General features: G+C 70.0%; 116 protein-coding genes and 1 pseudogene (2 of these 117 only partly in view). 51 read left to right on the top strand and 66 right to left on the bottom strand.

What is annotated here, in order from left to right:
- Nucleotides 1-1673, bottom strand: the 5' portion of a protein-coding gene (gene alaS / locus R6U01_RS04340; RefSeq protein ID WP_410285230.1) for an alanine--tRNA ligase. 1105 nt of this gene lie to the left of the window's left edge; the window shows 1673 of its 2778 coding nt (coding positions 1-1673); it begins with the start codon at nucleotides 1671-1673; its stop codon lies beyond the left edge, outside the window.
- A 93-nt stretch (nucleotides 1674-1766) separates the two neighbouring features.
- Between alaS and srp19 the strand changes: the two genes are divergently transcribed.
- Together srp19 and R6U01_RS04330 are read left to right on the top strand one after the other, a co-directional pair.
- Nucleotides 1767-2045, top strand: coding sequence for a signal recognition particle subunit SRP19 (srp19, locus tag R6U01_RS04335; protein WP_410285229.1), 279 nt, complete (start codon nucleotides 1767-1769; stop codon nucleotides 2043-2045).
- Nucleotides 2046-2047: 2 nt separating this feature from the next.
- Complete coding sequence (locus tag R6U01_RS04330) at nucleotides 2048-2278, top strand: H/ACA ribonucleoprotein complex subunit GAR1 (RefSeq protein ID WP_410285228.1); 231 nt, start codon at nucleotides 2048-2050, stop codon at nucleotides 2276-2278.
- A 1-nt stretch (nucleotide 2279) separates the two neighbouring features.
- On the opposite strand, the gene R6U01_RS04325 is transcribed toward R6U01_RS04330, so the two are convergent.
- The 18 genes from R6U01_RS04325 to aglJ form a co-directional block, all read right to left on the bottom strand.
- Nucleotides 2280-2789, bottom strand: a complete 510-nt coding sequence (locus R6U01_RS04325; protein WP_410285227.1) for a hypothetical protein — start codon at nucleotides 2787-2789, stop codon at nucleotides 2280-2282.
- A 111-nt stretch (nucleotides 2790-2900) separates the two neighbouring features.
- Complete coding sequence (locus R6U01_RS04320; protein WP_410285226.1) at nucleotides 2901-4433, bottom strand: NADH-quinone oxidoreductase subunit N; 1533 nt, start codon at nucleotides 4431-4433, stop codon at nucleotides 2901-2903.
- A complete protein-coding gene (locus R6U01_RS04315; protein ID WP_410285225.1) occupies nucleotides 4426-5958 on the bottom strand; it encodes a NuoM family protein in 1533 nt (510 codons plus the stop codon). Before R6U01_RS04315 ends, R6U01_RS04320 begins: the two co-directional genes overlap by 8 nt.
- Entirely contained in the window at nucleotides 5955-7997 is a 2043-nt protein-coding gene (gene nuoL, locus R6U01_RS04310) for an NADH-quinone oxidoreductase subunit L (protein ID WP_410285224.1), read from the bottom strand. Before nuoL ends, R6U01_RS04315 begins: the two co-directional genes overlap by 4 nt.
- A gap of 1 nt (nucleotide 7998) precedes the next feature.
- Nucleotides 7999-8319, bottom strand: coding sequence for an NADH-quinone oxidoreductase subunit NuoK (gene nuoK, locus R6U01_RS04305; protein ID WP_008004452.1), 321 nt, complete (start codon nucleotides 8317-8319; stop codon nucleotides 7999-8001).
- Nucleotides 8316-8666: a hypothetical protein gene (locus R6U01_RS04300; RefSeq protein WP_410285223.1), complete on the bottom strand. Its 351-nt coding sequence runs from the start codon at nucleotides 8664-8666 to the stop codon at nucleotides 8316-8318. The genes nuoK and R6U01_RS04300 overlap by 4 nt, the downstream gene beginning before the upstream one ends.
- On the bottom strand, nucleotides 8663-8929 hold the full coding sequence (locus R6U01_RS04295; protein ID WP_123114309.1) for an NADH-quinone oxidoreductase subunit J: 267 nt from the start codon (nucleotides 8927-8929) through the stop codon (nucleotides 8663-8665). Before R6U01_RS04295 ends, R6U01_RS04300 begins: the two co-directional genes overlap by 4 nt.
- A gap of 49 nt (nucleotides 8930-8978) precedes the next feature.
- Nucleotides 8979-9440, bottom strand: coding sequence for a NuoI/complex I 23 kDa subunit family protein (locus R6U01_RS04290; RefSeq protein ID WP_410285222.1), 462 nt, complete (start codon nucleotides 9438-9440; stop codon nucleotides 8979-8981).
- Nucleotide 9441: 1 nt separating this feature from the next.
- Nucleotides 9442-10515, bottom strand: a complete 1074-nt coding sequence (locus R6U01_RS04285; RefSeq protein WP_410285221.1) for a complex I subunit 1/NuoH family protein — start codon at nucleotides 10513-10515, stop codon at nucleotides 9442-9444.
- Nucleotides 10515-12179 carry an NADH-quinone oxidoreductase subunit D gene (locus R6U01_RS04280; RefSeq protein WP_410285220.1) on the bottom strand — a complete coding sequence of 555 codons (1665 nt, stop codon included), beginning with the start codon at nucleotides 12177-12179 and terminating at the stop codon, nucleotides 10515-10517. The genes R6U01_RS04285 and R6U01_RS04280 overlap by 1 nt, the downstream gene beginning before the upstream one ends.
- Complete coding sequence (locus R6U01_RS04275; RefSeq protein ID WP_410285219.1) at nucleotides 12176-12874, bottom strand: NADH-quinone oxidoreductase subunit B; 699 nt, start codon at nucleotides 12872-12874, stop codon at nucleotides 12176-12178. The genes R6U01_RS04280 and R6U01_RS04275 overlap by 4 nt, the downstream gene beginning before the upstream one ends.
- Nucleotides 12874-13290: an NADH-quinone oxidoreductase subunit A gene (locus R6U01_RS04270; protein ID WP_410285218.1), complete on the bottom strand. Its 417-nt coding sequence runs from the start codon at nucleotides 13288-13290 to the stop codon at nucleotides 12874-12876. Before R6U01_RS04270 ends, R6U01_RS04275 begins: the two co-directional genes overlap by 1 nt.
- A 153-nt stretch (nucleotides 13291-13443) precedes the next feature.
- Complete coding sequence (purE, locus tag R6U01_RS04265) at nucleotides 13444-14061, bottom strand: 5-(carboxyamino)imidazole ribonucleotide mutase (RefSeq protein ID WP_410285217.1); 618 nt, start codon at nucleotides 14059-14061, stop codon at nucleotides 13444-13446.
- A gap of 186 nt (nucleotides 14062-14247) precedes the next feature.
- Complete coding sequence (locus R6U01_RS04260; RefSeq protein WP_410285216.1) at nucleotides 14248-15420, bottom strand: 5-(carboxyamino)imidazole ribonucleotide synthase; 1173 nt, start codon at nucleotides 15418-15420, stop codon at nucleotides 14248-14250.
- A gap of 98 nt (nucleotides 15421-15518) precedes the next feature.
- Entirely contained in the window at nucleotides 15519-16253 is a 735-nt protein-coding gene (locus R6U01_RS04255) for a hypothetical protein (RefSeq protein ID WP_410285215.1), read from the bottom strand.
- Nucleotides 16254-16347: 94 nt separating this feature from the next.
- Complete coding sequence (locus R6U01_RS04250) at nucleotides 16348-17493, bottom strand: cell division protein FtsZ (protein WP_410285214.1); 1146 nt, start codon at nucleotides 17491-17493, stop codon at nucleotides 16348-16350.
- Nucleotides 17494-17598: 105 nt separating this feature from the next.
- On the bottom strand, nucleotides 17599-18720 hold the full coding sequence (locus R6U01_RS04245; protein WP_410285213.1) for an AI-2E family transporter: 1122 nt from the start codon (nucleotides 18718-18720) through the stop codon (nucleotides 17599-17601).
- A gap of 89 nt (nucleotides 18721-18809) precedes the next feature.
- Nucleotides 18810-19793 carry an S-layer glycoprotein N-glycosyltransferase AglJ gene (gene aglJ / locus R6U01_RS04240; RefSeq protein ID WP_410285212.1) on the bottom strand — a complete coding sequence of 328 codons (984 nt, stop codon included), beginning with the start codon at nucleotides 19791-19793 and terminating at the stop codon, nucleotides 18810-18812.
- A 185-nt stretch (nucleotides 19794-19978) separates the two neighbouring features.
- Between aglJ and R6U01_RS04235 the strand changes: the two genes are divergently transcribed.
- The 8 genes from R6U01_RS04235 to R6U01_RS04200 all read left to right on the top strand — a co-directional run bounded on the left by R6U01_RS04235 (nucleotide 19979) and on the right by R6U01_RS04200 (nucleotide 25901).
- The gene (locus tag R6U01_RS04235; RefSeq protein WP_410285211.1) at nucleotides 19979-20359 is read left to right on the top strand and encodes a hypothetical protein; all 381 of its coding nucleotides are present in this window, start codon (nucleotides 19979-19981) and stop codon (nucleotides 20357-20359) included.
- Nucleotides 20360-20771: 412 nt separating this feature from the next.
- The gene (locus R6U01_RS04230; RefSeq protein ID WP_410285210.1) at nucleotides 20772-21803 is read left to right on the top strand and encodes a PhoU domain-containing protein; all 1032 of its coding nucleotides are present in this window, start codon (nucleotides 20772-20774) and stop codon (nucleotides 21801-21803) included.
- A gap of 106 nt (nucleotides 21804-21909) precedes the next feature.
- Complete coding sequence (locus tag R6U01_RS04225; RefSeq protein WP_410285209.1) at nucleotides 21910-22092, top strand: hypothetical protein; 183 nt, start codon at nucleotides 21910-21912, stop codon at nucleotides 22090-22092.
- Between the two features lie 52 nt (nucleotides 22093-22144).
- Complete coding sequence (locus R6U01_RS04220; protein WP_007998354.1) at nucleotides 22145-22372, top strand: hypothetical protein; 228 nt, start codon at nucleotides 22145-22147, stop codon at nucleotides 22370-22372.
- Nucleotides 22373-22480: 108 nt separating this feature from the next.
- Complete coding sequence (locus R6U01_RS04215; RefSeq protein WP_410285208.1) at nucleotides 22481-22909, top strand: CoxG family protein; 429 nt, start codon at nucleotides 22481-22483, stop codon at nucleotides 22907-22909.
- Nucleotides 22906-23712 (top strand): nitrilase-related carbon-nitrogen hydrolase, encoded by an 807-nt coding sequence (locus tag R6U01_RS04210; protein ID WP_410285207.1) that lies wholly within the window; start codon nucleotides 22906-22908, stop codon nucleotides 23710-23712. The genes R6U01_RS04215 and R6U01_RS04210 overlap by 4 nt, the downstream gene beginning before the upstream one ends.
- 666 nt (nucleotides 23713-24378) lie before the next feature.
- A complete protein-coding gene (locus tag R6U01_RS04205) occupies nucleotides 24379-25398 on the top strand; it encodes a presenilin family intramembrane aspartyl protease PSH (RefSeq protein ID WP_410285206.1) in 1020 nt (339 codons plus the stop codon).
- A 71-nt stretch (nucleotides 25399-25469) separates the two neighbouring features.
- Complete coding sequence (locus R6U01_RS04200) at nucleotides 25470-25901, top strand: VOC family protein (RefSeq protein WP_410285205.1); 432 nt, start codon at nucleotides 25470-25472, stop codon at nucleotides 25899-25901.
- A 37-nt stretch (nucleotides 25902-25938) separates the two neighbouring features.
- Here the strand turns inward: R6U01_RS04200 and metG are convergent, their stop codons facing one another.
- The 9 genes and pseudogenes from metG to pyk form a co-directional block, all read right to left on the bottom strand.
- Entirely contained in the window at nucleotides 25939-28149 is a 2211-nt protein-coding gene (gene metG, locus R6U01_RS04195) for a methionine--tRNA ligase (RefSeq protein ID WP_410285204.1), read from the bottom strand.
- A gap of 156 nt (nucleotides 28150-28305) precedes the next feature.
- Complete coding sequence (locus R6U01_RS04190) at nucleotides 28306-28758, bottom strand: pyridoxamine 5'-phosphate oxidase family protein (RefSeq protein WP_410285203.1); 453 nt, start codon at nucleotides 28756-28758, stop codon at nucleotides 28306-28308.
- An 81-nt stretch (nucleotides 28759-28839) separates the two neighbouring features.
- Nucleotides 28840-29739 carry a thiamine-phosphate synthase family protein gene (locus tag R6U01_RS04185; RefSeq protein WP_410285202.1) on the bottom strand — a complete coding sequence of 300 codons (900 nt, stop codon included), beginning with the start codon at nucleotides 29737-29739 and terminating at the stop codon, nucleotides 28840-28842.
- Nucleotides 29736-31445: a dCTP deaminase domain-containing protein gene (locus tag R6U01_RS04180; protein ID WP_410285282.1), complete on the bottom strand. Its 1710-nt coding sequence runs from the start codon at nucleotides 31443-31445 to the stop codon at nucleotides 29736-29738. The genes R6U01_RS04185 and R6U01_RS04180 overlap by 4 nt, the downstream gene beginning before the upstream one ends.
- 18 nt (nucleotides 31446-31463) lie before the next feature.
- Nucleotides 31464-31817 (bottom strand): annotated as a pseudogene (dcd, locus tag R6U01_RS04175) (dCTP deaminase); the annotation flags it as partial.
- Nucleotides 31818-31901: 84 nt separating this feature from the next.
- On the bottom strand, nucleotides 31902-32648 hold the full coding sequence (locus tag R6U01_RS04170; RefSeq protein ID WP_410285201.1) for a Yip1 family protein: 747 nt from the start codon (nucleotides 32646-32648) through the stop codon (nucleotides 31902-31904).
- A 78-nt stretch (nucleotides 32649-32726) separates the two neighbouring features.
- Nucleotides 32727-33386, bottom strand: a complete 660-nt coding sequence (locus R6U01_RS04165; protein ID WP_410285200.1) for an NfeD family protein — start codon at nucleotides 33384-33386, stop codon at nucleotides 32727-32729.
- Between the two features lie 122 nt (nucleotides 33387-33508).
- Nucleotides 33509-33754, bottom strand: coding sequence for a hypothetical protein (locus R6U01_RS04160; protein WP_410285199.1), 246 nt, complete (start codon nucleotides 33752-33754; stop codon nucleotides 33509-33511).
- Between the two features lie 102 nt (nucleotides 33755-33856).
- Nucleotides 33857-35614, bottom strand: coding sequence for a pyruvate kinase (gene pyk / locus R6U01_RS04155; protein WP_410285198.1), 1758 nt, complete (start codon nucleotides 35612-35614; stop codon nucleotides 33857-33859).
- Nucleotides 35615-35761: 147 nt separating this feature from the next.
- Here pyk and R6U01_RS04150 point away from each other — a divergent pair, with 147 nt between their 5' ends.
- Entirely contained in the window at nucleotides 35762-36145 is a 384-nt protein-coding gene (locus tag R6U01_RS04150; protein WP_410285197.1) for an FxLYD domain-containing protein, read from the top strand.
- A 75-nt stretch (nucleotides 36146-36220) separates the two neighbouring features.
- The gene (locus tag R6U01_RS04145) at nucleotides 36221-37840 is read left to right on the top strand and encodes a flippase (protein ID WP_410285196.1); all 1620 of its coding nucleotides are present in this window, start codon (nucleotides 36221-36223) and stop codon (nucleotides 37838-37840) included.
- Between the two features lie 40 nt (nucleotides 37841-37880).
- Here R6U01_RS04145 and R6U01_RS04140 read toward each other — a convergent pair whose 3' ends face one another.
- Nucleotides 37881-38366, bottom strand: a complete 486-nt coding sequence (locus tag R6U01_RS04140) for a metal-dependent hydrolase (protein WP_410285195.1) — start codon at nucleotides 38364-38366, stop codon at nucleotides 37881-37883.
- A gap of 77 nt (nucleotides 38367-38443) precedes the next feature.
- Nucleotides 38444-39379, bottom strand: a complete 936-nt coding sequence (locus R6U01_RS04135) for a thiazole biosynthesis protein (RefSeq protein WP_410285194.1) — start codon at nucleotides 39377-39379, stop codon at nucleotides 38444-38446.
- Nucleotides 39380-40035: 656 nt separating this feature from the next.
- Here R6U01_RS04135 and R6U01_RS04130 point away from each other — a divergent pair.
- The 7 genes from R6U01_RS04130 to R6U01_RS04100 all read left to right on the top strand — a co-directional run bounded on the left by R6U01_RS04130 (nucleotide 40036) and on the right by R6U01_RS04100 (nucleotide 42359).
- Entirely contained in the window at nucleotides 40036-40302 is a 267-nt protein-coding gene (locus tag R6U01_RS04130) for a 50S ribosomal protein L37ae (protein WP_410285193.1), read from the top strand.
- Nucleotides 40303-40306: 4 nt separating this feature from the next.
- On the top strand, nucleotides 40307-40441 hold the full coding sequence (locus R6U01_RS04125) for a DNA-directed RNA polymerase subunit P (RefSeq protein WP_004049526.1): 135 nt from the start codon (nucleotides 40307-40309) through the stop codon (nucleotides 40439-40441).
- Between the two features lie 20 nt (nucleotides 40442-40461).
- Complete coding sequence (locus R6U01_RS04120) at nucleotides 40462-40713, top strand: KEOPS complex subunit Pcc1 (RefSeq protein WP_410285192.1); 252 nt, start codon at nucleotides 40462-40464, stop codon at nucleotides 40711-40713.
- A gap of 168 nt (nucleotides 40714-40881) precedes the next feature.
- The gene (locus R6U01_RS04115; protein ID WP_410285281.1) at nucleotides 40882-41265 is read left to right on the top strand and encodes a prefoldin subunit beta; all 384 of its coding nucleotides are present in this window, start codon (nucleotides 40882-40884) and stop codon (nucleotides 41263-41265) included.
- A gap of 7 nt (nucleotides 41266-41272) precedes the next feature.
- Nucleotides 41273-41515 carry a DUF3194 domain-containing protein gene (locus R6U01_RS04110; RefSeq protein ID WP_410285191.1) on the top strand — a complete coding sequence of 81 codons (243 nt, stop codon included), beginning with the start codon at nucleotides 41273-41275 and terminating at the stop codon, nucleotides 41513-41515.
- 196 nt (nucleotides 41516-41711) lie between these two features.
- On the top strand, nucleotides 41712-41909 hold the full coding sequence (locus R6U01_RS04105; protein WP_410285190.1) for an HVO_0649 family zinc finger protein: 198 nt from the start codon (nucleotides 41712-41714) through the stop codon (nucleotides 41907-41909).
- A gap of 24 nt (nucleotides 41910-41933) precedes the next feature.
- On the top strand, nucleotides 41934-42359 hold the full coding sequence (locus R6U01_RS04100) for a universal stress protein (protein ID WP_410285189.1): 426 nt from the start codon (nucleotides 41934-41936) through the stop codon (nucleotides 42357-42359).
- Between the two features lie 59 nt (nucleotides 42360-42418).
- On the opposite strand, the gene R6U01_RS04095 is transcribed toward R6U01_RS04100, so the two are convergent.
- From R6U01_RS04095 to R6U01_RS04075, 5 genes are all read right to left on the bottom strand, one after another.
- Nucleotides 42419-42973, bottom strand: a complete 555-nt coding sequence (locus R6U01_RS04095) for a GMP synthase subunit A (RefSeq protein ID WP_410285188.1) — start codon at nucleotides 42971-42973, stop codon at nucleotides 42419-42421.
- Between the two features lie 155 nt (nucleotides 42974-43128).
- Nucleotides 43129-44619 (bottom strand): tRNA pseudouridine(13) synthase TruD, encoded by a 1491-nt coding sequence (gene truD / locus R6U01_RS04090; RefSeq protein ID WP_410285187.1) that lies wholly within the window; start codon nucleotides 44617-44619, stop codon nucleotides 43129-43131.
- Nucleotides 44620-44958: a peptidyl-tRNA hydrolase Pth2 gene (gene pth2, locus R6U01_RS04085; protein WP_410285186.1), complete on the bottom strand. Its 339-nt coding sequence runs from the start codon at nucleotides 44956-44958 to the stop codon at nucleotides 44620-44622.
- A 111-nt stretch (nucleotides 44959-45069) separates the two neighbouring features.
- Nucleotides 45070-45870: a bacteriorhodopsin gene (locus R6U01_RS04080; protein WP_410285280.1), complete on the bottom strand. Its 801-nt coding sequence runs from the start codon at nucleotides 45868-45870 to the stop codon at nucleotides 45070-45072.
- A 201-nt stretch (nucleotides 45871-46071) separates the two neighbouring features.
- Nucleotides 46072-47595 carry a phytoene desaturase family protein gene (locus R6U01_RS04075; RefSeq protein ID WP_410285185.1) on the bottom strand — a complete coding sequence of 508 codons (1524 nt, stop codon included), beginning with the start codon at nucleotides 47593-47595 and terminating at the stop codon, nucleotides 46072-46074.
- 137 nt (nucleotides 47596-47732) lie between these two features.
- Between R6U01_RS04075 and R6U01_RS04070 the strand changes: the two genes are divergently transcribed.
- The 4 genes from R6U01_RS04070 to R6U01_RS04055 all read left to right on the top strand — a co-directional run bounded on the left by R6U01_RS04070 (nucleotide 47733) and on the right by R6U01_RS04055 (nucleotide 52655).
- The gene (locus R6U01_RS04070; protein ID WP_410285184.1) at nucleotides 47733-48566 is read left to right on the top strand and encodes a helix-turn-helix domain-containing protein; all 834 of its coding nucleotides are present in this window, start codon (nucleotides 47733-47735) and stop codon (nucleotides 48564-48566) included.
- A gap of 147 nt (nucleotides 48567-48713) precedes the next feature.
- Nucleotides 48714-49142, top strand: a complete 429-nt coding sequence (locus R6U01_RS04065; RefSeq protein WP_410285183.1) for a plastocyanin/azurin family copper-binding protein — start codon at nucleotides 48714-48716, stop codon at nucleotides 49140-49142.
- An 88-nt stretch (nucleotides 49143-49230) separates the two neighbouring features.
- On the top strand, nucleotides 49231-50058 hold the full coding sequence (locus R6U01_RS04060) for a sulfite exporter TauE/SafE family protein (protein ID WP_410285182.1): 828 nt from the start codon (nucleotides 49231-49233) through the stop codon (nucleotides 50056-50058).
- Nucleotides 50059-50060: 2 nt separating this feature from the next.
- Nucleotides 50061-52655 carry a heavy metal translocating P-type ATPase gene (locus tag R6U01_RS04055; protein WP_410285181.1) on the top strand — a complete coding sequence of 865 codons (2595 nt, stop codon included), beginning with the start codon at nucleotides 50061-50063 and terminating at the stop codon, nucleotides 52653-52655.
- Nucleotides 52656-52680: 25 nt separating this feature from the next.
- Here R6U01_RS04055 and R6U01_RS04050 read toward each other — a convergent pair whose 3' ends face one another.
- A complete protein-coding gene (locus R6U01_RS04050; protein ID WP_410285180.1) occupies nucleotides 52681-52923 on the bottom strand; it encodes a hypothetical protein in 243 nt (80 codons plus the stop codon).
- Nucleotides 52924-53092: 169 nt separating this feature from the next.
- On the opposite strand from R6U01_RS04050, the gene R6U01_RS04045 reads away from it, so the two are divergent.
- Nucleotides 53093-53878, top strand: coding sequence for an aldo/keto reductase (locus tag R6U01_RS04045; RefSeq protein ID WP_410285279.1), 786 nt, complete (start codon nucleotides 53093-53095; stop codon nucleotides 53876-53878).
- 57 nt (nucleotides 53879-53935) lie between these two features.
- On the opposite strand, the gene R6U01_RS04040 is transcribed toward R6U01_RS04045, so the two are convergent.
- Both R6U01_RS04040 and R6U01_RS04035 read right to left on the bottom strand, forming a co-directional pair.
- Nucleotides 53936-54397: a pyridoxamine 5'-phosphate oxidase family protein gene (locus R6U01_RS04040; protein ID WP_410285179.1), complete on the bottom strand. Its 462-nt coding sequence runs from the start codon at nucleotides 54395-54397 to the stop codon at nucleotides 53936-53938.
- Nucleotides 54398-54539: 142 nt separating this feature from the next.
- Nucleotides 54540-56408 carry a S9 family peptidase gene (locus tag R6U01_RS04035; protein ID WP_410285178.1) on the bottom strand — a complete coding sequence of 623 codons (1869 nt, stop codon included), beginning with the start codon at nucleotides 56406-56408 and terminating at the stop codon, nucleotides 54540-54542.
- Nucleotides 56409-56556: 148 nt separating this feature from the next.
- Between R6U01_RS04035 and R6U01_RS04030 the strand changes: the two genes are divergently transcribed.
- Nucleotides 56557-57603 carry a glycosyltransferase gene (locus R6U01_RS04030; protein WP_410285177.1) on the top strand — a complete coding sequence of 349 codons (1047 nt, stop codon included), beginning with the start codon at nucleotides 56557-56559 and terminating at the stop codon, nucleotides 57601-57603.
- A 117-nt stretch (nucleotides 57604-57720) separates the two neighbouring features.
- Here the strand turns inward: R6U01_RS04030 and R6U01_RS04025 are convergent, their stop codons facing one another.
- On the bottom strand, nucleotides 57721-58353 hold the full coding sequence (locus R6U01_RS04025; RefSeq protein WP_410285176.1) for a halocyanin domain-containing protein: 633 nt from the start codon (nucleotides 58351-58353) through the stop codon (nucleotides 57721-57723).
- A 95-nt stretch (nucleotides 58354-58448) separates the two neighbouring features.
- On the opposite strand from R6U01_RS04025, the gene R6U01_RS04020 reads away from it, so the two are divergent.
- From R6U01_RS04020 to R6U01_RS03995, 6 genes are all read left to right on the top strand, one after another.
- Complete coding sequence (locus R6U01_RS04020; RefSeq protein WP_410285175.1) at nucleotides 58449-58952, top strand: hypothetical protein; 504 nt, start codon at nucleotides 58449-58451, stop codon at nucleotides 58950-58952.
- A 79-nt stretch (nucleotides 58953-59031) separates the two neighbouring features.
- Complete coding sequence (locus R6U01_RS04015; protein WP_410285174.1) at nucleotides 59032-59361, top strand: hypothetical protein; 330 nt, start codon at nucleotides 59032-59034, stop codon at nucleotides 59359-59361.
- Between the two features lie 78 nt (nucleotides 59362-59439).
- Complete coding sequence (gene mch / locus R6U01_RS04010) at nucleotides 59440-60378, top strand: methenyltetrahydromethanopterin cyclohydrolase (protein ID WP_410285173.1); 939 nt, start codon at nucleotides 59440-59442, stop codon at nucleotides 60376-60378.
- Nucleotides 60379-60416: 38 nt separating this feature from the next.
- Nucleotides 60417-60947 carry a hypothetical protein gene (locus tag R6U01_RS04005; protein WP_410285172.1) on the top strand — a complete coding sequence of 177 codons (531 nt, stop codon included), beginning with the start codon at nucleotides 60417-60419 and terminating at the stop codon, nucleotides 60945-60947.
- Between the two features lie 117 nt (nucleotides 60948-61064).
- Nucleotides 61065-62270 carry a potassium channel family protein gene (locus R6U01_RS04000; protein ID WP_410285171.1) on the top strand — a complete coding sequence of 402 codons (1206 nt, stop codon included), beginning with the start codon at nucleotides 61065-61067 and terminating at the stop codon, nucleotides 62268-62270.
- Complete coding sequence (locus tag R6U01_RS03995; RefSeq protein ID WP_410285170.1) at nucleotides 62267-62623, top strand: nuclear transport factor 2 family protein; 357 nt, start codon at nucleotides 62267-62269, stop codon at nucleotides 62621-62623. The genes R6U01_RS04000 and R6U01_RS03995 overlap by 4 nt, the downstream gene beginning before the upstream one ends.
- 13 nt (nucleotides 62624-62636) lie before the next feature.
- On the opposite strand, the gene mfnA is transcribed toward R6U01_RS03995, so the two are convergent.
- The 5 genes from mfnA to R6U01_RS03970 all read right to left on the bottom strand — a co-directional run bounded on the left by mfnA (nucleotide 62637) and on the right by R6U01_RS03970 (nucleotide 68721).
- Nucleotides 62637-63704 carry a tyrosine decarboxylase MfnA gene (gene mfnA, locus R6U01_RS03990; protein ID WP_410285169.1) on the bottom strand — a complete coding sequence of 356 codons (1068 nt, stop codon included), beginning with the start codon at nucleotides 63702-63704 and terminating at the stop codon, nucleotides 62637-62639.
- Nucleotides 63705-63807: 103 nt separating this feature from the next.
- The gene (ppsA, locus tag R6U01_RS03985; protein ID WP_410285168.1) at nucleotides 63808-66150 is read right to left on the bottom strand and encodes a phosphoenolpyruvate synthase; all 2343 of its coding nucleotides are present in this window, start codon (nucleotides 66148-66150) and stop codon (nucleotides 63808-63810) included.
- A gap of 366 nt (nucleotides 66151-66516) precedes the next feature.
- On the bottom strand, nucleotides 66517-67146 hold the full coding sequence (locus R6U01_RS03980) for a hypothetical protein (RefSeq protein ID WP_410285167.1): 630 nt from the start codon (nucleotides 67144-67146) through the stop codon (nucleotides 66517-66519).
- Nucleotides 67147-67279: 133 nt separating this feature from the next.
- Nucleotides 67280-67957, bottom strand: a complete 678-nt coding sequence (locus tag R6U01_RS03975; protein WP_410285166.1) for a hypothetical protein — start codon at nucleotides 67955-67957, stop codon at nucleotides 67280-67282.
- Entirely contained in the window at nucleotides 67954-68721 is a 768-nt protein-coding gene (locus R6U01_RS03970; protein ID WP_410285165.1) for an AAA family ATPase, read from the bottom strand. Before R6U01_RS03970 ends, R6U01_RS03975 begins: the two co-directional genes overlap by 4 nt.
- Nucleotides 68722-68884: 163 nt before the next feature.
- On the opposite strand from R6U01_RS03970, the gene R6U01_RS03965 reads away from it, so the two are divergent.
- A complete protein-coding gene (locus R6U01_RS03965) occupies nucleotides 68885-70180 on the top strand; it encodes an MBL fold metallo-hydrolase (RefSeq protein WP_410285164.1) in 1296 nt (431 codons plus the stop codon).
- 97 nt (nucleotides 70181-70277) lie between these two features.
- On the opposite strand, the gene R6U01_RS03960 is transcribed toward R6U01_RS03965, so the two are convergent.
- The 6 genes from R6U01_RS03960 to R6U01_RS03935 form a co-directional block, all read right to left on the bottom strand.
- A complete protein-coding gene (locus R6U01_RS03960) occupies nucleotides 70278-70562 on the bottom strand; it encodes a hypothetical protein (protein ID WP_410285163.1) in 285 nt (94 codons plus the stop codon).
- 20 nt (nucleotides 70563-70582) lie between these two features.
- Nucleotides 70583-70855 carry a hypothetical protein gene (locus R6U01_RS03955; RefSeq protein WP_410285162.1) on the bottom strand — a complete coding sequence of 91 codons (273 nt, stop codon included), beginning with the start codon at nucleotides 70853-70855 and terminating at the stop codon, nucleotides 70583-70585.
- A gap of 140 nt (nucleotides 70856-70995) precedes the next feature.
- Nucleotides 70996-71919 carry an endonuclease V gene (locus R6U01_RS03950; protein WP_410285161.1) on the bottom strand — a complete coding sequence of 308 codons (924 nt, stop codon included), beginning with the start codon at nucleotides 71917-71919 and terminating at the stop codon, nucleotides 70996-70998.
- A complete protein-coding gene (locus R6U01_RS03945; RefSeq protein ID WP_410285160.1) occupies nucleotides 71920-72882 on the bottom strand; it encodes a rhomboid family intramembrane serine protease in 963 nt (320 codons plus the stop codon).
- A 509-nt stretch (nucleotides 72883-73391) separates the two neighbouring features.
- Nucleotides 73392-74096, bottom strand: coding sequence for a type I 3-dehydroquinate dehydratase (locus R6U01_RS03940; protein WP_410285159.1), 705 nt, complete (start codon nucleotides 74094-74096; stop codon nucleotides 73392-73394).
- Between the two features lie 82 nt (nucleotides 74097-74178).
- Nucleotides 74179-75153, bottom strand: a complete 975-nt coding sequence (locus R6U01_RS03935; protein ID WP_410285158.1) for a transcription initiation factor IIB — start codon at nucleotides 75151-75153, stop codon at nucleotides 74179-74181.
- 202 nt (nucleotides 75154-75355) lie between these two features.
- Between R6U01_RS03935 and R6U01_RS03930 the strand changes: the two genes are divergently transcribed.
- The 3 genes from R6U01_RS03930 to R6U01_RS03920 all read left to right on the top strand — a co-directional run bounded on the left by R6U01_RS03930 (nucleotide 75356) and on the right by R6U01_RS03920 (nucleotide 77215).
- Entirely contained in the window at nucleotides 75356-76138 is a 783-nt protein-coding gene (locus R6U01_RS03930; RefSeq protein WP_410285157.1) for a cobalamin-binding protein, read from the top strand.
- Between the two features lie 102 nt (nucleotides 76139-76240).
- Nucleotides 76241-76795 (top strand): DUF84 family protein, encoded by a 555-nt coding sequence (locus R6U01_RS03925; RefSeq protein ID WP_410285156.1) that lies wholly within the window; start codon nucleotides 76241-76243, stop codon nucleotides 76793-76795.
- A 165-nt stretch (nucleotides 76796-76960) separates the two neighbouring features.
- Complete coding sequence (locus R6U01_RS03920; RefSeq protein ID WP_410285155.1) at nucleotides 76961-77215, top strand: hypothetical protein; 255 nt, start codon at nucleotides 76961-76963, stop codon at nucleotides 77213-77215.
- Nucleotides 77216-77245: 30 nt separating this feature from the next.
- Here the strand turns inward: R6U01_RS03920 and R6U01_RS03915 are convergent, their stop codons facing one another.
- The 4 genes from R6U01_RS03915 to R6U01_RS03900 form a co-directional block, all read right to left on the bottom strand.
- Nucleotides 77246-77854 carry a winged helix-turn-helix transcriptional regulator gene (locus R6U01_RS03915; RefSeq protein ID WP_410285154.1) on the bottom strand — a complete coding sequence of 203 codons (609 nt, stop codon included), beginning with the start codon at nucleotides 77852-77854 and terminating at the stop codon, nucleotides 77246-77248.
- Between the two features lie 99 nt (nucleotides 77855-77953).
- A complete protein-coding gene (locus R6U01_RS03910; RefSeq protein ID WP_410285153.1) occupies nucleotides 77954-79090 on the bottom strand; it encodes an SPFH domain-containing protein in 1137 nt (378 codons plus the stop codon).
- A 99-nt stretch (nucleotides 79091-79189) separates the two neighbouring features.
- Nucleotides 79190-79630, bottom strand: coding sequence for an SRPBCC family protein (locus R6U01_RS03905; RefSeq protein ID WP_410285152.1), 441 nt, complete (start codon nucleotides 79628-79630; stop codon nucleotides 79190-79192).
- Nucleotides 79631-79646: 16 nt separating this feature from the next.
- A complete protein-coding gene (locus R6U01_RS03900; RefSeq protein ID WP_410285151.1) occupies nucleotides 79647-81650 on the bottom strand; it encodes a bacterio-opsin activator domain-containing protein in 2004 nt (667 codons plus the stop codon).
- A 118-nt stretch (nucleotides 81651-81768) separates the two neighbouring features.
- Between R6U01_RS03900 and R6U01_RS03895 the strand changes: the two genes are divergently transcribed.
- Nucleotides 81769-82812: a Brp/Blh family beta-carotene 15,15'-dioxygenase gene (locus tag R6U01_RS03895; RefSeq protein ID WP_410285150.1), complete on the top strand. Its 1044-nt coding sequence runs from the start codon at nucleotides 81769-81771 to the stop codon at nucleotides 82810-82812.
- Between the two features lie 69 nt (nucleotides 82813-82881).
- Nucleotides 82882-83634 (top strand): protein sorting system archaetidylserine synthase, encoded by a 753-nt coding sequence (locus R6U01_RS03890; RefSeq protein WP_410285149.1) that lies wholly within the window; start codon nucleotides 82882-82884, stop codon nucleotides 83632-83634.
- Between the two features lie 84 nt (nucleotides 83635-83718).
- Here the strand turns inward: R6U01_RS03890 and psmB are convergent, their stop codons facing one another.
- Both psmB and R6U01_RS03880 read right to left on the bottom strand, forming a co-directional pair.
- Nucleotides 83719-84450 (bottom strand): archaeal proteasome endopeptidase complex subunit beta, encoded by a 732-nt coding sequence (gene psmB / locus R6U01_RS03885; RefSeq protein ID WP_410285148.1) that lies wholly within the window; start codon nucleotides 84448-84450, stop codon nucleotides 83719-83721.
- Nucleotides 84451-84650: 200 nt separating this feature from the next.
- On the bottom strand, nucleotides 84651-84824 hold the full coding sequence (locus R6U01_RS03880) for a hypothetical protein (RefSeq protein WP_410285147.1): 174 nt from the start codon (nucleotides 84822-84824) through the stop codon (nucleotides 84651-84653).
- Nucleotides 84825-85138: 314 nt separating this feature from the next.
- Here R6U01_RS03880 and R6U01_RS03875 point away from each other — a divergent pair, with 314 nt between their 5' ends.
- Nucleotides 85139-85924: a uracil-DNA glycosylase family protein gene (locus R6U01_RS03875; RefSeq protein WP_410285146.1), complete on the top strand. Its 786-nt coding sequence runs from the start codon at nucleotides 85139-85141 to the stop codon at nucleotides 85922-85924.
- 384 nt (nucleotides 85925-86308) lie between these two features.
- Here the strand turns inward: R6U01_RS03875 and R6U01_RS03870 are convergent, their stop codons facing one another.
- From R6U01_RS03870 to R6U01_RS03855, 4 genes are all read right to left on the bottom strand, one after another.
- Nucleotides 86309-87508: an asparagine synthase C-terminal domain-containing protein gene (locus tag R6U01_RS03870; RefSeq protein ID WP_410285145.1), complete on the bottom strand. Its 1200-nt coding sequence runs from the start codon at nucleotides 87506-87508 to the stop codon at nucleotides 86309-86311.
- Nucleotides 87509-87513: 5 nt separating this feature from the next.
- The gene (locus R6U01_RS03865; RefSeq protein ID WP_410285144.1) at nucleotides 87514-88197 is read right to left on the bottom strand and encodes a PHP domain-containing protein; all 684 of its coding nucleotides are present in this window, start codon (nucleotides 88195-88197) and stop codon (nucleotides 87514-87516) included.
- A gap of 668 nt (nucleotides 88198-88865) precedes the next feature.
- Nucleotides 88866-89132, bottom strand: coding sequence for a hypothetical protein (locus R6U01_RS03860; RefSeq protein WP_410285143.1), 267 nt, complete (start codon nucleotides 89130-89132; stop codon nucleotides 88866-88868).
- Nucleotides 89129-90865 (bottom strand): Na+/H+ antiporter NhaC family protein, encoded by a 1737-nt coding sequence (locus R6U01_RS03855; RefSeq protein ID WP_410285142.1) that lies wholly within the window; start codon nucleotides 90863-90865, stop codon nucleotides 89129-89131. The genes R6U01_RS03860 and R6U01_RS03855 overlap by 4 nt, the downstream gene beginning before the upstream one ends.
- 356 nt (nucleotides 90866-91221) lie before the next feature.
- Here R6U01_RS03855 and R6U01_RS03850 point away from each other — a divergent pair, with 356 nt between their 5' ends.
- From R6U01_RS03850 to R6U01_RS03835, 4 genes are all read left to right on the top strand, one after another.
- On the top strand, nucleotides 91222-91692 hold the full coding sequence (locus R6U01_RS03850) for a 30S ribosomal protein S15 (RefSeq protein ID WP_410285141.1): 471 nt from the start codon (nucleotides 91222-91224) through the stop codon (nucleotides 91690-91692).
- A 111-nt stretch (nucleotides 91693-91803) separates the two neighbouring features.
- Entirely contained in the window at nucleotides 91804-93093 is a 1290-nt protein-coding gene (locus R6U01_RS03845) for an exonuclease RecJ (protein WP_410285140.1), read from the top strand.
- Entirely contained in the window at nucleotides 93090-93452 is a 363-nt protein-coding gene (locus tag R6U01_RS03840; RefSeq protein ID WP_410285139.1) for a KEOPS complex subunit Pcc1, read from the top strand. Before R6U01_RS03845 ends, R6U01_RS03840 begins: the two co-directional genes overlap by 4 nt.
- Nucleotides 93449-94096 carry a 30S ribosomal protein S3ae gene (locus R6U01_RS03835; protein WP_410285138.1) on the top strand — a complete coding sequence of 216 codons (648 nt, stop codon included), beginning with the start codon at nucleotides 93449-93451 and terminating at the stop codon, nucleotides 94094-94096. The genes R6U01_RS03840 and R6U01_RS03835 overlap by 4 nt, the downstream gene beginning before the upstream one ends.
- Nucleotides 94097-94589: 493 nt before the next feature.
- Here R6U01_RS03835 and R6U01_RS03830 read toward each other — a convergent pair whose 3' ends face one another.
- Nucleotides 94590-95129 carry a GNAT family N-acetyltransferase gene (locus tag R6U01_RS03830; RefSeq protein ID WP_410285137.1) on the bottom strand — a complete coding sequence of 180 codons (540 nt, stop codon included), beginning with the start codon at nucleotides 95127-95129 and terminating at the stop codon, nucleotides 94590-94592.
- A 114-nt stretch (nucleotides 95130-95243) separates the two neighbouring features.
- On the opposite strand from R6U01_RS03830, the gene R6U01_RS03825 reads away from it, so the two are divergent.
- On the top strand, nucleotides 95244-95522 hold the full coding sequence (locus R6U01_RS03825) for a DNA-directed RNA polymerase subunit L (protein ID WP_410285136.1): 279 nt from the start codon (nucleotides 95244-95246) through the stop codon (nucleotides 95520-95522).
- Between the two features lie 133 nt (nucleotides 95523-95655).
- Complete coding sequence (locus R6U01_RS03820) at nucleotides 95656-96684, top strand: glycosyltransferase family 4 protein (protein WP_410285278.1); 1029 nt, start codon at nucleotides 95656-95658, stop codon at nucleotides 96682-96684.
- Nucleotides 96685-96714: 30 nt separating this feature from the next.
- Here R6U01_RS03820 and R6U01_RS03815 read toward each other — a convergent pair whose 3' ends face one another.
- Nucleotides 96715-97035 (bottom strand): hypothetical protein, encoded by a 321-nt coding sequence (locus R6U01_RS03815; protein WP_410285135.1) that lies wholly within the window; start codon nucleotides 97033-97035, stop codon nucleotides 96715-96717.
- A 132-nt stretch (nucleotides 97036-97167) separates the two neighbouring features.
- Here R6U01_RS03815 and R6U01_RS03810 point away from each other — a divergent pair, with 132 nt between their 5' ends.
- The 4 genes from R6U01_RS03810 to R6U01_RS03795 all read left to right on the top strand — a co-directional run bounded on the left by R6U01_RS03810 (nucleotide 97168) and on the right by R6U01_RS03795 (nucleotide 101522).
- Nucleotides 97168-98442 carry a Single-stranded DNA binding protein gene (locus R6U01_RS03810; protein WP_410285134.1) on the top strand — a complete coding sequence of 425 codons (1275 nt, stop codon included), beginning with the start codon at nucleotides 97168-97170 and terminating at the stop codon, nucleotides 98440-98442.
- On the top strand, nucleotides 98439-100043 hold the full coding sequence (locus R6U01_RS03805) for a hypothetical protein (RefSeq protein ID WP_410285133.1): 1605 nt from the start codon (nucleotides 98439-98441) through the stop codon (nucleotides 100041-100043). The genes R6U01_RS03810 and R6U01_RS03805 overlap by 4 nt, the downstream gene beginning before the upstream one ends.
- A complete protein-coding gene (locus R6U01_RS03800; RefSeq protein ID WP_410285132.1) occupies nucleotides 100043-100864 on the top strand; it encodes a metallophosphoesterase in 822 nt (273 codons plus the stop codon). Before R6U01_RS03805 ends, R6U01_RS03800 begins: the two co-directional genes overlap by 1 nt.
- 82 nt (nucleotides 100865-100946) lie before the next feature.
- The gene (locus R6U01_RS03795; protein ID WP_410285131.1) at nucleotides 100947-101522 is read left to right on the top strand and encodes a putative phosphothreonine lyase domain-containg protein; all 576 of its coding nucleotides are present in this window, start codon (nucleotides 100947-100949) and stop codon (nucleotides 101520-101522) included.
- 36 nt (nucleotides 101523-101558) lie between these two features.
- Here the strand turns inward: R6U01_RS03795 and R6U01_RS03790 are convergent, their stop codons facing one another.
- The 4 genes from R6U01_RS03790 to R6U01_RS03775 all read right to left on the bottom strand — a co-directional run bounded on the left by R6U01_RS03790 (nucleotide 101559) and on the right by R6U01_RS03775 (nucleotide 107286).
- Nucleotides 101559-102041 (bottom strand): hypothetical protein, encoded by a 483-nt coding sequence (locus R6U01_RS03790; protein ID WP_410285130.1) that lies wholly within the window; start codon nucleotides 102039-102041, stop codon nucleotides 101559-101561.
- Nucleotides 102038-103198, bottom strand: a complete 1161-nt coding sequence (locus R6U01_RS03785) for a thiolase C-terminal domain-containing protein (protein ID WP_410285129.1) — start codon at nucleotides 103196-103198, stop codon at nucleotides 102038-102040. Before R6U01_RS03785 ends, R6U01_RS03790 begins: the two co-directional genes overlap by 4 nt.
- 84 nt (nucleotides 103199-103282) lie before the next feature.
- Nucleotides 103283-105571 carry a DNA mismatch repair endonuclease MutL gene (gene mutL, locus R6U01_RS03780; protein WP_410285128.1) on the bottom strand — a complete coding sequence of 763 codons (2289 nt, stop codon included), beginning with the start codon at nucleotides 105569-105571 and terminating at the stop codon, nucleotides 103283-103285.
- A gap of 581 nt (nucleotides 105572-106152) precedes the next feature.
- A complete protein-coding gene (locus R6U01_RS03775; protein WP_410285127.1) occupies nucleotides 106153-107286 on the bottom strand; it encodes an ABC transporter ATP-binding protein in 1134 nt (377 codons plus the stop codon).
- A 199-nt stretch (nucleotides 107287-107485) separates the two neighbouring features.
- Here R6U01_RS03775 and R6U01_RS03770 point away from each other — a divergent pair, with 199 nt between their 5' ends.
- The 3 genes in view from R6U01_RS03770 to R6U01_RS03760 are tightly spaced (at most 21 nt apart) and all read left to right on the top strand, a layout consistent with a single transcriptional unit that may run on beyond the window.
- Nucleotides 107486-108784 carry an extracellular solute-binding protein gene (locus R6U01_RS03770; protein WP_410285126.1) on the top strand — a complete coding sequence of 433 codons (1299 nt, stop codon included), beginning with the start codon at nucleotides 107486-107488 and terminating at the stop codon, nucleotides 108782-108784.
- A 21-nt stretch (nucleotides 108785-108805) separates the two neighbouring features.
- A complete protein-coding gene (locus R6U01_RS03765) occupies nucleotides 108806-109801 on the top strand; it encodes a carbohydrate ABC transporter permease (RefSeq protein WP_410285125.1) in 996 nt (331 codons plus the stop codon).
- Nucleotides 109798-109909 carry the 5' portion of a sugar ABC transporter permease gene (locus R6U01_RS03760; RefSeq protein ID WP_410285124.1) on the top strand. 956 nt of this gene lie beyond the right edge of the window, so 112 of the gene's 1068 nt are visible here — the first part of the coding sequence; the start codon lies at nucleotides 109798-109800; its stop codon lies off the right edge, out of view. The genes R6U01_RS03765 and R6U01_RS03760 overlap by 4 nt, the downstream gene beginning before the upstream one ends.

Raw genomic sequence — 109909 nt, 5'->3', positions numbered from 1 at the left:
TGGCCGCCGCCCTCCGGGTAGAACATCGTCTGGTCCAAGACGACGTCGTACCCCTCCTCGCGCTCGAAGACGTCGAGCACGACGGCCTCGAACTCGGTCCGGCCCTGGTCGTTGTAGTACAGCTTCTCCGTCTCGGGAAGGTCGCCGAGCCGTTCGTCGACGTCGTCGGCCCCCTCCTCGGCGTCGGCCTCCTCGTGCCGGTCTGCGACCAGCGCGTAGAAGTCGTCCGGCACGTCGACGGTCGCGCCGCGCTCCTCGGCGATATCGGCCACCATGTCCGGCTGGATCCCGTGGGAGTCGTACAGCTCTAAGAGCGTCTCGGTCGGGATCGGTTCGTCGGTGCCGGCGTACTCGTCCGCGAGCGACTCCACCTTGCGAGAGCCGCGTTCGAGGGTCTGTCGGTACTTCCGCTCCTCGGTGCGGACGATCTCGCGGATGGTGTCGCGGTTCTCGTACCCGAGCCGCTCCGCCTGCATGTCGACGAGCTCGTCGAGGGGGGCGTCGACGTCGACCTCGTCGACGAGCCGCTTCGTCCGGCGGAGCACCATCCGGGCGAGGTAGCCCGTCCCGACGTTCGAGGGGACGATCCCGTCGCCGAACATGTACGCGAGCGTCCGCGAGTGGTCGGCGATCGCGTAGATCGCCTCGAGCGGCTCGACGAGCTCACGGAGTCGGTCGACGTCGACGTCGAGCCGGTCGGCGATCTCGCCGCGCGCGTCCTCCACGTCGTCGACGTCGTCGATGTCGAGCCGGCCGGAGAGCTTCGCGGCGCGGTGGACGAGCGCCTGCTCCTCTTCGTCGTGGTCGATCCCCGCGTTCTCCTTCAGGAAGTCGATCGCGTCGGGGTAGACCGCCTCGTAGACGGTCGCCGTCCCCTGGCTCATCCACGTCCACCGTTCGAGCCCGTAGCCGGTGTCGACGATGTACGTGTCCATGAACGAGTACGTGTTCCCGTCCTTCATCTCGTACTCGCCGTCGGGGTCCTGCTCCATGCACATGAAGACGAGCGTCGCCAGCTCGGCGCCCTTATAAATGACCTCGATCGCCGGGCCGGCGTTGCCGCCGCCGACCCACGGGTCCTCGATGTAGGTGATCTCCTCGATATCGGCGCCGAGGCTCTCGAACAGTTCGTCGCAGTACCGGACCGTCTCGTCTTTCCAGTACACCTCGCCCTCGTAGGCGTACTCCTCCTCGGCGTCATCGCGCGTGTTGAACGCGTGGTGGGCCATCATCTCGAACGCCATCGTGTGCCGGCCCGTCTTGCCGACGTTGTCGATGTCCTGCATCCGGATACAGGGCTGCGAGATGGTGAGGGGGTTCGCCGGCGGCGGCGTCTGCCCGGACGTGACGAGCGGCTGGAAGTCGTAGATCGACGCCTGCGTCAGCAGGACGTCGTCGCGCCAGCGGTTCGCCGCGACCGGGTACGGGTCGATCCGCTCGTGGCCGTGCTCCTCGAAGAAGGAGAGGAACGCCTCTCGCATCTCCGACAGCGAGTACGGCTCGGGAAAGCCCGGGTCGTCGATGAAGCTGTAGTCTTCACACGGCGGCTCCCCGCAGAGCTCGCGGTCGACGTCCCGGGTCCAGAAGTGCGCGCCACAGGAGGCACACTCCTTTCGGACGAACCCCTCCTCCTCGAAGTAATCGAGACGGTACTCCGCTTCGAGATCGCTCATTACAGCAACGTGACCCGTGTTCGTCCAAAAGGGTTCCGGGGTGGCGCGGGCCGGGTCCGAAACGACCTTAGGCCGGGCGCTCGGCTCTCCGATATGGTCGAGAACGTCGTCTATCCCGCGTACTTCGACGCCGAGCGGTCGCGTTCGGAGGGCCGTCGCGTCCCGATGGACCTCGCGATCGCCGATCCGACCGTCGACGAGATCGCGAAGGCGGTCCAGCAGGTCGGATACGACGTGGTCATAGAACGCGACAAGACGTATTCCCGCGAGTTCGAGCCCCGGGGCGCGGTGGTCGTGCAGGGCACGGAGGACACCGCGAAGAACGACCTGGTGCAGGCGATCGCCGCCTACCTCGGCATCCTGCGAGAGTGACGATGCGACGCGTCGGTACCGTGGTCCGCACCGCCGGCGGGCTCGCCATCGCCCGCGGGGATCGCGGCGACGAACCGCCCCGGATCGGCGCGGCCGTCGTCGACGAGTCGCTCTCGACGGTGGGCCGCGTCGTCGACGTGTTCGGTCCGGTCGACCGACCGTACGTGGCCGTCACGCCCAACGACGGAGACGGTCTCGCGGCGCTCGTCGGCGGGAAGCTATACGCGCGCTGAGCTACGCCGTCTCCCCGTCCGTCCCCTTTGCGACGACCCCGTTCGTCGACTCCTCGCCCGACGCGTCTCCGTCGACCGGTTCGTCGTCGCCTTCCGGGAGTTCACGGTCATCCGCGACGGCTTCGATCGGTTCGTCGTCAGCTTCGACGGCTTCGCCGCCAGTTTCGGCCGATTCGTCGTCAGCTTCGACGGCTTCGCCGCCAGTTTCGACGGGTTCATCCTCGCCTTCCGTGCTCTCACCGCCCACCACCCGGAAGTCGTCGAGCGTCTTCGTCGAGCGGACGAGCCGCTCGGCGACCACGAGCTTCTCCGTGCGGTCCAACCGATTCCAGTCGAACTCCGGCGGCGGCGACGCCTCGAACGCCTCGAACTGCTGGAACACCGCCTCGTTGACGAACCGCTCGAACGACCCGCAGTTCGGACACGTCACCGAGAGGTGAGACGTGTCGAACTCGCGGTCGATGGTGTGTTCGAGACAGTTCAGACAGCGGTACGCTCGGGTTCTACTCACACCGTACGTGAGGGGACCCACGCGGTAATACCTGCGGGTACCGGTTGTGCGGTTCGGTGACCTCGCGATCGAAGTGACCGTCGACGAGTAAAAAGGAAAGCTCGATCGGCCTCAGAACAGCGCCGACGCGGCCGCCTCGGCGGTCTCGATGACCGGGCCGAAGCCGGGCAGGAGCAGCACCGTGGCGACCGCCGCGAAGACGACCGCGGCGTACAGCGCCGTCGGCCGCACGTCGATCGCGTCCAGCGCGGTCGACGACGCGGGGTCGTCGATGAACAGCGCCTTCACGACCCGGCTGTAGTAGTACAGCGAGATCACGCTGTTGATCGCGCCGATGGCCGCCAGCCACAGGAAGCCGTTGTCGATGGCTCCCATGAACAGGAAGTACTTCGAGAAGAAGCCCGCGAACGGCGGGAGTCCGGCCAGCGAGAACATGAACACGGCCATCGCCGTCGAGGCGACGGGCGCGCGCTTGGCCAGCCCGGCGTAGTCCTCGAAGGTCCGACCGACGCCCCACCGCTCCGCCATCGCGACGAAGAGGAACGCGCCGGTGTTCATGAAGCCGTAGACGAGCAGGTGCGCCATCGCCGCGCCCATCACCGCGCCGTTGCCGCCCCCGTCAGCCGAGAGCGCGGCGACGCCGATGAGCGCGTAGCCGGCGTGACCGATCGAGGAGTACGCGAGCATCCGCTTGACCTCCTCCTGGACGGCCGCCGCGAAGTTCCCCAGCGTCATCGTCACGGCCGCTAAGATTCCGAAGGCGAGCACCCAGTTGATGTCGGCCGACAGCGACGCGCCGACCGGGAACGCCTCCGTGAACACGCGGAACGCGATCACGAAGCCGGCGGCCTTCGACGCCGACGAGAGGAAGGCGCTCACGGGCGCGGGCGCGCCTTCGTACGCCTCCGGCGCCCAGAAGTGGAACGGGACGGAGGCCGTCTTGAACGCGACGCCGCCCAGGATCATCACGATCCCGAGGCCGGCGATCCCGCTACGGCTGTCGAGCCCGTCGGTGCCCGCGGCGATGTCGCCGAGGACCTCGGCCACGTCGGCGAGTATCAGCGAGCCCGTCGCCGCGTACACGAGCGAGACGCCGAACAGGAAGATCGCGGATGAGAGCGCCCCGACGAGGAAGTACTTCATCCCCGCCTCGACGCTCCCGCGGTTCTTCTTGAGGAACGCCACGAGCACGTACGACGGCAGCGACACCATCTCCAGGGCGACGAACACGACCGCGAGCGAGTTCGCGACCGCGAGCAGCGACATGCCGGTCGCCGCGAACAGCGTCAGCGAGTAGAACGTCGCCGGATTCGGGTGATCGTGGAAGTAGTCGTGGGCCGCGACGACGACGAGCGACGTCACCGACGCGAAGATGGCGATGAAGAACAGCCCCAGCGTGTCCACCTTGATCGCGTCGGCCAACAGCGTGATCGCACCGCCGGTGTCGGCGCCGCCGGTACCAGACGCGACGAACCAGACCGTCGCGGCGAGCGAGGCCAGCGCACCCAGCGCGCTCACGACCGCCATCGAGGTGTTCGACCGCGTGTCGGGACTGATCGTGTCGACGAGCAGCAGCGCGAGCCCGGTGAACCCGAGCAGCAGCACGGGCAGCAGCGCCGCCACCGGGGGGAGCGTGTTAACCATCGACGGTCACCCCCTCAACCACGGGAACAGCAGCGTCACGGATCATCTCGAAGAAGAGGTCGGGCGCGACGCCGAGCACGATGATCGCCACGAGCAGCACCGCGAGCGGGGCGACGTCGTGGAACGGCGCGGGACCCACCTCGTAGTCGGTCGCGAGTTCGAACGGTCCGAACAGCGTGCTCTGCATCGCCGACAGCAGGTAGCCGGCGACGATGACGATTCCGAACATCGCCAGCGCGGTGAACACCGGCGCGTACGGGAGCGCCGGCGCGGAGAACGATCCCACGAAGATGAAGAACTCGCCGGCGAAGCCGGCCATCAGCGGGAGCCCCATGTAGCCGAACGCGCCGGCGACGAGGATGCCGACCGTGACCGGCATCCGGTCCGCCATCCCGGCCATGTCGCCGACCATCCGCGTGTGGGTCGCGTTGTAGACGACGCCGACCGCCATGAACATCAGCCCCGAGATGAGGCCGTGGGCGACCATCTGGAACGTCGCGCCGCCGACGCCGTACTCGGTGAACACGACGAGCCCGAGGATGACGTACCCCATCGACGAGACGGAGGAGTACGCGACGATGCGCTTGAGGTCCTTCTGTGCGAGCGCCAGCATCGCGCCGTAGATGACGCTGATGACGGCGATCGCGGCGATCGGGATCGCGAGCGCGGACGCCTGATCGGGGAGCATCGTGAAGTTGAACCGGAGCAGCGCGTACGTCCCCATCTTCAGGAGCACGCCCGCCAGGAGCACCGACACGGGAGTCGGCGCCTCGACGTGGGCGTCCGGCAGCCACGTGTGCACCGGCACGATCGGGACCTTCACCGCGAAGCCGGCGAACATCGCGAGGAACGCGACCATCGCGATCCGGTCCGGCGAGATGCCGAACCAGGTCCCGAGGCCGCCGTCGGCGATCGCGCCCGTGATCTCCGGGAGCGCGAACGAGGTCACGGAGTCGCCGAGCGCGAACGTCAGCGACATGAACCCGATGAACATCAGCAGCGACGCCGCGTTCGTGTAGACGAAGAACTTGATCGCGGCGTACTTCCGGCGGGGACCGCCCCAGACCCCGATGAGGAAGTACATCGGGACGAGGACGGCCTCCCAGAAGACGAACCAGAGGAAGAAGTCCAGCGCCGTGAACACGCCCAGGAGGTTCGCCTCCATGAACAGCATGAGTCCGTAGAACTGGCTCTGGCGCGAGTCGATCGGTGTCCACGCGCTGAGGATCGCCAGCGGGACGAGGAACGTCGTCAGCACGACGAGGGGGAGGCTGATGCCGTCCAGCCCGACGAACCACGAGACCGCGCGACCGCCGACTTCGAGCCACTCGATCTGGGTCTGATACGCGATCTCGCCGCCCGTGAGGGCGTTCCCGGAGCCGTCGAAGCCGGACCAGAGGGACAGCGACCCGACGAACGGGACCAGACTCAGGGCGAACGCGAGCCGTCCCGCCCACTCGTTCGGCGAGAGCAGGACGACGAGCGCGCTCACGAACGTGACCGCGATGAGCGCTTCGAGTATCACAGGAACCACCCCCCGGAGACACCGAGCACGAGAATCAGCGCGACCAGCCCCAGCGTGAGCAGCGCGGCGTACTGCGAGACGACGCCGTTCTGGACCTGTCGGATCCGGTCACCGCCGATGAGACTCACCGAGGAGACGCCGTTGACGACGCCGTCGACGATCCCCTGATCGAAGGTGTCGGCGCCGCCGGCGACGTCCTCGGTGCGATACGCGAGCCATACCTGCAGTTCGTCGAGATAGTAGTTGTTGTACAGCACGTCTTTGATCCCGCCGAGCTTCGCCGTGTGCTCCGTCGGCGACGAAACGTTGTAGAGCCGCCACGCCACGAGGAGTCCGGTCAGCGCTAAGCCGAGCGAGGCGGCCGCGCCGACGAGCACCGTGGCGACCTCGCCGCCGACGATGTACTCGCTACTGTACGGTCCGATGTCGCCGTAGTGGTGCGAGGAGAGCCCCTCGACGCCGCCCCACTCGTTGTCGAGCCAGCGGTGGAGCACGTCGATCCCCTCCAGTCCGAGGACCTTCTGGACCGGCACCATGTTGATGAGGCCGGTGACGACCGCGAGCGTTCCCAGCACGGTCAGCGGCCCCTTCACGTTCCAGCGAACGGGTTCGGGGTCGCGCGCGGTGTCGCTGCGCGGGTCGCCGTGGAAGGTCAGGAAGACCATCCGGAACGTGTAGAAGGCGGTGACGGGGACCGCGAGCAGCCCCATCAGGTAGCCGCCGAACAGCAGCGGCTCGCCGGGCGCGTGGATGAGCGCCTCGTAGAGGACCTCGTCTTTCGACCAGAAGCCGGCGAACGGGAAGATGCCCGCGAGCGCCAGCGACCCGGCGAGGAAGGTGTAGTACGTCACGGGCATCTTCGATTTCAGCCCGCCCATGTCCCACATGTTCTCGTTGTGGTGCATCGCGATGATCACCGCGCCCGCGCCGAGGAAGAGCAGCGCCTTGAAGAACGCGTGGGTCGTCAGGTGGAAGACCGCGGCCACGTACCCGCCCGCGCCGAGCGCGAGCATCATGTACCCGTACTGCGAGATGGTGGAGTACGCGAGCACCTGCTTCAGTTCGTCCTTCACGAGCCCCATCGTCGCCGCGAACAGCGCGGTGAACCCGCCGATGAAGGCGATCACCGCGAGCGTCGTCGGCGTCAGCGCGTAGAAGCCGTACATCCGCGCGACGAGGTAGACGCCGGCCGCGACCATCGTCGCGGCGTGAATCAGCGCGGAGACGGGCGTCGGGCCCTCCATCGCGTCGGGGAGCCACGTGTGCAGCGGGAACTGCGCCGACTTCCCGACGACGCCGCCCAGGACCAGCAGCCCGAGGACGGTGAACCACGTCTGCAGTTCGAGTCCGCCGGGCGTCCACGCGACCGAGCCCTCGCCGGCGAGCGCCGCCTCGGCGAGCGCCGGGAACGACTCCTGTCCGCCGAACTGCGCCGTGCCGAACGTCGCGAGCACGGCGACGACGCCGATCAGGAAGAAGTAGTCACCGAAGCGGGTGACGAGGAACGCCTTCTTCGCCGCCGACGGCGGTCCGGGCTCCCGGAAGTGGAACCCGATGAGCAGGTACGAGCAGAGCCCGACCAGCTCGAAGAACATGAACGCCATCAGCAGGTTGTCGGCGACGACGAACCCGAGCATCGACGCCGTGAACAGGCCGAGCCCGGCGTAGTACCGCGGGAGGCCCGTCTCGCCCTCGTCGTTCATGTACCCGAGCGAGAACACGTGCACGAGCAGCGCGACGAGCGTCACGATGACGAGCATGAGCGCCGACAGCGGGTCGACGAGGATGCCGAACGAGAGCTCGACGTCCGTCGGTCCGATCCCGCCGGCGCTCGCCCACGTGTAGACGGTGCGGTTCGCCGCCCCGCCGCCCGCGACCGTCGCGAGCACCCACAGCGAGAGCAGGAACGAGCCGGCCGTCGCCGCGATTCCGCCGAACGCGCCTCCCTTGGGGAGGTACTTACCGGCGCCGAGCGCGATCAGGAACGAGAAGAACGGCAGGAGGACGATCGCCGGAACGTAAGAGAACACGTCTATCATGTTACCACCTCATCTCCGTTGGAACGGTCACGTCGGTGACCCCGAAGTTGCGGTACAGGACCAGGATGATGCCGATGCCGATCGCGACCTCGGCGGCGGCGAGCGCGATGACGAACAGCGCGAACACCTGTCCCGTGAGGTCGCCGTAGTACAGCGCGAACGCGACGAAGTTGATGTTCGCCGCGTTCATCATGAGCTCGACGCTCATCAGGAAATACAGCGCGTCACGCCGCGTGAGCACGCCGAACAGGCCGATACAGAAGACGGCGGCCGCGAGCAGCAGGTACCACTCCGGCGGGATCGAGGAGGCGACGGCGGTCACTGCCGCTCACCTCCGTCGGTGAACGCCTGCCCCACGGCGGCGATGATCGTGCCGTCCTCCTCGCGTTTCGCCAGGTAGACCGCCCCGTCGACGGCGACGTCGAGGGCGACGGCGGCGATCAGGAACGCGGCGAGGAATCCCTCCGAGGGAATCGTCGCGATGTCGTACGCGCCGAGGTTGAACAGGGCGTACCCGATGTTGTGAACGACGGATGCGTCGGCGGGGAAGCCGGCCCCTTCGACCGCGAAGTCTGCGGACAGCGCCGTCAAGGCCATCGTCCCGAAGAGAAGTCCGACCGCCGCGGCCGGCACGATGCGCCCGCGGCGCTCCGAGTCTCCGTCGCTCATGCGCTATTCACCTCCGTTTCCGTGTCCGATCGCGTGAGCATCACGCCGAACGTGACTAAGATCAGAACCCCGCCGACGTAGACGAGGATCTGCATGGCGGCGATGAACTCCGCCTGTAACATCACGTAGTGTACTGCGACGCTCGTCAGGGCTCCGCCTAGAAGCAGCGCGGCGTGGAACACGTCGCGCGCCAGGACGACCCCGAGGCCGAACGCCAGCGTAACCGCGGCGAACAGCCCGAACGCGATTGTAGCATAAACCATTGTGTTTGTCTCCTATGAGAACCCCTTTGAAGATTTCGAGACGCGCCCGCTACTGGTAGTCGATCTCGCCGTCGCCCTCCCCGATCCACGCGCCGCGGTCGGGGTTGCGAGACTCCAGCGGGTCGATTCCCTTGTACCACGGGACGTTCTTGAGCTGTTCTTTGTTGAACACGAAGTCGTCCTTCGTGTCCGCGGTAAACTCGAAGTTCTGGGTCAACAGGATGGCGTCGACTGGGCAGACCTCCTCACAGAGCCGGCAGTAGATGCACTGCCCGATGTGGAGGTTGTACTGCTCCCCGTTGCGCTGGTCGTCCTGCACGATCTGGATCGTGTCGTTCGGACAGACGTTCTCGCACTGTCGACACCAGATGCACCGCTCCTGGCTGAACTTGTGTACCCCGCGGAACCGGGGGCTCACTTCGGGCGCGTCCTCCGGGTATTCCACCGTGAACGTCTTGCCGTCCAGCGCGTGTTTCATCGTCGTCGCCATGGATTTCATGAGTCCGATCATGTTACGCGATCACCCCCACGATTACGGCCGTGAGCACCAGGTTCGCGAACGACAGCACCAGCATGCCCTTCCAGCCGATCTCGATCAGCTGGTCGATGCGGACGCGCGGCAGCGCGGAGCGGGCCCACTGCGTGAACAGGAAGAAGCCCCAGATCTTCACCACGAACCAGATGAAGCCGATGCTCTCCGGGCCCGGCCCGGAGGCGCCGCCGAGGAACGTCACGGCGAGGATCGCCCCGCCGAGGAAGATGTGCACGAACTCGCCGAGGTAGAAGAGGACGAAGTACGCGGAGGAGTACTCGGTCTGGTAACCGGCGACGATCTCCGTCGGCGCCTCCGGGATGTCGAACGGATTGCGTCCGATCTCGGCCATGTTGGCCGTGAGGAACAGCACGAACGCGAACGGGTTCACGAACGCGAACCACGCCGGGATGTCGATCCCGGCGACCGTCACCAGCGTCGTCGTCTGCGCGCCGACGATGCCGCTCATCTGGAGCGTCCCCGCGAAGATCACGACTGACATCGCCGTGACGATGAGCGGGATCTCGTACGCGAGGTTCTGCGCGACCGCGCGGAGCCCGCCGAGCAGCGAGTACTTGTTGTTCGACGCGTAGCCGGCCATCACCAGCGACACGGAGGCGATGGAGGCGAACGCGAACACCAGCGCGAATCCGACCTCGGGGTCGGCGAGCTGGAAGTTGATCGGTCCGAGACGTCCCATCGGAATCACGGAGAAGCCGAGCAGCGCCGACGACGGGAGGATGATCGGCGCGATGTCCCAGGTGGGGCGGTCGACGCCCTCGGGGACGATGAGCTCCTTCGCGAGCAGCTGGACGGCGGCCGCCGGGATGATCAGGAGCCCGAACGGACCGATCCGGTTGACTGCGATGCGGTCGGTGAACGCCGCCGTGATCTTCCGTTTCGCCCACGGGCCGGCGACGCCGGTGAACGCGAGGACGATGTTCCCGACGACGGCCGCCGCGATCAGCGCGGCGACGACCTCGCCGAGCACGCCCGGCAGTCCGAACGTCTCCACGAGGAACTCGGGGAACAGCTGTGCGGGTGCCGTCCCCATCAGCGGTCCACCTCTCCGAGCACGATGTCGAGGCTCCCGAGCGCCGCGATGACGTCGGGGATGTACTCGCCGTTGGCCATCTCAGGCAGCGTCTGGAGGTTCGAGAAGCACGGCGACCGGATCTTGAACCGCGCCGGCTTGTCGGTGCCGTCGGAGCGGATGTAGATGCCGAGCTCGCCTTTCGCGCCCTCGACGGCCCGGTAGATCTCGGCGTCGTCGTCCGGGCGGAGCGTCCGGGGCACGTTCGCCTGAATGTTGCGCTCGTCCTCGGGCCAGTCCTCGAGTAAGTCGACGCACTGCTCGATGATCTTCGCGGACTCCTCGACCTCGCGCATCCGCACGAGCAGACGGCTGAAGTTGTCGCAGCCCTCCTCGGTGACGACGTCCCAGTCGAGCTCGTCGTAGTAGCCGTACGGGTCGTCGCGGCGGAGGTCGTAGTCGACCCCCGAGCCGCGGGCGACCGGGCCGGTCGCGCCGTAGTTCTTGGCGACCTCCGGCGGGAGGATCCCCGTGTCGATCGTCCGCATCTGGAAGATCTCGTTGGAGGTGACGAGGTCGTGGTACTCCTCGACGGACCCCGGCAGCTGGTCGAGGAAGTCGCGGGTCTTCGAAAAGAACTCCTCGCGGGGCTCGGGGAGGTCCCAGACGACGCCGCCGAGCCGGAAGTAGTTGAACATCAGCCGCTGGCCCGTCAGGTCCTCGAGCAGGTCCTGGACGCGCTCGCGGTCGTTGATGGCGTACATGAACGTCGCCGTGAAGTCGCCGTTCACGTCGAGCGCGAACGTGGCGAGCGCGAGCATGTGCGCGGCGATCCGGCACATCTCGGCGCCCATCGTCCGGATGACCTGCGCGTACTCCGGCACCTCGATGTCGGCGAGGTCCTCGGCCGCGCGGGCGTACGCCCACTCGTTGAGCAGCCCCGCCGAGATGTAGTCCCAGCGGTCGGGATACGGCATGATCTGGTGGCGGTACGTGCCCGACTGGGCCATCTGCTCTTCACAGCGGTGGAGGTAGCCGATGTCGGGTTCGACGTCGACGACCTGCTCGCCGTCGAGGACCGTCTTCAGGTGGAGGACCCCGTGGGTCGCCGGGTGGTGCGGACCGATGTTGAGGAACATCGTGTCGGACTCGGAGTCCTTGTAGTGTTCCTGCAAGGGGTTCGCGTGCTCCGGCAGCGTGGCGATCTGCGGCCGGTCCATGTCGTAGTCCATCGACATGGGGTGGCCCTGCCACGTCTCCGGCAGGAGGATCCGGCGCAGGTCGGGGTGGTCGTCGTACTCGATGCCGATCAGGTCGTACGCCTCCCGCTCGTGCCAGTCGGCGGTGCGGAACACGGGCTCGGCCGATTGCGAGACGGGGCGGTCCTTGTCGGCGGGGACGACGACGCTGACCTCCTGGGTCGGGTCGTCGAACTTCTTCAGGTGATATATCGACTCGTAGCGGCTCTCGTACTCCTGTGCGGAGACCAGCGAGAGGTGGTCGTACCCCGCCTGCTCTTTCAGGATCGAGAGCGTCTCCTGGACGGTGTCCGGGCGGATGACGAAGCCGGGGGCGTTCAGGTGGTCGTCGCGTTTGACGACGAGGTCGCCCAACAGGGCCTCCAGCTCGTCGGGGGACCGCTCGATCGCCGCGTCGTCGGTGGCGTCCGGTCGTTCGAGGCTCATGGTGAATCAGCGAAGTTGTACCGCATGACGAGTTCGTCGTCGTCGATCTCGTCGACCAGCTTGTCGACGAGTTCGTCGCGTTCGAGGTCGGAGAACTGCTCCAGCTCGTACGGCTTGACCGTCACGGGCGAGGCCTCGCCGTTGGCGACGCGCTCCTGCAGCTTCACGACGCCGTAGACGAGCGCCTCGGGACGGGGCGGACAGCCGGGGACGTGGATGTCGATCGGGATGACCTCCTCGGCGCCCTTGATCACGTTGTACCCCTCTTGGAACGGACCGCCGGAGATGGTACACGAGCCCATGCCGACGACGAACTTCGGTTCGGGCATCTGGTCGTACACGCGCTTCATCCGCGGCGCGAACTTCGACACGATCGTCCCAGGGACGATCATCACGTCGGCCTGACGCGGTGACGCGCGGGGGACGCCGCTCCCGAACCGGTCGAGGTCGTGTTTCACCGCGTAGGTGTGCATCATCTCGATACTGCAACAGGCGATACCGAACTGCAGCATGAACATCGAGGAGCCGCGGCACCAGTTCAGGAACTTGTCGAACTTGGTGAGGATGAACGGCGAGGAGCCGAACGCCTCACGAAGCCGCGAGTTGAATCGGTCCCCTTGCCCGGTCATCCGGGCGTCTCGGGTCTCGGTTACGACTTGCGATTCGTCGGTGATGAATGGTTGATCGCTGCTCATTAGTTGAGGTCACTCTCCGTTTTTCTCTTGGTCGCGCGGGGGCTGCGGGCCCAACTGATCGCCCCCGACCGCCACGCCCAGACGAGCCCGATCGCGAGGATCCCGACGAAGGCCAACATCGGCCACAGCAGGGCGGTCATCGGAACGCCCGCCTGGATCGCCGGGCGGTAGATGACGGCCCACGGGAACAGCAACACGGTCTCGATGTCGAACACGACGAACAACAGCGCGACCATGTAGTACTGGATGTTGAACCGGATCTTCGTCCCGCCGGTCGGGGTCTCACCGGACTCATAGGTGGTGCTTTTACCGGTCTCAGGCACGCTCGGGCGGAGCAACGCCGACACTGTCATCATCCCTATCGGGATGAGCAGGCCGACGGCCGCCAAGGCGCCAATCGCTATCCAATCGCTCATATAGGTCTCCGTAACGTGCTGGGGTTTGAACCGGCCCCTCATAAGCGTTGAGTCTTTCGGACACCGCCCCAGGGAGGGCGCAGACGACCGCGAGACGGCCGAACGGGCGATCCGCCTGCTCTCTATCGGCCGGTATCCCGGGTCGGTCGGCGGCTACTCCCCGTCCCGCGCGCGGAACCCGTCGATCCCGAGGTCGTGGAGGCCGGTCGAGACCTCCGCGACGCCCGCCTTCTGTTCGTCGTGGAGCTCGATCAGCCGGTCTTCGACGGCGTCGTGCTCGCGCGCGAGCACCTGCGCGGCCGACAGGGCGGCGTTGTACGACTTCCCGGCGTCGACCGCGACGATCGGCGCTCCGGTCGGCATCCCGATGACGGAGTCCACGGACTTCTCCTGGACCGGCACCCCGATGACGGGGATCGGGTAGGCGATCGACGCGGTCATGTTCGGGAGGTCGGCGGACTTCCCGCCCGCGCCGGCGATCACCACGTCGAGCCCGCGGTCGGCGGCGGTCTCCCCGTAGGCGTACATGAGCTCCGGGGTGCGGTGCGCGGAGACGACGTAGCTCTCGTAGGTGAACCGGGCGTCCGGCGCCTCGTCGAAATCGGTCTGCTCCGCGAAGCCGAGGTCGTCGAGCGCCTCGTACGCGCCCTCCATGACGGGGAGGTCCGAGTCCGACCCCATGACGATCCCGACGTCCGGGGTGGTCTCCGGGTCGGCGTCGGCGTTCGCTTCCGCTTCGAGCCGGTCGATGAGGTCCTGCACCGTGGTCATGGGCGTGCGTTCGACGGAGGCCGATAAGGAAGTGCCGGATGCGGCGACGGAACGGATGATAATCAGGCCGCAGTCGCCCTCGGTGCGAGGGTCCTCCGAGTGTCCACGCGCTCATTTATAAGTAGTCGCTGCCGTCGATCGTATCGTAATCACACACGCCTGCAGCGGGGTACCGTCGTTCGGCGGCTACGCGTCCCGGAACGTCAGCCCGTCACGGAGCTCCCGCGCCCGAGAGAGCAGGGCGTCGCGGTCGGCGGCGGAGTCACCGCCTTCCGCGGCCGTCGCCGTCAGGTGCCCCATCTTCCGGAGCGGGCGCGCGTCGGCTTTCCCGTACCAGTGGAGGGCTGCGTCGGGCGCGGCGAGCACGTCCTCGACGCCGCGGAGGGTCGCGGGTTGCGTCTCGTCCACGTCGCCGAGCACGTTCGCCGTGACCGCCGGGGCGACGAGGTCGGTCGGACCGAGCGGCCACCCGAGCACGGCCCGGACGTGGTTCTCGAACTGCGAGGTCCGCGCGCCCTCGATCGTCCAGTGCCCGGAGTTGTGGGGGCGCGGCGCGATCTCGTTGACGAGGACTTCGCCGTCGCGGGTCTCGAACAGCTCGATCCCGTAGACCCCGCGACCGTCGAGGAAGTCGAGGACGTCGCGGGCGACCGACTCCGCCTCCGCGACGACGACGTCGTCGGCGCGAGCGGGCGCGACGCTCTCGCGGAGGATCTCCTCGCGGTGGACCGTCTCCGTGACGGGGTAGGTCCGCGTCTCGCCGTCGGCGCCCTTCAGGCCCATCACGGCGATCTCGCGCTCGAAGTCGAGGAGCTCCTCCGCCATCGCGTTCCCGCCGACCTCGTCAAGCGCGGCGGCCGCGTCCGCGGGGTCCGTGACGGGGACGTTCCCCCGGCCGTCGTAGCCGCCTTCGCGGGCCTTCAGCATGACGCCGCCGAACTCCTCGACGACGCGTTCGAGCCCCTCCGCGGTCGCGACCGCGACGAACTCCGGGACGGGGATCCCGGCGTCTGCGAGCGCCTCCTTCTGAACCAGCTTGTCCTGGATCGTCTCGAGGGTGGCGGGGTCCGGCTGGACCGGGACGCCGTGCTCCGCGCTCGCATCGGCGAGCAGGTCCGGGTCGGCCAGCTCGATCTCGAAGGTCAGCGCGTCCACGCGGCTGGCCAGCTCGTGGACCGCGTCGGGGTCGTCGAACTCCCCGACGATCTGGTCGCTCACCACGGGGGCCGCCGGGCAGTCAGGCGTCGGGTCCAACACGACGACCTCGACGCCGAGCCGAGCGACCGCCTCTCCAATCATCCGACCCAGCTGTCCGCCGCCGACGACGCCGAGCGTCGGTCCCGGCAGAGTGATCGACATACGCGGCTCGTACCCGACGTCGCTGCATAAATATTCCCACATCGGGCGGCTCGATACGCACGATCGTGGGTTTTTCCGGTTACGAACGGCCGACGCGCCTACAGCTCGACGGTCGCGAGGTCGCTCTCTAGATCGGCGACGAACTCGTTGTACGCCTCGACGAACCCGCGGAACGGCTCCGCGTACTCGCGCACGTCTGCCGCCGAGGGCGCCTCGTACTGCGAGAGGAGGTAGAGCCCGCCGGAGCCGCCGACTCGGAGGTACGAGACGGTCCCTTCGTCCCACTTCAGCTCCCAGCGGTCGCCGTCGACGCGGGCGGTGTAGGTCCCGTAGTCGTCGCCCTCGTAACGGTGGATCTCGCCGGCCATGACGGTGCAGGCCTCTCGGACCGCGTCCAGCACGCGATCGCGCTCGGCGACGACCCCGTCGGTCGAGGCCGGCTCCGGGAACTCGGCGCTCACGCCGTCGAGGACGCCCGACAGCGACGCGACGTACTCGTTCCACGCGCCGACGAAGTTCGCGTAATCGCCGAGCGCGCCCGCCAGGTCGGACGGGTCGGGCGGTTGTTTCGTCGAGACGACGTACACGTCCGAGCCCGATTTCGGCGAGAACAGCAGGAACTCCAGCTCCCCGGCCTCGTGTTTGACGGTCCACGCGCCGCCCGGCGTCGGCAGCTCCCGCCGGCCGTAGTCGCCGCCCTGGAGCCTGGCGAGCTGGTAGGCGATCGTCCCGGCGTGGTCGCGGACCGCGGCGACGAGCTCGTCGCGCCGGTCGGCGACCGCGTCCGTGTCGCGCACGTCGAGGTCGAGTCCGAGGTCGGCGTGGGTGGTCACGGCCGAACTGGGCGCCTCAAGCGGTTAATCGATTCGGGTCAAGAGCGACCGGGCCGTCCGGCGGCCGGCGCGGGACACCCCCGGCCGACGACCGTCACGCGATCGACTCGCGGATCTCCCGGAGCCGCGCCGGCTCGTCGATCCCCGACCGCAACACCACGGCGAACACCGCCTCGGCGTCCGGGTCCGGCGCGTCGCCGCTCAGTATCGCGTCCGATCCGGTCTCCTCGGCGAGCCACCTCCGACCGTCGGCGATCGCCTGCCGGTTGAGCCACGACGGCGGCCCCCCGACCACGAGCAGCGTCCGGTCAGCGCGGCCCTCGGGGACCTCGACGGTCGACTTCCCGCGGGTCGCCTTCCGGATCGTCGTCTCGATCGCCGACACCGCGGCGCTTGTGTCGACCTCCGCGGGCTCGCCCGAGCCGAACAGCCCGAGCCCGAACCGCGATCCCGCCGCGGGCGCCTCGACCGCCTGCGTCGCGTGACCGATCGCCGCGACCTCCCCGTCGCCGCCCGCCGCGCGAGCGACGTCGCTCGCGTCCAGCACCTGCTGCGGGGTCGAGTCCCCGTCGCCCGCCTCGCCGGCCCCGAACAGCGCCGCGACGCGGTCGGCGACCGCGCCGTTCAACCGGTCCCGAGCGTCGTCGAGCGTCTCGCCGGGACGGAGCCACTCGGCGTTGTCGAACGGGAACAGCGCCGCGCAGTGGTCGGAGAGGGCGTCGAGCGTCCGGGCCGCGTTCTTCTCCGCGAGCGGGCGCTCGGGCTCGCGCTCGGCGGGGTCGGTCGCGCTCCCGCGGACGGGGTCGACCTCGCTGGCGGACGACTCCGCCGGCGTCGGGAGCAGGCCGACGGCGTACACAGGGGCGTCGTACAGCCGCGACAGCTCCTCGGCGAGCGCCGGCGCGACCCCGGCACCGGCGCCGCCGCCGAGACCGACGACGAGCACGAACGCCTCCGCGGTCGACGGCCTCTCGTCGTCCATGACTCGCCCGAGCTCGCTCGCGTGGGCGTCGCCGAGCCGCCGGGCGGCGTGGAGGTCGCCGTCGAGACCGCTCCCGTCGGCCGCGTCGCCGAAGCGGTACCGGCGCGACTCGTCGATCCGCCGGAGGGCGTCGATGGCCGCCGCGTCCGTGTCGAACGCGTTGATCCCCTGTAAGAAGCGGTCGTCGCCGTGATCGCCCGCGAGCCGGTCGGCGACCCGGCCTCCGGCGCCGCCGAGACCGATGACGTGCACACGCATACGTCACCCCGGTCGGCGAGCGGGGGCTTATCTCTTCGGCTCGGCGGCGCTGATATCTCTTCGACCCGGCGGCGCGGATGAACTCGCGTACCCGCGACCCGCCGGTCAGAACTCGTCGAGCCGCCGCTGTCCGCTGGGGACCGACGCGGCCCCCCTCTTGGCGCCGGTCTCGTCCGGGTCGCGGCCGAGCAGTCGGAGCAGCGCCGTGTCGGCGAACGTGAGCGCCAGCACCAACACGATGGGCGCGAGGAACAGCCCGTGGAAGCCGAAGACGACGGGTCCGAAGATGTACGCGAGCATGAGCAGCCCGACGTGGGTCGTCTTCCCGCTGAAGTACGGCCGGAGCAGGATGTCGGGGATCGTGTCCACGACGACCGCCACGACGACGAGGAACCCGGCGACGTAGGCGAGCAGCGCGAGGTCGTCGCCGAGGATCGTCGGGACCGAGGTCACCACCGCCAACGGGACGTACACGATCTTCATCCCGATCACCGGGATCAGGCTCGCGATCCCGGTGAGCGCGCCCGCGAGGGCCGGGTACGGGATCTCGACGCTCGGCGGCGCGACCACGTTGTACGCGGTGTACGTGATGACCGCGATGATGGAGATGGCGATGACGTTGAGCAGGTTTCCGTACAGCACCGCCTCCAGCTCGGCGTCGGCGGTTTCGAGGTACTCCCGAATCACCGCGTCGTCGTCGAGCGTGAGCAGCCAATCGTGGAGCTTCGACCCGTCGAGCAGCAGGTAGTACGTGACGACGACGACGATCAGGAGGTTGAGAACGAGCCCGGAGAGCGTGCTCGCCAGCAGCCCTGCCTGATCGGAGATGAACTCGATGAATGGGTCGAGCTGCCCGGAGCGGTACGCGGCGACGAACTCGTCGAGGGAAGGGTTCGAGAGCTCGGCCAAGTCACCGACCCACTCGGTGTCGGCGCCGATCGTCTCGGCCACCGGATACCGCTCGATGAACCGGCGCGCCTCGATCAGCACCAGCAGCACCGTGTACCCCAAGAGGCCGATCAGCGGGATCCCGATGAGCGACAGGGAGAGGACGGCCCGGACGCGGGCGGGGATCCGGAACCGGTCGAGCCGGTGGAAGAGCCGTCGCGTCGAGTAGTAGAGGAACACGGCGACCGTGAGCGGGGCGATGAACTGATAGCCGATGAATCCGACGACGAGCGCGACCGCGAGACCGAAGAGGGCGATGAGCAACCGCTTCTCGTCCATGGCAACTCGTTTCCGCGTATCGACATAAAGGGTGTGCTCGGGTCAGCGCGGTCGAGACCGGCTATCGCCGCGTTTCCCGTCGCTGGTTCTCAGTCGTCGTCGCCCTCGGTCGGCCGCTCGATGCCGCCCACGTCTCTCGATCCCTCTGCGTCGCGGTCTTCGAACGCCCGCTCGAGACGCGCCACCTGCTCGCGGTGGAGCGAGAGGATCATGTCCGCCAGCACGCCGAATATCAGCAGTTGGATACCGAGGATCGCCGCGCCGACGGCGCCGACGGTGATCACCTCGTGGGACACCCGGAACACGAACCACTCGTAGAGGACGTACGCGGTCATGACCGCGCCCGCCGCCGTCGACACCGCGCCGATGCTCCCGAAATAAAACAGGGGGTTGTTCGTCTTCGCCTTGCGGTAGAGTTCGAGGAAGATCACGCCGCCGTCGCGGATCGGGTGGAGGTTCGTCGCGGAGCCGCCGGGGCGCTCGCGGTAGGTGATCGGGACGACCGCGACCGGGATCTGTTGTTTCACGCACTCGACCGCCATCTCCGTCTCGATCCCGAACCCGTCGGCGGTGAGGTGGAGCCGGAGGAACGACTCACGGGTGAACGCCCGGTACCCGGAGAGGATGTCGCGGTACCCCTCGCCGTGGATAGCGTGGAACGCGAGGTTGATGATCCGGTTCCCGATCCGGTTCAGCCGGGTCATCGCTCCCGGACGCATGTCGGCGAACCGGTTCCCGATGACGTGGTCGGCCTCGCCGTCCAGCAGGGGTTCGAGCATCGCGTCGACGTCCGCCGCGTCGTACGTCGCGTCGGCGTCGGCCATCACGACGTACGGGGCGTCGATGTGGTCGCGCACCGCCTCGCGGACGGCCTGCCCCTTCCCGTGTGCGGACTGCACGACCACGCGAGCACCGGCCTCGCGGGCGGCCGCCCGCGTCCCGTCACCGGACCCGCCGTCGATCACGAGGACGTTCCCGATCCCGGCGTCGCGGAAGGCCTCGACGACGCGCGCGACCGTCTCGACCTCGTCCATCGTGGGCAGCAGGACGCAGACGTCGTCGTAGTCGCTCATGGCGGGTCGACGGCGGGGGAGTCCCTAAACTCTGCCCTTCCGGCGCAGAGGGCGAGATCGGACGGGCCGGACGAGCGCGGAGCGGACGAGCCGGCGACCGCTAGGCGTTCGGGCCGAGTCGTCGATCTCCCGTCGCATCTGCGACCACCCATACGCTCATGTATCCGACGACTGATCGTGGTACTATGTCGCACCCACCTGATCCTCACGTCGACGAGCTGCTCAGCGCGGCGCGAACGGCGACCGGCGACGAGCTCCGGAGCCTCACGTACTTTACCGACGATGGGGTCACGCAGCTGTACCTGCGCAGCGACCTGAGCCGGACCGCCGACCTCGTGGGGTTCGCGGAGAACGAGCGCCAGGGATTCCACTCGCAGTCGCTGTACGCCGAAACGCAGTTGGGCGACTACCTGTTCACCGTTCGCGTGTTCGAGAACGGGTATCTCACGCGCGTGATCGCCGGGGAACACGGCGTCTGGGTGACGACCGACTCGATGGAGATCGATCGGTTCGAGGAGCTCGCCAGCGCCCTCTCGTCGATCCTGGGATCGTTCGGCCCGGCGTGAAAGGACGCGTCGTCGGTCGCCGCCGGGTTCGGCCCCGCTCTCCGGTGGCGATATCCGTTCGGTCTCCGCTCTCCGGTGCCGAGGTCCGTTCGGTCTCCGCTCTCCGGTGCCGAGGTCCGTTCGGCCCTGCTCTCGTGACGTGTCTGGCGGCACCGATACTCGCCGCCGCCGTCATCTTCTCCTACCGATCGAGGCTCGTTCACCTCACCGCTGCGGCGTCCGGAACGCGGTTCCGTCGATCGTGCGCCTCGAACCGTTCCGGGACCCCCGCGTCGCTCTCCGCCTCGCCGGAAACGTCGAACGACTCCCCGGAAGTCGCCTCCGAGTTCGCGCCACAATCCCTTGTATATTCGACGAAGCGTATAATGAACATAGGAACAAGGTTAAGGTCTATCCCGCGATACTCTTCCGCATGGAAACGCGGAAGGTCCAGCGGCTGGGTCCGTCGACGCTGGCGATGACGCTCCCCGCCGAGTGGGCACAGGAACACGGCGTCAACAAGGGCGACGAGGTCTCGTTGCGGATGGGTGGAAAGGGGACGCTCACGGTCCTCCCGGAGTCGGTGAGCACGGAGGAGTCGGAGGCCGTCATCAACGCCGACGGGCTCGACGCCCGGTCCTTGGAGCGGGCCATCGTCGCGCAGTACGTGCTCGGGCGGCGCGTGATCCACGTCCGGAGCGAAGGGACCCTCGACAGCGAACACATCAACGCGGTTTATAAGGCCGAGACGCAGCTGATGGGGCTCGGCGTCATCGAGGAGACGCCGGAGGACATCTCCATCCGCTGTTCGGTCGACCCGGAGGACTTCACCCTCGACAACCTGCTCGAGCGGCTGGAGAACACGGGGTCGACGATGCGGGGCGAGGCGGTGAAGGCGCTCGCTCACGGGAACCCCGACCTCGCGCAGCGGGCGCTCAACCGCGAGCGGCAGGCGAACAAGATCTTCGTCCTCCTGCTGCGGCTCATCTTCACGGCGTACCAGAACCCGAACCTCGCCCGCGCGGTCGGTCTCGAGGAGGGATTCCCGCTCATCGGCTACCGGTCCGTGGCGAAGAACCTGGAGCTCACCGCCGACAACGCGGAGGACATCGCCGACATCGTGATGGAGGCCGACGGCCACACGCTCGACGTCGACAGCGCCACCATGCGCCAGATCCGCGAGTTCACCGATCAGGTGGACGACCTGACGGCGCTCGCGGTCAGGGCGGTGGTCGAGCGCGACTACGACCTCACCGTCGAGTGTCGCGACCTGTTCGCCCGGCTGGAGGACCGCGAGCAGGAGATCCTCGGCGAGCTCCCGGACGACCTCGACAACGGGACCCTGCTGATGACCCGCGAGGTGCTCGTCAGCCTCCAGCACACCGCCGAGTACGCGATGCGAAACGCCGAGATCGCGGCGAACCTCGCGCTCAACGAGGAGTCCGAACACGTCGAGATCATCTGAGAGGCCGTCTCGCCGTTCGCGCGTCCGTCGCGTGATGCATCACGCCCTTCGCATGATGCATCACGCCCTTCGCATGAACTAAGTAGTGGCCCGCGAAGCGTCGGGTATGAGCGAGGCATCCATCGAGTCGGACATGGAGATCGGCGTGGCGCTCGCGTTGGGGGCCGTCGCGCTCGTCGGGACGGCGCTGATGTTCGGGTACCCGTCGCAGCTCGGCCGCGCGTGGGGGTTCGCGGCGGCGTTCGTCTTCGCCACCTGTGCGGTCGTCGCCGTGCAGGTGTTCGACTGAGCGACCGGACGACGAGAAACCGTTAAGAACGTCAGACGCGTACGTAAGCGGTATGAGCGAGTACACCGAGGAGGAGCAGCGAATCCTCGCGTACCTCACGGACAGCGTCACCCGTGGCGAGCGGTACGTCCGCTCGAAGACGATCGCCGACGCCATCGGTCTCACGGCCAAGCAGGTGGGCTCGCGTCTCCCCAGACTCGCCGAGAAGTCCGACGACGTCGACATCGAAAAGTGGGGCCGGGCCCGGTCGACGACGTGGCGAGTGACACCCCAGGGCTGAGTCGGGCGTCGAACCGGAGACGCCCTCCGATCTGAACCGGCGTTCGGACCGCGGGACCGCCGCTGCCGACTCGCGTATTTTTAACCCTCGTGGCACCTACTGGGAAGTATGACCGTCCGAGTCTCCCGGACGTTCGAGTTCGAAGCGCCCCCGACGGACGTGTGGGCGTTCATCTCGGACGCCGAGAAGCGCGCCGGAGCGATCAGCGTGGTCGACACCTTCGAGGTCCACGACCAAAGACGTGCGACCTGGCACGTCGCGCTCCCGATCCCGATGATCCGCTCGACGATTTCCGTCGAGACGGAGGAAGTCGAACGCGACCCGCCGAACCGGGTGAAGTTCGTCGGCAAGTCGAAGGCGTTCCGGGTGACGGGCGAACACACGATCACCGAGACCGAGAGCGGGTGTCGGCTCGCCAACGAGTTCGTCGTCGACGGCCGCCTGCCGGGCGTCGAGTCCTTCTTCGAGCGGAACTTCGACGCGGAGCTCGACAACCTCGAGGACGCGCTCCGCGCCTCGCTCGGCCCCACGGCGTGAGAGTCGCCTGCGTCCAGCTCGGAGTCGAGGGGGGCGCCGTCGCGGCCAACGTCGACGGTGCGGTCGAGCGAGTCCGGGCGGCCGCCGCCGACGGTGCGGACCTCGTGGTCCTCCCGGAGCTGTTCGACGTCGGCTACTTCGCGTTCGACGCGTACGATCGCGCGGCGGAGAGCCTCGCCGGCGACCGGCTGTCGCGGCTGGCCGCGGTCGCGGCCGACGTCGACGTCACCCTCCTCGCGGGGACCGTCGTCGAGGACCTCGCGGCCTCCGCCGCCGACGGGATCGACGTCCCGGCGGCGGAGGGGCTCGCGAACGCGGCGGTCCTCTTCGACCGCGACGGGGAGCGCCGGCTCGTCTATCGCAAGCACCACCTGTTCGGCTACGGCTCCGAGGAGACCGACCGGATGGTCCCCGGCGAGCGGGTCCCGGTCGTCGACCTGGAGGGCGTGCGCGTCGGCGTCACGACGTGTTACGACCTCCGGTTCCCGGAGCAGTTCCGCGAGATGGTCGAAGCCGGCGTCGAGTGTGTGCTGGTGCCGAGCGCGTGGCCGTATCCGCGCGTGGAGCACTGGCGGACGCTCGGCCGGGCGCGGGCGATCGAGAATCTCGCGTACGTGGCGACCGTCAACGGGAGCGGGGCGTTCGACGGCGACGCGCTCTGCGGACGGACGACCGTCTACGACCCGTGGGGCACCACGCTCGCGTCCGCCGGCGAGGAGCCGACCACGGTGACCACCGAGGTCGATCCGGAGCGGGTCGCGGCGGTACGCGACGAGTTCCCGGCGCTGCGAGACCGGCGCTGACCGGCTCCCCCGAGCGTCGATCGAGCGACCTTGTGACCGCAGCGGCACACGCCGATCGCGGACCGTCTAGTTTATACCGGAGAAGCGACAAGGATACATTGCCGAAGTCCGACGCTTTTCTCGTTGGAGTTCGGTGACAACACCACGCGCCCGTCCCGACCACTCGGGCGGCGACGTCAACAGCCCGGGGGTCCGCTGTTCGGTCGCCGCCGCCCGCCTCCCGTCCACCTCTTCCCACCTTCGCCGCTTCTCCCTTCGCCGCGTCCCACCTTCGCCGCGTCCCACCTTCGCCGCGTCCCACCTTCGCCGCGTCCCACCTTCGCCGCGTCCCACCTTCGCCGCTTCCGCCGCTCCTCTCTCCCCTTCTCTCGACCACGACGGCCAGACGCGTCGCAGTCCCCCCGCCGTCTCCTATCGGCCGTGATAATTCGAGCGGTAGCTTCTTGTCCCGGATCTGACTGGCCGTACACGCCGCGGACGACCCCGCCGGCCCGTCCGCTTCGGGCGGGTCGGCCGGGCGCTCGCTTCCACCGTCCGTCGGCTCTCGGGTTCGGGTCCGACCCGCTCCCACATCGTACCCGAACCTCTTCTGCAGCACGCAGCAGACGCCCGGCGGCCGGTCCGAAGCGCAAGGACGAAACCCCCCGATCCCGAACGGTCGGTCGAATGTTCCCCCGCGAGTACCGCGGCGTCGCCTTCGTCGTCGGTCTGTTCCTGGCCGTCCAGCTCGGCGCGCTGGCGCTCGTCCCCGAGTTCGCCGAGAGCGGCTATCAGGCGGTCGAGAACCCGGACGACCCCACGAACAGCGTCGTGTACGTCCTCGCGATCCTCGTCATGACGACCCTGATGCTCGCGGCATTTAAATACAATTTCGACGGCGCGATCCGGCTCCTCATCGTCGGCGTCTCCGCGTGGCTCTCCTGGTACGTCTTCTCCGCGCTGGTGTCGCCGCTGGCGGCGGCCGTGCCGGCGGCGGCGGTCGGCGTCGGCCTCCTCGTCCACCCCGAGTGGTACGTGATCGACACGGCCGGGGTGCTGATGGGTGCCGGCGCGGCGGGGCTGTTCGGCATCTCGTTCGGGCTGCTCCCGGCGCTGATCCTGCTCGCCGTCCTCGCCGTCTACGACGCCGTCTCGGTGTACGGCACCGAACACATGCTGTCGCTCGCGGAGGGCGTGATGGACCTGAACATCCCCGTCGTCCTGGTGATCCCGCTGTCGCTGTCGTTCTCGCTTCTGGACGACGACGGGGAGGGCGAGAGCGACGGCGACGAGACCGAGGAGATCCGCGGCGACGACGTGGAAGAGAGCGAGAGGGTCGAAGAGAGCGAGGGCGCTGAGGAGAGCGGGGGCCCCGAGGTCTCGGACCCCACGCCGATCGAGGAGCGCGACGCGTTCTTCATCGGGCTCGGCGACGCCGTGATCCCGGCCGTGTTGGTCGCGAGCGCGGCGACGTTCTCCCCCGCGGCCGGGATCGCGGTCCCGCTGATCGGCATCAACCTCCCCGCGCTGCTCGCGATGGTCGGGAGCCTCGCCGGGCTCCTCGTGCTGATGAGTTGGGTGATCAAGGGCCGTCCCCACGCCGGGCTCCCGCTGTTGAACGGCGGCGCCATCGGCGGCTACCTGATCGGCTCCGTCGTCGCCGGCGTCCCGCTCGCGGAGGCGATGGGCCTCGCGGCGTTCCTCTGAACGCTCACAGACGGGGGTCGCCGCGGCCGCCGGTCGACACGGTTTTGCAACGGGTCGCCGTCGGTCGAGTCATGTCCGATCCGACTCCGCATCACGTCGGCGTCACCGTCTCAGACCTCGACCGCGCCGTCGACTTCTACACCGAGACGTTCGGCCTGACCGTCGCCGCCGAGTTCGCCGTGGGCGGCGAGGCGTTCGCGGACGCCGTCGACGTCGACGACGCGTCGGCCGACTTCGCGCACCTGGTCGCCGACGGGGGGGGCTCCGAGACGATCGTGGAACTCGTCGCGTACGAGCCCGAAGGCGAGCCGACGCCCGATTCGGAACTCGATCGACCGGGCGCGATCCACCTCGGGCTCTCCGTCGACGACGTGGAGGAATTCTATCTGACCCTCGAGGACGACGTGCGAACGCTCAGCGAGCCGCGCACGACCGAGAGCGGCACCACGATCCTGTTCGTCGTCGATCCAGACGGGAACCTGATCGAGGTGCTGGACGCCTGAGGCCGATCGCGATGGAGTCGGCGCCGCGCTCGACGCCTCACTTCACCTTCGTGCCCGGACCGGCGTCCTCGTAGGTAGTGAGGAGGTCGGCCTCGTCGCCGGCGGCGAGCACCATTCCGTTCGACTCGACGCCGAACAGCTCCGCCTTCTCCATGTTGGCGAGCACCACGACCTTCGTCCCGGGCAGGTCGTCGACGTCGTGGAGTCGCTTGAGCCCGGCGACGATCGTTCGGGTCTCCGCGCCGAGGTCGACGCGGAGCTTCAGGAGGTCGTCGGCGCCCTCGATCCCTTCTGCGTCCTCGATCCGGCCGATCCGGATGTCCAGTTCCTGGAACTCGTCGAAGCTGATGCGGTCGTCGCTGATGGGTTCGATGTCGGTCATGTCGGTGGTGTCATCCGTGGGTTCGATGTCGGTCATGTCGGTGGTGTCGTCCGTGGTAGTGTCGCCCGCGTCTGCGCGGGTAGCGTCTTCATCTGCGCCTTCTCCCTCGTCGCCGTCGGCCGCCTCGGCCTCCGCGACCCGGGACTCCAGCTTCTCGTTCAGCGCCTCGACGCGCTCGTCTTCGATCTGCTCGAACAGCTCGGTCGGCTCCGCCAGATCGCCCGTCGGCCCCTCGCGCGCGGCGTCGACGGTGACCTCGTGGACCGAGCCGGCCTCGCCGAGCTGGTCCCACAGGCGCTCGCACTTCTCCGGGGCGATCGGCTCGAAGAGGACCGCGATCGCCTTCGCGATCGCGACGCAGTCGTGGATCACCTGCGCGGCCTCGTCCGGGTCCTCGTCGACGAGCTTCCACGGCTCGCTGCGCTGGATGTACTCGTTGCCGAACCGCGCGAGCCCGGTCACGGCGTCGCCGAGCGCCCGCACGGAGTAGTCGTTGACCGCGGCCTCGACGTCGGCGATCGCCTCGTCGATCCGCTCTTCGACCTCCTCGCTCGTCGCGTCCGCGATGGGCGCGTCCTCGTAATTCCGGTGGGCGAAGAGGAGCGAGCGGTAGAGGAAGTTGCCGACGGTCCCCACCAGTTCCGTGTTGACGCGGTCGCGGAACTTCTCCCACGAGAAGTCGACGTCCTGCTGGAAGCCGCCGTTCGTCGCGAGGTAGTAGCGCAGCGGGTCGGGGTGGAACCCTTCCTCTAAGTACTCGTCGGCCCAGACGGCGCGGTCGCGACTCGTGGAAAAGCCCTTCCCGCCGAGGGTGACGAAGCCGCTCGCCATCACCGCGCGCGGCTCGGTGTGGCCCGTCGCCTCCAGCATCGCGGGCCAGAAGATCGTGTGGTGCTGGATGATGTCGCGGCCGATCACGTGGACGATCTCGCCGCCCTCGGGGTGGTCGTCGCTCGCGCCCTCCTTCCACGCGGCCTCCCAGTCGAAGGCGTCGGCGCCGACGCGCTCTGTGTACTGTTTCGTCGAGGAGATGTACTCGATCGGGGCGTCGACCCAGACGTATAAAACGAGGTCGTGGTCGGCGGTTTCACCGCCTCCCCGAGGCGACTCCGTCGCCTCGCCACCCGGATAATCGATCCCCCAGTCCATGTCGCGGGTGATACACCAGTCCTGGAGCCCCTGTTCGATCCACTCGCGGGGCTGGTTCCGGGCGTTCGAGGTGCCCTCCAGCCGGTCGAGGAAGCCGGAGAGGTACTCGGAGAACTCGGAGACCTCGAAGAACTTGTGGGTGCGCTCGCGGTACTCGGCGGGGTTGCCGGTGATCGTCGAGACGGGGTCCTCGACCTCGCCGGGCTCGAGGTGGCGCTGGCACCCCTCGTCGCACTCGTCCCCGCGGGCGTGCGCGCCGCAGTAGGGGCACGTCCCCTCGACGTACCGGTCGGGGAGGTACTGGTCGTCGACCGGGTCGTACGCGACCATGATCTCCTTCTCGTAGACGTGGCCGGCGTCCTCCAGGTCGCGGACGAGCTCCTGGGTGACCGCGGTGTTCGTCTCGTCGTGCGTGTGGCCGTAGTTGTCGAACTCGACGTTGAACTTCGGGAACGTCTCGGCGTACCGCTCGTGCCAGTCGAGCGCGAACGCCTCGGGGGAGACGCCCTCCTGCTCGGCGTTGACCGCGACGGGCGTCCCGTGCATGTCCGAGCCGGAGACGAACGCGGTCTCCTGTCCGAGTCGTTCGAGCGCGCGGCTGTACACGTCGCCGCCGACATAGGTGCGCAGGTGGCCGATGTGGAGGTCGCCGTTGGCGTACGGCAGTCCACAGGTCACCACCGCCGGGTCGTCGGTGGGGAAGTCCTCGTGGCTCATGTGGTGTGTGTATCGAGTTGTGGTGGATACGGGCCTAAAGCCCGCTGATTTTCGGGTGCGATCGAGACGGGTCGCTCTCGGCGGTCGCAAGGGTGTCGGATCGTTCGAACGAGGTTCGCACGCGTCCGCTCGGCGGCGACCCCGGAAGGACGCGTCTCAGGGGTCCATCGACCGTTCGGCGCGGCCGGTGAGCCGGTCCGGATCGAGCCGGTAAAACCGGAACTCCACTTGACTCGTCGGCTTGCCGAAGACGTCGACTATCGGTATCTGCTTCGTCCGTTCGAGCCCGGCGAGCGACTCCGTGGAGAGGGACTCGTCGGTCGTCGACACCAACCGACCGCGCGCCACCACGCTCTTCCACCGCCCGTCGCGCTCCCCGTAGGTGACGAACGTGGTTCCCCGATCGGTGGGGTTCGCCTTTCCGCTCTCTTCCCCGACGGCGAGCCGGAAGTAAAACACCTCCTCGACCGGGTCGTACCCGTACGACACCGGGACCGAGTGCGGGGGGTCGTCGCCGGGCGTCGACAGGGAGAGCACTCCCGTCCCCGAGCGCCCGAGGAATTCGTCGCGCTCGTCGTCCGCCATCTGAACCGGGTCTGGACCCGTCATACGTGACATTGGAGGGGCATGATAATGAATGCCTGCCACGGACGGCGGGGGAGCGGACCGCGACGGTCCGTCGCGCCTCGCCTACACGATCTCGCGGACGATCCCGGCCGCCTCCGCCGCGGTCGGTGCGAGGACGTACACGATCGGCTCGATGCCGACCGCACCGGTCTGGTAGAGGACGAGCGCGTCGGTCGGATCGGTGCTCGCGACCGCGTCGGCGACCGCCTCGCGAGTCGGGCGTTCGGCGTCGAACTCGACGGTCGGGTGCGACGCGGCGAGCGCCTCGACGGTGTCGGGGTCGTACCGGACGTTCACGGCGCCGCGGGCGCTCGACCCGGCCTCGCGGGCGGCGAGCAGCACCGTCGCGACGTGCTCGCTCACGCCGAACTCGGGCTCGCCGGGGACCATGGCCCGTCCCTTCACGTCGACGAGGCGCCCCGGCACCGCGGCGACGTCGTCGATGGTCCGGGCGTCGTCGAGGCACTCAGCGACGTTGGCGCCGACGTTCGGGATGAGCGCGGCGAAGCCGGAGGCGTTCGTCAGGGTGCGGAGCCCGCGCCGCACCGAGCCGAGGACGCGCTCGCGCTCGCGGAGTCCGCTGTCCGGGTCGTGGACCGAGAACTCCACGTCGGCGTCGGCGAGCGCGGGCATCGCCTCCTCGTGGAGGTCCGCGAGCAGGTCTCCCTCCTCCAACCGCCGGATCAGCACTTCGATCTCGACGAGCGCGGCGACGGGGCTGAGGTCGCCCGCGGCGAGCCCCTCCCCCACGCGCTCGACGAGTTCGCGGACGCGGTCGTCGGCGACGATCCGCTCGTGGCGCGCGACGTCGCCGTGGGCGTACTTCGAGACGGCCGACTGAGAGATGCCCAGCGCGTCGGCGACCTCCCGCTGCGTGAGGCCGCGGTCGCGGAGGTCCTCCGCCAGCATCGAGCGGACCGTGGGGAGGAACTCGTCGACGACGACCTCCTCGATGAATCTCATGTCCGGTCTCCTGCCGCTCCGCCGCCGTCGCCGGCCCGCGGAGTCTCACCGTCGCCGTCGAACTCCGGATCGTCGCCGATCCGGGACGCCTGCGGGCCGTCCTGGTCCTGGTACTTCGAGCCGCGCTCCGCGCCGTACGGGCGGTCGGCGGGCGATTTCAGTTCCGTGAAGGTGAGCTGGGAGACGCGCATCCCCGGCGAGAGCGCGACGGGCGCGGTGCCGAGGTTCGACAGTTCGAGCGTGATCTGACCTTTATAACCGGGGTCGCACAAGCCGGCGGTGTTCGACAGGAACACACCTCCTTTCCCGCCGAGGAAATTCTCTATGGTTCTGCCGTTAGGCTGAACTTCCAAGTCGTACGTGGGTTCGACACGGTCTGTCTCTTCGACTTCGACGACTTCCTCGAATCGAACGTCTTCACGAAGGATCTGATCGAGACGCCGCGTATTAGCACCGTTATCAGTATATATCTCGTGGAACCGCCGGAGCGTCTCACGTTTGACGGTATCGTACTGCTCATTCTCAACGTTTGAGATACTCGATTTCGACGAGTATCCCATCGCATCGGCGGCCTCGCTCATCGTCAATCCGGTCTCTTTCCGCAATTTGTGTAGCAGTTTGCTCGGAACTGGGACGTACTGACCGCGTTTGTGTGGATCAGTTGCGGTATCGACGGCGTGTTCAGTCCCGCTTGTCGTGACGTCGCTCATGGGGATGTAGGTCTCGCGCTCTCTGGAGTAGGTGGAACTGTGCAGTCCGAGCCGAGCAGCCAGATACATCGCACCGTCGGCGAGCGAATCGTTCGACGTGTACAGCGTATCCCTCGACTCTCGACGACAACCATCGCCGTCGAGGAGTCCCTCGTGCAGTCCGCGAAGTACCTCGGTTGGCCAGTTCCACGCTCGGTCCGGGATATCCTTCTCGCTTCCAGACCCGGCGAGTTCACGGATGACCTTCGACCACAGCGCCGAACATACCGTGAGTCGCTCGACGCCATTATCATCTTCTCGTCGGTGAATACTGGCGTCGTGTCCCTCGAACCACTCTTTGACCCGGTCGAGAAACGTGTTGTCCTTGTTTCCGAACTGGACCTGCTTCCGCCGGGCGGAACCCTCGGCGATGTAAAATCCGAGTACCCAACCGAACTCTGGGGTCAATTCGAGATTGCGGGACAGTCGGTAATCGCTCTGCTTGAACGCGATGTCCGCTTTTTCGGGAGCAGCCGCACTAGAGACACACGATAGCGGTGCCGCATTTCGCGAGTCGTAATGATGCCGTGACGGCTCCGCCACGTCGTCGGTCCAGACAACGTCTCCTATCCCGTCCGACGCGTACGCAATAACTTCGTCATCCCCTTCTAGCAGTGAGAGCAGATCGAGGGAGGATTCCTCCGTCGGAGATGCGGGAAGAACTCCCGGAACCATCACATGGGACCCTTCCGCGTCCTCGCTGGCTATTCGCGTAACACCGCCGTCCGCGTTGAGGGTGAACAGATTGTGATCTTTCGTCACTAACACCTCTCGCCCTGACTCGAGGGTGACGCGGTAGATCTGTTTTGTCGGATTCGTAATATAATCTGTCACGCGGTGTGTTCTCACTGTCAACGTCTCCGGGTCAAATGCGACCGCCCTTGCCGGTCGTTCGTTTTCGACGATATCGCCGATCTCGTAGAATCCGAACCCCTCGTCCGGCGTCCACAGGAACACCGTTTCGTCGTGCGGCAACGAGGCGTGGACGACGATCGCGAGCCGTCCGAGCGACGAGCGCCCCTCGACGTGCGCGACGAGGTCGTCGGGGATCTCGACGCGCTCCGTCGTCGTCCCGAGCACGAAGTCGCCGGGGTGGAGGATGAACTCGTCGCCCTCCGCGACGGTCGTCTCCGTGACGTACTCGCCGACCTCGTCGGCCTCGGTCGGGTGGATGCAGGGGATGTTGGTGCGCTGGAACTCCAGGAAGCGCTCGCCGAGCCGGAGGTCGACACTCGCGGGCTGGACCTGCTGGTCGACGTCGCCGAGCGGCTCGACCACGAGGTCCCCGTCCGCGAGCCGGTCGAGGATGTCCGCGTCCGACAGGATCATGTCGGGAGACGGTACTCGGTCGTCTTAAAAACTCCCGAATGCGTCGAGGAGCCTCGCGCGGGTCGTCGACGACCGGGCCCGTCCCTACACCGCCGCGAGCAGGAACACGAGGACGGCGAACGCGCCGGCGACCGTTCCCGCGGTCCCGCGGTCCAGGCCGTGGACCGCCTCCAGCCCGCCGGCGACGATCACCCACTGGATCGCGACGACGAGCGCCGAGACGGCGAGCAGGGGCGCGTCCATCGCCCCGATCGCGGCGACGATCTGGTTCGCGATCGCCTCGACGGTCTCGCCGTCGACCGTCGCCGTCGCGAGCGCGTACCAGATCGCGGCGAGCCCGGCGGCAAGTCGGATCACCTCCGGAACGAGCGCCCACGCCGCGATCGCGAACGAGTCGCCCACGGACCCGCTCCCGCCGGCCAGGCGCGCGCCGCCGTGGAGCGCGAGCGCGAAGATCGCCCACCAGATCGGCACTCCGAACAGGCCGTACCCGGCGTAGTCGCCGGTCGCGCGGCGCAGTTCCTCGCCGACGTCGACGTCGATCCGTTCGGGCCGGTCGCAGCGCTCGCCGATCAACGAGTCGTCGTCGCCGAACGACTCGCAGGTGGCCTCCGGCGGGCGGTCGGGGTTGTCGACGGTGACCTCCCGGTCGATCGTGGCGTCGAAGGCCACGCCGAGCGCGAGGACCCCGGCGACCGTCGCGGCGGTGACGAACAGGACGAGTCCGACCGCGACCGCGCCCGAGCGCGGTCGATCCCGCTCGAAGTGGCGGCGAGCGCCGTCGAGGAGCGAACCGACGCCTTCGGCGAGGGCGGCGAACGGGGAGGGCATGGCCGTGGGATCCGGGGGACGAAACAAGTGTCTTGTCCGTCCCGCCGGTTCGGAGCGCGGTCGCTCCCCGCGAGCGGGTCACTCGCGTTCGGTCTCAGTCTCGGCCTCGCGCTCTCCGTCCGTCTCGTCGTCGTCGCGCTCGGAATCCCCCTCGGCTGCGGCCTCCATGGCCTCTTTCCGGGCGCGGTCCGCCGCGAGCTCCCTGTCGATGTCGTCCTCGACGTATCCCATCGACTCCACGGTGACGACGTTACCGCCGCCGGGGTCGACGACCATCACCTCCTGGCCCTCCTCGATCTCGCCCTCGATCGAGCGGGCGGAGTAGTAGGGGTTGAAGCCGCCGCCGGTCAGCTTCACCTCGCCGCCCGAGGTCGTCACCGTCTCGGTGACGGTGCCGGTCTTGCCCTTCAGCGCGTCGCTGTCGCTGGTCTGTTGCTGGCCTTTCCCGCCGTACAGGTCGAACTCGTGGTAACCGTAGAAGGCGACCGCGCCGAAGACGAGCGTCAACAGGGCCAAGATGACGGTGAGCACCGCCCCCGTGACGCCGAGCGACGCCAGGAGGAGCCCGCCGAGCCCCGCCCCGATCAGCGCGATACCGACGACGATGAAGTTCGCGCCCGGGGCGAGCGCCTCCGCCATCGAGAGCAGCAGGCCGACCGTCAACAGCAGGAGGGGGAGCGTGTCCGGACTGAGCAGTCCGGACTGGAGGAGCGACCCGGACCACGAGAGCAGATCCATGTTCGGACGTACGGCCGCGTCGGTATAAGTGGTGTGCGAGCCCAGGATATCGGGGGCTCAGGTACCCGGCGCGACGCCCGCGAGTCGGCGTCGACTCAGAAGCCGAACAACAGCACGCCGACTCAGAAGCCGAACAACAGCACGCCGACCGTGACCGCGACGCCGAGCACGACGAACACGGCGTTCTCGACGTCGATCGATCCGGGCTCGATCGGCTCGTCCTCGGGGGTACCGGTGTCCTCCGTGATACCGTCCGGCCCGACGTCGTCGACGGCGAACCGCCACTGGCGCTCCTCACCGCCGTCGGCGCTTCGGGTCTCGTTCGCCCGACTTCGCGTGTTGCCGTCGGCGTCGTCGTCGGTTCCCATACCCGCCGGTAGGCGCGTCGGTGGTAAATGGCTGGCGGGTGGGACAGCGGCGCGTCGGCGGGGCCTGCACTCGCCCGAGGCGCGCACCGCTGGCGCGCGCGATTACCGCTGGCTCGCCGCCGCGATCACGTCGCCGTCGTAGACGATGCCGCGCTCGCCGTCGAGCGTGATCACGGTCCCGTCTGCGACGCTCTCTGGGAGCGTCGCGCCGGAGACCATCGGGACGCCGAGTTCGCGGGCCACGACCGCGGGATAGCCGGTCATCCCCTCGCGGGCGTCGATGATCCCCGCCATCGCGTCGAGGTCGCCCGAGAACTCGCCCTCGAAGCCGGGGCCGAGCGCGACGATCGACCCCTCGGGGATCTCGCTCAGGTCGCCGTCGTCGGTCCGGTGGACGGGGGCGGCGACGCGGCCCGCGACGGCCGCCTTCCCGGTCACGAGCGTCTCGGCCGCGACGTGGACCTTCAGCGTGTTGGTCGTGTTCGTCCCCTCTAACTCCGTCAGCATCCCGGAGAGCACGACCAGGGTGTCGCCGGAGGACGCGCCGCCGGTGTCGAGCGCGGCGTCGACCGCGTTGTCGAGGATCGTCTCCATGTCGTGGGCGTACTCCGTCAGCACCGGACGAACGCCCCAGGAGAGCGCGAGCTGTCGTCGGACGCGGTCGTCTGGCGTGGTCGCGACCACGGGGACGCCCGGGCGGAACATCGCCGTCTTGCGGGCCGTGAAGCCGGACTCAGACACCGCGACCACGGTCGACGCGCCGAGGTCGCGCGCGAGGTAGCGGGCCGAGCGCGCCAGCGCCTCGGTTCGAGAGCCCTCGGCGGCGGCCGGAACGCGCTGCTCGCGCGTCTCCGCGTACTCGTCGCTGGACTCGACCTGTCGGACGATCCGATTCATCGTCTCCACCACGTTCACCGGGTCGTCGCCGATCGCGGTCTCGCCCGAGAGCATCACCGCGTCCGTGCCGTCGAGGACCGCGTTGGCGACGTCCGAGGCCTCGGCCCGGGTCGGCCGCCGCGAGTGGACCATCGAGTCGAGCATCTCCGTCGCGGTGATGACCGGAACGCCGGCGTTGACGCATTTCCGGATGATCCGCTTTTGAATGACGGGCACGACCTCCAGCGGGCACTCGACGCCGAGGTCGCCGCGCGCGACCATCACGCCGTCCGCCGCGTCGACGATGCCGTCGAGGTTATCGACCGCGCCGGCCCGCTCGATCTTCGCGACGACGGGGATGTCGTCGCCCCCGCGCTCCTCCAGCTCGTCGGCGATCCGGTAGACGTCGTCGGCGCCGCGCACGAAGGAGGCCGCGACGAAGTCCGCGTTCGCCCGGACGGCCAGGTCGAGCTCGTCCTCGTCCGCCGGCGTGATCAGGTCGACGTCGATGGCGACCCCCGGGAGGTTGACGCCCTTACGCGAGCTGAGCTTCCCGCCGGAGACGACGGTGGCGACGACCGACTCGCCGTCGACCCGCTCGACGCGGCACTCGATCCGCCCGTCGTCGAGGAGGACCGTGTCGCCCGGCCCCGCGGTCGCGATGGAGTGGGTGAGCCCCACGCGGTCGGGCGTGGCGTCGTCGCCCTCGACGAAGGTCAGCTCGGAGTCCGTCGCGAGCGAGATGGGCTCCTCGAGCTCGGCGGTACGGACCTCTGGGCCCTTCAGGTCGACCATCACCGCGAGCGGGTCGTCGACCGCGTCGTCGACCGCGCGAGCCCGCTCGATGACCTTCTCGCGGTGGGCCGTCGTCCCGTGGCTGGCGTTCAGCCGGACGACGGACATCCCCGCGTCTGCGAGCGCGCGGATCGTGTCCCGGTCGTCCGACGCGGGACCGATCGTACAGACGATTTTGGCGTTGCGCATACCGCCGGATTCGGCGGAGGGGCGCAAAAAGGCACACGGTTGAGTCGGAGTCGAGTGAACGTTCGTGACCGATGTGCCAGCGCTGGGGTCGCAATCGGCGCCGATAACTACCGTTTTATTTCCCTCCACTCCTGAGAGCCGTAACAGATGCGCCGCCGCCGTCTCCTCGCCGCGGTCGCGGGCGCCACGTCGGTCGCCACCGCCGGGTGTAGCGACGACTCGGACGAGGAGATATTGGAGCCGCGGGCGGAGGTCGTCAGCAGCGAACTCGTGCGCGAACACGAGGGGACCGACGACGAGTCGGTCGCCGTCGAGGGCGTCATCGAGCGGACCAGCGACGAGGAGATCACGTACCTCGAGGTCCGGGTCCGCTTTTTCGACGCGGACGACGAGCTGTTGGACACGACCATCGAACAGGTGTCGGACATCGACGACGGCGACCGCTGGGAGTTCTCCGTCATGTTTCCCGACGTCGGTGAGCGCGCGGCGCTCGTCGACGACCACGAGGCCGAAGTCGTCAGGAATCCCTAACATGGACCGTACCGCCACCGACGACGGAACCCGCTCGCACCGCGGCGAACGACCTGCGTGCCCGGGGGGCGGGTCGTGACGCACGGGCGGACGCCCGACGCGACCGGCGACGACGCGGAGTCGCAGGCGATCCCGAACCCGTCCACCGAGGTGCGCGAGGACACGACGGACACGTCGATGCCGCCCTCGAACGTCGGGGACCAAACGATGGCGGAGCAGAGCGGCGTCACGTTCGCCGGCGAACTGATCAAGAAGGGGTTCGGGTTCCTCGTCGTCGCCATGATCACGCGGCTGGTGAGTCCCGGCGTCTACGGGCTGTTCGTGCTGTCGACGTCGGTGCTTCACCTCACGCAGGTGTTCGCCAGCGCGGGGTTACACCGGGCGATCGACTACTTCGTCCCGCAGTATCTCGACCGCGGCGAGCCCGGCCGGGCCCGCGGCGTGACGGTACAGGTGTTCGGCCTCCTGCTTCTGACCTCCGCGGTAACGGGGGTCGGCGTGTTTTTCGCCGCGGACGCGCTCGCGGCGGCGTTCGACGAACCCGGCGTCGCGACGGGGCTCCGAATGCTCGCGGTCGCGCTCCCGCTGTTGGCGGTTTTCAACGGGTTGATGGCGTCGTACAGCGGTATCAAGCGTCTCAGATACCGCGTGTACGTCCGCGACATCACCAGACCGACGGTGCGGCTGCTCGCGACGGTCGGGCTGCTCCTCGTCGGCTTCGGTCTCGTCGGAATCGTCGGCGGCTACATCATCGGCCTCGTCGTCGGGATTCTCCTCGGGATCGTCCTGCTGATTCGACGGGACGTCCTGAAGGGCGGCGAGACGGTGTTCACGTCCGTCCGCGAGATCCTCTGGTACGGCGTGCCGCTCGCGCTCGCGGGCGTCATCTTCGTGGTGATGGGACAGGTCGACTACTTCGTCGTCGGGTACTTCATGTCCTCGGACGACGTGGGCATCTACCGGATCGGGTACATGCTCGCGGCGAATCTCCTCGTCTTCTTCTCGTCGCTCGCGCCCGTGTTCAAGCCGCTCATCGCCGAGCGACGACAGGACCACGACGCGGTCGCCGAGCGGTATCAGACCGCGACGCGGTGGGTGCTCGCCCTCTCGTTGCCAATGGCCGCCGTCCTCGTGCTCGGAGCCGACGCGTACCTCTCGCTCGTGTTTACCCCGCAGTACACGGCGGCAAGCGGCGTCGTTCTCACCCTGGTCGTCGGGTACCTGGTGAGCGTGACCGCGGGGGGTCCCGGCGGAACGCTCCTCCAGGGGCTCGGCTACTCCCGGATGGTGTTCCTCAACTCCGCGCTCCTCCTGCTCGCGAACGTCGCGTTCAGCGTCCTCTTGGTGCCGCGGTACGGCATCCTCGGCGCGGGGGTCGGGACGATGCTCGCGCTGACGCTCTCCGGGACCGCCGCGCTCTTAGAGGTGTACCACTACCGGCGGATCCACCCGTTCACGCGCGAACTCGGCCTCGTCGTCGCCGCGTGGCTTCCCGCGCTCGCGGTCGGGGGGCTCCTCGTCACGCTCGTGTCGCACACCCTGGTAGTTGCCTTGGTGCTCCCGGTCGCCGTCGTCGGTACCTACGCGTTCGCCGGGCGGTCGCTCGGCGTCGTCACTCCCGCGGACGTCAAGATCGCCGAACACATCGTCCCGCAGTCGGTCGTCGACCGGGTCCGACGCGTCGCCGAGACGTAGCGGAACCAGACGACGGCGGGCGTGACGCGTCGGACGCGACTCAGTAGGCCACGCCCACGGCGACCGCCGTCGAGAGGACTCCGACGACGAGGAAGGCCCAGTTCGCTCTGGGATTCTTCGCCGGCGTCAGATCGAGGGAGTAGTGGGCCGTCGACAGCGGCCTGAAGGGGCGGATCCCCATCGGCGTGATCGCGTCTCCGGCGATGTGGGAACACAGCGACAGCGTCACCGCCCCGCCGACGAACGCGGGCGCCCACTGCGGGAGCCCGCGGCCGGCGTCACCGACGGCGAGTGCGACCGCGGCGAGGGCCCCCGCGAGCAGACCGACCGTGACCGCAAACGCGAGGGTGTGCGTCGGCCCGCGATGCGAGATCGGGAGCCGGTGGTCGGCGTCGGGGAGCGTGGCGGCGGCGACCGAAAGAGCGCCGCCGAGGAACGTCAGGTCGGGCTCGCCGATCGCGAGCGTCGCTCCCGCGACGGGGGCGTACGCGAGCAGGGCGATGCCGACGTGCCCACGCCAGTACATGCTCGATATCCGCTCATGCCGGATAAAAAGGCGTCGCCGGGGACGGACCGGTCGGGTCCGGGCGCTCGACCGAGCCGTCAGTCGTCCGCGGGAGCGGGCGCGTCGCCGGCGGAGAGCCGGACCGCGGGGCCGTCGACGCCGAGTTCGTCGAGCGCCGCCTGTGCGGCGCGCTTCCCCGAGACCAGCATCGCGCCGAACGTCGGCCCCATCCGCGGGAGGCCGTGGGCGGTCGCGACCGCCATGCCGGACGCGATCAGGCCGTCGTGGACGACGCCGGTGTGCTCGACGACCTGGTCCTCGCTCTCGCCGACCCACATCGAGTCGTGGCCGGGCGAGTCGTGCCCGGGGGCGCCGTACTGGTCGTCGCCCGTCTGGTCCATCCCGGTGTTGTGCTCCCTCGCGTGCTCGATGCCCGGCGCGGAGAGGACCCCGCGCTCGTCGAGCTTGCTGATCGCGACCGCGTCGTGGCCGGTCGCGTCGATCACGAGGTCGGACTCCACCGCGATGGGGTCGACGCAGGTGATCTCGCGCGGGAGGGCGTGGACCGGCGTCCAGTTCATCACGATCCCGCCGACGCGGTGGTCCTCGCGGACGACGAGGTCGGTGAACTCGGTCATGTTCTGGACGCGCGCGCCGGCGTCGCAGGCCGCCTTTATCAGCCCGGAGCAGGCCTCGGGGCCGGCCGCCGTGTAGAGGCCGTCGACGTCCTCGACCGGCTCGTAGTCGACGTCGAGGTCCTCGAGTATCTCCTGTGCGGGGTCCCGGACCGTCACGGTGTTCATGAGGAACCCGCCGAGCCAGAAGCCGCCGCCGAGGTAGTTGTTCTTCTCGACGATCATCACCTTCACGCCGCGCTCGGCCAGTTCCTTGGCCGCCATCAGCCCGGATGGGCCGCCTCCGATGACGATCACCTCCGAATCGGTGAACTCGAGGAAGCCGTCGGTCCACTCGTTCCCGATCGCTTTCGTTACGTCGGTCTCGCTCACGTCGCTGAAGCCGTCGAATCCGTGCATACAACTTAGTAATATTACTTAGTTGTAAAAGACGTTGCGGTCGGTACGCGGGTAACACCCCCAAGGCTCCGGCCGCTCACTTATAAACGGTCGCCGCTGGAGCGGCGGTGAACACCTCCGAAGCCCCAGCCGCTCGGCGATACGTGTCCGATGACTCGACGGTAAACACCCACAAAGCCCCAGCCGCGACGGCTCGGGGGCCTCGTTGCGCGCTTCGGTCGCTCACTCCGTTCGCTCCCTGCAGTGCTTACTTCGGCCGCCGTCGCCCTCGCGGCTGCCCCTTCGAGCCCCGCCCGCACCGCCGGAAATCGTTCCTGCTCGCTTCGCTGCGCGGGCTGCGACTTCCGTGCTCCCGCTCGCTTCGCTCGCGGGTCCGCGACCGCACCTCGCGCCTCCCCAGCCTCGCGGTTCGCGCTCTTCGAGCGCTCACCGCGTCCCTCGCGGGCTCCGAGCGGTCGGCGACGGCGACCGCTCGGAGGCGCGCCACCGCCTCATTCAGTTTATTTCCAGGTCGCCGTCGGGGGTCGTTCGTTCATATACTGTGTCGCCGTCGGCGCGACGCGTGCTCAACGCCGCTGCTTCTGTCGGGTCGGCGTCCCCCGTGACGCCCCCGACTCGTAGCCTTTTTACCCGCGCTGGCGGTAGACGGACTCACTATGGCTGAGGACAAGGCACGAAGCACCGGGAGTGCGGGCCGATTCGGCGCCCGTTACGGCCGAGTCTCCCGCAAGCGGGTCCAGGACATCGAAGAGGAAATGCGCAACGCGACCGTCGACGGCGACGACGTCACGCGCAAGGGCACCGGCATCTGGGTGAACGAGAAGACGGGCGAGACGTTCACGGGCGGGGCGTACCGCCCCGAGACCCCCGGTGGTCGGACCGTCCGCCGCTCCATCCGCGCCGCGCTCGCCGACGAGGAGTAGGACGATGAGCTACAAGTGCTCCCGCTGTAAGCGCGACGTCACCCTCGACGAGTACGGCGGCGTGCGCTGCCCGTACTGCGGCCACCGCGTCCTCCTGAAGGAGCGCGGCGGCGACGTGAAGGAAGTGAACGTCGAGTAACCGCCCGCTCCGCATCGACCGTGACGGCGTCCCGCACACACGAGACGGTCCTCTCGTTCGCCTACCCCTCCGAGCGGCGCGCGCGGCTCGTCGCCGCCGCGCTCGCGCCCGAAGTGGGTGAGATCGACGACGCCCGCTCGGCCGCGACCGTCTCCCGCGACGGCGACGCGGTCCGAGTCAGGGTCGCGGCAGACGACCTCGTCGCCCTCCGCGCCGGCGTCAACAGCTGGTCCCGGCTCGTCGAGGTCGCGGAGCGAGTCGGAGCCCGGTGAGGTCGCGGAGCGAGGCGGCTCCGGAACCGTCCCCGGACGGCCGGCGATTCGGTCCGATCATCGCCCGATATCCGGTTGTTCGCGGTCTCTCGCGGGCCGTGAGGTCGACAGGCGAGAAGACGTGGGTTTTTCCGTCCGGGTCGCCTCGCTTCGCCCATGCAAGGGAACATGCCGCCCGAGGCACAGGAGAAGATCGAGGAGCTGCAGGAGCTGCAGGAGACCGCACAGCAGGTCGCTCAGCAGAAGGAGCAGGCGCAGACCGCGCTCAACGAGTCGAAAACGGCGCTCGACGCCCTCGAGGACGTCGACGAGGACGCCGGCATGTACCGCGAGATCGGCGAGGTCCTCGTCGAGACGGACTACGAGTCCGCCTACGACGACCTCGAGAACAAGGTCGACTCGCTCGAGGTCCGCGTCGAGCAGCTCCAGAAGCAGGAGGAGCGCGTCGAGGAGCAGTTCGACGACCTGCAGGGCGAGCTCCAGCAGATGCTTCAGGGCGGCGCCGGCGGCGGTCCGATGGGCCCGGGCGGTCCGGGCGCGGGCGGCGCGTAAGCGAGCGATGAGCGACGAGCCGACGGACGAGGAAGTGGTCCGCACCGCGGCCGAAGCCGCGGAGGGCGTCGTCTTCGCCCACTACGACCAGTCGGCGGTGACCGACCTCGACGTCACGGTGACGTTCGAGGACGGCGTGCTCGACGTCGACGTCTACCTGAACGCGCCCGACGACCCCGACCCCGACGCGGTCGCCCGCGAAGCCGCCGAGACCGCCGGCGAGGCGGTCGACGAGCTGTTCGGGGAGTAGGCGGCCGATTTCTCGCGTTTTTGCGTCCGACGAGTCCGCGACCACTGACGACGAGTCCACGGTGAGCGACGTCGAGGCCAGCGGCAGCGACGAAGTCGGTCTCGACGCCGAAATTGACGGTCGCGAGCGGCGCGGTTCGGGCGGATCCCCCCTCCTATCGGTAACTATTAATCGTGTTATTGAGTACCATTAGCATATGTCATCCAGCTACGGCGGTCGATCTGCGTTCGAGCGGCTCCGGACGCGGCTCGACGAACGGCCGCACGCCTGCGAGGAGTGCGGGTTCGTCGACGGCGAGTGCGAGTGGGAGGCGGTCACCTCCGGCGCGACCGTCGAGTACCGCCGAGAGTGCCCGAGCTGCGGGACGGAGCACGTCCGGCGGTACCGGCTCTGAGCCGAACCCGGAGGCTTCGCCGCGATGTACGACGAGATCCTCTGTCCGACCGACGGGAGCCCCGGAAGCGACGCCGCCGTGGAGCACGCGTGTTACCTCTCCAGGCTGGCTGACGCGCGGATCCACGCGCTGTTCGTGGTCGACGAGACGATCGCGGGCGCCGACGGCTGGGACGTGGTCGTCGAGCGCGAGGAGGAGCGCGGCGAGCGCGCGCTCGACGCCGTCGTCGCCGCCGGCGCGGAGCGGGGGGTCCCGGTCGAGAGACACCTCCGGCGCGGCCGTCCCCACGAGGAGATACTCGACGCCGCGAGCGACTACGACGCCGACCTGATCGTGATGGGGACCCACGGCCGGACCGGCGTCGGCCGGTTCCTCGCGGCCGGATCGGTCGCCGAACGGGTCGTGAGACACAGCGAGACGCCGGTGTTGACCGCGCGGCTACAGGAGTGAGCGGCCGGAGGAGTGAGCGGCCGGAGGGGTGAGCGGGTAGGGGAGCGATCGAGAGGATGTCAATCCGACTCGCAGACGGCGACGAAGTTCTCGAAGACCTCCTCGCCGCGCTCGGTGTGTGCGACCTCCGGGTGCCACTGGACGCCGTACAGCCCCGCCTCGACGTTCGACATCGCCTCGATGTCGCAGACGTCGGAGGTCGCGGTGCGGACGAACCCCGGCGGGAGCTCCGTCACCTCGTCGGCGTGGGACGCCCAGACGCGGGTCTCGGGCGCGAGCGACCCGACGAGCGGGTCATCTTCGTCGGTGATCTCCACGTCGACGTCGGCGTAGCCGCCGTAATCGCCGCCGCCGACCTCCCCGCCGAGTTCGGTCGCGATCAGCTGCATCCCGAGGCAGATGCCGAACACGGGGACGTCGAGGTCGAGGTAGTCCGGCGCGTTGCCGACGCGGTCCATGTCGGGACCGCCGGAGAGGACGATCCCGTCGGCCTCGACCTCGTCGGCGGGCGCGTCCGCCGAGACGATCTCGGTGTCGACGCCGATGTCGCGGAGCGCCCGCCGCTCGAGGTGCGTGAACTGGCCGTGGAGGTCGATGACGACGATCCGGGTCATGACCCCGATTGACGGCTCCCGCACAAAAACGGCTCGGAACGAGGCGCAGTATCGTGGTGGTTTCGGCTGTCGGGATGTCTTTTTAATGCACAAACGCGGATCGATCAGAGGGTTACCGCCCGCGCAAAGGCCGAGCGGAGAGCGTGACCCTCCGCTCACAGGTCGACCGGACCGCTCTTCGTGAACTCCCGGAGCAGCACGGTCGCGTACGACCCGCTCGGAAGCGCGAACCCGAACCGGGGGTCGCCGTCGTCGAACGACACGTCGAGGTCGGTGCGCAGGAGGATCGCCCGCCGGGTGCCCGACGAGTCGAACTCCCCCGGGAGCGCGAAGTCGCCCGGCTCAATCCCGGCGTCCGCGAGGACCTCGCGTTCTATCTCGCCCGGCTCGCCGTCGCCGAACTCGGTCTCCGTGCCGACGAGCGGGGCGGTGACGAACGCCCGCCCGCGCTCGCAGTGGCGCGAGACGACGGAGACACGGTCGACGTCGACCGGTTGGAGCCGGTCAGTGTCCGGCACGTACAGCTCGCCGGGGGCGTCGCCGTCGGCGAAACAGACCACGTCGCCGGCGACGGGGCGGTCGAACGGGAGCCCCCGACGGAGCCGCTCGCTCACGACTCGGTTGAAGAGGAAGGACTGGGCGGCGTTGACGAACAGCCGCTGGAGGTTCGACGGCACGGCCTCCAGCGCGTGCCACCAGTCGTCGTGGTCGGGCGGCGCGTCGGGGTCGACGCCGCGGTCGGCGAGCCGGTGGACCATGGAGCGCTCGAACCGGAGCTTCCCGGGAATGGCGTCGAGACAGGCGCTCCAGTCGCCGTCGCCGGTGCCGTCTGCGGCGGAGCGCTCAGCGTCGTCGACACCGGCTCCGACCTCCCCGCCGGCGACGTCGGCGTCCACGCCGAACGCCGCGTCGACGCGATCGCGCGCGGCCCGGGTGTCGTCGGGTTCCGTCTCGGCGGGGTTGCCCGCGTACAGCCGGACCGCCTCGCGCGGGTCGTTCCGGGCGATCGCGAGCCCGACGACGTGGGTCACGGGTCGCCGGCTGCCGAAGCGCTGCTGGCCGAAGTAGTTCGGCACGCCGACGGTCGCCCCCGTGGGAGAGTCGCCGTCGAAATCGTCTCCGTCCCCGCCCGCGAACGCGGCGAGGTCACGCACCGCGTCGGCGACGCGCTCGGGGGCTCCCTCGACCGCGTCTGCGACGCGAATGTCGAAGGCGTTGCCGGCGAGGTCGCCGAACGAGAGCCGCCGTCCGGCCCGTCCGAGCGGTTCGATGTCGGCGCCGCGGATCGCGGGGAGGTCGTCGGGGTCGACCTCGCGGAGCGTGAACAGCTGGGTCGTGACGGCGCGTTTGTCCTTCGTTCCGGCCCACGAGACGCGCTCGCGGCTGATCCCGAGAGCGTCCGAGATCCGGCGCGCGAAGTCGTTCGTGTCCCAGTCGCGCAGCGTGACGCGGACGACCAGCTCGGGGTAGCTCCCCGGGTCGGCCCCGAGCGGCTCGGGGTCGAACGCCTCCAGCTCGCGGACCCGGAAGTCCTCGGGCGAGGCGCGGAGCCGGCCGCCGATCCCGTCCGCGTCGCTGACGTAGTACTCGATGCCCACCGCGCGCTCGGTCGGGTGCGCTTCGCGGAGTCCGTGTGCGGGGGCCATCTAGTACAGCGAGAGGTCGCCGGTCACGCGGTCGACGCTCTCGTCGCGGGCCGGGCCGACCGCGAGCGCGGTGACGGTCCCCGGCTCCAGCTGCGTGTGACCCGCGTCTCGGACGATGGCGTACGGGAGCCCCTCTCTGTCCGCCTTGTCGGCCAGCTCGAACAGCTGGCTCTCCGAGTCACCTTTTAAAACGACCTTCTTCTGTCCCTCGCCCTGCCACTTCTTTCGGGCGCGTCGCCCGGCGTCCTGGTACGCCGACAGCGACGCGTGCGCGACCTGCGCGGCGAGTTTCCCCTCGCCCATGCCGATGTCCGTCCGCGCCACGATGGCCTGTTTCATGCCCCGATCCACCGCCGCCGCGGGTTTAGCGCTTGTCTCTCGACCGGACCGGAGGCTAGGGGGACTGAAAATGCGTGAAAACGGATTCGGACCGCGCGGCGGTCGTTCGACTCAGTCGTCGGCCGGCGCCGTGCCGCTGCGGGAGGCGGAGCCGAGGCCGGACGCCATGCCGGAGACGATGCTCTCGTTGTCGGCGACCCAGCGGAGCAGCAGGAACGCGAAGAGGTACTTCGCGATGATGTCCATCCCGCTGTACGCCCACGAGGTGATGGCGACGTCGAGCACCGCGAGCCCCTCGGCGCCGAGCGCCCAGAAGATCGGGTAGCCGAGCCAGAGGACGACGGTGAGGATCTTCAGCGTGTTGAAGATCTCGGCGGTGCCGGCGATCTCGGCGTCCCGCGCCCACTCAGCGAGCAGGATGTACAGGACGACGACGAAGAACGCGCAGCTGATGACGTACCACACCCAGCGCAGCAGGTAGGAGGACGTGGTCAGCGCGGCCGCGAGACCGGTGACGCACATCCCGATGTCGGCCACGACGGCCGTGAACAGCTTCGTCATGTTCGAGCCGGCCAGCAGGCCGAGCGCGATCAGGATCATCGGCGTCGACAGCGCCCACGTGAGGTACCGTCCCCACGGCGTGAGCACTTCTTGGCCGGCCAACGCGTGCCCGGCGGGCATCTCGAGGAAGCTCACCGTGAGCCCGGAGACGAGACCGGTGTAACTCGAGATGGACACCAACGGCACCATCAGCGTGGCGACGAAGATCAACTGAGCCCGCGGGTCCTCGACGTTCCGTCCCATGTACACGAACAGGAGGATCGACAGGCCCGCGAGGGCGATGTTTATCCAGAGCGAGGAGGCCAAGAGCCCGTTCTCTTGGATCGCTTGGAACACTTCCGTCTGGGTCATTTCTAGCGGGACCATTCCGCTCGCCAGTAAGTCGGCCGCTGCTGTTTCGATCATGCTTCGCTTGCAATTACGACACCAGGTAATTAAACACACCAACCTGACAGGTAAGGGTCCGGCCGATCTCGTCGGCGACGCGGATCCCTCGAGCCGCTCCGAGGGGTCCGTCGGACGAGACCGTCCGTTCCGTTTATCGCTGGGACCTCACCGCCCGACGAGCGGAAACCCGTCGAGGAAGCCGCCGGCGACGTCGGTCGCGACGGCGTCGGCGCAGTGTTCGCCGCTCAGCAGGCACATCGGCACGCCGATGCCGGGGTTGCTGCTCCCGCCGACGTAGTAGAGCCGGTCCACCCCTCGGACCCGCGGGCCGGGCCGGAGCGGTCCGGTCTGCGTCACCGTGTGCGCGAGGCCGAGCGCGCTCCCGCCCGGGCGGTCGAACCGCTCCGCGAACTCGGAGACGCACGCCGACTCCTCGACGACGATCCGGTCGCGGAGGTCGGTCCCCGTGTACGACGACACCGCGTCGAGGACGCGCTCCCGGAACGCGGCCCGTCGGTCGGGTCCGTCGTCAAGGCCCGGCGCGAGCGGCACGAGCGTCACGACGGCCTCGTGGCCGTCGGGCGCGACCGCCGGGTCGGTGCGGGAGGGCACGTTCACGTACACCGTGGGGTCCTCGGGCCACGCGGGCGACTCGAAGACGGCGTCGAAGTGGGGCCGCCAGTCGGTCGGCAGCGCGAGCGTGTGGTGCGCGAGGGAGTCGAGCGAGCCCTCGACCCCGAGGTACAGCAGGTACGCGCTCGGTCCGTACGTCCGGCGGCCCCAGTAGTCGCCGACTCGCCGCACCGCCCCGTCGGGGAGGAGCTCGCGCTCGACGTGCTCGGGCGGCGCGTTGCACACGACCCGGTCGTGAACGTAGCGGTCGCCGCCCAGCTCGACGGCGACCTCGTCGGACCCCGGATCGATACCCGTGACGGAGACGCCGGTGTGGACGTCCGCCCCCCGCTCCGTCGCCACCGACTCGATCGCCTCGATCACCTCGTACATGCCGCCGAGCGGGTAGTACACGCCGAGTCCGAAGTCGACGTGGCTCATCAGCTGGTACAGCGCCGGCGTGTTGTACGGCGACCCGCCGAGGAACACGAGCGTGTACTGGAGCAGCTGGCGGAGCTTCGGGTGCTCGACGTACGACGAGACGTGCTCGTCGAGCGTGTCGAGCAGGTTGAGCTTGCGGCCGCCGGCGAGGACGTCCGTCGACAGGTAGTCGCGGAGTCGCGAGCGACCCGGCCGCACGAAGCCCCCCATCCCGACCTCGTAGGCCGTCTCGGCGTCGTCGAGGTACCGGCGGAGCGCGTCGCCCGCCCCCGTCTCGTAGGACTCGAACAGGTCCGCCGCCGCGTCGGGGTCCGCGGGGACGTCGACCTGGTCACCGTCGTCCCAGAACACGCGGTAGTGAGGGTCGAGCCGCTCCAGCTCGTAGAAGTCGTCCGGCGCGTGTCCGAACCGCTCGAAGAAGCGCTCGAACACGTCCGGCATGAGGTACCACGAGGGACCGGTGTCGAATCGGAACCCGCGCCGTTCGAGTCGGCCGGCGACGCCGCCGACGCGCTCCTGACGCTCGTACAGCGTCACTTCCGCCCCGGCGTCGGCGAGGTGCGCGGCCGCCGAGAGCCCGCCGACCCCCCCGCCCACGATGCCGATCGAGACCTCGTCGAGCCCACTCGCAGTCATCGTCGAGAGAAGGGGCTCCCACCGGGAGAGTCGTGTCCCTCCCACGACGGGGTTTTATAAATAGGAGCGCCGCGCGTCACCCGCAGACGTACTCGTTCGGGAGCGTTCTTTTACCGGTCCGTGGACATGATTTGATCATGTCGCGGAGGTCACGTCGCTCGTTGCCCGCCGACGGGGTCGCTGATCCGTCCACCGACGGCTCCGCCGATCCGTCCACCGACGACGCCGCCGATCCGTCCACCGACGGCTCCGCCGATCCGTCCACCGACGACGCCGCCGATCCGTCCACCGACGACGCCGCCGACCGCGACGGGGCGCCCGCCGAGGGCCGCAACGGAGCGACCACCGGTGGATCGCGTGGCGTCCGCGCGCGACTCGCCGTCCACGACCCGCCGCACGCGCCGGTCGCCGAGGCGCTCCCCGACGGGTCGGTCGCCACCGACGTGGAGCGCGTTCGCGTCGACGACGCCGTCGTCTCGGAGTTCCGCACCGAGAGGCGGATCGGTACCGAGCCCGTGTTCGCGGCCGACGGCGAGTACGTCTACCGGGTCCGGAGCCCGGCGACGGCGCAGTACCCCTGCCGGTCGATCGAGTCGCTCGGCCATCCGGTCTCGGACGTCAGGGTGCGGACGAACCCCGACCGGATACTGCTCACCCTCTCGTTGCCCTCCGTCGACCCGATCGACGAGATCGTCGCGGCCGTCGAGGCGACCGGCGCGTCCGTCACGCTCGACCGCCTCACTCGCTCCGGCGGGTCCGGCGAGTGCGACCCGGTCGTCATCGACCGGGGCCGGCTCACCGATCGACAGCGCGAGGTCGTCCGGACCGCCCAGCGGCTCGGGTACTTCGAGTACCCCCGCGAGACCGACGCGGAGGCGGTCGCGGCCGCCGTCGGGATCACGCGCTCGACGTTCTCCGAACACCTCGCGGCCGCCCAGCGGCAGGTTTTCGGCGAGTTCGTGGACCCGTGACGCACGCCCCGGGGCGCCGCGAGGGGTCGCGCGACGTGACCGCGAGGCGCTCGCGCGCTCGTTCGTGTATCGCCCGCGGGCGGCGGGCGATTCCCGCGCGGTGGGGTGAACCGCGATATTGAAACGACTGAAACCCCGAGAGCAGGTATGCATCGCAGACGGTTCCTCCGGCGGGTCGGCGTAGCCGGGCTCGGCACCGGGGCGACGGCCGCCCTCGCCGGGTGCGCCGGCGTCGGCGGCGACCCCGGGTACGACGTCGGGATGGTCGCGTCCGGATATCGACCCGCGGAGCTGACCGTGGCCGTCGGCGACACCGTCGTCTGGGAGAACACGAGCTCGCGAACGCACACGGTGACCGCCTACGAGGGGGGCATCCCCGACACGGCCGAGTACTTCGCCTCGGGCGGCTACGGCAACGAGGTGGCCGCCCGCGAGGCGTGGTCATCCGACTTCGGCGGCGCGCTGGAGACCGGCGACCGGTTCTCGCACACCTTCGAGGTCGCCGGGCGCTACGACTACGTCTGTATCCCCCACGAGACCGGCGGGATGTACGCGACCGTCCTCGTGGAGGAGTGACGTGCGCCCGCATCGCCCCGGACCGTCGGCGTCGCGCCCGACGAAACCCATTACCGCCCGCGACACCAACCCGCGGTAACTGACACACATGAACGTCTCGACGCTGCTGGGGACCGACGTGCTCCTGTTCCTGGCCATCGGGCTGCTCGCCGGCGCCCACTGCATCGGCATGTGCGGGCCGCTGGTCACGGTGTACGCCGGTCGGATGCGCGACGGCGGCGGTCGGACCGACGGCGGCGGCGCGACCGCGGGTTCGACCGACGCCTCCCGCGGGGGCCACCTGACCACCTACGAGGTCCGCCAACACGCGCTGTTCAACCTCGGACGCGCGACGAGCTACACGCTCATCGGCGCGGCGCTCGGCGCGCTCGGCGGGGTCGTCCTCGTCACCACGGCGACGCTGACGGGCGCGGCGGAGGTCGTCCGCGGCGTCGTCGGCCTCGGCGTGGGCGCGGCCGTGATCCTCGTCGGGGTCCGGTACGCGCTCGGCGGCGCGACCGGCGGGATCCACCTCCCGGGGCTCGAACGGGTCACCGGCTGGCTCACCGGCCACGTCGACCGGCTCGCGAACGGCCCCGGCATCGTCGGGCTCGGCGCGGTCCACGGGCTCCTCCCCTGTCCGATCCTCTACCCGGCGTACCTCTACGCGTTCGCCAGCGGTTCGGCGGTCAGCGGCGGGGTCGCGCTCGCGGCGCTCGGCGTCGGCACGATGCCCGCGGTGTTCCTCTACGGCACCGTGATCGAGGGGGTCGACGCCGTCCACCGGCGCCGGGTCCACCGGCTGCTCGGCGTCGCGTTCGTCGCCCTCGGCTACGTCCTGTTCGCGCACGGCCTGATGTCGGTCGGAATCCACGTGCCGCATCCGCGGCTCCCGTTCTGGAACCCCCTCGACGCCGGGACGATGGGGGGGATGTGACGATGAGCGCGCCCGACTGCACCCTGTGTGAGCTCCCGACCGACGGCGTCGACGTGGTCGACGACGAGGGCAACGAGTTCTGCTGTCCCGGCTGTCGGGACGTGTACGCGGCCCTCGGCGACGTCGACGTCGACGCCGACGCGGTGCGCGAGCGGCGGCAGGCGGGCGGGGAGGGCGAAGACGGGGGAGGCGACCCCCGAGACGAGGTCCCCGCCCACCACGAGGCGGCGTTCCTCGAAGTGGACGGGATGCACTGCGCGACCTGCGAGGCGTTCATCGAGACGGTCGCCACCCGGACGGCGGGCGTCAGCGCCGCCAGCGCTAGCTACGTCACGGACACCGTTCGGATCGACCACGACCCGGACGATGTCTCCGTCGACGACCTCTCCGAGGCGGTCAGCGGGCTCGGCTACAGCGCGTACCCCCGCGACGACGCCTTCGCGCGCCGGCAGGCGGACAACATGGCGACGGCGCGGCTCGCGGCCGGCGTGCTCGTCGGGATGGCGGTCATGCTCCAGTACATCGTCATCATCTACCCGACGTACTTCGCGTTCCCGTTCTACGACGAGCGAACCCTGGAGTACCTCAACCAGGCGATGTCGTCGTCGTCGGGGACGTACTTCTTCATCGTGATCGCGGTCCTGACGACCGTCGTCCTGCTTTTCACCGGCAAGCCGATACTGCGGGGGGCGTACGTCAGCGCGAAGACGCGGTCGCCGAACATGGACCTCCTCGTCGCCATCGCGGCGGTGAGCGCCTACGTGTACAGCACCCTCGCGGTGATCTTCGTCGAGTCGCCGTCGATCTACTACGACGTGACGGTCGCGATCATCGTGATCGTCACCGTCGGCAACAGCTACGAGGACTCGATAAAGAAGCGCGCGACCGAGCTCCTCTCCGATCTCACCGCGGTGCAGGTCGACAGCGCCCGGCGGATCGTCGACGGCGGTGCGGCGGTCGCCGCCGAGGGCGAGACGGGCCCGGACGCGGCCGCCGGTGCTAGCGACGCGGCCGTCGGTGCCGGCGAGACGGAGGAGGTCGCCATCGACGCGCTCGAACCCGGCGACCGGCTCCTCGTGCGAGCCGGGGAGCGCGTCCCGGTCGACGGCGAGGCGGTCGCGGGCGACGCCGCGGTCGACGAGTCGGTCGTCACCGGCGAGTCGATGCCGGTCCGGAAGACTCCCGGCGACGACGTCGTCGGCGGCTCCGTCGTCGCGGACGGCTCGCTGACGGTCGCGGTCGGGCCGGACGCGAGCTCCAGCCTCGACCGCGTCGCCGAGCTCGTCTGGGACCTCCAGAGCGGGAACCACGGCGTCCAGAAGCTCGCCGACCGGCTGGCGACCGTCTTCGTCCCGGTCGTCCTCGGGGTGGCGGTCGTCGCCGCCGCCGCGAATCTGGCGCTCGGCAACGGGGTCACCGAAGCGATGCTCGTCGGGCTCACCGTGCTGATCGTCTCGTGTCCGTGCGCGCTCGGGCTCGCGACCCCGCTCGCGGTCGCCGCGGGGATCCGCGACGCGCTCGAACGGTCCATCGTGATCTTCGACGACACCGTCTTCGAGCGGGTCCGCGACGCGGAGACGGTCGTCTTCGACAAGACGGGGACGCTCACCACCGGCGAGATGGAAGTGATCCGCGCCGACGTCGACGACGACCTGCTCCGGCTCGCCGCCGCGCTGGAGGAGCGCTCGGCGCACCCGGTCGGGCAGGCGATCGCCGCGGCGCGTGCGAGCGCGGACGGGGGCCCGGGGGATACCGGCGCGTCTCCCGCGCCGGCCGCGGTCGCCGACGGCGGGACGGCCGAATCGGCGTCGCCCGCCGACGGGCCCGACGCGGCCGCCGGAGACGGCGCCCGCGAGACGCTCGCCGTCGAGCGCTTCGAGAGCCACGCCCGCGGCGTCTCCGGCGTCGTCTCCGGCGTCGAGGTCGTCGTGGGGCACCCCGCCCTGTTCGACGAGCGCGGCTGGACGGTGCCGGACGGGATCCGCGAGGCGGTCACCGAGGCGCGCGACGTGGGGCGGGTCCCGGTCGCCGTGGGCCGCGACGGCGCCGCCGAGGGCGTCGTCGTGGTCGGCGACGAGCTGCGCGAGGGGTGGGAAGAGACGGTGACCGCGCTGGACGACGCGGGCGTCGACGTGGTCGTGCTGACGGGCGACGACGAGCGCGCGGCGACCGTGTTCCGCGATCACGACGCGGTCTCCTCGGTGTTCGCCGGCGTCCCGCCCGAGGGGAAAGCCGAGACGATAGAGCGGCTGAAGGCGAGCGGGCTCACGGTGATGGTCGGCGACGGGACCAACGACGCCCCGGCGCTCGCCGCCGCAGATCTCGGCGTCGCGCTCGGCGGCGGGACGGCGATGGCGGCCGACGCCGCCGACGTGGCGATCGTCGACGACGACCTCGGCTCGGTCGCGACCGTCTTCGAGCTCTCGCGGGCGGCCGGCCGGCGCGTGAAGGGGAACATCGGCTGGGCGTTCCTGTACAACGCGGTCGCCATCCCGCTCGCGGTCACCGGCCTCCTGAACCCGCTGTTCGCCGCGCTCGCGATGGGCGCCTCCAGCCTGCTCGTCGTGACGAACTCCTCGCGGGCGCTGCTGGAGTGACGGCCGACGAGCGGGCTGGAGGCGCTCAGTACATCAGCACGACGGTGAGGAGCCATCCGACCCCGACGGCGACCGACGCGGCGGTCGGCGACCGGGTCGGTTCGGTCGGCGGATTTCGAAAGAGGATCTCGTAGAGGATGAGCGTGGACACGAGGCTCCCGCCGGCGAGCCCCTGATGAATCGCGACGGCGGGATGGACGCTCGTCGCTGCACCGACGACCGTCGCGGCGGCGATCGCCGCGAGCAGCCAGTCGTAGTAGCTCACCATTCCTCAGGCGAGACTTGTGATTCAGCTGTGAAATATCGCCCGACGGTCCCCGCGAACCGAGAACGGGACGCGCGGACCGGTCGGAACCGCAAGCGACTTTCCGCTCACCGGAGTAGTCCCGATCATGTCACAGCGACAGCAGTCCTTCGACGTTCCGACCCGCGACGGGATGCCCGTGCTCGGGCTCGGCACGTGGGAGAACGACGACCCCGCGCAGTGTACCCAGTCGGTGGCGACCGCGCTGGAGACCGGGTACCGCCACGTCGACACCGCGCAGATCTACGGCAACGAGGCCGCGGTCGGCGACGGGATCGCCGCGGCCGACGTCGACCGCGACGACGTGTTCCTCGCGACGAAGGTGTGGATCGACCGGCTCGCGCCCGAGGACGTGATCGCGTCAACCCGCGAGAGCCTCGAGAAGCTCGGCACGGAGTACGTCGACCTGCTGTACGTTCACTGGCCGGCGGGCGCGTACGACCCCGCGGAGACGCTGCCCGCGTTCGCGGAGCTCCGCGACGACGGGCTCGTCGACCGGATCGGCGTCTCGAACTTCGAACCGGAGCACCTCAACGCCGCGACCGACGCGCTCGGCGAGGCGCCGTTCGCGAACCAGGTCGAGATGCACCCGCTCCTCCGGCAGGAGGAGCTGCGCGAGTACGCCGCGGCCAACGGCGTCGAGCTCGTCGCCTACTCGCCGCTCGCCCGCGGGAAGATCCTCGACGACCCGACCGTCGGCGAGATTGCCGAGGAGCACGACGTCAGCGCCGCGCAGGTGAGCCTCGCGTGGCTCCGCGAGAAGGGCGTCACCGCCATCCCGAAGGCGACGAGCGAGGACCACATCGCCGACAACTGGGCGAGCCTCGGGCTCGAGCTGGACGATCAGGACGTGGAGACGATCGACGACATCGGTCGGACCGACCGCCAGCTGAACCCGGACTTCGGCCCGAACTGGTAGCCGGACCGCGTGCGGCGCCGTCCCGTCGGAAACCGATACCGGTCCGCGTCGCTCCCGTCAGTTCCCGCCGGCGTCCCGCTGTTGGAGCCCGGTCCACTCTTCGACCTCGAATCGGTATCCGCGGACGCCGCGCATCGGATGCGCGGACGAGAAGACGTTCGGGTGCCACGCGTTCTCCATCGCGCTCCGGAGCTCGTCCCACTCCCCCTCCTCGACGGCGGCGATCCGGCCGGTCAGCGAGACGCTCTGCCAGTCGTACATCGATCCGGCGCGGTAGACGAGGAACCGACCCCGTCCCGCCTCTGTCACGAGGGTCTCCTTCCGGCTCTCGGTCCCGAACAACAGGAAGACGAAATACAGCGTCGCGTCCCCGTCGAAACCGAACGAGATCGGAATGAGGTACGGGAGGTCGCCGGTCGGGAGGCCGAGCGTTCCGACCCCCTCCGCTTCGAGGAGCTCCCGCATCTGGCCCTCGCTCATCGAATTCGCCGTGGACTCGGCGATCGCATCGATGCTCATAATAGTTAGTCACAGTCTTGCGTGATAAGGCTACTGCGGCCCGCTCCCGTCGTCGTCGGGGGGCCGTCCCGGCGCGCGGCGACGGGGCGAGGTCGCCGGTCTCGCGCCGCTTCGCTCTCCGGCTCTCGTCGGACTCCCCTTCTCAGACGTACTCGGCGAGGAAGTCCACGATCGCCCGGTACGCCTCGATGCGGTTCTCCAGCTTCGCGAAGCCGTGCCCCTCGTCGTCGAAGATCAGCTTCCGCACGGCGACGCCCTGCTCGCGCGCTTCCTCGACGATCTGTTCGGCCTCGCCCACGGGCACCCGCGGGTCGTTCGCGCCGTGGAGGACGAAAAGCGGCGACTCGATCGCCTCGATGTTGTTGATCGGCGAGATGGATTGGAGGAACTCCCGGTCCTCCTCCAGCGAGCCGTACTCGGCCTCCCGGAGCTCGCGGCGCCAGTCGCCGGTGTTCTCGAGGAAGCTGACGAAGTTCGCGATGCCGACGATGTCGACGCCGGCGGCCCACAGCTCGGGGAACTCGGTCAGCGCGGCGAGCACCATGAACCCGCCGTAGGAGCCGCCCATCGCGACGACGCGGTCGGGGTCGACCTCCGGGTGGTCGTGGAGCCACTCGACGCCGGTCCGGACGTCCGCGACCGAGTCCATCCGGTTCTCCACGTCGTCGAGCGCGGAGTACGCTTTGCCGTACCCGGAGGACCCGCGGACGTTGGGCTCGAACACGGCGTACCCGTTGTTCAGCAGGTACTGCTTGACCGAGGCGAACGAGGGGCGGCGCTGGGACTCCGGGCCGCCGTGGATGTCCACGACGACGGGGTAGCCGCCCTCGGGCGGGTCCGTCTCCGGGACGGAGAAGAACGCGGGGATCTCCCGGCCGTCGAACGTCGGGTAGTGGACGAGCTCGGGATCCACGAACGTGTTCGGCGGGATCCCGGCGGTCGAGGCGGCGGTCCAGCGCTCCGTCTCGCCGGTCTTCGCGTCGACGACGTACACGTTCGGGTTGTGAGCGCTCCCGGCCGCGGTGATCGCGAAGCGGTCGCCCTCCGGCCCGAAGCTCACCCCGCCGGCGACGCCCTCGGGGAGGTCGGGAGCCGGGAAGGGGTCGATCCGGTCGGGCTCGACGAGCTCGCCGACCGTGATCTCGGTGTACCCGTCGACGTTCCGAGAGTAGACGACGCGGCGGGACTCCTCGTGGACCGCGACGCCGTCGACGTTCCAGCCGTCGTCGCCGCCGGGCTTCACGGGGGAGTCGTCCTCGTCGTCATCGTCCGTCGCACGCCGCCCCGCCCCGGAGGCGACCAGCGAGAAGTCGCCCGTCTCGAGGTGCAGCCGCTCCAACCGGAGCGTGTCGCTGTCGCGGTCCGTGACGAGGTACAGCGATTCGCCGTCCGGTCCCCACTCCGGACTGGCGTACCGGACGTCCCCCTCGTGTGGCGTGTGGTGGGTGACGGTTCCGGACGCGACGTCGAGCGTGTACACGTCGTGGTCGAACGAGGAGTACGCCTCGTGGACGATCAGGCGGTCGTCGCTCGGCGACCAGCCCGCGACGGAGAGCCACCCGTCGCCCTCGTACACCAGCTCGGCCTCGTCGCTCGTCGCGTCCCGCTCCTGTACGTACACGTCGAACACCGACTGGTCGCGGCGGTTGGAGGCGAACGCGAAGCGGTCGCCCTCGCCGTCCCAGCCGCCCCACCGGTGCTTGGCCTCGGGGCGGTTGGTGAGATCGACTATCTCCCCGGACTCGTAGTTGAGCCGATACAGCTGGGCGCGCTCGTTGCCGCCCTCGTCCATGCCGAAGACGGCCTCCGCGCGCTCGGGCGAGGAGTCGACGAAGGAGACCGACTCCTCGAAGAACGTGTGCTGTTCGGGCCACCCGAGCGGCTCGTCGAGCGACCACACCTGCCCGGTGCCGGTCGTGTCCAAGAGGAAGGAGAGCCGCCCGCTGGGACCGAGGTCAGCTCCGCCGGCGCTCCGTACGTTCAGGTACCGTTCGATGTCGTATCGGTGCATGGAGTCCGATTCCGGCCGCGGTGGGAAACCGTTTCGGGTGAGAGAAGTGACACGACCGGGTCGTCCCGCCCGACGAGCGCCGCGCCGTTCCGACCCGCTCCTCCGCGATGCCGGGTCTTTTTATCCGGTCCCGTCCTCCGGTCGGCGTATGCGCGTCGCGTTCGTCTCGCTTCTCGCTCCGGGCCACGGCGACGCGCCGGCCCGGACCCGAACGCGACGGGTCGCCCGCGGACTGGCCGACCGCGGCCACGAGGTCGTGTGGCTCTGCGCGCGCTGGTGGGGCGGCGACCACGACGTGTTCGAGGACGAGGGAATCGAGTACCGGTCGGTGACGGCCGACCCGTCGCCGACGGCGTTCGCCGCCAAGCTCCCGCTCGCGCTCCGCCGGGTGGGTCCCGACGTCGTCCACGCGGTCAACAGCCCTCCGACGCCGGGACTGGGCGCGACGGTCGCGGGGACGCTCGCGCGGACGCCGGTCGTCGTCGACTGGTGGCGCGACCACCCCGCGGACGCCGCCCGGCGCTATCGCCTCCTCGCCCGGGGCGCCGACGCGGTCACGACCCCCTCGCGGACGACCAAGACGCGGGTCCGCGAACACGGCGCCGACGGCGACGACGTGCGGGTCGTTCCCGAGAGCGTCGACTTCGACCTCGTCGAGTCGTCGGGCGTCGACGACCGGTTCGACGCGGTGTACGCGCGGCGGCTGGACCGCCACGCCAACGTCGAGGCGTTCCTGCTCGGGCTCGCGGAGCTCCGCGGGCGCGACTGGACCGCCGCCGTCGTCGGCGACGGCCCCGAGCGCGACCGGATCGAGGCGATCGCGAGCGACCTCCGGATCGACGACCGGGTGTCGTTCCTCGGCGACCTCCCGCGCCGGGAGCGCGTCGAGATTTTCAAAGGGACCCACGTCGTCGCCGCGACGGCGACGTGGGAGGCGTTCGCGACGGAGCTGCTGTGGGCGCTCGCGTGCGGTTGCGTCGCCCTCGTCGAGTACCAAGCGGACTCGAGCGCTCACGAGCTCGTCGAGGGGCGCGAACGCGGCCGCCTCGTCACGAGTCCGGCCGAGCTCGCGGACGAGTTCGTCGCCGTCGGCGACCTGCCCAGACGGACCGTCGGCCCAGACTTCGCGGAGTACGACCGCGGCCCGGTGGTAGACCGGTACGTCAGCGCGTACCGGGAGCTAATCGGCGAGTGAGTTGAAACGGGACGGCTCCGAGAAGAGGCACCGGACGGCTCCGAGAAGAGGCACCGGACGGCTCCGAGAACCGCGAGGACCCGTCGGCGACCGCCACGCCGACGGGACGGTTTCCGCCTACTCCTCCCGGGTGATCGTGCCGCCGTACTTCATGAAGACGAACGCCAGTCCGAGCGTGCTCACCATCGCGATGAACGTCGCGACGCCGAGCGCGCGGGCGCCCTGCGGGACGAAGACGGCGTTCGATCCGCCGCCGCCGCCGCCGCTCGACTCGGTCTCGATGTCCTCGCCGACGGCGATGCCGCCGTGCATCCCGACCGCGTCGTGGGGGACGCAGTGGTAGTGGGTGATGCCGACAGCGTCGTCGCCCAGCTCGACCTCGTAGGTCTCGCCCTCCTCGTCCACCGGGTCGCCGCTGTCCAGCTCGGCCGGGCCGTCGACCGTCACCACGTTGTGGCCGCCGCCGTTGCCCGTCCACTCCCACGTGACCGTCGTGCCCGTGTCCACCCACAGCAGCGTCGGGTCGAACGCGAGCCCGTCGTCGCCCGCGCCCACCTCGACGGTCACCTCGCTCTCGCCGCGGGCGTCCGCGTAGGAGCCGATGTTTCCGCCGCTGGCCTCGCTCGGCCAGGCCGGCTCTTCCTCCTGTGCCGCCGCGGTCCCCGCCGTCGCCGTGGCCGCCCCGGCGGCAGCGGTCGCGCCGCCCGCGGTCCGCATGAACGCGCGCCGGGTGACGTCGTCCGAACTCATACGCCACGCTTTGTGACGGGTTGTAGTGAATATGTTGATCCGATCGCGAGCGCCGCCGTCGACGGGCGTATAAAAGCAGCGCCCGTATCTCCGGTATGAGCTACCCGGTCACCTACTACTGTCCGCACTGCGGGACGCTCGTCGAACTCGAACGCGACGGCTACCTCGCGGACAAGGCGGTAACGCCGTATCCCCTCGAAGGGTGGACGTACGTCGCCCCCGCGGAGCCGTTCGAGGACGAAGACGGCGTCGACGGCGTCAGGTTCGTCTGCGGCGAGAGCGACGGCGTCGTCTGGGACCCCCACGACGGAGTGCGCGGGACGGACGTCGGCGGAGCGGTCGACGACGGCGGCGAGGATCACGACGCTGACGGCGCGAACGGCGCTGACGGTGTCGAGGACGACGCCGACGACCATCCCGGCTGCGGCGAGCCGTTCTACCTCTCGTTCGTCCGGTACGAGGAGGGGCGCGAGGTCGACCCGCGCGCCGAGAGCGACCTGGTCGAGATAGACCCCGATCCGCGGCCGAGCGGACCGCGAGGCCCGCACGGACCGAGCGGCGTCGGGGACGCCGACGGCTCGGACGGCGGGTTCTGGTAGGCCCTCACCGCGACCGCTCCGGGACCCGCCCGTCGCGACCGACCGTACTATTATCACCGCGACGCGCGACAGACCAGCCATGCCGGACACCAAGTCGGGCCGCGAGAACCAGGCGCGCGCGGATGAGCGTCGACGGATCGAGCGCGACATCTCGGAGGCCCGCGAGCGGGGCGACGAGTCGGAGCCGCCGGAGGAGGGTCCGCAGACGTGTTACCGACGCGACTGCGAGGAGCCCGCCGCGTTCGCGGTCACCGAGCGGTACCAGGAAGAAACCGGAAAGGGCGCCGTGGAGGCGACCGCGCTCCTCTGTGTGGACCACGCGGCCACGGAGGGGCCGGCCAATCTCGACAGCGCGTACGACGAGTACGTCTTCCGCGTGGAACCGCTCCCGAGCGGGGACGGCGACTGACCGGAGCGGGCGGCGGCGTCACTCGACGGGCGACGCCAACAGACAAACCCCTTAATGCGGGAGCGAGAAGGCCTCGGTATGGAAAGCATCAATCGCACCGCGATCGAGCTCGTCGACGAGGCGCTCGACTTCGCCGGCGAGCTCGACGTCGTCGGCTACGAGCTGGAGAACGGCGCCACCGTCGTCGACTTCGGAGTCGACGCCGCCGGCGGCGTCGAGGCGGGACTCCTGCTCGCCGAGATCCAGACCGCCGGCCTCGCGAACCTCCGCACCCGCATGGGCAAGGTGGCGGGCGCGCCGCGCCAGTACGTCGAGCTGTCGACGGACCACCCCTCGGTCGCGCTCCTCTGCTCGCAGAAGGCCGGCTGGGAGCTCGACTTCGAGTCCGGCTACGAGGGCCTCGGCTCCGGCCCCGCCCGCGCGCTCGTCGGGCAGGAGGCGGAGTTCGAGCGCGTCGGCTACTACGACTCCTCGGAGTTCGCCACGCTCGCGGTCGAGTCGACCGCGCTCCCGACCGAGGAGGTCGCCGAGCACGTCGCCGACCTCGCCGAGGTCGACCCCGAAGGCGTGTTCCTCCCGGCGTACGCGACCGGCTCGACCGCGGGCTCGGTCGCCACCGCGGCCCGCGCCGCGGAGCTCGCCGTCTTCCGCCTGTTGGAGCTCGGCTACGAGCCGACCGACGTGCTCCACGCGTCGGGCGCCGCGCCGATGGCGCCCGTGACCCGCGACGAGGACCTCGCGATGGGACGGACGAACGACGCCCTGGCCTACGGCGGCGAGGTCCACCTGCAGGTCGCGCGCGACGACGACCGCTTCGACCAGATCGTCTCGACCGCCCGCGAGGAGTACGGCACCCCCTTCGCCGAGGTGTTCGAGGCGGTCGACTGGGACTTCTACGAGGTCGACGAGCGCGTCTTCGCGCCCGCGCAGGTCACCGTCGACGTCGTCGACGGCCCCGTCTACACCGTCGGCGAGACGGACGAGGAGCTGCTCGCCGAGTCGTTCGACTACCGCTGACCGCGGTCCGAATCTCCCACTGACCTCACGAGGACCACGTGCGACTCAAACCCGTCCCCGACCCCCCGGCCGCCCTCGACGACCTCCGCGGGCTCCAGCGAGCGGTACCGCTCGTCCCGGGGAGCACCGACGACTGCTGCGCCCGCCTCCGCGACCGGTGTGACCTCCCCGACCGACGGAGTGCGAACGACTGGCTCGCGTTCCTCCGCGCGCTCGGGCTCGTCCGGGAGACCTCGCGCGGGTTCGTCAGAGCCGACGCCGAGCCGACCCCCGAGCTGGTGCGCGAGGGGCTCCGCGAGGGCGTCCTGCTCGTGCCCGAGGCGCTCGCGGCCCTGCGGGCGGCGACGCCGGCGGACCCGCTCACGCCCGACGCGCTGTTCGAGGCGACCCGCGAGGCGGTCCCGCGGCACGACCGCGCCCGCGACCCGGAGTGGGAGGCGACGTGGCGGGACCGGGCGGCCCGACTGCTGGCGTGGCTCGCGCTCGTCGACCTCGCGGAACGCGTCGACGGGGAGGACGACGGCGGTCCCGGGAATTCGGTCGCGTACGTCGCCGGCGACGCCGCCTGACACGGGACCGGCGCGGAGGCTGCCTGACACGGCACCCTCGCCGCAGCGGCCCGCGCCGAAAACCGGCGCGACTACCCCGTGACAAGCCTTTTACTCGGAGCCGGAGAGATCGTTCGCATGGGACGATTCGATCGGCGAGAGTCGCCGCTCTCGGTTCGGTACGAACCGACGAGCGTGAAGGACCTGCTCGTGGAGATGAAAGACACCGCCGAGCTGCTGATCGACCTGTCGTACTCGGCGGTGCTCCACGGGAGCCCGACGATCGCCCGCGAAGTCGTCGAGCTCGAGCACCGGATGGACGTCCTGCAGATGCGCGCGCGGATGAGCCTCATGCTCGCGGCGCGGAGCCCCGACGAGGCCGAGACGCTGGCGCCGGTGCTCGGCGTGATCGGTGCGGCCGACAAGATCTCCGACGCCGCGGGCGACATCGCGAAGATCGTCACCGAGGAGATCGGCCTCCCCGACGCGATGCGGGGGGCGCTGACCGAGGGCGTCGAGACGCTCGTCCGCGGGACCGTCGCGACGGAGTCCGGCTACGCCGGTCGCACGCTGAAGGACATCGACCTGGAGTCGAAGACGGGAGTCAGGGTCATCGCGATCCGGCGCGACGACGACTGGATCTTCAATCCGGGGCCGAACACCCGGCTCGAGGCCGGCGACGTGACGCTCCTGCGCGGCCCGGAGACGGGGGTCGCCGAGGCGTACCCCGAGCTGGCCAGCGAGCCGTTCGATCCCGACGAGCCGGACGAGCCCGCGATCGACGACCTGGAGCGCGCGGTCGACTCGATCGTGTTGATGAAGAACCTCTCAGAGCTCGCGGTCGACCTGGCGTACGGCTCGATCCTGTTCGACAACGAGGAGCTCGCCGAGGAGGTCCGGAACCTGGAGATCGAGGTCGACTCGCTCCAGTCGCGGTTCGAGGCGTGGACCCTCCGCGCGGCGCGGGAGGCGGAGGACCCCGTCTCGCTCCGCGGACTGATCCACCTCGGCGTCGCCACCGAGGAGATCTCGGACGCCGCCGTGAAGATCACCGAGGGCGTCACGCGGAACCTCGGCGTCCACCCCGTCGTGGAGATGGCGGTCCAGGAGTCGGACGAGATCATCACGCGGACCGTGATCCGGGAGGGGAGCGACCTCGCGGGCACGAACGTCGAAAACGGGATCCCGACGACCGACGTCTCGACCAGCGTGATCGCGATCCGCCGCCCCGAGGAGGGGTGGCTGATCGGTCACGACATCGACACCGTCCTCCGCGCCGGCGACGCCGTGATCGCGAAGGGGACCCGCACCTCCGCCGAGGAGTTCGAGGCGCTGGCGTCGTGACTGCTCCGTCGACCGCGGACCGCGCGGCGCTCGCCCGCGCCTACTACGACGCGCTCGACGCCGGCGACTACGAGCGGCTCCGCGGGCTGCTCGACCCGGACTTCGTCCAGCGCCGTCCGGACCGCACCTTCGAGGGGCGCGACCGCTTCGTGGCGTTCATGCGCGACGAGCGACCGATGACGGACACGACCCACCTCGTCGACGCGGTGTACCCGAAGGGCCCGGGCGTCGCGGTCCGCGGCCGGCTGCTGGACGCCGACGGCGACGAGGTGTTCGCGTTCGTCGACGTCTTCGACGTGGCGGGCGGGCGGCTCGCCGCGCTGGAGACGTACGCCGCCGGCGACGGGGAGTGAGTCGAATCCGGACTCACCCCCGAATCCGGTCGAGGTCGGCGACGAACGCCCGGAGCGCGTCCCGGGTCACGTGCGGCATGCAGACGACGCGGAGCTCGCCCGCCGCCGTCCGCGACACCTTCCAGCCGGCGTCCCGGAGCGCGTCGAACTCGGACTCGGGGAGCGCCGCGGCGACGAGCGGGAGCGTCGGCTCGACGACGTCGTACCCGCGCTCCGCGAGGGCGTCAGTGAGCCACGCGGCGTTCTCGGCCGCGCGCTCGGCCGTCTCGCGGTAGCCGTCCGGCCACAGCGCCTCCATCGCGGCGACCGACCCGGCGACGCCGGCGCCGCTCCGCGTGCCCGTCAGGGTCGCCTGCGACCGGGTCTCTAGGTAGGGCGTGTCGACCGCGAGCGCGTCGAGCGCGGCGGCGTCGCGGGCGAGGAGCCCGCCGGCGGGCACGGGCGCCTGTCCGAACTTGTGGGGGTCGATCGTCAGCGTGTCGATCGGCGCGTCGCCGAACGACCACGCGCGGTCCGCGAACGGGAGCACGAACCCGCCCCACGCCGCGTCGACGTGCATCAGCGCGCCGGCGTCGTGGGCGATCTCGGTCAGCGTCGGGATCGGGTCCACGCGCCCGTACTCCGTGCTGCCGGCGACGCCGACGACCAGCGCGGTGGCGTCGTCGACCGCGGCCGCCACCGCGTCGGTCCGCGTCCGGTGGTCGCCGTCGACCGGGACCGTCCGGAGCTCGACGCCGAGCACCTCGGCGGCCTTGTGAAAGGAGAAGTGGCCGCTCTCGGGGACGACGACGTTCACGTCGCTCGCGTCGTGGCGGTTTCGGGCGGAGCGGACCGCCTGCACGTTCGCCTCGGTCCCGCCGGAGGTGACGTAGCCGGCCGCGTCGGTCGGCCTCGGGTGGTCCGCGAGCGTCGCGAGCAGTTCGATCGCGCGCTCCTCCAGGGACGCGACCGCCTCGTAGGTGGCCGGGTCGCCGGGGTTCGTCGCGAGGTAGCGCTCGGCCGCCTCCCGCGCCGCGGGGTGCGGCTCGGTGCACATCGAGGAGAGCACCCTGTCGAACGACTGCGGCTCGGGCTGCTGCATTCGGAAACTCGTTACCGCGAAGCGTCTTACCCGTTCCGCTCTCCGGTCTCGCGATCGCACGGAGGGAGACCGTAGCTCGCGACCGCGGAGGAGGTCGACGTCGTCAGCGGACCGAGTCGAGGAGGAGCCGCTGTTCGGTCCGTTTCACCTCGTGTTGCACGTCGCGGACGGCGTCGATGTTCGCCGAGATCGACGAGACTCCCTCGTTGACGAGGAACTCGACCATCTCCGTCTTCGACCCGGCCTGCCCGCAGATGCTCGTGTCGACGCCGAGCTCGCGGCACGTCTCGATGGTGTCGCCGATAAGCCGGAGCACGGCGGGATGAAGCTCGTCGAACCGGTCCGCGACGTGCTCGTTGTTGCGGTCGACCGCCAGGGTGTACTGCGTGAGGTCGTTCGTGCCGAACGAGGCGAAGTCGATACCGGCGGCCGCCAGGTCCTCGATTTGGAGCGCGCTCGCCGGCGTCTCGATCATCACGCCCCAGCGGCGCGTCTCGGGGTCGATGCCGGCCTCCCGCATGTGGCCTTTCACGCCCTCGACGTCTGTCGCGTCGTTCACCAGCGGGAACATCACCTCCAGGTTGTCGTACCCCATGTCGAAGAGGCGCGCGAACGCCGCGAGCTCCTGCCGGAACGGGTCGGGCTTGTCGAGGCTGCGGCGGATCCCGCGCCAGCCGAGCATCGGGTTGTGCTCGTTCGGTTCGCCCCCGCCGCCCTCCAGCTCGCGGAACTCGTCCGTGGGCGCGTCGATGGTGCGCACGCGGACCGGTCGCGGGTAGAACTCGTCGGCGACGCGGCGGACGCCCTCGATCAGCTCGTCCTGATACGCGCGGGCGCCGTGGTCGTTGATGTACTTCTCGGGCGTCTTCCCGAGCGAGAGCACCATGTGTTCGATCCGGAGGAGCCCGACCCCGTCAGCCCCCGTCGCGGCGGCGCGCTCGGCCGCCTCCGGAATCGAGACGTTCACCTTCACCTCCGTGGCCGTCATCGGCTTCACCGGCGTCTCGGGGCGTGCCGCCTCGACCGGCTCGAACTCCTCGCCGGGTTCGGCCTCCTCGTCGACCCCGGCGCGGACGGTGCCCTTGTCGCCGTCGAGGGTGACCCGCCGGTCGTCCTCGAGGACTCGCGTCCCGTTCCCGGTCCCGACGACCGCCGGGACGCCGAGTTCGCGGGAGATGATCGCGGCGTGGCTCGTCATTCCCCCCTCGTCGGTGACGATCCCGGCGGCGCGCTTCATCGCCGGAACCATGTCCGGCATCGTCATCTCCGTCACCATCACGTCGCCCTCCTGAACCTGATCGAGGTGGTCGAGCTTGTGGACGAGCCGGACCGCGCCGGAGACGACGCCCGGACTCGCGCCGAGGCCGTCGACGAGGACGTCCTCCTCGTCTCCCCCGTCGCCGCCGTTGGCGACGCCGGTCTGCGTCGACACCCCGTCTCCGGCGGCGGTCGTGGCGTCGTCGCCGGGGTCGGCCTCGTTCGCGCTCCCTTCGCCCTCCTGAATCGTCGTGATCGGGCGCGACTGGAGCATGTATATCTCCCCCTCGTGGATCGCCCACTCGACGTCTTGGGGGGTCCCGTAGTGGTCCTCGACGCGCTCGCCGAGCGCGACCAGCGCTTCGATCTCCTCGTCGGAGAGGACGCGCGCGGTGCGGCGCTCCTCCTCGACGTCGAGTTGGACGGTCTCGCCGGTCTCGGGGTCCTTCACCATCTCCACCTTCTTGTCCGCGAGCGTCACCTCGTCGACCTCACCGCGTCCGCGGTCGTAGACGTAGTTGTCGGGCGAGACCGTGCCGGAGACGACCGCCTCGCCGAGGCCCCACGCGGCCTCGATGGTGATCTGCGGGTCGCCGGTCGACGGGTGGCTCGTGAACATCACGCCGGACTTCTCGGCGTCGACCATCCGCTGGACGACGACCGCGATGTCGACGTCCGCGTGCGGGAACCCCCGCTGCTGCCGGTAGTAGATCGCTCGCTGCGTGAAGAGCGAGGCCCAGCACTCCTTCACTCGCCGCAGGAGGTCGTCCTCGCGGACGTTGAGGAACGTCTCCTGCTGGCCGGCGAACGAGGAGTCGGGGAGGTCCTCCGCGGTCGCGGACGAGCGCACGGCGACGAACGCCTCGTCGCCCTCGCCGCCCATCGAGCGGTACAGCTCGAGGATCTCCTCGCGGACCTCGTCGGGGAACGGCGTCTCGAGGATGAGCTCCTCCGCCCGCTCCTCGGCGGCGCGGAGCGCGGCGGAGTCTTCGGGGTCGACGTCGACGGCCGAGAACAGCTCCTCGTCGATCCCCGCCTCCTCGATGAAGGTGCGGTACGTGCCGGCGGTGACGGCGAACCCCGGGGGAACCGGGAGTCCGGCACCGATGAGTTCACCGAGCGAAGCCGCCTTCCCGCCGACGGTTCCAACGTCGCCGGCGTCGACGTCCTCCAGCCAGAGTACTGCCATTCGTGTATTCGGAGGATCCGCGAGCCAGCCTATGAAGCTTCCGGCCGCCACACCGGTGAATAAAAGATTACTCAGAGCCGAGTTATGGGTCGGCGACCAGTATCCGTCAGGCGTGCGCGGGGGCGGGGAATGTCAAACCGGTCGCGCACGGAGAGGAACCGATCGCGCACGAAGAGGACCAACCGGTCGTGCGCGGCGAGGAACGCGACGAGCGGGCGGAGAGAGGGCCGAAGTGCGGAGAGCGACGAACCGTCGGCTGGTCCGTACCCCCTCCTACGGTCATCCCTCGTCTATACTTACCTGCGGACAGTGGATTCCGGTCCGGTAACGTGTTACAGGTGTTGTAACAGCTATCGAGCCGACCGCTCACGCGTCGGAGAGTCGCTCTCGTTCGGCCCGGAGGAGGCGCTCCCAGAGGTCGAACAGCCGGCTGTTCAGGCCGTACCGGTCGTTCACCCGCCGGACCCACGCGTCGTCTGCGAACAGGAGGCGCTGGAACCGACGGACGGGCGGCGAGAGCGACTCCCGGTCGCCGCCGTAGAACGACAGCGACTCCCTGCGGGTCCGCTCGACGAGGTCGGCGGGCACGTCGATCCCGTCGGCCGCCGCGGCGTGAACGAACCACTCGATGTGCAACAGCGCGTCGGCCAAGAGGAAGCGGTCGCGGAACCCCGAGACGCCGGCGAGCGCCGGGCGACCGTCGATGGTCACGTCTCGGGGACGGGAGAATCGCGGGGCCGTCACCGTCACGTTGGCCGTCCCAGCGACCGTCGCGGCGACGCGGCGGAGGCGCCAGTCCCCGTAGCGCACCGGGGCGAGCAGCGCGAGCTCGTACCACGTCGGCAGCCACTCGCAGTACGGTTCGGAGAAGGCGCCGTCGGCGAGCAGCGTCGCCGCCACCGACCGCGCCTCCGGCGGCGGCAGCGCCGTGTGGTCGGTCCGGAGCCGGTCGGCGACTCGGGCGCCGTCGATCGCGTCGACTCCCCCGAAGCCCATGCCCTCGGCGACGTGCCGGGTGTACGCGCGGCTCGTCGCGTACCAGTCGGCGAAGTCGGCGGGCGTCGTCAGACGGAGGAGTCGGAGGACCGTGATGAGTCCGATACGCCCGCGAGCGACAAAACCGCTCTGCTCACTGCCCCGGGCCGGGAACGCCGTCGGTCTCGGGGTCGACCTCGCCGTCGGCGTCGTCCGCGAGCGCCGCGTCGAGCCCCCACTCGTCGGCGCGCTCGGCCGCCTCCGCGCGGGCCTGTTCTCGGATCGCCTCGATTCGGTCGTCGTCCGCGAGAAACGCCGCGACGGCGTCGGCGTCGTCCGCCTCCGGGTCGGCCAGCCGTTCGTCGGGCGCCGCCTCGCGAGTGCGGTCGGCGAGCGTCGGGTCGTCCGCGAGTTCGGTCGCCGCCGCGCCCGGTGCGACGCGGAGCGCCTCCTCCTCGTGGGCGGCCGCGAGGCCCTCGTCGTCGACCGCGTACAGCTCGACCCGGTAGGGGCCGGGCACCGCGAGCTCCGCGAGCGCGTCCGGTCCGCCGCTGTCGCTCACCGTGTTGTACGCGAGCACGGGAACCCCGTCCGCGAACGTGAGGACGCCGCGCGCGTCCCCCTCCAGCAGGAGCGTCTCCTGCGGGACGAGCGTCGCGTAGCCGGTCAGTTCGCGGTCGAGCGCCCGCGAGAGCGTCGTGGCCACGTCGGAGACGACCCGCGAGCGCAGGAGCGTGCCGCGGGGGATCCGGAGCTCCGGGGCGTCCCTGGGCGCGGTTCCGTCGGACCCGGACTCCCTCGCTCCGTTCCGTCCGTCTGCGGAGTCCGTCATGGCGTGTCGGGGACGACCGCGCTCCGGAAGCGGTCCGCCACCGCGCCGCCGTCGCCGTCGCGCACGTCGAGCCGAGCTGCCGCCCGCCGGTAGCGGGCCGCCGCGTCGCTCTCCGGCGCGTGCGCCAGGAGGGGCTTCCCGGCGCGGCGCGCGTCCCGGACCACGTCGCTGTCGGGGACGCGCGCGAGCACCGACCCGCCGAAGTGACGCTCGGCCTGTTCGGCCACGTCCGCGGCGTCGGTTCGGACCTTGTTGAAGAGGACGCCGGCGGTCTCCGTGCCGTACGACCGGGCGTACTCCTGGACCTTCAGCCCGTCCGAGAGCGCGGGGATCGTCGGCTCGACGACGACGACGACGCGGTCCGCGAGAACGACCGGCAGGACGGCCGACTTCGAGCCGAGCGCGGCCGGCGAGTCGAGCAGGAGCACGTCGGTGTCGCTCGCGAGCTCGGCGACCACGTCGCGGAGCCGACCCGGCTCGGCCGCCTCGAAGCCCGCGAGCGACGTGCCGCAGGGCACCACGGAGAGCCCGAAACGGTCGTACGTCGCCTCGGCGACGTCCGTCGCGGTCCCCTCGACGAGCAGGTCGTGAAGGGTGACCGTCGCGTCGTCGAGCCCGGTGTGAAAGAGGAGGTTCGCCATCCCGGTGTCGGCGTCGACGACGGTGACGTCGTGCTCGTCGGCCAGCGCCATCCCGAGCGCGAGCGTGCTCGTCGTCTTGCCCGTGCCGCCCTTCCCGCTGGCGACCGCGAACGCCTCGACCATGCGCCCATCTGTCCGGCCGTTCGGCTAAAACCTGTCCATCGCGGGCGGGAGAGGATCCGCGAACGCGGTCCGGCTCCCGCCCCGAACGCGGTCCGGCTCCCGCCCCGAACGCGGTCCGACTCCCACCACACAGCGTTTTGCCGTTCGGCGCCTACCGTGGGGCATGCCAACCGTCATCGACGCGGACGCGTTCCGCGACAGGATCGACGAGCGCCGACGGGGCGAGCGGTCGTTCGCCCTCGTCGACACGCGGCCCCGCGAGAGCTACGAGAGCTGGCGGATCGCCGACTCGATCCACTACTTCTACAAGCCGTTCCACGAGTTCGATATCGACGACTTCGAGGCCCAGACCGGCCTCGACGCGGACGACGCGATCGTCACGGCCTGCGCGAAGGGGAAGGCCTCGCTCGACTTCGCCGAGGAGCTCGAGGCGGCGGGCTACGACGACGTCACCGTCGTGGCCGAAGGGATGCGCGGCTGGTCGGGCGTGTACGACCGGACCGCGGTGCCCCTCCCCGACGCGGGCGACGAGCCGCTCGACGTCGTCCAGATCCAGCGGCGCGCGAAGGGGTGCCTCGGGTACCTCGTGGTGGGCGGTCAGGCCGCCGAAGCGGAGCCCGACGACTCCGACCGCGTCGCCGTCGCCGATTCCGACGGCTCCGACCGCGTCGCCGTCGCCGTCGACGTCTCCAGACACGGCGACGAGTGGCGGGAGGCCGCCAACGCGCACGACGCGTCGATCGCGGCGGTCCTCGACACGCACGTCCACGCCGACCACCTCTCCGGCGGCCGGACGCTCGCAGACGAGCTCGGCGTGCCCTACTACCTCCCGGCGGCGGCCGCCGAGCGCGACGTGGCCTACGCGTTCGAGCCCATCGCGCGCAACGATACGCTCGGCGTCGGCGGCGTCGACCTGAAGGCGCTCGCGACCCCCGGCCACACAGACGACGGGGCGAGCTACCTCGTCGGGCGGTCGGCGGTCCTCACCGGCGACACGCTCTTCACCGACAGCGTCGGCCGGACGGAACTGCAGTTCGCGGCGGGCGGCGAGGAGGAGGGTGGCGACGATAGCGAGACCGTCGGCGCGGCGACCGGCGCCGAGCGGCTCTACGACTCGCTCCACGGGACCCTGCTCGCGGAGCCCGACGACGTCGTCGTCTGTCCCGGTCACTTCGCGGTCGCGAACGACGGGACGACCGGCGACGTCGTGCCCGGCGAGCCGGTGACGACGACGGTGGGCGCGGCTCGCCGGGGGCTCGACGTGCTCGGCCTCGACCGCGAGGCGTTCGTGGACCGGATCACGGCGACGCTACCGGAGAAACCGCCGAACTACGAGCGCGTCATCGCGGCCAACCGGGGCGTCGAGTCGCCGCCGGACGAGACCGCGGCGATCGAGTTAGAGCTGGGTCCGAACCGGTGCGCCGCCGACGCGGGCGGCGAGTCGACGGCGGACGACTGAACCGCCGGTCGTCGGGAGCGGCTCGCCGGGTGCGTTCGCTCCGCTCGGAACCGAGACGTGCGCTTCGAGTCGAGCGCTCCGAGTCGAGCGCCGTCGCTCAGTCGCCGTCCGTCCGATTCGCGATGCGGTTCGCGAGCTCTCGCGCGGCGGCGACGTGGTCGTCGGCCGCCGCGTCGCCGGTCCCGTCGACCTCCGCGAGCAGCGTTCGGATCTCTCCGGCTCGCCTGACGACGGTCGCCTCGTCGACCCCGCCGCCGGCGATCTCCGCGGCCAGCGCCTGCGCCTCCCCGAGTCGCCAGCCGGCCGCTCGCTCCACGGGGCGCTCCTCGGTGGCCGCGAGGTGCTCGTGTAGCGCCGCGACCGGATCGAACTCGTCGGTCACTGTCCTCTCATCCTCATCCGTCACTCGTCGTGGATGAACACGAGCCGCTTCGTCTCGGTGTTACACAGGCAGAGGTCGATCCCGTCGCGGGTCGCGCCGATCTGCTGCCAGCCGTGGTCGCTGACGAACAGCGTCTGGAACACGCCGCGGTCGCAGTCGGGGTTCGGGCAGCCGACGCCGGCGGCGTTCTTGTAAACGGTCGTCCCCCCCCCGGAGCTCTGACGCACCAGGCCGTCGCGCAGCGAGCGGAACTCCTCGGCAGACATCGGTCCGTCCGTCTCCTCGTCTCCCATGGATTCGCGTTCGCGGGCCAGCCTATATAATCCGACGGTCCGTGACAATTCGTGGCACGGTCGTCCGAGCCGGCGCGCCGGCGCTCCGGTCGCCCTCCCGATCCGGTTACCCCGGTGATCCGGTCCCTCTCCCGATCCGACTATCCGCGCCGTCGCTTCACGGCGTCCGCGTACGCGTCCGCGAGCCGGGTCGGCTCGGGCAGCTTGTACCCCGCGCACAGCGCCTCGACCAGGTCGACTGTCGTCTCGGCAGAGACCCGGTGGCCGGGGCTCACGTACAGGGGGTTCACGCGGCGGCTGGTCGGGTACTGCCGCGACTGGTAGGCGTAGCCGATGACGGTCCGGTCGGTCGGGTCCGCCGTCTCCACGGACTCGTCGGCTCGGATCGGCGTCCGCCACCCCTCGGGTCGCCCGTCGGTCGACCCGTCCGGTTCGCCGCACAGCAGGCGCTTCGCGACGCCGACGCTCGGCACGTCCAACAGGACGCCGACGTGGGTCGCGATGCCGGCCTCCCGGAAGTGGATCCGACCGGAGCCGTCACAGACCAGCAGGTCCGGCTCGGCGTCCAGCGCGTCGAGCGCGGCCAGCATCGGCTCCCCCTCGCGGAACGCGAGGAGGCCCGGAACGTACGGAATCGAGAGCGGCGTGACAGCGCTCGCGTACTCGATCACGACGCCCCCCCGGATCGCGACCGCCGCGGAGACGGCCCGTTCCTCCCCGTCGTCGGGCGTCAGGAACGCCTGATCGACGCCGACGACGACGGGCGCCTCCGGGTCCGGTCCGACCGACAGGTCCGGATCGATCCGCGACTGCGATCCGGGGTCGCCCGCGTTCGGACTGGCGGGCGGGAGGCCGTCAGCGAGGTCGAACGGCTCCTCGATCGCCACCGCGGCGGGGTCGAGGTCGTGGTCGTCCGCGAACGTCGCCGTCGCGGCCAGCTCGCGCTGGCGCGACTCCATCTCTCCCCGCGAAAGCGCGGGGTCCGGGAGGAACTCCGGGTGCGCGACGGCGTCCGGACCGACCGGCGAACCCGACGGGGTCGGCGACGAATCCGGCGGTGACATTTAAAAGCGCCCGCCGGGGCCGCCCGGCCCGCCCGGACCGCGCGGGCCGCGCACGCCGCCCATGTTCATCCCGCCGGGACCGCCCGCGGTCCGCGCGAGGCTCTCGTTGCGCTTCCCGAACGCGAGCCCGATCGCGAAGCCGATCAGGTGCGCGAGGTGCGCGATGCCGCCGACGCCGCCCGTGCCGCTCTGGATCACGAGTACCGCCGAGACGAGCGCGATTCCCCACGTGAGGTACTTGATCTTCATCGGGACGATGAAAAAGAGGAGTACCTGCATGTTCGGGCGCCACACGGTGAGCACGCCGAGGATCGCGAAGCCGGCGCCGCTGGCCCCGACCACGCCGGTCGTCGGCGCGCCCGTCGCGATCGCGAACAGGACGTGGCCGAGGCCCGCGAGGATCCCCGCGCCGAAGAAGAACGCCACGAAGCGTCTGGATCCGACCGCGCGCTCGACGAGCGGGCCGAAGAACAAAATCACGATGCTGTTACCGATGATGTGGAACAGCTGGAGCCGGGAGTGCGACAGCACCGAGGTCACCCACGTCCAGACGCGCCCGATCGCGTCCGACCGGAGGACGAAGATCTGGCTGTGGGCGGCGTCGCCGAGGGTGAGCGTCACGACCCACTGCGCGAGGAAGGTGATCCACATCGCCGCCAACAGGGCGTACGTCGCGTTCCCGCGGAAGTAGCTCACGAGCCCGCCCGTGCTCGTCTCGCGGTCGACGCGGCGCTTGACGCGCTCCGTGACGCCCGCGGACTCCCCGTCCGAACCGCCGGACCCGCCGGCCTGGACGCTCTCGTCGAAGCCGCTGTCGAACACGCCGCCCGGGTCGTTCCACTCGGCGAGCCCCGGGCAGTCGTGGTTCTCCGGCAGACGGTGCTCGGCGCAGAACGTCTGGCCGCACCGCTTACACTGGTACGGGAGGTTCTCGTACTCCCCACACACGTCGCACGTCGCCATTACCTGTCCTTACGGGGGCGCTCCTAAAGCGGTTTGGCTCTCAGACGTGGCGGGCGGGAAAACGGTTCGTGAGCAGGACGGCTATTTATCAGTACGAAAACGGGTTTCACCCGAGAACACCGACGTAGTACCGACTGTTGGTATGTAGGTCGTTGCTGACACGGTGGACACCTCCAAAGCCCCAGCCACTCGTTTATACATCGCTGCCGTCGGTGATTCGCGAAACACCTCCAAAGCCCCAGCCGCGAGGGCTCGCGCGACTCGCTGCGCTCCTCGTTCGCTCGTTTCACTCGCTCTCTGCGGTGCTTACGTCGTCGTGCTTCGCCCTCGCGGCTGCTCCTTTGAGTCCCACCCCGACCGCACAGCACCGCACCTCACACCGCCCTACCCTCGGCGGACGGCCCGGCGCGGGCAGAGCCGAGCCGGACCGCCGCCTCCCTCGCGCGTGCTCCTCGCGCCCGAAGGGCGCTCGGAGGCACGCGCCGCCGCACCGTTTGTTTATAAATAGATCACGCGTCCGCCCCACCGTCTCGCAGTCCGTCTACCAACCGGCGGAGCGTCGCGAGCGGGTACTGGCCGGGCGCGGTCGCGTCCGCGGAGTCGACGGGCGCGTAGCCGATCTTCGAACCGTAGATCGGGGTGACCGCACGGGTGTGGCGGCCGGGCTCGCCCATGCACATCGTCGCGACGCGGTGGCCGGCGGCGGTCGCCTCGTGGGTCGCCTCGATCATCGCGAGCGCGTCCGCTGGCGCGGCCGCGGTCGTCGCCAGCTTCCCCACGTCGCCCTCGCCCGCCGCGTCGGTGAGGAGGTCGACGAGCGCGCCCGGCTCCGGCGTCGACTCGAAGTCGTGGACAGAGACGACCACGTCGACGTCCTCCTCGCGAGCCGTGTCGCGGAGCGCGGTCGCGTGCGACCGCTCGCCCTCGGGCGCGTTCCCGCGGAGGGCGGCGAGCTCGACGTCGACCGCGGCGACCGCGGCGTGCCCGATCGCGGTCGAGAGCGCGTCGTACCTCCCCAAGTCCTCGGCCTCGCCGCCCTCCCACGACGCGCGGTTCGTGACGAGCAGCGGGAGTTCGCCGTCGTACGCGTCGAGCTGGACGAGCGGGGAGTTTGCGAGGTCCATCCGGAACTCCACGGCGTCGGCGTGCTCGCGGGCGCGCGGCTCCTCCGAGAGGTCGGCCGTGCTCGCGGTCAGGACGAACTCCTCGAACATACGCGGGCGTTCCGCGGCCGGGGACTTAGCTGTGTGCGTCCGACCGAAGCGGAGTAGTCGGGAAAAGAGGGGGACGGGGCGCCTACGCGACGAGGCCGTCCTCGGCCTCCAACAGCTCGTGGTACCGGTTCCGGATGGTGACCTCGCTGATGTCCGCGACCTCCGAGACGGCGGCCTGCGTCGTCTTCTCGTTGGTGAGGAGGGCGGCGGCGTAGACGGCGGCCGCGGCGAGGCCCACCGGCGACTTGCCGGAGTGGACGCCCTTCTCCTTGGCGTTGCGCAGGAGGCTCTTCGCGCGCATCTCGGACTCCTCGGAGAGCTCCAGGTCGGAGGCGAACCGGGGGACGTACTGCTCGGGGTCGGCCGGCTTCACTTCGAGCTTGAGCTCGCGGACGACGTAGCGGTACGTCCGCGCGATCTCCGCCTTCTCGACGCGGGAGACGTCGGCGATCTCGTCGAGCGAGCGGGGGACGCCGGCCATCCGAGCGGCGGCGTACACGCAGGAGGTGGAGACGCCCTCGATGGAGCGGCCCGGGAGGAGGTCCTCGTCGAGCGCGCGGCGGTAGATGACCGACGCCGTCTCGCGGACGTTGTCCGGGAGCCCCTGTGCGCTGGCCATCCGGTCGATCTCGCCGAGCGCCTGCTTCAGGTTCCGCTCCTTGGAGTCGCGGGTGCGGAACCGCTCGTTCCACTTGCGGAGCCGCTGCATCTTCTGGCGCTGGCGGGCGCCGAGCGACCGCCCGTACGCGTCCTTGTCGCGCCAGTCGATGTTCGTCGAGAGCCCCTTGTCGTGCATCGTGTTGGTCGTCGGGGCGCCGACGCGGCTCTTCTCGTCCTTCTCGCGGGAGTCGAACGCGCGCCACTCCGGGCCGCGGTCGACCGAGTCGGCCTCGACGACGAGCCCGCAGTCGGCGCAGACGCTCTCTCCGTGCTCCTCGTCGTTGATGACGTTCCCGCCGCACTCCGGACAGTTGAGCGTCTCGTCGGTTCGTTCCGATTCCTCCGCGTCCGTCTCCGTTCGGGAGCGACTCCCCCGCGTGTGTAGTCGTTCACTCATGGCTAAACCCCCTCTCGGTAACTGAACAGGATCCGAGAGCGATCTTGTCCGATAGACGCCGGAACCGAACTTAAAACGACCGGAACGTGTCGCCGGAAACCCGACGAAAGGACACGATCTATCACGTGTTTTCGGCGAGTGACGCGACCGCCGAGTCGCGCCGACCGAAACGTTTGGGCACCCGGGACCCCGAGTGAGCGTGATGACCGATCCACGCGTCGTCTCGCTGGCGCCGAGCGCGACAGCCACCGTGAGCGCGCTGGGCGCCGCCGAGACGCTCGTCGGCGTCACCCACCACTGCGACCCGGCCCCGGATGCGGGGTCGGCGCACGGCGGGGAGTCCCCCGTCGCCGTCGGCGGGTGGCTCAACCCGGACCTCGACCGCGTCGCCGACCTCGATCCCGACGTCGTCCTCACGAGCGACGGGTTACAGGCCGACCTCGCCGGCGACTGCCGCGACCGGGGGTTCGACGTCCGCCACCGGGAGCCGGCGACGCTCGACGAGGCGGTCGCGTCGTTCGCCGCCCGCGGCGCCGACGTGGGGGACCGTCCGGCCGGCGAACGACTCGCCGAGGAAGCCCGCGAACGGCTCGATCAGATCGCCGAGGCGGTCGCGGACCGTCCGCGCCCGACCGTCTACTGCGAGGAGTGGTCGGACCCGCCGATGGCCGCCGGCAACTGGGTGCCCGACGCCGTCCGCGCCGCCGGCGGCGAGTACCCCTTCGTCGACCCCGGCGAGCGGTCCCGCGAGGTCGACCCGGCGGGCGTCGAGGCGGCCGACCCCGACCACCTCGTCGTCCACGTCTGCGGTCACGGCGACCGCGTCGACCCCGCGACCGTCACCGAGCGCGACTGGTCCGTCGACGCGCCCGTCCACGTGATCGACGACTCGCTGTTGAATCAGCCGAGCCCCGCCCTGATCGACGGCGTCGAGCGGCTGGCGAGGCTCTTTCACCCCGAGGCGTTCCCGGAGGCGTCCCCGTAGCCGCACGGAGCGACCCGACTGTCGCCGCCCGGAATCGACCCGACTGTCGGCCCCGCGGCGCCGACTCGGTGCCTATTCGTATCCCGTCGTCCAACCGCGGGTATGCGAGTCGGCGTCGGCAGCGGCAACCCGGTGAAGCGACGCGCGGTCGAACTGGCCTTAGAGTCGTCGGAGGGGACCGCCCTCGTCGACGAGGCCGACGGCGATCCCGCGACCGTCGCGATCGAGTCGGTGCCCGTCCCGTCGGGCGTGAGCGAGCAGCCGACGGGGCACGCCGAGACGATCGCCGGCGCGGAGAACCGCGCCGAGGCGGTCCTCGACGCGGGCGAACACGACCTCGGCGTCGGGGTCGAGGGCGGCGTCGCGCGGTTCGACGGCACCGACGGGCTCTTCCTCGTCATGTGGGCGGCGGTCTCGGACGGGTCGCGCACGGGACGCGGAGCCGGACCGAGCCTCGAGCTCCCGGCCGACGTCGCCGCGCGGATCGACGCCGGGGCGGAGCTCGGTCCCGTGATGGACGACCTCCTCGACACGACGGGGGTCGCGAGGCGAGGCGGCGCCGCGGGGGCGCTCACGGCCGGCCGCGTCGACCGCGCCGACGCGCTGGCGGCGGCGGTGGCGGGAGCGCTCGGTCCGTTCGTCTCGGACCTGTACTGAGCCGCTCTCGCCGAGCCGGGGCGAAGCCCCGATGGTTCGATGATCGTACCGAAATCGGATAGAGGCCCGGGGGCCGCCCGGCCGCTCGTCGGGGAAACCGCTAGACTGCGGGGTGTTAACCGGACCTACCAACCCGTTTATGAACGGAGGACGCGTCCGTCCGGTATGAGCACGGTTCAACCGGAGACGGTCGCCGCAGAGCCCGCCGCCCTCTCCGCGAAACAGGCGCGTATCCTGCGCTACCTACGCGAGAACGCCGGCGAGCGGACGTACTTCAAGTCGCGACTGATCGCCGACGACCTCGACCTCTCGGCGAAGGAAGTCGGCGCGAACATGACCGCCGTCGCGGACGCGGCGAAAGACATCGACGTCGAGAAGTGGGGGTACTCCTCCGGCACGACGTGGATGGTCACGGCCTAGGGGCCAGAAAACCGTCGCCGACGGCGTCGGCTACGGGTCGTAGGCGACGAACTCGGCCGCGTCGTCGGCGAACGAGACCGCGTCGGCGTCGAACGAGTCGGCGTACCGGACCACGAGGGTGAGCAGCCGCTCCGGCTCGGTCAGCGCGTAGCCGTCGGTCCGGTCGAGCAGCCCGGCGTCGTCGAGCGCGGCGGCGGCGGCGCTGATCGTCGGCCGCGAGACGTCCAGGGCGGCCGCGAGTTCCGCACCGGTCGCGTCCGGGTCGCGCAGCAGCGCGAGCACCATGCCCCGGGGAGTGTCACGGCGGAGGTAGCCGAGCGCGCGCTTGTCGAGGTCGTCGAACCGACCGGCCGGGAAGTACCGGCGGTAGTCGGCGTCCTTCGTCGACTCGACCTCGCCCGCCTCCTCCAGCTTCCGGAGGTGGTACTGCGCCTCGCCCGTTCCCAGCCGGAGGTCGTCGCGGAGCTTCGAGAAGTGGGCGCCGGGGGTCGTCGGCACGTACCCGCGGATCGCCTCGCGGGTCTCGTTGGTGTCGTCCCCGCCGTCCGCGCTCGCGGTCCCGACGAACGGCGCGGCGGCTCCGATCGCGGCGAACCGCCGGAGCGTCTCGCGCTTCCGTCCGTCGAACCCCTCAGTCACGCGAGGGGATAGTCGACGGCGCGACAAAAGCACTTCGTTCGGGGCGGAATCGGCGGATCGGACGGCGCGACCCGCTCCGTTGCGACCGGGTGCGCCCGATCAGGTCTCGCGCTCGACCTCGCTCTCGGGTGGCTCCTCGTCCATCTCCTGAATGACCTCGTCCGCGGACTTGATGTCCGCGCCGGCGCCGCCGCTCTTGACCGCCTCGGCCTCCTTCTCCAGCTCCTCGACGTCCATCTCGGCGGACTCCTCGATCTGTCCGAGGATCTCGTCGATGTCGTCGAGCCCGAGCATCTTGCGGGTCTCGTCGTCGAACTCTTGGCCCTCTAACCCCTCCATCTGTTGCACGTCGGAGCCGGAGAGCGCCTTGCCGTAGCGGCCGACGAGGCTGGTGAGCTCCTGCGGGAGCACGAACGTCGTCGACTCGCCTTTCCCGATCTCCGCTAAGGTCTCCATGCCGCGCTCGATGATGGCGCGCTCGCCCATCGACTCCGCGGAGCGCGCGCGCAGGACCGTCGAAATCGCGTCCCCCTGCGCCTCGAGGATCTGGCTCTGTTTTTCACCCTGCGCGCGGATGATGTTCGACTGCTTGTCACCCTCCGCCTGCTCGACCGCCGAGCGGCGTTCCCCCTGCGCCTCCAGGATCATCGCGCGCCGGCGGCGCTCGGCGGAGGTCTGCTGCTCCATCGCCTGCTGGACCTCCTTCGAGGGGTTGACCTCGCGGACCTCGACGCTCTCGACGCGGATCCCCCACTCGTCCGTCGGCTCGTCTAACTCCTTGCGGATCTTCGCGTTGATCTCCTGGCGTTTGTTCAGCGTGTCGTCGAGTTCCATGTCGCCGAGGACGGCGCGGAGCGTGGTCTGCGCGAGGTTCGAGACGGCGTTCTTGTAGTCGTCGACCTCGAGGAACGCCTTCTTGGCGTCCATCACCTTGATGTAGACGACCGCGTCCGCCGTCACCGGCGAGTTGTCCCGCGTGATCGCTTCCTGACGCGGGACGTCGAGCGTCTGCGTCCGCATGTCGAACGCGTACGTGCGGGAGACGAACGGCGGGACGAGATTGATACCCGGTTCCAGCAGCTTCCGGTACTCGCCGAACACCGTGAGCGCCTCCTTCTCGTAGGCGTCGACGATCTCGAACGACTGCCAGAGCGTGACGATCACGAGCAACAGGAAGAGCAGGCCGATGCTCACCAGGCCAAAGTCGAAACCGAGTTGGAGGGTAACCGAGTCCATGCCCTGAAGTTAGGCCAAGCCGTTCTTAATACTTCTCCCGGATGGCCGCCCGATCCGCCGATACGCGGCGGTATCGGCGCTCGATTCGCGGTGACGGGGTCACGCCGCCCCGGTCTCGAACCGCTCCGCGACCGCGTCGAGCGTCGCCCGGACCTGCCGCTCGTTGAACCGCCTGACGACCGGCTCACCGAGGGCGGTCAGCGCGTTCTCCGGGAGGTCGTACGTCGCCGCGTACGTCAGCCTCGTCCCTCCGTTCGCGGGCTCGAAGGTCAGGTCGATGGTCCCGGTCAGCCGGCCGCGGAGTTCGAACGTCATCCGCTCGTTCGGTTCGTGAACCGTCTGGACGATCGCCCCGTCGAAGCCGAGCCCCGCCATCCGGTAGGTGTACGACAGCCGCTTCCCGCCGTTCGGGAGCCGTTCGATGTCCCTGACGTCCTCGAGTCGAGGCGTGACTGCGGCGTGGTTGTGAGGGTCGTCGAGGAAGGCGAAGACGGCGTCCACGTCGGCGTCGATCTCGACTGAGTCGCGCGCGGTGAACATCGGCCTGGCGACCCCCTCAGTTCCGCGAGCGCGGGTTGACGTACGCCTCCACCAGCTTGCGTTCGGCCGCCCGGAGGTGCTGGTGGAACGTCTGTCGAGTGATCCCCATCCGCTCGGCGATCTCCGATCCGTCGACCGGCCGAGGCCATTCGAAGTACCCGTTCAGTTCGGCCGTCTTCAGGGCCGACCGCTGGCGGTCGGTGAGCCGTTCGTCCACGGCGGAGGCGAACTCGGTCAGGCTCCGGTCCCGGCTCTCGCGCTCGACCCGGGAGCGGAGCTCGACGCCGTCGTACTCCGTCCGGAACACGTCGAGCATCCTCCGCACGTCCTGCTCGGGCGGCGCCTCGATGGTCAGGCTCGCGCTCGTGGCGTCCGCGGTGGCCTCGACGACGACACCGCCGTACTCCGCGAGCCGCGTCAACGGCGGCGACTCGGTGGCCGTCACGGCGAGAGTCACGTCGTCGTTCTTCTCGGATACCGCTCGGACGGAATCGACGAACGACAGCTCCTCGACGGCGCTCACGTCGTTCGTCGGGCTCGTCACCCGGAGGTACAGCTCGCAGGCGTCGTCGTCGAGGCGCGTGGTCCCGAGGTGTTCGATCGGCCCGCCGATCGCGTCGGCGACCCGCGAGAGCGAGAACGAGGGGTCCCCGATCGCCACGCAGAGCTCTACGACCCGGTCGGTCGTGAGGATGCGCGTCGTCTCCACCGAGTGCATTCCGTTCGCTATCATCTTCCCGACCGACTCGCACACCTTCCGCTCGCGTCGGTCGAGGGCGTTCCCCTCGCTGCTGTAGATCCCGAGCAGGCCGTACCGGCGCTGGCCGTAGGTGATCGGGACGACGAGGAGCCGCGGGGCGCCGGCCGTGCTCGGCGAGAGCGGTCCGCCGGAGGCGCTCCCGGCCGAGCACCCCTGTATCTCCTCGGTCTCGACCGCCTGAGCGACCTCCTGCGGCGTCTCCTCGAGCGAGAACGACGACCCCGCGTCCACGGGGATACCGCTCGCCGCGGTCACGTCCAGCCGCCCCGTCGCCGAGGAGATATCGCCGATCCACCCGCCCATGTACCCAGGTTCGTCAGCGATCTCCTCGCAGACGCGCTCGGCGATCGTCTCTCGGTCTCGGCTCTCGACGAGGATCCGGCTGATCTCGCTGAGCAGTCCGTTCACCCGACCCAGAACCCGGTCGAGTACCCGGCGCTCCGTCGCGAGCTTCTCCGCGCGCTCCTCGGCGAGCTGCTCCGCCTGCTTGCGGTCGGTGACGTCGTTTTGAAACCCGACGTAGTGGGCCAGGTCGCCGTCGGCGTCGTACACGGGGGCGACCGTCAGCTCGTTCCAGAACGGCGTCCCGTCGCGGCGGTAGTTCCGGATCTCGACGGTGATCTGCTCCTCCTCCGAGATCGCCGTCGAGAGCCGTTCGACCGTCTCGGGGTCAGTCCCGGGCCCCTGCAGGAAGCGCGGGTTCCGGCCGAGTGCCTCTTCGGTCGGGTACCCCGTGTGGTGCTCCCACGCTTCGTTGACGTACACGAGCGGGTAATTCGGGAGTTCGGGGTCGCTGAGGCTGACGCCGACGGGCGCCTCGCCCACGGCCCGGCTGACCTCCTGTGCGGTGGGTTCGTGACCCGAGATGTCCTGTTTGGCTCCCGGTGCCCGCTCGGCGGAACAGACCGTCGAGACGTCGGTCACGAGCCGATCGATCGACGCGGACCCGTTCTTGTGGAGGAACTCGTCGACGCCGCTCTCGAAGGCGCCCTCCAGAACCTCCTCGTCCTCCACCGCGGAGAACATCACGATCGGGACCTGAGCGTCCGACTCCTCGATCGCCTCCGCGAGCGCGAGGCCGTCGTCGCCCGGGAGAGAGTACTCGCTCACGACGCAGTCGTACTCTCCGGTAGTCACCTTCGCGATCGCTGACGTGGCGTTGTTGACCGTCGTCACGTCGAATCCGGCGGCGCCGAGCGCTGATATGATGCGATCGCTCCCCTTCTCGGGATGGACCAACAGGGTCCGGGAACCCGGCATGACTCTCCGTTCGTCGGCCGTCAAATTAAGGTTTGATACTGGCGGCGCGAGCGCCCCTTATTAAAACACTGTATAATTTTGGTGTGTGCCCAACATGCCGGCACCCGTACATGCGGGTATGTCCACGCGAGCCGTGAGCCATGCCCGTCGTCGACTTTTCGGGGAACCGGAGCGAACTGCCGTCGACGCATCGCGTGCCGCGCTGGCGGTCCTCACCGTCGCGTTCGCCGGTTTGTACGCGACCGGTACCGAACCGACGCTCCGCACGCAGATGCTCGTGTACCTGGTCGGAATGGTCGCGCTGAACCTCCCGCACGGCGGCTACGAGCACTTCTCGAACCTCAGGCGGCGCGGGCTCCCCTTCGGCGCGCGGTACGTGGCGCTGTACCTCGCGTTCGTCGTCGGGTTCGTCGGGCTGTTCGTCGTCGCGCCGCTGCCGGCGCTCGCGCTCGCGTTCGGGACGGCGGTCGCGAAGGGCGGGCACGGTGACCTCCACGTGATGGACGCGCTCGTCGGCACCGACCACCTGGTCTCGCGGCCGCAGCGCGCCCTCGCGGCGCTCGTCCGCGGCGGCGCCGTCATGGTCGTCCCGGCGGTGGCGTGGACCGAGACGTTCTACGGGTTCACCGGGTACATGCTGACCGTGTTCGACGGACGGCTCGTCGGTCCGGCGGCGAGCTCCCCCGAAGCGGTCACCACGGTGCTGGGCGCGGCCTACGGCCTCGGCGTCCTCCTCCACCTCGGCGGCGGACTCGCGGCGGGCGGAGGCGTCACGCAGTCGTGGCTGCTCGACGCCTTCGAGACGCTGCTGCTCGTCGCCTTCTTCGTGTTCGTTCCCGTGGTGATCGCCATCGGGCTCTACTTCCCCCTGTGGTACTCGCTGCGGCAGTCCGCCCGGAGCATGGTCGTCGAGGAGGCGAGACCCAGCCGGACCGAGGGCGTCTCGGTCGTGATGGCGTGGGGCGTACTCGTCGTCGGCGCGCTGGTGACCGCGCTGGTCGCGACGTCGCTGTGGGTGATCGCCCCGAACCCGCTCGCCGGCGCCTCGCTGCTGCCGGGGGCGGTCGCGTTCTACACCATCTTCGTCTGTATCATCGCGCTTCCGCACGTGGTCGTCGGCGAGTGGCTCGACTTCGGACGGGGGATCTGGTACGTCCCCTGACCTGTCGCCTGCGGCCCGACCGCTCGGCAGATAACAAGCCCTAAAACCCGGCTCGTCGACCGATCCGGTATGCGTTTCCGGTTCGTCGAGCGGCTCGGGCTCGCGGACGCGGTGACGGTGGCGAACGCCGCGATCGGCTTCCTCGCAGCCGTCGCGGCCACCGTCGACCTCGAACTCGCGGCTCGACTGGTGCTGCTCGCCGCCGTCGCCGACGGACTCGACGGCGTCGTCGCCCGACACCGCGGCTCGACGGAGGCCGGCCCCTACCTCGACTCGCTGGCCGACGTGGCCTCTTTCGGCGTCGCCCCCGCGACCCTCGTTGCGGTCGTCGTCCTCGACGCGGCGTCGTTCGCGAGCGACCCCGTCTTCGTCGGCGTCGGCGTCGGCGTCGCCGCGCTGTTCGTCGCAGCCGCAGTCGCTCGTCTCGGGCTGTACACGGCGTACGACAGCGACGCCCGCGAGACCGTCGGCGTGCCGACGACGCTGGCGGCGACGATCCTCGCGGCCGCGGTGATCGCCGGCTACACCAACCCCGCGCTCCTGGTCGCGGTCACCGCCGCGTTCGCGGTGCTCATGGGGACGACGATCACGTATCCGGACCTCCACGCGCAGGACGCGCTCGTGATGGGCGTCGTCCAGGCGGCGGTCATCCTCACCCCGGTCGGTCACGTGGCCACCGCGGCGCTCCCGCCGTGGATCGGCGAGGGGTTCGCGTTCGCGCTGCTGTTCCTGTCGTGCGGCTATCTCCTCTTCGGCCCGTGGTTCTACTGGGGAGACGGGATCCGGTCGCCCCCGGGCAACGCCGGCGAGCGGCGGGCCTGACGTCCCGAACGGAGACCGGTGGCTACGTAACGGGAGCGGTACGGAGAAAGAGCCAGATCGTCGAGCGGGTTCGGCGGGCCCGGACTACAGGAGCTCGTCGAACTCTTTGTAACGCGTGATGTCGACGCCATCCTCGGTGACGACGGCGACGTTGATCCCGTTGCCGGACGCGAGGTCGCGCTCGACCGCGGACTGGATCGCCTTCGCGACGATGGTCTCCGCCTCCTCGATGCTGAGCTCGTCGTGGTACTCCTGCTCGAGGACACCGAGCGCGTACTGGGAGCCGGAGCCGGTGACGGTGTACTCCTCCTCGGTGGTGCCGCCGAGGGCGTCGATGGAGTAGATGTGGGCGCCCTCGTCGTCGACGCCGCCGAGGATCGGCTGGACGATGAAGAACGCGCCCGTCCGGAGCAGGTTCCCGGTGAGCGTCGACAGCGCCTCCATCGACATGTCCTTGCCGCGACGGGTCTCGTAGAGGCTCGTCTCGGCCTTGAGCGTGGAGATGAGGTTCTGGGCGGCGGAGACGGAGCCCGCGATGGTGAGGGCGCCGCGGGGGTGGATCTCCTCGACCTTCTGGACGTCCTTCGAGGAGACCATGCCGCCGAGCGAGGCGCGCATGTCGGTCGCCATCACGACGCCGTCGGGAGTCTGGACGCCGACGGTCGTCGTTCCGGTCTTCATTTCGCCCTCGCCGTCGGACTGCGCCGCACGGCGCTCGCTGTGTTCGAACTCGCCGAGCTCGGGTCCGAAGACGGGCTGGTCACGGCCCAACTCGTCAGCCGGCCCCTCGGAGAGGTCGCCAGTCGGTGTTCGCATTACGCCCCGCTTAGCCCGGCGCGCTGATAAAGGCAACCCTTCGGGGACCGCCCGCCGGTTCCGACGGGCCTATCGGGTGTGGACAGACGCGGGTCGCACGTCGCCGTCGAGTCGGGGATTCCCGCGGCGACATCGCCGCTCCGCGTCGGGCGAGCAGCGGCGCCGCTAGCGGGCGGTGACGGACGGTCGAGAACGGTCGTCTACTCGTCGGTGCGCTCGTACACCTCGCCGGTGGTCTCGACGAGACGGCCGACGGGGACGTTGACACCGAGGCGGTTGCGAGCGAAGACGGCCACCGGGAACAGCGAGATACCGAGCGCGATGGTCGCCTGGTGGATCCCGAAGAGGGCCGCCGAACGGATGCGGTCGAACATGAGTCTTCGGCTGACTGGAACGGTGGGGTATATAAATAGCTTCCGGGGTCCGTGGCAGGGTCACCCCGACGCTGTCGTGCGTTTTCAAATTATAAATTAACTATTATGAAGTATAGTCGGCGGACCGTCACGATCGGGATATCAACGGCGGTGTGGACCCCGCTCGTTTCCATAAGTTATCGGTATCCACTCCGCCTCGTGCGCCTCGCATCCGGTCGCTCGCAGTCGCCCGCGACCGCGTCGAGACGATCACGCGGAGCCGGCACCGACGGAGACCGAACGGGATTTATCCGCGGCGTCTCATACGGTGAGGCGTGCAGAACGTTACCGACCAGACGCGCAACCCCTTCGGAATGCGGCCGGACTGTCGGTCGTTCGTCCCCGGCTACGGCGACGCCAACGCCGAGTTCCACGTGGTGGGCGACCACCCGGGCGTCCACGGCGGCGTCGAGAACGGGGTTCCGTTCACCGGCGAGCCGTGGTCGGCGGCGTTCCTCTCGGCGCTGTCCGAGGCGGGGCTGATCGGCGGCCTGGCCGACGGCGTGTCGCCGGACGGAACGGTCGCGCCCTCGAGCGAGACCGCCGCGGCGACCGACGGAGACGCGACGACCGACGGAGACGCGACGACCGACGGAGACGCGGCGACGACCGGCGGAGACGCGGCGACGACCGACGGACGGGGAGCGGAGCCCGAGCCGGTCCGCACTAAGTGCACGTACTTCTCGTACCTCCACATGTGCGTGCCCGACGGGGAGCCGACCGCGGCGTCGTACGACGACATGGAGCGGTTCTTCGACGCGGAGCTCCGGGCGATCGCCGCGCACGTCCTCCTCCCGGTCGGCGCCCGCGCGACCGAACACGTGCTCGAGCAGTACACGGCGCGGGCGTGGAAGACCGAGATCGACATGGACGCGCTCCACGCCGAGGAGCTCCTCGGCTCCGGGTGGCTCGTCGTTCCGGTCAAGGACCCCGCCGAGTGGGAGGCGGGCGACGCCGACCGACTCGTCGACGCGCTCCGCGAGTTACAGTCGACCGACTTCCGGCGCGAGAGCGACCTCGGACGCTTCATGGCCGGACGCGAACCGTACCTCGTCCGGTGAGCGCCCGGACAGAGACCGGCTCGGTCGATCGACCGCGCGTCGACCGCCGGGCGGATGCTCGTGCGGTTTCGTCCCTCCTCCGACGTGTGGATCGGTACATCCGGATCGAGACCGGCGATCCGGTGCCTGATCGTCAGTAATAGGGCGACTACGGCAGTCATATTTGTCACTACTCCCCGGATTTTATACCAGTCCCCGTTATTCCTCACCGGACGCCCGAACGATCGGGCGTCGGCCGTAGGACTGGTACTCCATACGGCGGCTTGGTCAGCAGCGGCCCTCGCGGGCCGTTTTTCGTCGACGCGCCTCGATCGCGGAGCGGCGGCGCCGGACCGGGAAGCGGGACCGACCGGGAGCGCGCCGCGGTCACCGAGCGCGCGGGCGTCAGTCGGGTGCGAGCAGCTCCTCGAGATACCGCCCGACGTGGTCGTCCATGCGCCGCTTGAACCCGGCCCGTCGCGCGAGGCGGTCGAGCTCGCGCGAGACGTACGTCCCGTACTGGACCGCCTTCTTGTCCGCCGTCCGGACCGATTCGGGCACTCGCCCGGTCGCCGCCCGCCGGAGCGCGACCTTCCGCTCCCCGTCGATCGCGAGCAGCTCTCCCGGGAGCGCGAGCGCGCTCGCGACGACCCGGTCGTCGAGCAGCGGCGCGACCGGCTCGACCCCGGCGGCGCGGAGCGCGAGCACGTCGCGTTCGAGCTGGTCGGGGAGCGTCCGCACCGTCTCCGTACGGGCTCCGCGCACGGTGTCGGCCTCGACCCGGTCGTCGCTCGCCGGATCGACGACCTTGCTGTACCCGCCGAAGAGCTCGTCCGCGCCCTGCCCGACGGCGAGCCGGTCGATCCCGTCGGCGGCGGCCGCCTCGGCCGCGAGGTACAGCGGCACCGCGATAGCGAGGTCCATGGGGTTGCGGCGCCGCGTCGCGCGGGCGACCGCCCGAACGGCCCGCAGGAGCTCCTCGTGGGTGATCTCGACGACGCGCAGGTCCCGGTCCATGGCCGCGGCCGCCTCGCGGGCGGCCGCGACGTCGTGACACCCCTCGAAGCCGGCGACGTAGCAGGGGGCGTCGGGGGCGCCGGCCGCGACGATCCCCGAGTCGACGCCGCCGGAGAACGCGACCGCGAGCCGGCCGGTCCCGCCGACGCCGTCGGTGCCGTCTCCGAGGTCCCCGAGCGCGGCGTCGATCGCGGCGTCGACTCCCGCCTGTGCGGTCTCCGGATCGGCCGGCAGTTCGTCGGGGAGCGTCCAGACCCGTTCGACGCCGTTCGCGGACGCGACGCTCCCCGCCGGAACCGGCGTCGGGTCGGAGAGGGCGGCGCGGTCGAAGCTCCACGCGCTCGGGTCCGTCGGGGCGCGGGCGGCCGGCGCGTGACGGACCGCCGCGTCGGCGGCCGCTCGTTCCACGAACAGCGGCTGGCGCCCGAGGACGTCCCGGACGAGGACCGGCCCGTGGCGTCCGGGCGGGTCGGCGAGGCGCCCGGCGAAGCCGCGCCCGCCGGGGAGGGGGTCGCGGTCGCAGAGGGCGTCGCGGACGCGGTCGGCCGACGCGCCGCGCAGGTCGGTGTCTGACGGGGAGCCCGCCATCGCGGTCAGCGGAGCGCGTCGAGCGCGCGGAGCGCGCGGCGCTTGGCGCCGCCGCCGAACTGGCGGAGCGAGACGCGCCACGGGGTCCGTTTCCCGACGACGCTGGTCCGACCGCCGCGGATCGCGGAGAGGATCGCGTCCGCCGAGCGCTCGTCTGCGTCGACCTCGGTCACCGCCTGCCCGACCATCTCCGAGATGTGGGCGTCGCTGCCGGCGGTCATCGGGAGGCGGTTCCGGATCGCGAACTTCTCCGCCTGTCGGTTCGAGCGACCCGTGAACAGCCGCGAGTTGTACACCTCGATCGCGTCGGCGTCCGCGAGCTGCTCGGCGGTGATGTGGGCGGCGACGCCGTGACGGGACTTCTGGAAGGGGTGGGGGACGACCGCGATCCCGCCCTGATCGCGGATCCGGTCGAGGGTCTCCTCGAATGGGAGCCCGCTCTCGACGCGCTCGTCGATGCCGAACGCGAGGACGTGACCGGCCGCGGAGGTCACCTCCATACCGACGATGCCGACGAGGCCGTAGTCGGGGGCCATCTCGGCCGCCTGGATACTGGCGTCGATCTCGTCGTGGTCCGTGACGGCGAGCGCGTCCAGCCCGACCGCCGCCGCCTGCTCCAGGAGGAGGTCGATCGGGTCGCGCCCGTCGTAGGACAGCGCGGAGTGCGTGTGGAGCTCGACCGATAGCACGCTCTCCGTTTCGATGGTCGTCTTAAAAAGCGCCCCGGTCCGTCGGTGGTCGGGTCCGACCGCCGCAGGCGGCTCCGTCGCCGGCGACGTGGCAATTAAAAGCCATACGCGGCGGCGCGCTTTCGAGCGGCCGCCTTTGGCGGCCGCGAGGAACCCGCGAGGGAGGCGGCGGCCGGGCGCGGCTCCGCCCGCGCCGGCCCGCCCGCCGAGGCTGGGGAGGCGTGAGGCGCGGTGTTGTGGCGGGGCGGGGCGGGACTCAAAGGGGCAGCCGCGAGGCGGGCGCAGGCGTTCACGAGAGCAGAGCTCTCGTGAGCCAATCAGAACGCAAAGCGTTCTGATGACGACGTAAGCACCACAGAGAGCGAGCAACGCGAGTGACCGAGGAGCGCAACGAGCGTGCGCCCGCCTCGCGGCTGGGGCGTTGGAGGTGTTCACCGTCCCACAGACTGCGACGACGTACTGCCTCGCGGCAGCGAGGCGCGAAGCGCCTCTGGCAGCCGGCGGCAACGCCGCCGGCGACTGAGGCGTTGGAGGTGTTCACCGTCGATCCGCTGTCAGTTATTTATAAATGAACGGCTGAGTCGTTGCGGGTCATCGTCAAATAAGCGGTCGGTCACAGGCGCACGACCGGACACACAACCTCAAAAAAACGGATTCGTTCGACGCGATCAGAACGCGCTCTCGCCGACCGTCTCGCGGTAGGTCCCGGTGCCGCGGTGGGCCGTCTCGTCCCACGTCTCGACCGCGACCCGGACGCGCGTGTTCAGGGCGTCGTCCGGCGCGCCCTCGATCCGGAGCGTCGAGTCGCCGATGCGGGCGACCGTCTCGCCGTCCGCGTCGCCGGTGATCATCACCTCGATCACGTCGCCGGGGTCGTAGCTCGGGGTCGAGCTCCGGAGCGACCAGCCCGCGAGGAACTTCTCGAAGCGGCTCATGCGCGCGACACCTCTTCGGAGATCCGATCGGGAATGTACTCCCGCCCGAAGCCGGTGACCGCGGCCAGCAGGAAGACGATCACGAGGAACCAGCCGTGGAACACGTACGGCACGACCTCGATCGGGTTGACGACCATCTCGGGCCCGTACTGCTCGCCGAGCCCGTCGGGCCCGACCATCACCTGATAGCCGACCAGGACGCCGCCGGCCCACGGGAAGATGTACCCGAGCGCCGAGGTGTTGGCGTCCAAGATGTTCGCGCGCCGGTAGCCGTTGATGTTGAACTTCTCGCCGAGCCGCGCGATGTACGGGGCGATCGCGATCTCCGCGGCCGTGTTGATCGTGATCATGCCGTTGATCGTCGCCGTGCCGAGGACCATCGTCAGCTCCGCGCGGCGGACGGTGGTCGCGACGGAGTCGAGCAGGTACTCCAGGATGGCCTCGAACCCGCCGCCGCGGATCATGATCTGCGCCATCGACACGATCAACAGGGTCAACACGATCAGCGGGAAGAAGCCGATCGCGCCGGCGTAGAGGCTGCCGCCCACGCCCGCGGCCTCCCCCACCTGCACGAACGGGAGCGCCGTCGCGGGCGTGGGGTCGGTCGTCGTGAACACGAGGATGTCGGCGATCGACGAGAGCCCGAACGCGAGGTTGAACGCGATCGCGACGATGAGCCCCCACGAGATCGCCTCGACGATGTGCCGGCCCGCGACCGCCGTCGCGATGACGACGCCCATCGAGATCAGGTGGACCAGTCCGGGCGCCGTCGCCGACTCGCGGAGCGCGGCCGCACCCTCCAGGCTCGCCCCCGAGAGGACCGAGCCCATGATCAGGTACGCGGCGAAAGCGGGCACCGCGGCGATGATCGCGTACTTGAACCGCGAGGCGACGACGCCGCCGATGTCGGCGTCCTGCGTCACCGCGCTCACGATCGTCGTGTCGCTCACGGGCGCGAGGTTGTCGCCGAAGACGGCGCCCGACAGGATCGCGGCGAACAGCAGCACCGGATTCGCGCCGATGAGGACGCCGGCCGGGAAGAAGAGCGTCACGAACGCGACGGTCGCGCCGTAGCCGGTCCCGATCCCGGTCGCGAGCAGTCCGCAGAGGACGAACGCGGCCGCCGGGAACGTCGCCGCGCCGACGTTCAGGGCGTCGGCGGCGAAGATGAGCCCCTCGACGAACCCGCCGACCTGGAGCGTCTCGGCGAACATGCCCGCCCACAGCCACGCCACGATGGCGGTCGCGGCGACGCGCTGGGTCATCCCCTCGAAGATGGTGTCGGCGTACGCCTTCCAGTCCCCGCGCACGAGGAACATGCCGAGAATGGTCCCGACGAGCGCGCCGATCACGAGCCCGTTCGTGTCGCCGATGCCGAGGATCCCGCTCTGGACGATCGCCCAGAAGATGAAGAAGGCGATCGGCACCGTGCTCGCCCACTTGCCGCCGTAGAACGCGATCCGCGGCTCGTTCGGCTCTCCCGACTCGTCGGCGAAGCCGCCGTCGGTGACGGGAACGGGATCGTCGTCCCGCTCGGGGTCCGCCGTCGACGTCGCCGAGTCCGGCGGCGCGGGATCCGGTCGTCCGCTTTCCGTCGGCCGGTCGTTCGGGAGTGTCGAGTCGTCGGTTCGATCCGTCGAGTCGTCGTCGACTCGATTCGCCAAGTCGTCGGTTCGATCCGCCGAGTCGTCGTCAACTCGATCCGCTGGGCCGTCGTCAGGTGGGCCAGTCATGTGTCGTTCCCACGCGCTCGGTGACGGAGGATCCACGTATAACCCTCGTTTCGCGCGTGGGTTATCTGACGGGCGACCGGGTTCGCGCCGGCCGTCTCGCGAGCCACAAGAACACGCTTAAGAACCCCGGCGGCGACGTCTGGGATGGGAACAGCACAGCTGCAGATCCGACGCGCCGGGGCCTTTTCGCCCGCGGCTTGGGAATGTAGCAGTGCACCGACGCCTCCGGCGTCGCGGCTCGGGACGGTCCGCACGAGCGGGCCGTCCGCTCGGACCGCTCGCTCGACGCGAGCCCCGACAGCCGCGCCGCGCGGAGCCGTGGTCACGTTGTGGTTGTGCCGTTCCAATTTCAAACAATGGCACGAATGCACACGCGCCGTCGCGGTTCGTCCGGTTCGGACAAGCCGGCGACGGACGAGAACCCGGAGTGGAGCGACGTCGACGCCGAGGACATCGAGTCCCGCGTCGTCGAACTGGCGGAGCAGGGCCACGACCCCAGCGTCATCGGCCTCAAGCTCCGTGACGAGGGCGTCAAGGGCGTTCCGGTGCCCGACATCAAGCTGGCGACCGACAAGAAGCTCACCGAGATCCTCGAGGAGCACGACGCCGACGCGGAGTACCCCGAGGACCTCCGGAAGCTGATGAAACGCGCCGTCCGTCTCCGCGAGCACATGGAGGAGAACGGCCAGGACTACCAGAACAAGCGCGCGCTCCAGAACACCGAGTCCAAGATCCGCCGCCTCGCGAACTACTACCGCGGCGACGAGATCGACGAGGAGTTCACGTACACCTACGAGCTCGCCGCCGAGCTGGTCGGCGACGAGTGACGACGCCGACGAGACGGACCGAGGAGTAACCGACCACAACGCGACACGCAGACGACGCGAGAGCCGCCCGCGACCGCAGTGCGAACCGCCCGCGACCGCACCACCCACCCGATGACCGAAACGACGTCCGCCACGCCCACCCCCGACGCCCTCGCCGGCGTCCTCGCCGACGCGCCGTTCGCGCGGCTCGTCGCGACCGACGACGGCGACGCGCTGGCAGCCGCGGGGCTGCTCGCCCGGGCGCTGCGAGCCGTCGGCACGCCGTTTCAGGTCCGGGTCTCCGCCGATCCGGTGCCCGACGACGCCGACGACGGCGTCGCGGTGACGGTCGGCGCCGAACGCGGCGCGCACGCGATTTCCGGCGCCGGACGCCCGGCGAGCACGGACGCGTTCGCGATATCGCGCGCGCTCGGCGTCGAGCCGGACCCCGTCGTCGCCCTCGCGGGCGTCGTCGCGGCCGGCTCCGTCCCGGGGACGGACGGCTCGGGGGACGCGCTCGCCGCCGCCGAGGCGTCGGAGCGCGTTCGTCGGCGCCCCGGCGTCGCCGTTCCGACCGCGGACCTCGCGGACGGGATCGCGGCGTCGACGCTCGTCCGGACGCCGTACTCCGGCGACCCCGAGGCCGCGCGCGCCGCGCTCGCAGAGCTCGGGCTCCCGGTCGACCTGGACGACGACGCGCACCGACGCCTCGCGTCGCTGGTCGCCGTCGACGTCGCCGACGCGGACGGGGCCAGCGCGCGATCGACCGCGGCGGTCGAGCGCGCCCTTCGCCCCTACGCGACGGACGGCCCGTTCGAGACGGTCGGCGGCTACGCCGACGTCCTCGACGCGCTGGCCCGCGAGGCCCCCGGCACGGGAGTCGCGCTGGCGCTCGACGCCGACCCGAGCGACGACCTCCGGACGGCCGCGCTCGACGCGTGGCGGTCGCACGGGTTGGCGGCGCACCGCGCGCTCGACGCGGCGACGACCGGCCGGTACGACGGCTGCGTCGTCGCCCGCGTCGACCTCGCGGGAGGGAACTCTCCAGAGCGGGGGGACCCTGCGGCCGACGCGGCCGCCGTCCTCCCGACCGTCGCCCGGCTCGTCCGCGACTTCCGGTCGCCCGAGCCGGTCGCTATCGCGGTCGACGAATTGACCGGCCACCTCGCCGCAGCGGCCACTGGTGGGGGCCGCGCAACGGGCGACGCGGCCACCAGTGGGGGCCGCGCAGCGGACGACGCGGCCACCGAACCCCTCGGGCTCGGCGACGCCTGCCGGTCGGTCGCGACCGAGTTCGGCGGCGACGGCTGGGGGACCGCCGAGCGCGGCGGGCTCGCGGTCGCCGCGGGCGCGGACGGCCGCGGAAGCGAGGCCGACGGCGACATCACGGGCGCACTCGCCGCGCTCAGGGAGGCGCTATGAGCGGGGACGACCCACGGACCGACGTCGGGGCGTCCGGCGATGAGACGCGCGGCAATGGGACGCGCGGCGACGGGACGACCCGGACGGCGACCGTCCGGACGACCCACGCCGACGCGGCCCTCGTCGCCGCCGCGCTCGCTCCGGACGAGACCGACTCGATGGCGACTCGCGTCGACGGCGACGCGATCGAGTGCGCCGTCGAGCGACCCACGACCGGCGGGCTGCGCTCGACCGTGGACGATCACGTCGTGAACCTGCGCGTCGCAGACCGACTCGTCGAGCGCGCGAGGGCCCACCTCGCGGCCGGCGACGGAGGACGGTCCTCCGACACCAACACCGATACCAACACCAACACATGAGCGAACGATCCGTATCCAAGAGCAGAGACCAGAAGCGCTGGTACACCGTACTGGCGCCCGAACAGTTCGACCGGCAGGAGCTCGGCGAGACGCTCGCCGAGGAGCCCGACCAGGTCGTCGGCCGCACGATCACGACGACGCTGGGCGAGCTCACCGGCGACTCCGGCGCGAACAACACGAAGCTGACGTTCAAGATCACCGACGTCGGCAGCGACGCGGCCTACACCGAGTTCATCAAGTACGAGCTCACGCGGGACTACCTGCGCTCGCTCGTCCGCCGCGGCGCCTCGAAGGTCGAGGCGTCGATCACGGTGCTGACGACGGACGACTACCGCATCCGCGTCCAGCCCGTCGCGCTGACGACCAAGAAGGCCGACCGCTCCCAGGAGAAGGCGATCCGCCGCGTCATGATCGACAAGGTCCACGCGGCCGCCGAGGAGCGCACCTTCGAGGCGTTCGTCGACGCCATCGTCGACGGGAACCTCTCGTCGGCGATCTACGGCGAGGCGAAACTGATCTACCCGCTGCGCCGCGTCGAGGTCCAGAAGCTGACCCTCGAGGCGCGTCCGCGCGAGGTCGCCGCCGAGGAGGAGGCCGCCGTCGACGTCGACGCCGACGAAGTGGCCGTCGACGCCGACGAGTAACGCTCCGTCGACGCATCGACGCGACTTTTCCGTTTATCGACCGCGGAGCGGCGGCGCCGATTCGAACTCCCGTGAGCGAGAGCGGATGCGACGGTTCCATTTATAAGAGGAGACCGGAAGAAGCCGGTGCGAATGCGGCGGCGCGTGCTTCCGAGCGGCCGTTTTCAAGCGGCCGCGAGGAGCGCGCGCGGGAGTCGCGAGCGCGTTGGGCGACCGAAGGGAGCCCCGAGCGAGCGACGAGGCTGGGGAGGCGTGAGGTGCGGTTGCGGTGCGGGGTGGGACTCAAAGGGGCAGCCGCGAGGGCGAAGCACGCCGCAGTAAGCACCACAGCGAGCGGTAGCGAGCGAGGAGCGCAGCAAGGCGCGCGAGCCCTCGCGGCTGGGGCTTTGGAGGTGTATTCGGTCACAGCGACTGCAACGACGTGTAGCCGAGCGGCTGGGGCTTTGGAAGCGTTCACCGACCGATCTGCGGTGAATTGCTTATAAACAGCCGCTCACTCCACCGAGCGCGTCAACTGCTCGCGATACGGCTCGAACCCCTGCTTCTCGTAGAACCCCATCGCTCGCTCGTTGTCGACGTCGACGTCGAGCCGGAGCTCGCCGCAGTCCCGCTCGCGCGCGTCGGCGGCCGCCCGCTCCATCAGGCGGTCCGCGAGCCCGGTGCCGCGGTACGGTTCTTCCACGTAGATCTCACCGACTACGAGCCGGTCCGGGCGATCGAACGGGTCGGGACACTCGTCGACGCTCGTCAACAGCAGGCCCGTCAGTTCGAGGGCGGGGTGCGTGACGGGCGCAGTCGCGGGATCGGCCTCGGCGCCGGCGGAGGCCCTCACCGCCACCCACCCGCGGTTCCCCTCCTGTTCGAGCCGGTTCCGCGTGAACGCGACGTTGCGCTCGACGAACCGCTCGTCGGGCCAGTCGGCGAGCGCGTGCGCGTCGACCCGGTCGGCGAGCTCGCGGTGATACGGGAGCCACAGCTCGGCCGCGTAGCGGCGGAGGGCGTCGTCGTCGGTCGGGAGGCGTCGGAGCTCCACGCGGCCGACTGCGTCCACGCGAATTAAAAAGGCTGCCGTGGCATGCGGGTCGTCCGCATCCCCGGATATCCGGGAGACGAAAGCTTGAAACGCCGCTCGCCCGACCGCACGAGTATGGAACTGCGGGTCATCGAGAAGACCGACACGGAACTCCGCATCGAGATCGCCGGCGAGGACCACACGTTCATGAACGTGCTGAAGGGCGTCCTCCTGGAGACGGACGGCGTCGCGGCCGCGACCTACGACATGAACCCCGAGCAGTCCGGCGGCCAGACGGAGCCGGTGCTGACGGTGAAATCCGAGTCCGAGGACCCGCTCGACCTGCTCGCGGACGCCGCCGAGGCGATCACCCACCGGACCGGCGCGCTGCGCGACGCCGTGCAGGCGGCCTGAACCGGACTCGTCGGCGACCCCCCGAATACGTTTTCCGCCCGTCGCCGCTCCCGCGAGCCGCACGGCCGACCGAACGAGGGGCATACCTAAGTGTCGAGTCCAGAAACGGTGTGGTATGCCACCGAGCGTACTCATGCTGGGATGGGGGTACCCGCCGAACATCACCGGCGGGCTCGACGTCCACGTCGGCGAACTGTTCACCGGGCTCCGCGACGACCTCGGAGTGGAGGCCACCCTCGTGTTGCCCGCGGAGTTCGCCCCGGACGACGAGCCGGGGCTCGAAGCGGTAGAGACGGGCGACGGCGATGTCGCCGCCCGCGTCGAGCGCCTCAGTGACCGGTTCGCGGAGCTAGCGGCCGACCACGACGTGATCCACACCCACGACTGGTTCGGCTACGCGCCGGGGCGGCAGGCCGCCCGCGCGTCGGACGCCACCTGGGTCTCGTCGTTCCACTCGCTTGCGAGCGACCGCAACATCGACCCGCCCAAGCGGGAGATCGAGACCGAGCGCCGGCTCGCGAACGCCGCCGACACGAACATCGCCGTCAGCGAGATCGTCCGCGGCGACATCAAGGAGCTGTACGACGCCGACTCCCGCGTCGTGTACAACGGCTTCTCGACGCCGAAGTTCTCCGGGAAAGACGTCCGCGAAGACCTCGACATCGAGGGCGAGATGCTGTTCTTCGTCGGCAGACACACCGACCAGAAGGGGATCTCCCACCTGCTGTACGCGATGAAGAAACTCCGCGGCCGCGACGTCACCCTCGTCGTGGGCGGGTCGGGCCACCAGACCGAGCAGCTGAAGCGGTTCTCCGAGTTGGTCGGCATCGAGGACCGCGTCGAGTTCGTCGGCTACGTCCCCGAGGCGGAGCTCGGCGACTACTACGCCGCCTCTGACGCGTTCGTCTCCCCGTCGTACGCGGAGCCGTTCGGGATCACGATCACGGAGGCGCTGGAGGCGGGGACGCATGTGGTCGCGACGCCCTCGGGCGTCGCCGAGGTGCTCCCCGACGGCTGCCTCGTGGAGGTCGAGACGGACTCGGAGTCGATCGTCAACGGCCTCATCGAGGCGCTCGACCGCGAGGAGCCGCCGCAGTACGAGCGCCGCGAGTGGCTGGACGTGGCGAAGGACACGCTGGCGGTGTACGAAGAGGTAGCGTAAGCCGCCGCTCGGCCGACCGGATACGTAGACCTACTCCTCGTCGCCGCGGTACACGTCGAACTCGGTCGCCGTCCCGGGGTGACTGATCCGGAATCCCTCGGCCGTCTCGGTCACGCCGCGGGTGCTGCCCGAGTCGCCGCCGTAGGGGCTCTCTTCGCCGTCGACGCCGCTCCCGCCCTGATACGGCGAGGTGTACGGCGACGCCGACGGTGGCTCGTCGAATCCCTCCGGCGGGAGGTAGATCCGCTCGCCGCCCTCGGACCGGACGACGACCGCGACGTCGCGGGTCCCGCTCACGTCGATGACGGTTCGCTCCCCCGTAACGCGCGCGTCGATGTCGATATCGTCCATGCCACACGTTGCGGACGGGGGCGGTTTAGCACTACCGGCCGTCGGCGGCGGTGCGGAGCGGCCGCGTCGCCGCGCGCCGCGACCACACCCGGTGGTGAATCCTTTTGTGCGGTCGCGTCGAAGGCGATTCCGATGGACGTCAACAGCCATGCCGAGGAACTCGCCTCCGACCTCGGCGTCGACAAAGAGGAGGTCAAAGCCGACCTGGAGAACCTACTGGAGTACAGCGTCCCGATCGACGAGGCGAAACAGAGCGTCCGCCGAAAGCACGGGGGCGGCGGCGGAGGCTCGACGCCGACGCCGGACTCGGTCGACGTGGGCGAGATCACTACCGACCACGACGGCGTGACGGTCACCGTCCGCGTACTCACGCAGGGCACGCGGACGATCCGGTATCAGGGCGACGACCTCACGATCCGCGAGGGGGAGGTCGCCGACGAGACGGGCGTCATCTCCTACACCGCCTGGCAGGACTTCGGTTTCGAGCCCGGGGACTCGCTGACGATCGGCAACGCCGGCGTCCGCGAGTGGGAGGGCGAGCCGGAGCTCAACCTCAACGACTCCACCACCGTCGCCATCGCCGACGAGCCGGTCGAGGTGGACCGGGAGGTCGGCGGCGACCGGAACCTCGTCGACATCGCCGCGGGCGACCGCGGGCGGAACGTCGAGGTCCGCGTGCTGGAGGTCGACGAGAAGACGATCTCCGGACGGGACGGCGAGACGGAGATCTTAGAGGGCGTCGTGGGCGACGCGACCGCGAAGCTCCCCTTCACCGACTGGCAGCCCCGCGCCGAGTTGGAGCCGGGCGCCGACCTCCGGATCGAGGACGTCTACGTCCGCGAGTTCCGCGGGGTCCCCTCGCTCAACCTCACCGAGTTCTCGACGGTCACCCCGCTCCCCGATCCCGTCGAGGTCGCCGAGGACGCCCCGCGCCTCTCGATCGGCGAGGCGGTGGCCTCCGGCGGGATGTTCGACGTCGAGGTCGTCGGGAACGTCTTGGAGATCCGGGACGGCTCCGGGCTCATCGAGCGCTGTCCCGAGTGCGGGCGCGTCGTCCAGAACGGCCAGTGCCGGAGCCACGGCGACGTCGACGGCGAGGACGACCTCCGCGTGAAGGCGATTCTGGACGACGGCACCGACACCGTCACCGTCGTCCTCGACGACGAGCTCACCGCCGAGGTGTACGGCGGCGGGTTGGACGACGCCCTCGACGCGGCGAAGGACGCCATGGACAAGGGCGTCGTCGCCGAGGCGATCGCCGACTCGCTCGTCGGCCGCGCGTACCGCGTCCGGGGGAACCTCTCCGTCGACGACTACGGCGCGAACCTCGACGCGAGCGAGTTCGCGCTCGACGACGACGACCCGGCGGACGCCGCCCGCGCCGCGCTCGCGGAGGTGGGCGAATGAGCGACGACGGGCCGGGCGCCCGCGAGGTCGCCCACCGGGTGTTCGCGGCCGAGTTCGACGACGCCTCCCTCTCGTACTCCGAGAGCGACGAGGAGCGCGCCCCCAACTACGTCGTCACGCCGACCGGCGCGCGCGTGAACCGGCTGTTCGTCGCCGGCGTGCTCACCGAGGTCGAGCGCGTGAACGACGAGACGCGCCGCGGGCGGGTCGTCGACCCATCGGGCGCGTTCGTCACCTACGCCGGCCAGTACCAGCCCGAGGCGCAGGCGTTCCTCGAACGCGCCGACCCGCCGTCGTTCGTCGCGCTCACGGGGAAGGCGCGCACCTTCGAGCCCGAGGACTCCGACCGCGTGTTCACCTCGGTCCGCCCCGAGAGCCTCAACGAGGTCGACGCCGACACCCGAGACCGCTGGGTCGTCTCCGCCGCGGAGGCGACGCTCGACCGGCTCGCCGTCTTCGAAACGGCCCTCGACTCGGAGCTCCGCGGCGACGAGCTCCGTGCGGCCCTCGAATCTGGCGGCGCGCCCGCACCGCTGGCGGCGGGGATCCCGAAGGCGATCGCCCACTACGACACCTCGACGGCGTACGTCGAGGCGGTCCGACGGCTCGCCGTCGACGCGCTGGAGCTGATCGCCGGCGACCGCGACGAGGTCCGCGCGCTCGACCTCGCCCCCGACGCGGGCGGCGACGCGGCTATCGGCGCGCTCCCGGACACCGAAGTGACAATCGAGGCGCCGACCGGGGCCGCGGCGCCGTCGGAGGGTGCCGAGGCGGCCACCGACGTGGAGGCAGAAAGCGACGCCGACGCCAAGACGCAGGCGGCCGCCGACGCCGAGACACAGGCGTCCGCGGCGGTCGACGCCGGTGGCGAGTCCGAGTCGAGCGAGTCGAGCGCGACCGCCGAGAGCGACGGGAGTGAGACGGCCGAGACCACCGAGAGCGCCGCGACCGACGACACGGCCGCGGATTCCACCGCCGCGACCGACGAAGAGGGTGGGCTCGGCGACTTCGAGGCCGGTGACGAGGCCCTCGACGCCCCCGAGGAGCCGCTCGACGCCGACGACGGAACTACCGACGCGGCGGCCTCTGCCGAGGTCGACGCCGCGGACGACGAGATGTACGAACTCGACGACGAGGAGCGCGAGGAGATCGAGTCCGAGTTCGGCACCGACTTCGCGACCGGCTCGGAGGTCGACGAGCCCGGCGAGGCGGACATCGACGTGCCAGATCCCGAAGACCTACAGGAGACGCCCGAGGACGCGACGGCCACCGAACTCGACGTCGACGCCAGCGAGACGGTCGACGCCGGCGAGACGGACGACGCCGGCGAGACGGACGACCCGAGCGACGAGTCCGGCGGATCGGACGCGGCCGACGAGCCGGACGACGACGTCGAGGCCGCCGCCGTCGACGTCGAGGCCGCCGCCGTCGACGCCATGACCGCGCTCGACGACGGCGACGGCGCCGACCGCGAGGCGGTCGTCGACCGGGTGGTCGACGAGCACGGCGTCGACGCCGACGCCGTCGAGGACGCGATCCAGGACGCGCTGATGAGCGGGAAGTGTTACGAGCCCGGCGACGGGGTGCTCAAGCCGATCTGATGGTGTCGGGCGTGACGCCCGCCGTCGAGCCGGTCGTCGGTGAGCCGGCCGCCGTTGCCGACCTCGGCGAGGAGCGCGCGCTGCTCGTCGCCGACGTGCACGCCGGCATCGAGGTCGGCCTCCGCTACGAGCGCGGCGTCGAACTCGACGACCGGGCGGACGAGCGCCGCGAGCGGCTCTGCGACATCCTGGCGGTGACCGACGCCGACCGGCTCGTCGTCCTCGGCGACCTCGCCCACCGCATCGCGGCGCCGGAGGGCGAGGAGCGCGAGGAGCTGGAGACCCTGATCCGGACCGTGACCGACCGCGTCCCGATGACGCTCGTCGAGGGGAATCACGACGGGGGCGTCGCGGAGGCGTTCGCCGCCGACCTCGACGTGATCGGGGCCGGCGGAGGCGTGATCGGTGCGGGCGCTCGCGGCGGGGCGGACGGCCGGTCCGGAGCCGGCGGCGTCGGCGTCTGCCACGGCCACACGTGGCCGGACCCGGCGCTCCTCGACGCCGACGTGGTGTGTATGGGTCACGAACACCCGCAGGTGCGGCTGGAGGATTCGGTCGGCGGCTCCCGCGTGAAGCGCGCGTGGCTCCGCGGCCGGATCGATCCGGCGGCGTTCGTCGAGGACGGCGATTCGGCGGCCGCCGTCGTCGACGGAGAACCGCCCGAACTCGTCGTCTTCCCGGCGTTCAACGAGCGCTCCGGGGGAACGTGGGTCAACGTCGACGGCCAGTCGTTCCTCGCGCCGTTCCTCCCCGACGCGCTCCCGGCGGGCGACGCGTACCTGCTGAACGGGACGCGGCTCGGCGACTTCCGGCGGATCTGAGGGCGGTTCGGGACGTCTCGACGCGGCTCGCCGCACCCCTCCCCGGCGGGAGCGTTTTCTCTCGGGACGCCGAAGCGGCGTCATGGTCGTCGACCGCGCGCCGACCGATATCGACGAGGCGGGATGGCACTGGCTCCGGGTCAGACACGTGACGGGGTTCCCGCGGAACGCCCGCGACGGCTACTTCCCGAGACACGGCGTGACGCGCCCGGCGGCGACGACGGAGACGGACTTACCGCCGGTCGGTGAGGGAGGCGAAGACCTCCCGGCCGACGCCGCGACCGTGGCCGACGCGGACCGGCTCGCGCTCGAGACGACGTACCTGAGCGGGAAGTGGCTCGTCGAGCGCTCGCCGGAGACGGTGAACGACCTCTGGGAGGCGGTGGTCGAGGACGTCGCGGCCGAGCGGTTCTGGGACGCGAAGGTCACGACCCGGGCCGGCCGCGAGGCGTTCGACGAGACGGACCACGCCGTGCTCGTGTTCACGCCCAACTACTTCGACCGGGACGACGTCGAGCGGGTCCGGCGTCGACTCAGGGAGACCCACGGAGTGAGAGAGGAGATCCGCTACCGGCCCGACGTCTACACGCTCGACGGGGCCCACGAGGAGGTGCTCGGCGAACTGACCGACAGCGGCGCGGCGCGGTTTCGGGCTTAAGAAGGCGAGAGCGGCGACGGACCGCCGACCGCGAGACTACTCGACCGGCCGGAACCGGAAGCCGTCCCACTCCTGGCTCTCCGGCTCGCGGATCCCCGCGTCCGGCTCTCTGAGGTCGTCGGCGTAGACGGGCTCGACGCGGTCGCCGATGTCGACGTCGACGTCGCCCGGCGCGTCAGTGCCCGCATCGTCGTCCGCATCGCCGCGCGACGCGACCTGCCCGAGCGCGCGGACAACCGGCCCGTCGTACCCCTCGCCCATGTCGAACTCGACGATCGCGAGGGTGTTCGGCTCGCGGACGCCCGGCGGGGTCGCCGTCGACGTCGTCCACGTGACGACCCGGGCCTCGTACTCGGCGAGGTCGACCGTCCCGACGCGCTCGGCGCCGTTCGGACTCACGGTGTGGGGCGGGTAGGTGACCGTTCCGTCCGCGTACTCGGCGGCCTCGAGGATCGGTTCGGCGCTGTCCCCCCGGTCGTCTGCTCCGGCGTCGGTCGTCTCCGCGGTCTCGTCGCTCATTGGCTTCCCTCCAGAATCGCGGTGGTCACGCAGTTCCCGAACCCGCCGACGTTGCAGGCGAGGCCCGTGTCGGCCTCGACCTGTCGCGGTCCGGCGGTCCCGGTGACCTGCTTATATATTTCGTACACCTGTGCGACGCCGCTGGCCCCGAGCGGGTGCCCCTTCGATTTGAGCCCGCCGGAGGTGTTGATCGGGAGCGCCCCGTCGCGGTCGGTGACGCCCTCCTCGACCGCCTTCCACCCCTCGCCCTTCTCGAAGAAGCCGAGGTCCTCGCTCTGGAGGAACTCGAGGATGGTGAACATGTCGTGGAGCTCCGCCACGTCGACGTCGTCCGGCCCGATACCGGCCATCTCGTAGGCGATATCGGAGGAGTCGGCGACGCCGCCCATCGTCGTCGGGTCCGCCCGCTCGTGGACGACGTGGGTGTCCGTCGCGCCGCCGATTCCCGAGACGACCGCGTACTCGTCCGCGGGGACGTACTCCTCGGCGACCGACTCCGGACAGAACACGAGCGCCGCGGAGCCGTCCGTGATCGGACAGAAGTCGTACAGCCGGAGGGGGTCGGCGACGACCGGCGAGTCGAGGACCGTGTCGAGGTCGACCTCCTTCTGGAACTGGGCGTGGGGGTTGTCCACGCCGTTCCTGTGGTTCTTCACCGCGACCTTGCCGAGGCTCTCGCGGGGCGCGTCGTACTCGTCGAGGTAGAGCCGCGCGGTGAGCCCCGCGAAGGAGGGAAGCGTGACCCCGTGTTTGTACTCGACCGGGTGCGTGAGCGACGCGATCACGTCGGTCGCCTCCGCGGTGGTCCGGTGGGTCATCTTCTCGCCGCCGACCAACATGGTGAGGTCGCTGGCGCCGGAGGCGACCGACTGCCACGCGGCGTACACGCCCGCGCCCCCCGACGAGGAGGTCTGGTCGATGCGGGCGGTGTACGCCGGGGTGGCCGCCAGGTCGTGAGCGAGCGCGTTCGGGACGCCGGTCTGGCCCTCGAACTCGCCGCTGGCCATGTTCGAGACGTACAGGTGATCGAGGTCGTCGCCGTCGATGCCGGCGTCGTCGAGCGCGGCCGCGCCCGCCTCGGCCAGCAGCTCGCGCACCCAGGCGTCGCGCTGGCCGAACTGGGTCATCGACGCGCCGATGATCGCTACGCGTTCCATACGCCCGGGTCCACGGCGCCCGCCTAAAGCGTACCTCTCTGCGGTCGACGGCGATCCGTCGGCGTCGCCTCCGGACGGCCGCCCCTACTCCGCGCGCCGACCCGCGTGCCCGGGGTAGTCGCGCTCGAACCGCGAGCCGATCTCGTCGCGGTCGAGTCGGATCACGACCGGTCGGCCGTGCGGGCACGCGTACGGGTTCTCGCAGGCGTCGAGCCGGTCGAGCAGGTCCACGACCCGCCCCTCGGTCAGCGAGGTGTTCCCGGTCACGGAGGGGTAACACGCCAGGTCCGCGAGCAGCTCGTCGACGACGTCGGTCACGGGCTCGTCGCCCTCGGTGGCGTCGCCGACGAACGCGGAGAGGACGTCCCGGAGGAGGTCCGGATCGAGGGCGGCGTCGAAGACCGCCGGGACCGACTCCACGACGGCCTCGCGCTCGCCCGCGAGCTCGGCGCGGAACCCGATCGCCGCGAGGTCGTCGACGAAGTCGTCGAACACCGCCGCCTCTCGCGCGGTGAGCTCGACGCGGACCGGCTCCGCGAGCGCCTGCGCGTCGACGCCGTCGGCGAAGGCGGTCCGCAGTCGCTCGTAGTTCACCCGCTCGTCGGCTGCGTGTTGGTCGATCAGCACGAGCCCGTCCGGCGCCTCCGCGACGACGTAGGTCTCGTGGAGCTGCCCGAGGACGCGCAGCGGCGGGAGCGAGTCGTAGGTCCGCTCCGCGGCCTCCGTCGTGTCGCCCGCGAGCGTCCGCTGGGCGGTCGCGGTGGAGCGTGGGCCGGTCGTCGGTTCCGTCGCCGGTCCTCGTCGCTCGTCCGGATCGCCGGCGACGTCGTCCGTGATGGGCCCGGAATCCGTGACGGGGCCGGAATCGACGTCGGCGTCCGAGGCGGAATCGGTGGCGGCGTCGTCGGTGACAGCGGCTCCCGAGTCGCCGAACCGGTCGAGCCCGTCCGCTTCTCCGGCGTCGGTCTCGGTTGCGGCCCCGCTTCCGCCGTCGGCTCCCGTGTCGCCCTCGGCGTCGTCCGGCGCCGACTGCCAGCTCCGCGGCGACGGGCGGTCGGGCGGTGACGGGTCCGGCTCGGCGGCGTCGGCCGACCCCACGTCGCCGACCGCCCACGCGTCCTCGTCGGTCGGGTCCAGTTCGGACGCCCCGGTCGCGGGCTCGCCGTCTCCCCCCGTGCCGCTCCCGTCGACGTCGCGCTCGTCGCCCTCCCGCCCGTCGAGCGCCGCGCGCTCGTGGTCGGTGCCGGCGCCACCGACGGCCTCGGTCGGCGTCTCCTCGGGGGTGATCGCCGTCTGGTCCGGCGCCGACCGGCCTCGCGGCGCGGTCGAGCGGATCAGCCCGTGATCGAGCAGCGCGCTCTCGACCGCCTCCGCGACCGCGGCGCGCACGGCGGGCTCCTCGTCGAACCGAACCTCCAGCTTCCGGGGGTGGACGTTCACGTCCACGTCGCCGGGCGGCACCTCGACGAACAGCACGGCGAAGGGGTAGCGGTCGGGCGCGAGCTGGCCGCCGTACGCCTCCAACACCGCCTCGCGGAGCGCGCTCGCGGTGACGTACCGGTCGTTAACGTAGGTCGCGAGGTACTCGCGGGTCGAGCGCGTCGTCTCCGGGTGGGAGACGAGGCCGGTGACGCGGCGGACGGGAGCGTCGGTCGGTGCGTCGCTGTTCCCCCCCGCCTCGGGCGTCCGCTCCACGTCGACCATCGCCTCCGCGACCTCGCGGCCGTACACGGCCAGCACGGCCGAGCGGAGGTCACCGTTCCCCTCGGTCGCGAACGTCTCGCGGCCGTCGTGCTCCAGCGAGACCGCGACGTCCGGGTTCGCGAGCGCGTAGCCGGTGACGACCGTGTTGACGCGGTCGAACTCGGTGGTCGTCCGCTTGAGGAACTTCTTGCGGGCAGGGGTGTTATAAAAGAGGTCCGCCACCTCGACGGTCGTCCCCTCGGGACAGCCCGCGGGCCGGACGTCGCCGACCTCGCCGCCCTCGACGGTGATCTCGGCGCCCGCGTCGGCGTCCGGGGGACGCGACCGGACGGTGAGCCGCGAGACCGCGCCGACGGTATACAGCGCCTCGCCGCGGAAGCCGAGGGTGCCGACCCCGCGGTCGAGGTCCTCGATGTCGCCGATCTTCGAGGTGGCGTGCTCCGCGACCGCGGCCTCGAGCTGGTCGGCCGGGATCCCCACGCCGTCGTCGCGCACGCGGACCCCCCCGGTGCCGCCGGCCTCGACCGAGACCGCGACCCGGCTCGCGCCCGCGTCGAGGCTGTTCTCGATCAGCTCCTTGACGACGCTCGCCGGGCGCTCGACGACCTCGCCGGCCGCGATGCGCTGGACGGTGCGCTCGTCCAACCGCTCGATGTTCGGCGGCTCCATTGCTACTCTCCGGTCGGACGAGCGCACACTTGAAGCCGTTGTCGCCGACGGCGACGCGAGACGGATGGCATGTCGAGAGTGACGCTATTTATGAACCGATCTGCGGTGGCGCGCGCCTCTGAGCGCCCGAAGGGCGCGAGGAGCGCGTGCGAGGTCGTCGGGCTTCGCCCGACTGCCAGAGGCGCTTCGCGCCTCGCTGTCGCCGGCGCGTAGCGCCGGCTGCCAGAGGGACCTCCGGTCCCTCGCTGGAGTCGGTTGTCCGGAGCAACGCGGAGGACCACCGACGAGGCTGGGGAGGTGTGAGGCTGCGGTCCCGCGAACGAAGTGAGCGGGAGCATGGAAGTGGTAGCCCGCGCAGCGAAGCGAGCAGGAACAGGGCGAGACCGGAGGTCTCGCTTGCTCACGCGGTGAAACCGCGTGACCGTCTTCTAGCGGTGCTGTGCAGTGCGGGGGGGGACTCAAAGGGGCAGTCGCGAGGGCTTTGGCGGTGGTCACCGACGGTCTGCGATCACTTATCATAACCGAGCCGTCGCGGCTCCGGAAGCGTTCACCGCCAAAGCAACCGAGTGTAAATAACCGTCTCAGACCACGGCGGCCGCGATCTCCTCGTCGCTCAGGAACACGTCCTCGCCGGTCTCGGCGTCGAACAGGTGAATGTTCGCCTCGTCGAAGACGATGCCCACCTCGTCGCCGGCCGCGGGCTTGATGTCCGGGGTCGACCGCGCGAGGAAGTCCTCGTTCACGTCGAGGTGGACGTAGTTGTCGGACCCGATCGGCTCGACGACCTCGACGGTCGAGATAAGCGTCTCGTCGCCGGTCGGACCCTCGACGATTTTGATGTTCTCCGGGCGGACGCCGAGCGTGTACGGACCGGTCTCGACGTCGTGGCCCGCGACGTACTCGGCGCTGAGTTCGAGGTCGAGGCCGACCGACTCGCTCCGGATCGCCGCGGTCGTCCCGTCGGTCTCGACGTCGACGTCGATGAAGTTCATCGAGGGGGAGCCGATGAAGCCCGCGACGAACTCGTTGACCGGGTTCTCGTACACCTCGGTCGGCGCGCCGACCTGCTGGAGCTTTCCGTCGTTCAGGATCGCGAGGCGATCGCCCATCGTCATCGCCTCCTCCTGATCGTGGGTGACGTACATCGCCGTGACGCCGAACTCCTTCTGGAGCTTCTGGATCTCCGCGCGCATCTCGGTCCGGAGCTTCGCGTCGAGGTTCGAGAGCGGCTCGTCGAACAGGAACACCTCGGGCTCCCGGGCGATGGCGCGGCCGAGGGCGACGCGCTGTTTCTGTCCGCCCGAGAGCTCGTCCGGCTTGTCGTCGAGCAGGTGCGCGATCCCCATCATCTCGGCCATGTCGGTCACGCGCTCGCGACGCTCGTCTTTCGTCATATCGGTGCTCATCTTGAGCCCGAACCCCATGTTCTCCATCACCGTCTTGTGGGGGTACAGGGCGTAGTTCTGGAACACCATCGCGACGGGGCGCTCCTTCGCGTGGATGTCCGTGACGTCCTCGTCGTCGAAGCGTATCGTTCCCGACGTTGGCTCTTCCAGCCCGGCAACCATCCGCAGCGTAGTGGTCTTTCCGCAGCCCGACGGCCCGACGACGGTCACGAACTCGCCGTCTTCGATCTCCAAGTCGAGGTCGTCGACGGCGACGATGGTCCCTCGGTCGAACTCCTTCCGGAGGGTGTCGAGCGTTACACTTGCCATTTACTGGCAAAGTGTGCTTCCCGCATATTAGTTCTTCGCTGTTTTTCCGATATATGAGGAACAATCTCATCTTAAATATGAACCCGAGCCAGTGCTGGATACGAGCGCTCAGCGTGACCGTCGACAGCGGTGACGGGGACGACGGCCGACCCCAAAAATTAAATGTATGAATATGTAATTCATCGTTTGTTGTAGACACATGAACGAGAAACGCAGAACGCTACTCAAAACGATGGGGGGAAGTACCGCGCTCGCGGCGCTCGCGGGCTGTATCAGCACGGACAGCGGCGACGGGTCCGACGACGGCGACGACGGCGACGGGTCTGACGGGTCCGACGACGGCGACGACGGCGACGACGGCGACGACGGAAGTCAGGGAACCGCGACGCTGTGGACGGACCTCTCCGACGGCGAGGACGAGGCGATGTCCGGGTACGTCGACGAGTTCGAGTCGGAGGCGGGTCACACGATCGACAAGGAGGCGCCCGGCGGCGACCTCGACCAGCAGCTCGAGACCGCCATCCCGTCCGGCGAGGGCCCCGACTCGTGGGTCTGGGCGCACGACTGGATCGGCCGGTTCGCGGTCCGCGATGAGCCGCCGTTCCTCTACGACGCGAGCGACGACGTCGACGTCTCGCTCGACGAGTACTCCGGGGCCGCACAGGAGGCTGTTCAGTACGACGGCGCGCTCCACGGGCTCCCGTTCGCTTCGGAGACGGTCGCCCTGTTCTACAACGAGGACATGGTCGACGCTCCGCCGGAGACCCTCGAGGAGATGGTCTCCGTCATGGACGAGTTTCACAGCCCCGGAAACGGCGAATACGGGCTCTCGTATCCCGTTGCGGACCCGTACTTCGTCAGCGGATTCATCCAGGCGTACGGCGGGAACATCTTCGACGAGGAGAACCTGGAGGTCACCCTCGACAGCGACGCCTGCAAGCAGGGGATGGACGCGCTCGAGACGCTGTTCGACTACGTCCCGGCCGATCCGGGATACGAGTCGCAGATCGTCGCGTTCGCCGACGGCGCGGCTCCGTTCGCGATCAACGGCCCGTGGGAGCTCGCGAACCTCTCCGGGGAGATCGACAACCTCGGCGTCGCGCCGCTGCCGACGGTCGACGGGAACCACCCGCGCACGTACTCCGGTATCCAGACGTTCTACTTCAGCGCCATGCTGAACGACGCCGACCAGTCGACGGTCGACGCGACCACCGGGCTCGCCGAGTGGTACACCACGAACGAGGAGATCGTCGAGACCAACGCGGCCGAGCAGGGGTACATCCCCGTGCTCAGCTCCGTGGTCGAGGACGGGAACCTCTCTGCGGAGGTCGAGGCGTTCGCCCGACAGGTCGACCACGGCGTCCCGATCCCGACCCATCCAGACATGAACAGCGTCTGGACGCCGCTGACAGATGCGCTCGAGCGCGTCTTCAACGGCGACCAGGAGAGCGGTCCCGCCCTCGATCAGGCCGCTTCCGAGATCCGGGAGAACCTGTAGGCGTCCTTCCACCCAGTCATCATGGCTTCCCCACACACCGGTACCGGCGCGAGCGGCTTGGCGCGGCTCCGAGCAGCGGTCCCGTTCTCCAACCGCGACTGGGGGCTCCTCCTCGTTATCCCCGGCGTCATCCTCTTCTCGAGCTTCATGCTGTACCCGATCTTCTATCTGTTCTATATCTCCCTGACCGACGCGACGTTCGCCGGATCGGTGATCGGGGGCGGCGCCGAGCTGATCGGGCTGGACAACTACGTTCAGCTGCTGAGCGACTCCCAGTTCTGGACATCGATGTCGACGACGTGGCTGTTCGTCGCCGTCTCGCTCGTAATCAAGGTGTTCGTCGCCGTCGGGATCGCCCTCCTGTTGAACCACGCGCGCGTGGCCGGCAAGCGCTACATGCGCGCGGCGGTGATCGTCCCGCTCGGATTCCCCGGGATCTTCACGATCACCGTCTGGCGCGGGATGTTCAGCGACGCCCGGTTCGGCGTGTTCAACACGATCCTCGGACGGTACAACGGGGTCATGTCGTCACTGTCGGCGCCCGAGGTCCTCCTCTTCGACGTCCCGATCGGCTTTCTCAGCGGTCGGTGGGAGGCGTTCTTCGCGTACGTCACCACGGAGGTGTGGCTGGCGTACCCGTTCATGGTGATCATCATCGTGAGCGCGCTCCAAGACGTGCCGCGCGAGCTCCACGAGGCCGCGATGGTCGACGGGGCGGGGTTCCTCCAGCGGTTCCGGACCGTGACGCTGCCCGCGATCAGGCGGCCGGTGCTGTTCGCGTCGATCCTCACCGGCGCGACGTCGTTCCAGCAGTTCCTGATCCCGTGGGTGTTCAACCAGGGCGGCCCGGCGCGGCAGAACGAACTGATCATCGTGTACGGCTACCGCGAGGCGATCAGCTTCAACGAGTTCGGGCTCTCGGCCGCGATCCTCATCGTCGCGATCGCCTTTATCGGCGTGTTCATGTACGCCGCCGTGCGCTACGGCGGCCTCGCCGAGGGGGTGGGTGACGAATGAGCGCGCTCGGAGCCGCCCTCGCGATGGTCCGCGCGAAGCTCGTCGGGCTCGCGACCGCCCCGAAGCGGTTCGTCGTGACGATCCAGCGGGCGATCTACGACCTGCGGA

Source organism: Halorubrum sp. (assembly GCF_046498025.1).
Lineage (GTDB): Archaea > Halobacteriota > Halobacteria > Halobacteriales > Haloferacaceae > Halorubrum.
The sequence above is the reverse complement of the archived record's forward strand: the minus strand, read 5'-3'. Positions and strand labels throughout refer to the sequence as shown.

Excerpts from the sequence above, each read along its gene's own strand:
- srp19 (WP_410285229.1), top strand. The coding sequence starts at position 1,767 with ATGGTCGAGAACGTCGTCTATCCCGCGTACTTCGACGCCGAGCGGTCG.
- R6U01_RS04330 (WP_410285228.1), top strand. The coding sequence starts at position 2,048 with ATGCGACGCGTCGGTACCGTGGTCCGCACCGCCGGCGGGCTCGCCATC.
- R6U01_RS04320 (WP_410285226.1), bottom strand. The coding sequence starts at position 4,433 with ATGGTTAACACGCTCCCCCCGGTGGCGGCGCTGCTGCCCGTGCTGCTG.
- nuoL (WP_410285224.1), bottom strand. The coding sequence starts at position 7,997 with ATGATAGACGTGTTCTCTTACGTTCCGGCGATCGTCCTCCTGCCGTTC.
- R6U01_RS04300 (WP_410285223.1), bottom strand. The coding sequence starts at position 8,666 with ATGAGCGACGGAGACTCGGAGCGCCGCGGGCGCATCGTGCCGGCCGCG.
- R6U01_RS04295 (WP_123114309.1), bottom strand. The coding sequence starts at position 8,929 with ATGGTTTATGCTACAATCGCGTTCGGGCTGTTCGCCGCGGTTACGCTG.
- R6U01_RS04290 (WP_410285222.1), bottom strand. The coding sequence starts at position 9,440 with ATGATCGGACTCATGAAATCCATGGCGACGACGATGAAACACGCGCTG.
- R6U01_RS04285 (WP_410285221.1), bottom strand. The coding sequence starts at position 10,515 with ATGGGGACGGCACCCGCACAGCTGTTCCCCGAGTTCCTCGTGGAGACG.
- R6U01_RS04280 (WP_410285220.1), bottom strand. The coding sequence starts at position 12,179 with ATGAGCCTCGAACGACCGGACGCCACCGACGACGCGGCGATCGAGCGG.
- R6U01_RS04275 (WP_410285219.1), bottom strand. The coding sequence starts at position 12,874 with ATGAGCAGCGATCAACCATTCATCACCGACGAATCGCAAGTCGTAACC.
- R6U01_RS04270 (WP_410285218.1), bottom strand. The coding sequence starts at position 13,290 with ATGAGCGATTGGATAGCGATTGGCGCCTTGGCGGCCGTCGGCCTGCTC.
- purE (WP_410285217.1), bottom strand. The coding sequence starts at position 14,061 with ATGACCACGGTGCAGGACCTCATCGACCGGCTCGAAGCGGAAGCGAAC.
- R6U01_RS04260 (WP_410285216.1), bottom strand. The coding sequence starts at position 15,420 with ATGTCGATCACTCTGCCGGGACCGACGCTCGGCGTCGTCGGCGGCGGA.
- R6U01_RS04250 (WP_410285214.1), bottom strand. The coding sequence starts at position 17,493 with ATGCGTGTGCACGTCATCGGTCTCGGCGGCGCCGGAGGCCGGGTCGCC.
- R6U01_RS04245 (WP_410285213.1), bottom strand. The coding sequence starts at position 18,720 with ATGGACGAGAAGCGGTTGCTCATCGCCCTCTTCGGTCTCGCGGTCGCG.
- aglJ (WP_410285212.1), bottom strand. The coding sequence starts at position 19,793 with ATGAGCGACTACGACGACGTCTGCGTCCTGCTGCCCACGATGGACGAG.
- R6U01_RS04235 (WP_410285211.1), top strand. The coding sequence starts at position 19,979 with ATGTCGCACCCACCTGATCCTCACGTCGACGAGCTGCTCAGCGCGGCG.
- R6U01_RS04230 (WP_410285210.1), top strand. The coding sequence starts at position 20,772 with ATGGAAACGCGGAAGGTCCAGCGGCTGGGTCCGTCGACGCTGGCGATG.
- R6U01_RS04225 (WP_410285209.1), top strand. The coding sequence starts at position 21,910 with ATGAGCGAGGCATCCATCGAGTCGGACATGGAGATCGGCGTGGCGCTC.
- R6U01_RS04220 (WP_007998354.1), top strand. The coding sequence starts at position 22,145 with ATGAGCGAGTACACCGAGGAGGAGCAGCGAATCCTCGCGTACCTCACG.
- R6U01_RS04215 (WP_410285208.1), top strand. The coding sequence starts at position 22,481 with ATGACCGTCCGAGTCTCCCGGACGTTCGAGTTCGAAGCGCCCCCGACG.
- R6U01_RS04205 (WP_410285206.1), top strand. The coding sequence starts at position 24,379 with ATGTTCCCCCGCGAGTACCGCGGCGTCGCCTTCGTCGTCGGTCTGTTC.
- R6U01_RS04200 (WP_410285205.1), top strand. The coding sequence starts at position 25,470 with ATGTCCGATCCGACTCCGCATCACGTCGGCGTCACCGTCTCAGACCTC.
- metG (WP_410285204.1), bottom strand. The coding sequence starts at position 28,149 with ATGAGCCACGAGGACTTCCCCACCGACGACCCGGCGGTGGTGACCTGT.
- R6U01_RS04190 (WP_410285203.1), bottom strand. The coding sequence starts at position 28,758 with ATGACGGGTCCAGACCCGGTTCAGATGGCGGACGACGAGCGCGACGAA.
- R6U01_RS04185 (WP_410285202.1), bottom strand. The coding sequence starts at position 29,739 with ATGAGATTCATCGAGGAGGTCGTCGTCGACGAGTTCCTCCCCACGGTC.
- R6U01_RS04170 (WP_410285201.1), bottom strand. The coding sequence starts at position 32,648 with ATGCCCTCCCCGTTCGCCGCCCTCGCCGAAGGCGTCGGTTCGCTCCTC.
- R6U01_RS04165 (WP_410285200.1), bottom strand. The coding sequence starts at position 33,386 with ATGGATCTGCTCTCGTGGTCCGGGTCGCTCCTCCAGTCCGGACTGCTC.
- R6U01_RS04160 (WP_410285199.1), bottom strand. The coding sequence starts at position 33,754 with ATGGGAACCGACGACGACGCCGACGGCAACACGCGAAGTCGGGCGAAC.
- pyk (WP_410285198.1), bottom strand. The coding sequence starts at position 35,614 with ATGCGCAACGCCAAAATCGTCTGTACGATCGGTCCCGCGTCGGACGAC.
- R6U01_RS04150 (WP_410285197.1), top strand. The coding sequence starts at position 35,762 with ATGCGCCGCCGCCGTCTCCTCGCCGCGGTCGCGGGCGCCACGTCGGTC.
- R6U01_RS04140 (WP_410285195.1), bottom strand. The coding sequence starts at position 38,366 with ATGTACTGGCGTGGGCACGTCGGCATCGCCCTGCTCGCGTACGCCCCC.
- R6U01_RS04135 (WP_410285194.1), bottom strand. The coding sequence starts at position 39,379 with ATGCACGGATTCGACGGCTTCAGCGACGTGAGCGAGACCGACGTAACG.
- R6U01_RS04130 (WP_410285193.1), top strand. The coding sequence starts at position 40,036 with ATGGCTGAGGACAAGGCACGAAGCACCGGGAGTGCGGGCCGATTCGGC.
- R6U01_RS04125 (WP_004049526.1), top strand. The coding sequence starts at position 40,307 with ATGAGCTACAAGTGCTCCCGCTGTAAGCGCGACGTCACCCTCGACGAG.
- R6U01_RS04115 (WP_410285281.1), top strand. The coding sequence starts at position 40,882 with ATGCCGCCCGAGGCACAGGAGAAGATCGAGGAGCTGCAGGAGCTGCAG.
- R6U01_RS04110 (WP_410285191.1), top strand. The coding sequence starts at position 41,273 with ATGAGCGACGAGCCGACGGACGAGGAAGTGGTCCGCACCGCGGCCGAA.
- R6U01_RS04105 (WP_410285190.1), top strand. The coding sequence starts at position 41,712 with ATGTCATCCAGCTACGGCGGTCGATCTGCGTTCGAGCGGCTCCGGACG.
- R6U01_RS04100 (WP_410285189.1), top strand. The coding sequence starts at position 41,934 with ATGTACGACGAGATCCTCTGTCCGACCGACGGGAGCCCCGGAAGCGAC.
- R6U01_RS04095 (WP_410285188.1), bottom strand. The coding sequence starts at position 42,973 with ATGACCCGGATCGTCGTCATCGACCTCCACGGCCAGTTCACGCACCTC.
- truD (WP_410285187.1), bottom strand. The coding sequence starts at position 44,619 with ATGGCCCCCGCACACGGACTCCGCGAAGCGCACCCGACCGAGCGCGCG.
- pth2 (WP_410285186.1), bottom strand. The coding sequence starts at position 44,958 with ATGAAACAGGCCATCGTGGCGCGGACGGACATCGGCATGGGCGAGGGG.
- R6U01_RS04080 (WP_410285280.1), bottom strand. The coding sequence starts at position 45,870 with ATGACCCAGACGGAAGTGTTCCAAGCGATCCAAGAGAACGGGCTCTTG.
- R6U01_RS04075 (WP_410285185.1), bottom strand. The coding sequence starts at position 47,595 with ATGACTGCGAGTGGGCTCGACGAGGTCTCGATCGGCATCGTGGGCGGG.
- R6U01_RS04070 (WP_410285184.1), top strand. The coding sequence starts at position 47,733 with ATGTCGCGGAGGTCACGTCGCTCGTTGCCCGCCGACGGGGTCGCTGAT.
- R6U01_RS04065 (WP_410285183.1), top strand. The coding sequence starts at position 48,714 with ATGCATCGCAGACGGTTCCTCCGGCGGGTCGGCGTAGCCGGGCTCGGC.
- R6U01_RS04060 (WP_410285182.1), top strand. The coding sequence starts at position 49,231 with ATGAACGTCTCGACGCTGCTGGGGACCGACGTGCTCCTGTTCCTGGCC.
- R6U01_RS04055 (WP_410285181.1), top strand. The coding sequence starts at position 50,061 with ATGAGCGCGCCCGACTGCACCCTGTGTGAGCTCCCGACCGACGGCGTC.
- R6U01_RS04050 (WP_410285180.1), bottom strand. The coding sequence starts at position 52,923 with ATGGTGAGCTACTACGACTGGCTGCTCGCGGCGATCGCCGCCGCGACG.
- R6U01_RS04045 (WP_410285279.1), top strand. The coding sequence starts at position 53,093 with ATGCCCGTGCTCGGGCTCGGCACGTGGGAGAACGACGACCCCGCGCAG.
- R6U01_RS04040 (WP_410285179.1), bottom strand. The coding sequence starts at position 54,397 with ATGAGCATCGATGCGATCGCCGAGTCCACGGCGAATTCGATGAGCGAG.
- R6U01_RS04035 (WP_410285178.1), bottom strand. The coding sequence starts at position 56,408 with ATGCACCGATACGACATCGAACGGTACCTGAACGTACGGAGCGCCGGC.
- R6U01_RS04030 (WP_410285177.1), top strand. The coding sequence starts at position 56,557 with ATGCGCGTCGCGTTCGTCTCGCTTCTCGCTCCGGGCCACGGCGACGCG.
- R6U01_RS04025 (WP_410285176.1), bottom strand. The coding sequence starts at position 58,353 with ATGAGTTCGGACGACGTCACCCGGCGCGCGTTCATGCGGACCGCGGGC.
- R6U01_RS04020 (WP_410285175.1), top strand. The coding sequence starts at position 58,449 with ATGAGCTACCCGGTCACCTACTACTGTCCGCACTGCGGGACGCTCGTC.
- R6U01_RS04015 (WP_410285174.1), top strand. The coding sequence starts at position 59,032 with ATGCCGGACACCAAGTCGGGCCGCGAGAACCAGGCGCGCGCGGATGAG.
- mch (WP_410285173.1), top strand. The coding sequence starts at position 59,440 with ATGGAAAGCATCAATCGCACCGCGATCGAGCTCGTCGACGAGGCGCTC.
- R6U01_RS04000 (WP_410285171.1), top strand. The coding sequence starts at position 61,065 with ATGGGACGATTCGATCGGCGAGAGTCGCCGCTCTCGGTTCGGTACGAA.
- mfnA (WP_410285169.1), bottom strand. The coding sequence starts at position 63,704 with ATGCAGCAGCCCGAGCCGCAGTCGTTCGACAGGGTGCTCTCCTCGATG.
- ppsA (WP_410285168.1), bottom strand. The coding sequence starts at position 66,150 with ATGGCAGTACTCTGGCTGGAGGACGTCGACGCCGGCGACGTTGGAACC.
- R6U01_RS03980 (WP_410285167.1), bottom strand. The coding sequence starts at position 67,146 with ATGGGCTTCGGGGGAGTCGACGCGATCGACGGCGCCCGAGTCGCCGAC.
- R6U01_RS03975 (WP_410285166.1), bottom strand. The coding sequence starts at position 67,957 with ATGACGGACTCCGCAGACGGACGGAACGGAGCGAGGGAGTCCGGGTCC.
- R6U01_RS03970 (WP_410285165.1), bottom strand. The coding sequence starts at position 68,721 with ATGGTCGAGGCGTTCGCGGTCGCCAGCGGGAAGGGCGGCACGGGCAAG.
- R6U01_RS03965 (WP_410285164.1), top strand. The coding sequence starts at position 68,885 with ATGCCAACCGTCATCGACGCGGACGCGTTCCGCGACAGGATCGACGAG.
- R6U01_RS03955 (WP_410285162.1), bottom strand. The coding sequence starts at position 70,855 with ATGGGAGACGAGGAGACGGACGGACCGATGTCTGCCGAGGAGTTCCGC.
- R6U01_RS03950 (WP_410285161.1), bottom strand. The coding sequence starts at position 71,919 with ATGTCACCGCCGGATTCGTCGCCGACCCCGTCGGGTTCGCCGGTCGGT.
- R6U01_RS03945 (WP_410285160.1), bottom strand. The coding sequence starts at position 72,882 with ATGGCGACGTGCGACGTGTGTGGGGAGTACGAGAACCTCCCGTACCAG.
- R6U01_RS03940 (WP_410285159.1), bottom strand. The coding sequence starts at position 74,096 with ATGTTCGAGGAGTTCGTCCTGACCGCGAGCACGGCCGACCTCTCGGAG.
- R6U01_RS03935 (WP_410285158.1), bottom strand. The coding sequence starts at position 75,153 with ATGAGTGAACGACTACACACGCGGGGGAGTCGCTCCCGAACGGAGACG.
- R6U01_RS03930 (WP_410285157.1), top strand. The coding sequence starts at position 75,356 with ATGACCGATCCACGCGTCGTCTCGCTGGCGCCGAGCGCGACAGCCACC.
- R6U01_RS03925 (WP_410285156.1), top strand. The coding sequence starts at position 76,241 with ATGCGAGTCGGCGTCGGCAGCGGCAACCCGGTGAAGCGACGCGCGGTC.
- R6U01_RS03920 (WP_410285155.1), top strand. The coding sequence starts at position 76,961 with ATGAGCACGGTTCAACCGGAGACGGTCGCCGCAGAGCCCGCCGCCCTC.
- R6U01_RS03910 (WP_410285153.1), bottom strand. The coding sequence starts at position 79,090 with ATGGACTCGGTTACCCTCCAACTCGGTTTCGACTTTGGCCTGGTGAGC.
- R6U01_RS03905 (WP_410285152.1), bottom strand. The coding sequence starts at position 79,630 with ATGTTCACCGCGCGCGACTCAGTCGAGATCGACGCCGACGTGGACGCC.
- R6U01_RS03900 (WP_410285151.1), bottom strand. The coding sequence starts at position 81,650 with ATGCCGGGTTCCCGGACCCTGTTGGTCCATCCCGAGAAGGGGAGCGAT.
- R6U01_RS03895 (WP_410285150.1), top strand. The coding sequence starts at position 81,769 with ATGTCCACGCGAGCCGTGAGCCATGCCCGTCGTCGACTTTTCGGGGAA.
- R6U01_RS03890 (WP_410285149.1), top strand. The coding sequence starts at position 82,882 with ATGCGTTTCCGGTTCGTCGAGCGGCTCGGGCTCGCGGACGCGGTGACG.
- psmB (WP_410285148.1), bottom strand. The coding sequence starts at position 84,450 with ATGCGAACACCGACTGGCGACCTCTCCGAGGGGCCGGCTGACGAGTTG.
- R6U01_RS03880 (WP_410285147.1), bottom strand. The coding sequence starts at position 84,824 with ATGTTCGACCGCATCCGTTCGGCGGCCCTCTTCGGGATCCACCAGGCG.
- R6U01_RS03870 (WP_410285145.1), bottom strand. The coding sequence starts at position 87,508 with ATGGCGGGCTCCCCGTCAGACACCGACCTGCGCGGCGCGTCGGCCGAC.
- R6U01_RS03860 (WP_410285143.1), bottom strand. The coding sequence starts at position 89,132 with ATGAGCCGCTTCGAGAAGTTCCTCGCGGGCTGGTCGCTCCGGAGCTCG.
- R6U01_RS03855 (WP_410285142.1), bottom strand. The coding sequence starts at position 90,865 with ATGACTGGCCCACCTGACGACGGCCCAGCGGATCGAGTTGACGACGAC.
- R6U01_RS03850 (WP_410285141.1), top strand. The coding sequence starts at position 91,222 with ATGGCACGAATGCACACGCGCCGTCGCGGTTCGTCCGGTTCGGACAAG.
- R6U01_RS03845 (WP_410285140.1), top strand. The coding sequence starts at position 91,804 with ATGACCGAAACGACGTCCGCCACGCCCACCCCCGACGCCCTCGCCGGC.
- R6U01_RS03840 (WP_410285139.1), top strand. The coding sequence starts at position 93,090 with ATGAGCGGGGACGACCCACGGACCGACGTCGGGGCGTCCGGCGATGAG.
- R6U01_RS03835 (WP_410285138.1), top strand. The coding sequence starts at position 93,449 with ATGAGCGAACGATCCGTATCCAAGAGCAGAGACCAGAAGCGCTGGTAC.
- R6U01_RS03825 (WP_410285136.1), top strand. The coding sequence starts at position 95,244 with ATGGAACTGCGGGTCATCGAGAAGACCGACACGGAACTCCGCATCGAG.
- R6U01_RS03820 (WP_410285278.1), top strand. The coding sequence starts at position 95,656 with ATGCTGGGATGGGGGTACCCGCCGAACATCACCGGCGGGCTCGACGTC.
- R6U01_RS03815 (WP_410285135.1), bottom strand. The coding sequence starts at position 97,035 with ATGGACGATATCGACATCGACGCGCGCGTTACGGGGGAGCGAACCGTC.
- R6U01_RS03810 (WP_410285134.1), top strand. The coding sequence starts at position 97,168 with ATGGACGTCAACAGCCATGCCGAGGAACTCGCCTCCGACCTCGGCGTC.
- R6U01_RS03805 (WP_410285133.1), top strand. The coding sequence starts at position 98,439 with ATGAGCGACGACGGGCCGGGCGCCCGCGAGGTCGCCCACCGGGTGTTC.
- R6U01_RS03800 (WP_410285132.1), top strand. The coding sequence starts at position 100,043 with ATGGTGTCGGGCGTGACGCCCGCCGTCGAGCCGGTCGTCGGTGAGCCG.
- R6U01_RS03795 (WP_410285131.1), top strand. The coding sequence starts at position 100,947 with ATGGTCGTCGACCGCGCGCCGACCGATATCGACGAGGCGGGATGGCAC.
- R6U01_RS03790 (WP_410285130.1), bottom strand. The coding sequence starts at position 102,041 with ATGAGCGACGAGACCGCGGAGACGACCGACGCCGGAGCAGACGACCGG.
- R6U01_RS03785 (WP_410285129.1), bottom strand. The coding sequence starts at position 103,198 with ATGGAACGCGTAGCGATCATCGGCGCGTCGATGACCCAGTTCGGCCAG.
- mutL (WP_410285128.1), bottom strand. The coding sequence starts at position 105,571 with ATGGAGCCGCCGAACATCGAGCGGTTGGACGAGCGCACCGTCCAGCGC.
- R6U01_RS03775 (WP_410285127.1), bottom strand. The coding sequence starts at position 107,286 with ATGGCAAGTGTAACGCTCGACACCCTCCGGAAGGAGTTCGACCGAGGG.
- R6U01_RS03770 (WP_410285126.1), top strand. The coding sequence starts at position 107,486 with ATGAACGAGAAACGCAGAACGCTACTCAAAACGATGGGGGGAAGTACC.
- R6U01_RS03765 (WP_410285125.1), top strand. The coding sequence starts at position 108,806 with ATGGCTTCCCCACACACCGGTACCGGCGCGAGCGGCTTGGCGCGGCTC.